At 71.3% G+C, this 113,137-nt stretch carries 102 protein-coding genes, 4 tRNA genes and 2 pseudogenes (2 of these 108 cut by a window edge); 48 read left to right on the plus strand and 60 right to left on the minus strand.

Annotated elements, in window-relative coordinates; translation table 11 throughout:
- The 4 genes from ACGF3C_RS18120 to ACGF3C_RS18135 form a co-directional block, all read left to right on the plus strand.
- Nucleotides 1-343, plus strand: the 3' portion of a protein-coding gene (locus ACGF3C_RS18120; protein WP_393223217.1) for a MerR family transcriptional regulator. Its footprint begins 86 nt before the window's first position; only the last 343 of its 429 coding nucleotides appear in the window; its start codon lies beyond the left edge, outside the window; its stop codon occupies nucleotides 341-343.
- Nucleotides 340-684 carry a YnfA family protein gene (locus ACGF3C_RS18125; protein WP_393223220.1) on the plus strand — a complete coding sequence of 115 codons (345 nt, stop codon included), beginning with the start codon at nucleotides 340-342 and terminating at the stop codon, nucleotides 682-684. Before ACGF3C_RS18120 ends, ACGF3C_RS18125 begins: the two co-directional genes overlap by 4 nt.
- A 182-nt stretch (nucleotides 685-866) precedes the next feature.
- On the plus strand, nucleotides 867-1,283 hold the full coding sequence (locus ACGF3C_RS18130; RefSeq protein WP_357223288.1) for a hypothetical protein: 417 nt from the start codon (nucleotides 867-869) through the stop codon (nucleotides 1,281-1,283).
- An 818-nt stretch (nucleotides 1,284-2,101) separates the two neighbouring features.
- Nucleotides 2,102-2,614, plus strand: a complete 513-nt coding sequence (locus ACGF3C_RS18135) for an HAD domain-containing protein (RefSeq protein WP_357223285.1) — start codon at nucleotides 2,102-2,104, stop codon at nucleotides 2,612-2,614.
- A gap of 112 nt (nucleotides 2,615-2,726) precedes the next feature.
- Here ACGF3C_RS18135 and ACGF3C_RS18140 read toward each other — a convergent pair.
- The 6 genes and pseudogenes from ACGF3C_RS18140 to ACGF3C_RS18165 all read right to left on the minus strand — a co-directional run bounded on the left by ACGF3C_RS18140 (nucleotide 2,727) and on the right by ACGF3C_RS18165 (nucleotide 7,136).
- Nucleotides 2,727-3,297 (minus strand): annotated as a pseudogene (locus tag ACGF3C_RS18140) (kinase).
- Between the two features lie 15 nt (nucleotides 3,298-3,312).
- Nucleotides 3,313-3,975: a pentapeptide repeat-containing protein gene (locus tag ACGF3C_RS18145; RefSeq protein WP_393223223.1), complete on the minus strand. Its 663-nt coding sequence runs from the start codon at nucleotides 3,973-3,975 to the stop codon at nucleotides 3,313-3,315.
- A gap of 334 nt (nucleotides 3,976-4,309) precedes the next feature.
- Entirely contained in the window at nucleotides 4,310-4,825 is a 516-nt protein-coding gene (locus tag ACGF3C_RS18150; protein ID WP_357223276.1) for an HNH endonuclease, read from the minus strand.
- Nucleotides 4,826-5,181: 356 nt separating this feature from the next.
- Complete coding sequence (locus ACGF3C_RS18155) at nucleotides 5,182-5,511, minus strand: hypothetical protein (protein WP_393223226.1); 330 nt, start codon at nucleotides 5,509-5,511, stop codon at nucleotides 5,182-5,184.
- A gap of 1,247 nt (nucleotides 5,512-6,758) precedes the next feature.
- Nucleotides 6,759-6,834, minus strand: a tRNA-Lys gene (locus tag ACGF3C_RS18160).
- Nucleotides 6,835-6,992: 158 nt separating this feature from the next.
- Nucleotides 6,993-7,136, minus strand: a complete 144-nt coding sequence (locus tag ACGF3C_RS18165) for a hypothetical protein (RefSeq protein ID WP_393223229.1) — start codon at nucleotides 7,134-7,136, stop codon at nucleotides 6,993-6,995.
- Between the two features lie 273 nt (nucleotides 7,137-7,409).
- On the opposite strand from ACGF3C_RS18165, the gene ACGF3C_RS18170 reads away from it, so the two are divergent.
- Nucleotides 7,410-9,074: a Na+/H+ antiporter gene (locus tag ACGF3C_RS18170; protein WP_393223630.1), complete on the plus strand. Its 1,665-nt coding sequence runs from the start codon at nucleotides 7,410-7,412 to the stop codon at nucleotides 9,072-9,074.
- A 51-nt stretch (nucleotides 9,075-9,125) separates the two neighbouring features.
- Here the strand turns inward: ACGF3C_RS18170 and ACGF3C_RS18175 are convergent, their stop codons facing one another.
- Nucleotides 9,126-11,777: a DUF4132 domain-containing protein gene (locus ACGF3C_RS18175; RefSeq protein WP_393223232.1), complete on the minus strand. Its 2,652-nt coding sequence runs from the start codon at nucleotides 11,775-11,777 to the stop codon at nucleotides 9,126-9,128.
- Nucleotides 11,777-12,085 (minus strand): hypothetical protein, encoded by a 309-nt coding sequence (locus ACGF3C_RS18180; protein WP_357229955.1) that lies wholly within the window; start codon nucleotides 12,083-12,085, stop codon nucleotides 11,777-11,779. The genes ACGF3C_RS18175 and ACGF3C_RS18180 overlap by 1 nt, the downstream gene beginning before the upstream one ends.
- 109 nt (nucleotides 12,086-12,194) lie before the next feature.
- Between ACGF3C_RS18180 and ACGF3C_RS18185 the strand changes: the two genes are divergently transcribed.
- Together ACGF3C_RS18185 and ACGF3C_RS18190 are read left to right on the plus strand one after the other, a co-directional pair.
- A complete protein-coding gene (locus ACGF3C_RS18185) occupies nucleotides 12,195-12,665 on the plus strand; it encodes a TspO/MBR family protein (protein ID WP_357229957.1) in 471 nt (156 codons plus the stop codon).
- A gap of 170 nt (nucleotides 12,666-12,835) precedes the next feature.
- Complete coding sequence (locus ACGF3C_RS18190) at nucleotides 12,836-14,401, plus strand: sigma-70 family RNA polymerase sigma factor (protein WP_393223237.1); 1,566 nt, start codon at nucleotides 12,836-12,838, stop codon at nucleotides 14,399-14,401.
- A 108-nt stretch (nucleotides 14,402-14,509) separates the two neighbouring features.
- Here the strand turns inward: ACGF3C_RS18190 and ACGF3C_RS18195 are convergent, their stop codons facing one another.
- Entirely contained in the window at nucleotides 14,510-15,241 is a 732-nt protein-coding gene (locus ACGF3C_RS18195) for an SDR family oxidoreductase (protein ID WP_355005403.1), read from the minus strand.
- Between the two features lie 105 nt (nucleotides 15,242-15,346).
- Between ACGF3C_RS18195 and ACGF3C_RS18200 the strand changes: the two genes are divergently transcribed.
- Nucleotides 15,347-16,195, plus strand: a complete 849-nt coding sequence (locus ACGF3C_RS18200; protein WP_357229962.1) for a LysR family transcriptional regulator — start codon at nucleotides 15,347-15,349, stop codon at nucleotides 16,193-16,195.
- Nucleotides 16,196-16,279: 84 nt separating this feature from the next.
- On the opposite strand, the gene ACGF3C_RS18205 is transcribed toward ACGF3C_RS18200, so the two are convergent.
- Nucleotides 16,280-16,355, minus strand: a tRNA-Lys gene (locus tag ACGF3C_RS18205).
- Nucleotides 16,356-16,542: 187 nt separating this feature from the next.
- On the opposite strand from ACGF3C_RS18205, the gene ACGF3C_RS18210 reads away from it, so the two are divergent.
- The gene (locus tag ACGF3C_RS18210) at nucleotides 16,543-17,805 is read left to right on the plus strand and encodes an Ig-like domain-containing protein (RefSeq protein WP_393223241.1); all 1,263 of its coding nucleotides are present in this window, start codon (nucleotides 16,543-16,545) and stop codon (nucleotides 17,803-17,805) included.
- Nucleotides 17,806-18,053: 248 nt separating this feature from the next.
- The gene (locus ACGF3C_RS18215; protein ID WP_357228400.1) at nucleotides 18,054-19,346 is read left to right on the plus strand and encodes an Ig-like domain-containing protein; all 1,293 of its coding nucleotides are present in this window, start codon (nucleotides 18,054-18,056) and stop codon (nucleotides 19,344-19,346) included.
- 110 nt (nucleotides 19,347-19,456) lie between these two features.
- Here ACGF3C_RS18215 and ACGF3C_RS18220 read toward each other — a convergent pair.
- Nucleotides 19,457-19,532: transfer RNA gene (locus ACGF3C_RS18220), tRNA-His, on the minus strand.
- A 104-nt stretch (nucleotides 19,533-19,636) separates the two neighbouring features.
- Nucleotides 19,637-20,227 carry an oligoribonuclease gene (gene orn / locus ACGF3C_RS18225; RefSeq protein WP_393223244.1) on the minus strand — a complete coding sequence of 197 codons (591 nt, stop codon included), beginning with the start codon at nucleotides 20,225-20,227 and terminating at the stop codon, nucleotides 19,637-19,639.
- A 72-nt stretch (nucleotides 20,228-20,299) separates the two neighbouring features.
- On the opposite strand from orn, the gene ACGF3C_RS18230 reads away from it, so the two are divergent.
- A complete protein-coding gene (locus ACGF3C_RS18230) occupies nucleotides 20,300-21,583 on the plus strand; it encodes a glycosyltransferase 87 family protein (protein ID WP_357233765.1) in 1,284 nt (427 codons plus the stop codon).
- A gap of 151 nt (nucleotides 21,584-21,734) precedes the next feature.
- Here the strand turns inward: ACGF3C_RS18230 and ACGF3C_RS18235 are convergent, their stop codons facing one another.
- The 3 genes from ACGF3C_RS18235 to ACGF3C_RS18245 form a co-directional block, all read right to left on the minus strand.
- Entirely contained in the window at nucleotides 21,735-22,754 is a 1,020-nt protein-coding gene (locus tag ACGF3C_RS18235; RefSeq protein WP_393223633.1) for a hypothetical protein, read from the minus strand.
- Between the two features lie 149 nt (nucleotides 22,755-22,903).
- Nucleotides 22,904-23,638: a YcnI family protein gene (locus ACGF3C_RS18240; protein ID WP_393223247.1), complete on the minus strand. Its 735-nt coding sequence runs from the start codon at nucleotides 23,636-23,638 to the stop codon at nucleotides 22,904-22,906.
- Nucleotides 23,639-23,655: 17 nt separating this feature from the next.
- Nucleotides 23,656-25,323, minus strand: a complete 1,668-nt coding sequence (locus ACGF3C_RS18245; protein WP_393223249.1) for a copper resistance CopC/CopD family protein — start codon at nucleotides 25,321-25,323, stop codon at nucleotides 23,656-23,658.
- 172 nt (nucleotides 25,324-25,495) lie between these two features.
- On the opposite strand from ACGF3C_RS18245, the gene ACGF3C_RS18250 reads away from it, so the two are divergent.
- From ACGF3C_RS18250 to ACGF3C_RS18265, 4 genes are read left to right on the plus strand one after another with little or no spacing between them, the layout of a single operon-like run.
- On the plus strand, nucleotides 25,496-26,086 hold the full coding sequence (locus tag ACGF3C_RS18250) for a sigma-70 family RNA polymerase sigma factor (RefSeq protein WP_357222793.1): 591 nt from the start codon (nucleotides 25,496-25,498) through the stop codon (nucleotides 26,084-26,086).
- A gap of 32 nt (nucleotides 26,087-26,118) precedes the next feature.
- Entirely contained in the window at nucleotides 26,119-26,643 is a 525-nt protein-coding gene (locus tag ACGF3C_RS18255; protein WP_393223253.1) for a MauE/DoxX family redox-associated membrane protein, read from the plus strand.
- Entirely contained in the window at nucleotides 26,636-27,352 is a 717-nt protein-coding gene (locus ACGF3C_RS18260) for a thioredoxin domain-containing protein (protein WP_355005413.1), read from the plus strand. The genes ACGF3C_RS18255 and ACGF3C_RS18260 overlap by 8 nt, the downstream gene beginning before the upstream one ends.
- The gene (locus tag ACGF3C_RS18265; protein ID WP_393223257.1) at nucleotides 27,349-28,437 is read left to right on the plus strand and encodes a hypothetical protein; all 1,089 of its coding nucleotides are present in this window, start codon (nucleotides 27,349-27,351) and stop codon (nucleotides 28,435-28,437) included. Before ACGF3C_RS18260 ends, ACGF3C_RS18265 begins: the two co-directional genes overlap by 4 nt.
- A 179-nt stretch (nucleotides 28,438-28,616) precedes the next feature.
- On the opposite strand, the gene ACGF3C_RS18270 is transcribed toward ACGF3C_RS18265, so the two are convergent.
- The 4 genes from ACGF3C_RS18270 to ACGF3C_RS18285 are packed head-to-tail and all read right to left on the minus strand — an operon-like array spanning nucleotide 28,617 to nucleotide 31,298.
- The gene (locus ACGF3C_RS18270) at nucleotides 28,617-29,375 is read right to left on the minus strand and encodes an energy-coupling factor ABC transporter ATP-binding protein (RefSeq protein WP_393223261.1); all 759 of its coding nucleotides are present in this window, start codon (nucleotides 29,373-29,375) and stop codon (nucleotides 28,617-28,619) included.
- Entirely contained in the window at nucleotides 29,372-30,142 is a 771-nt protein-coding gene (gene cbiQ, locus ACGF3C_RS18275; protein ID WP_393223264.1) for a cobalt ECF transporter T component CbiQ, read from the minus strand. The genes ACGF3C_RS18270 and cbiQ overlap by 4 nt, the downstream gene beginning before the upstream one ends.
- A gap of 14 nt (nucleotides 30,143-30,156) precedes the next feature.
- Complete coding sequence (locus tag ACGF3C_RS18280) at nucleotides 30,157-30,585, minus strand: PDGLE domain-containing protein (RefSeq protein WP_357222807.1); 429 nt, start codon at nucleotides 30,583-30,585, stop codon at nucleotides 30,157-30,159.
- Complete coding sequence (locus ACGF3C_RS18285) at nucleotides 30,582-31,298, minus strand: energy-coupling factor ABC transporter permease (protein ID WP_355005418.1); 717 nt, start codon at nucleotides 31,296-31,298, stop codon at nucleotides 30,582-30,584. The genes ACGF3C_RS18280 and ACGF3C_RS18285 overlap by 4 nt, the downstream gene beginning before the upstream one ends.
- 261 nt (nucleotides 31,299-31,559) lie before the next feature.
- Between ACGF3C_RS18285 and bcp the strand changes: the two genes are divergently transcribed.
- From bcp to ACGF3C_RS18305, 4 genes are all read left to right on the plus strand, one after another.
- A complete protein-coding gene (gene bcp, locus ACGF3C_RS18290; RefSeq protein ID WP_357222811.1) occupies nucleotides 31,560-32,036 on the plus strand; it encodes a thioredoxin-dependent thiol peroxidase in 477 nt (158 codons plus the stop codon).
- A gap of 30 nt (nucleotides 32,037-32,066) precedes the next feature.
- Nucleotides 32,067-32,663, plus strand: a complete 597-nt coding sequence (locus ACGF3C_RS18295; protein WP_357222814.1) for an HNH endonuclease — start codon at nucleotides 32,067-32,069, stop codon at nucleotides 32,661-32,663.
- Nucleotides 32,654-32,727 (plus strand) — tRNA-Leu (locus tag ACGF3C_RS18300). The genes ACGF3C_RS18295 and ACGF3C_RS18300 overlap by 10 nt, the downstream gene beginning before the upstream one ends.
- A 109-nt stretch (nucleotides 32,728-32,836) precedes the next feature.
- Nucleotides 32,837-33,364 (plus strand): GNAT family N-acetyltransferase, encoded by a 528-nt coding sequence (locus tag ACGF3C_RS18305; RefSeq protein ID WP_357222817.1) that lies wholly within the window; start codon nucleotides 32,837-32,839, stop codon nucleotides 33,362-33,364.
- A gap of 4 nt (nucleotides 33,365-33,368) precedes the next feature.
- Here the strand turns inward: ACGF3C_RS18305 and ACGF3C_RS18310 are convergent, their stop codons facing one another.
- The 3 genes from ACGF3C_RS18310 to ACGF3C_RS18320 form a co-directional block, all read right to left on the minus strand.
- Nucleotides 33,369-34,370, minus strand: a complete 1,002-nt coding sequence (locus ACGF3C_RS18310; protein WP_357222820.1) for an expansin EXLX1 family cellulose-binding protein — start codon at nucleotides 34,368-34,370, stop codon at nucleotides 33,369-33,371.
- A gap of 110 nt (nucleotides 34,371-34,480) precedes the next feature.
- Entirely contained in the window at nucleotides 34,481-35,299 is an 819-nt protein-coding gene (locus ACGF3C_RS18315; protein ID WP_357222824.1) for an MOSC domain-containing protein, read from the minus strand.
- 4 nt (nucleotides 35,300-35,303) lie between these two features.
- Nucleotides 35,304-36,137, minus strand: a complete 834-nt coding sequence (locus tag ACGF3C_RS18320; protein WP_393223272.1) for an O-methyltransferase — start codon at nucleotides 36,135-36,137, stop codon at nucleotides 35,304-35,306.
- A gap of 239 nt (nucleotides 36,138-36,376) precedes the next feature.
- Here ACGF3C_RS18320 and ACGF3C_RS18325 point away from each other — a divergent pair, with 239 nt between their 5' ends.
- From ACGF3C_RS18325 to ACGF3C_RS18350, 6 genes are all read left to right on the plus strand, one after another.
- Nucleotides 36,377-37,450 carry an LCP family protein gene (locus ACGF3C_RS18325; RefSeq protein WP_357200623.1) on the plus strand — a complete coding sequence of 358 codons (1,074 nt, stop codon included), beginning with the start codon at nucleotides 36,377-36,379 and terminating at the stop codon, nucleotides 37,448-37,450.
- An 87-nt stretch (nucleotides 37,451-37,537) separates the two neighbouring features.
- Nucleotides 37,538-39,208: a sugar transferase gene (locus ACGF3C_RS18330; RefSeq protein ID WP_393223275.1), complete on the plus strand. Its 1,671-nt coding sequence runs from the start codon at nucleotides 37,538-37,540 to the stop codon at nucleotides 39,206-39,208.
- 91 nt (nucleotides 39,209-39,299) lie between these two features.
- A complete protein-coding gene (locus ACGF3C_RS18335; RefSeq protein WP_393223278.1) occupies nucleotides 39,300-40,265 on the plus strand; it encodes a glycosyltransferase family 2 protein in 966 nt (321 codons plus the stop codon).
- Entirely contained in the window at nucleotides 40,265-41,332 is a 1,068-nt protein-coding gene (locus ACGF3C_RS18340; protein ID WP_357234788.1) for a glycosyltransferase, read from the plus strand. Before ACGF3C_RS18335 ends, ACGF3C_RS18340 begins: the two co-directional genes overlap by 1 nt.
- Before the next feature lie 2 nt (nucleotides 41,333-41,334).
- Complete coding sequence (locus tag ACGF3C_RS18345) at nucleotides 41,335-42,690, plus strand: lipopolysaccharide biosynthesis protein (RefSeq protein ID WP_393223635.1); 1,356 nt, start codon at nucleotides 41,335-41,337, stop codon at nucleotides 42,688-42,690.
- Nucleotide 42,691: 1 nt separating this feature from the next.
- Nucleotides 42,692-44,032, plus strand: a complete 1,341-nt coding sequence (locus ACGF3C_RS18350; protein WP_393223282.1) for an O-antigen ligase family protein — start codon at nucleotides 42,692-42,694, stop codon at nucleotides 44,030-44,032.
- Between the two features lie 30 nt (nucleotides 44,033-44,062).
- Here the strand turns inward: ACGF3C_RS18350 and ACGF3C_RS18355 are convergent, their stop codons facing one another.
- Nucleotides 44,063-46,201 carry a sialate O-acetylesterase gene (locus ACGF3C_RS18355; RefSeq protein WP_393223285.1) on the minus strand — a complete coding sequence of 713 codons (2,139 nt, stop codon included), beginning with the start codon at nucleotides 46,199-46,201 and terminating at the stop codon, nucleotides 44,063-44,065.
- A 182-nt stretch (nucleotides 46,202-46,383) separates the two neighbouring features.
- Between ACGF3C_RS18355 and ACGF3C_RS18360 the strand changes: the two genes are divergently transcribed.
- Nucleotides 46,384-47,412, plus strand: coding sequence for an acyltransferase family protein (locus ACGF3C_RS18360; RefSeq protein ID WP_357232299.1), 1,029 nt, complete (start codon nucleotides 46,384-46,386; stop codon nucleotides 47,410-47,412).
- Here ACGF3C_RS18360 and ACGF3C_RS18365 read toward each other — a convergent pair.
- Both ACGF3C_RS18365 and ACGF3C_RS18370 read right to left on the minus strand, forming a co-directional pair.
- Nucleotides 47,409-49,400, minus strand: coding sequence for a trypsin-like peptidase domain-containing protein (locus ACGF3C_RS18365; RefSeq protein ID WP_393223289.1), 1,992 nt, complete (start codon nucleotides 49,398-49,400; stop codon nucleotides 47,409-47,411). The two genes, ACGF3C_RS18360 and ACGF3C_RS18365, sit on opposite strands and share 4 nt — an antisense overlap.
- A gap of 90 nt (nucleotides 49,401-49,490) precedes the next feature.
- Nucleotides 49,491-51,011, minus strand: a complete 1,521-nt coding sequence (locus ACGF3C_RS18370; protein WP_393223292.1) for a DUF6541 family protein — start codon at nucleotides 51,009-51,011, stop codon at nucleotides 49,491-49,493.
- 216 nt (nucleotides 51,012-51,227) lie between these two features.
- On the opposite strand from ACGF3C_RS18370, the gene ACGF3C_RS18375 reads away from it, so the two are divergent.
- From ACGF3C_RS18375 to hutH, 6 genes are read left to right on the plus strand one after another with little or no spacing between them, the layout of a single operon-like run.
- Complete coding sequence (locus ACGF3C_RS18375) at nucleotides 51,228-52,079, plus strand: MurR/RpiR family transcriptional regulator (protein ID WP_357227819.1); 852 nt, start codon at nucleotides 51,228-51,230, stop codon at nucleotides 52,077-52,079.
- Nucleotides 52,080-52,096: 17 nt separating this feature from the next.
- A complete protein-coding gene (gene hutU, locus ACGF3C_RS18380) occupies nucleotides 52,097-53,755 on the plus strand; it encodes a urocanate hydratase (RefSeq protein ID WP_393223295.1) in 1,659 nt (552 codons plus the stop codon).
- Nucleotides 53,752-54,954 carry an allantoate amidohydrolase gene (locus ACGF3C_RS18385; protein WP_357227824.1) on the plus strand — a complete coding sequence of 401 codons (1,203 nt, stop codon included), beginning with the start codon at nucleotides 53,752-53,754 and terminating at the stop codon, nucleotides 54,952-54,954. Before hutU ends, ACGF3C_RS18385 begins: the two co-directional genes overlap by 4 nt.
- Nucleotides 54,945-56,312, plus strand: a complete 1,368-nt coding sequence (locus ACGF3C_RS18390; protein WP_357227826.1) for a formimidoylglutamate deiminase — start codon at nucleotides 54,945-54,947, stop codon at nucleotides 56,310-56,312. Before ACGF3C_RS18385 ends, ACGF3C_RS18390 begins: the two co-directional genes overlap by 10 nt.
- Nucleotides 56,309-57,496 carry an imidazolonepropionase gene (hutI, locus tag ACGF3C_RS18395; protein WP_357227828.1) on the plus strand — a complete coding sequence of 396 codons (1,188 nt, stop codon included), beginning with the start codon at nucleotides 56,309-56,311 and terminating at the stop codon, nucleotides 57,494-57,496. Before ACGF3C_RS18390 ends, hutI begins: the two co-directional genes overlap by 4 nt.
- Nucleotides 57,493-59,031 (plus strand): histidine ammonia-lyase, encoded by a 1,539-nt coding sequence (gene hutH / locus ACGF3C_RS18400; protein ID WP_393223300.1) that lies wholly within the window; start codon nucleotides 57,493-57,495, stop codon nucleotides 59,029-59,031. Before hutI ends, hutH begins: the two co-directional genes overlap by 4 nt.
- Before the next feature lie 31 nt (nucleotides 59,032-59,062).
- Here hutH and rdgB read toward each other — a convergent pair whose 3' ends face one another.
- The 11 genes and pseudogenes from rdgB to ACGF3C_RS18455 form a co-directional block, all read right to left on the minus strand.
- Nucleotides 59,063-59,680, minus strand: a complete 618-nt coding sequence (gene rdgB / locus ACGF3C_RS18405; RefSeq protein ID WP_393223303.1) for an RdgB/HAM1 family non-canonical purine NTP pyrophosphatase — start codon at nucleotides 59,678-59,680, stop codon at nucleotides 59,063-59,065.
- Nucleotides 59,677-60,402, minus strand: coding sequence for a ribonuclease PH (rph, locus tag ACGF3C_RS18410; RefSeq protein ID WP_393223306.1), 726 nt, complete (start codon nucleotides 60,400-60,402; stop codon nucleotides 59,677-59,679). Before rph ends, rdgB begins: the two co-directional genes overlap by 4 nt.
- A gap of 9 nt (nucleotides 60,403-60,411) precedes the next feature.
- A complete protein-coding gene (locus tag ACGF3C_RS18415; protein WP_393223309.1) occupies nucleotides 60,412-61,581 on the minus strand; it encodes a glycosyltransferase in 1,170 nt (389 codons plus the stop codon).
- Complete coding sequence (locus tag ACGF3C_RS18420; protein ID WP_393223312.1) at nucleotides 61,578-62,723, minus strand: glycosyltransferase family 4 protein; 1,146 nt, start codon at nucleotides 62,721-62,723, stop codon at nucleotides 61,578-61,580. The genes ACGF3C_RS18415 and ACGF3C_RS18420 overlap by 4 nt, the downstream gene beginning before the upstream one ends.
- A 111-nt stretch (nucleotides 62,724-62,834) precedes the next feature.
- Nucleotides 62,835-63,578, minus strand: coding sequence for an MBL fold metallo-hydrolase (locus tag ACGF3C_RS18425; RefSeq protein WP_357195310.1), 744 nt, complete (start codon nucleotides 63,576-63,578; stop codon nucleotides 62,835-62,837).
- Between the two features lie 223 nt (nucleotides 63,579-63,801).
- Entirely contained in the window at nucleotides 63,802-64,767 is a 966-nt protein-coding gene (locus ACGF3C_RS18430) for a PLP-dependent cysteine synthase family protein (protein ID WP_393223316.1), read from the minus strand.
- 143 nt (nucleotides 64,768-64,910) lie between these two features.
- A pseudogene (locus tag ACGF3C_RS18435) lies at nucleotides 64,911-65,210 on the minus strand (MoaD family protein); the annotation flags it as partial.
- 65 nt (nucleotides 65,211-65,275) lie between these two features.
- Nucleotides 65,276-65,764 (minus strand): M67 family metallopeptidase, encoded by a 489-nt coding sequence (locus ACGF3C_RS18440; protein WP_357195301.1) that lies wholly within the window; start codon nucleotides 65,762-65,764, stop codon nucleotides 65,276-65,278.
- Between the two features lie 52 nt (nucleotides 65,765-65,816).
- Nucleotides 65,817-66,317, minus strand: coding sequence for a DUF2017 domain-containing protein (locus ACGF3C_RS18445; protein ID WP_210780952.1), 501 nt, complete (start codon nucleotides 66,315-66,317; stop codon nucleotides 65,817-65,819).
- Nucleotides 66,314-66,604, minus strand: coding sequence for an ATP-dependent Clp protease adapter ClpS (gene clpS / locus ACGF3C_RS18450; RefSeq protein WP_088946433.1), 291 nt, complete (start codon nucleotides 66,602-66,604; stop codon nucleotides 66,314-66,316). The genes ACGF3C_RS18445 and clpS overlap by 4 nt, the downstream gene beginning before the upstream one ends.
- 148 nt (nucleotides 66,605-66,752) lie before the next feature.
- On the minus strand, nucleotides 66,753-68,303 hold the full coding sequence (locus ACGF3C_RS18455) for a hypothetical protein (RefSeq protein ID WP_357229596.1): 1,551 nt from the start codon (nucleotides 68,301-68,303) through the stop codon (nucleotides 66,753-66,755).
- A 193-nt stretch (nucleotides 68,304-68,496) separates the two neighbouring features.
- Here ACGF3C_RS18455 and ACGF3C_RS18460 point away from each other — a divergent pair, with 193 nt between their 5' ends.
- From ACGF3C_RS18460 to ACGF3C_RS18475, 4 genes are read left to right on the plus strand one after another with little or no spacing between them, the layout of a single operon-like run.
- Entirely contained in the window at nucleotides 68,497-71,175 is a 2,679-nt protein-coding gene (locus tag ACGF3C_RS18460; protein ID WP_357229594.1) for a LuxR C-terminal-related transcriptional regulator, read from the plus strand.
- A gap of 16 nt (nucleotides 71,176-71,191) precedes the next feature.
- A complete protein-coding gene (locus tag ACGF3C_RS18465) occupies nucleotides 71,192-72,478 on the plus strand; it encodes a nicotinate phosphoribosyltransferase (protein ID WP_357229592.1) in 1,287 nt (428 codons plus the stop codon).
- 50 nt (nucleotides 72,479-72,528) lie between these two features.
- Nucleotides 72,529-73,110 carry an isochorismatase family protein gene (locus ACGF3C_RS18470; RefSeq protein WP_393223322.1) on the plus strand — a complete coding sequence of 194 codons (582 nt, stop codon included), beginning with the start codon at nucleotides 72,529-72,531 and terminating at the stop codon, nucleotides 73,108-73,110.
- 40 nt (nucleotides 73,111-73,150) lie between these two features.
- Nucleotides 73,151-74,398 carry an MFS transporter gene (locus ACGF3C_RS18475; RefSeq protein ID WP_357235529.1) on the plus strand — a complete coding sequence of 416 codons (1,248 nt, stop codon included), beginning with the start codon at nucleotides 73,151-73,153 and terminating at the stop codon, nucleotides 74,396-74,398.
- A gap of 1,074 nt (nucleotides 74,399-75,472) precedes the next feature.
- On the opposite strand, the gene ctaD is transcribed toward ACGF3C_RS18475, so the two are convergent.
- Complete coding sequence (gene ctaD, locus ACGF3C_RS18480) at nucleotides 75,473-77,233, minus strand: cytochrome c oxidase subunit I (protein WP_210780947.1); 1,761 nt, start codon at nucleotides 77,231-77,233, stop codon at nucleotides 75,473-75,475.
- A 130-nt stretch (nucleotides 77,234-77,363) separates the two neighbouring features.
- Entirely contained in the window at nucleotides 77,364-78,470 is a 1,107-nt protein-coding gene (locus ACGF3C_RS18485; protein ID WP_357231766.1) for an FAD-dependent monooxygenase, read from the minus strand.
- Nucleotides 78,471-78,769: 299 nt separating this feature from the next.
- Here ACGF3C_RS18485 and ACGF3C_RS18490 point away from each other — a divergent pair, with 299 nt between their 5' ends.
- Nucleotides 78,770-79,891, plus strand: a complete 1,122-nt coding sequence (locus tag ACGF3C_RS18490; RefSeq protein ID WP_393223326.1) for a cellulose binding domain-containing protein — start codon at nucleotides 78,770-78,772, stop codon at nucleotides 79,889-79,891.
- A 164-nt stretch (nucleotides 79,892-80,055) separates the two neighbouring features.
- Here the strand turns inward: ACGF3C_RS18490 and ACGF3C_RS18495 are convergent, their stop codons facing one another.
- The 3 genes from ACGF3C_RS18495 to ACGF3C_RS18505 all read right to left on the minus strand — a co-directional run bounded on the left by ACGF3C_RS18495 (nucleotide 80,056) and on the right by ACGF3C_RS18505 (nucleotide 82,092).
- Complete coding sequence (locus ACGF3C_RS18495; RefSeq protein ID WP_357227216.1) at nucleotides 80,056-81,024, minus strand: N-acetylmuramoyl-L-alanine amidase; 969 nt, start codon at nucleotides 81,022-81,024, stop codon at nucleotides 80,056-80,058.
- A complete protein-coding gene (locus ACGF3C_RS18500; RefSeq protein WP_238666485.1) occupies nucleotides 81,024-81,176 on the minus strand; it encodes a hypothetical protein in 153 nt (50 codons plus the stop codon). The genes ACGF3C_RS18495 and ACGF3C_RS18500 overlap by 1 nt, the downstream gene beginning before the upstream one ends.
- A 127-nt stretch (nucleotides 81,177-81,303) precedes the next feature.
- Nucleotides 81,304-82,092 carry an aldo/keto reductase gene (locus ACGF3C_RS18505; RefSeq protein ID WP_357227219.1) on the minus strand — a complete coding sequence of 263 codons (789 nt, stop codon included), beginning with the start codon at nucleotides 82,090-82,092 and terminating at the stop codon, nucleotides 81,304-81,306.
- 94 nt (nucleotides 82,093-82,186) lie between these two features.
- Between ACGF3C_RS18505 and ACGF3C_RS18510 the strand changes: the two genes are divergently transcribed.
- Both ACGF3C_RS18510 and ACGF3C_RS18515 read left to right on the plus strand, forming a co-directional pair.
- Nucleotides 82,187-83,236: a DNA polymerase ligase N-terminal domain-containing protein gene (locus tag ACGF3C_RS18510; protein WP_393223331.1), complete on the plus strand. Its 1,050-nt coding sequence runs from the start codon at nucleotides 82,187-82,189 to the stop codon at nucleotides 83,234-83,236.
- A 14-nt stretch (nucleotides 83,237-83,250) separates the two neighbouring features.
- Nucleotides 83,251-84,441, plus strand: a complete 1,191-nt coding sequence (locus ACGF3C_RS18515) for a threonine synthase (RefSeq protein WP_357194850.1) — start codon at nucleotides 83,251-83,253, stop codon at nucleotides 84,439-84,441.
- Nucleotides 84,442-84,492: 51 nt separating this feature from the next.
- Here the strand turns inward: ACGF3C_RS18515 and ACGF3C_RS18520 are convergent, their stop codons facing one another.
- From ACGF3C_RS18520 to ACGF3C_RS18535, 4 genes are all read right to left on the minus strand, one after another.
- Nucleotides 84,493-85,860 (minus strand): pectate lyase, encoded by a 1,368-nt coding sequence (locus ACGF3C_RS18520; protein ID WP_357227228.1) that lies wholly within the window; start codon nucleotides 85,858-85,860, stop codon nucleotides 84,493-84,495.
- A 259-nt stretch (nucleotides 85,861-86,119) separates the two neighbouring features.
- A complete protein-coding gene (locus ACGF3C_RS18525) occupies nucleotides 86,120-87,919 on the minus strand; it encodes a glycoside hydrolase family 15 protein (protein WP_357227231.1) in 1,800 nt (599 codons plus the stop codon).
- Nucleotides 87,920-87,961: 42 nt separating this feature from the next.
- A complete protein-coding gene (locus tag ACGF3C_RS18530) occupies nucleotides 87,962-88,354 on the minus strand; it encodes a cupin domain-containing protein (protein ID WP_393223336.1) in 393 nt (130 codons plus the stop codon).
- Between the two features lie 243 nt (nucleotides 88,355-88,597).
- A complete protein-coding gene (locus ACGF3C_RS18535) occupies nucleotides 88,598-89,476 on the minus strand; it encodes a sulfotransferase domain-containing protein (protein WP_357227234.1) in 879 nt (292 codons plus the stop codon).
- A 91-nt stretch (nucleotides 89,477-89,567) separates the two neighbouring features.
- On the opposite strand from ACGF3C_RS18535, the gene ACGF3C_RS18540 reads away from it, so the two are divergent.
- Nucleotides 89,568-90,638, plus strand: a complete 1,071-nt coding sequence (locus ACGF3C_RS18540) for a hypothetical protein (RefSeq protein WP_357227237.1) — start codon at nucleotides 89,568-89,570, stop codon at nucleotides 90,636-90,638.
- 8 nt (nucleotides 90,639-90,646) lie between these two features.
- Here the strand turns inward: ACGF3C_RS18540 and ACGF3C_RS18545 are convergent, their stop codons facing one another.
- Complete coding sequence (locus ACGF3C_RS18545) at nucleotides 90,647-90,928, minus strand: adhesin (RefSeq protein WP_091393621.1); 282 nt, start codon at nucleotides 90,926-90,928, stop codon at nucleotides 90,647-90,649.
- A gap of 192 nt (nucleotides 90,929-91,120) precedes the next feature.
- Complete coding sequence (locus tag ACGF3C_RS18550) at nucleotides 91,121-92,194, minus strand: NAD(P)-binding domain-containing protein (RefSeq protein WP_393223341.1); 1,074 nt, start codon at nucleotides 92,192-92,194, stop codon at nucleotides 91,121-91,123.
- 109 nt (nucleotides 92,195-92,303) lie between these two features.
- Here ACGF3C_RS18550 and ACGF3C_RS18555 point away from each other — a divergent pair, with 109 nt between their 5' ends.
- Entirely contained in the window at nucleotides 92,304-93,020 is a 717-nt protein-coding gene (locus ACGF3C_RS18555; RefSeq protein WP_357227241.1) for an aquaporin, read from the plus strand.
- Between the two features lie 66 nt (nucleotides 93,021-93,086).
- Complete coding sequence (gene dacB / locus ACGF3C_RS18560) at nucleotides 93,087-94,670, plus strand: D-alanyl-D-alanine carboxypeptidase/D-alanyl-D-alanine-endopeptidase (protein ID WP_393223344.1); 1,584 nt, start codon at nucleotides 93,087-93,089, stop codon at nucleotides 94,668-94,670.
- Between the two features lie 46 nt (nucleotides 94,671-94,716).
- Here dacB and ACGF3C_RS18565 read toward each other — a convergent pair whose 3' ends face one another.
- The 3 genes from ACGF3C_RS18565 to ACGF3C_RS18575 form a co-directional block, all read right to left on the minus strand.
- Nucleotides 94,717-95,046 carry a hypothetical protein gene (locus tag ACGF3C_RS18565; protein ID WP_357194873.1) on the minus strand — a complete coding sequence of 110 codons (330 nt, stop codon included), beginning with the start codon at nucleotides 95,044-95,046 and terminating at the stop codon, nucleotides 94,717-94,719.
- A 115-nt stretch (nucleotides 95,047-95,161) separates the two neighbouring features.
- Nucleotides 95,162-96,094: a hypothetical protein gene (locus tag ACGF3C_RS18570; protein ID WP_393223348.1), complete on the minus strand. Its 933-nt coding sequence runs from the start codon at nucleotides 96,092-96,094 to the stop codon at nucleotides 95,162-95,164.
- 200 nt (nucleotides 96,095-96,294) lie between these two features.
- Nucleotides 96,295-96,888 (minus strand): pentapeptide repeat-containing protein, encoded by a 594-nt coding sequence (locus tag ACGF3C_RS18575; RefSeq protein ID WP_112582257.1) that lies wholly within the window; start codon nucleotides 96,886-96,888, stop codon nucleotides 96,295-96,297.
- A gap of 97 nt (nucleotides 96,889-96,985) precedes the next feature.
- Here ACGF3C_RS18575 and ACGF3C_RS18580 point away from each other — a divergent pair, with 97 nt between their 5' ends.
- Nucleotides 96,986-98,218, plus strand: coding sequence for a serine hydrolase domain-containing protein (locus ACGF3C_RS18580; RefSeq protein WP_393223351.1), 1,233 nt, complete (start codon nucleotides 96,986-96,988; stop codon nucleotides 98,216-98,218).
- A 47-nt stretch (nucleotides 98,219-98,265) separates the two neighbouring features.
- On the opposite strand, the gene ACGF3C_RS18585 is transcribed toward ACGF3C_RS18580, so the two are convergent.
- From ACGF3C_RS18585 to ACGF3C_RS18595, 3 genes are all read right to left on the minus strand, one after another.
- Nucleotides 98,266-99,327, minus strand: a complete 1,062-nt coding sequence (locus ACGF3C_RS18585; RefSeq protein ID WP_357231444.1) for a hypothetical protein — start codon at nucleotides 99,325-99,327, stop codon at nucleotides 98,266-98,268.
- An 80-nt stretch (nucleotides 99,328-99,407) separates the two neighbouring features.
- A complete protein-coding gene (locus ACGF3C_RS18590; protein ID WP_357194886.1) occupies nucleotides 99,408-99,872 on the minus strand; it encodes a PPOX class F420-dependent oxidoreductase in 465 nt (154 codons plus the stop codon).
- Between the two features lie 42 nt (nucleotides 99,873-99,914).
- On the minus strand, nucleotides 99,915-100,553 hold the full coding sequence (locus ACGF3C_RS18595; RefSeq protein ID WP_357194889.1) for a DUF6642 family protein: 639 nt from the start codon (nucleotides 100,551-100,553) through the stop codon (nucleotides 99,915-99,917).
- A 303-nt stretch (nucleotides 100,554-100,856) separates the two neighbouring features.
- On the opposite strand from ACGF3C_RS18595, the gene ACGF3C_RS18600 reads away from it, so the two are divergent.
- Nucleotides 100,857-101,636, plus strand: coding sequence for a D-Ala-D-Ala carboxypeptidase family metallohydrolase (locus tag ACGF3C_RS18600; protein ID WP_357231450.1), 780 nt, complete (start codon nucleotides 100,857-100,859; stop codon nucleotides 101,634-101,636).
- A gap of 104 nt (nucleotides 101,637-101,740) precedes the next feature.
- Here the strand turns inward: ACGF3C_RS18600 and ACGF3C_RS18605 are convergent, their stop codons facing one another.
- The 4 genes from ACGF3C_RS18605 to ACGF3C_RS18620 form a co-directional block, all read right to left on the minus strand.
- Nucleotides 101,741-102,094 carry a hypothetical protein gene (locus ACGF3C_RS18605; protein WP_355005471.1) on the minus strand — a complete coding sequence of 118 codons (354 nt, stop codon included), beginning with the start codon at nucleotides 102,092-102,094 and terminating at the stop codon, nucleotides 101,741-101,743.
- Between the two features lie 145 nt (nucleotides 102,095-102,239).
- The gene (locus ACGF3C_RS18610; protein ID WP_393223357.1) at nucleotides 102,240-103,541 is read right to left on the minus strand and encodes an ATP-binding protein; all 1,302 of its coding nucleotides are present in this window, start codon (nucleotides 103,539-103,541) and stop codon (nucleotides 102,240-102,242) included.
- A 219-nt stretch (nucleotides 103,542-103,760) separates the two neighbouring features.
- Complete coding sequence (locus tag ACGF3C_RS18615; protein ID WP_393223638.1) at nucleotides 103,761-104,510, minus strand: response regulator; 750 nt, start codon at nucleotides 104,508-104,510, stop codon at nucleotides 103,761-103,763.
- Complete coding sequence (locus ACGF3C_RS18620) at nucleotides 104,489-105,742, minus strand: histidine kinase (protein WP_357231457.1); 1,254 nt, start codon at nucleotides 105,740-105,742, stop codon at nucleotides 104,489-104,491. The genes ACGF3C_RS18615 and ACGF3C_RS18620 overlap by 22 nt, the downstream gene beginning before the upstream one ends.
- Before the next feature lie 132 nt (nucleotides 105,743-105,874).
- Between ACGF3C_RS18620 and ACGF3C_RS18625 the strand changes: the two genes are divergently transcribed.
- From ACGF3C_RS18625 to ACGF3C_RS18640, 4 genes are read left to right on the plus strand one after another with little or no spacing between them, the layout of a single operon-like run.
- Nucleotides 105,875-106,771 carry an ABC transporter ATP-binding protein gene (locus tag ACGF3C_RS18625; RefSeq protein ID WP_393223360.1) on the plus strand — a complete coding sequence of 299 codons (897 nt, stop codon included), beginning with the start codon at nucleotides 105,875-105,877 and terminating at the stop codon, nucleotides 106,769-106,771.
- On the plus strand, nucleotides 106,768-107,562 hold the full coding sequence (locus ACGF3C_RS18630; protein WP_393223363.1) for an ABC transporter permease: 795 nt from the start codon (nucleotides 106,768-106,770) through the stop codon (nucleotides 107,560-107,562). The genes ACGF3C_RS18625 and ACGF3C_RS18630 overlap by 4 nt, the downstream gene beginning before the upstream one ends.
- 2 nt (nucleotides 107,563-107,564) lie before the next feature.
- Nucleotides 107,565-108,314 carry a hypothetical protein gene (locus ACGF3C_RS18635; protein ID WP_357224847.1) on the plus strand — a complete coding sequence of 250 codons (750 nt, stop codon included), beginning with the start codon at nucleotides 107,565-107,567 and terminating at the stop codon, nucleotides 108,312-108,314.
- A 32-nt stretch (nucleotides 108,315-108,346) separates the two neighbouring features.
- Nucleotides 108,347-108,910 carry a heme-binding protein gene (locus ACGF3C_RS18640; RefSeq protein ID WP_357224853.1) on the plus strand — a complete coding sequence of 188 codons (564 nt, stop codon included), beginning with the start codon at nucleotides 108,347-108,349 and terminating at the stop codon, nucleotides 108,908-108,910.
- Nucleotide 108,911: 1 nt separating this feature from the next.
- Here ACGF3C_RS18640 and ACGF3C_RS18645 read toward each other — a convergent pair whose 3' ends face one another.
- The 3 genes in view from ACGF3C_RS18645 to ACGF3C_RS18655 are tightly spaced (at most 42 nt apart) and all read right to left on the minus strand, a layout consistent with a single transcriptional unit that may run on beyond the window.
- A complete protein-coding gene (locus tag ACGF3C_RS18645) occupies nucleotides 108,912-109,946 on the minus strand; it encodes a hypothetical protein (protein ID WP_393223366.1) in 1,035 nt (344 codons plus the stop codon).
- Nucleotides 109,947-109,988: 42 nt separating this feature from the next.
- Complete coding sequence (locus tag ACGF3C_RS18650) at nucleotides 109,989-112,418, minus strand: ABC transporter permease (RefSeq protein WP_393223369.1); 2,430 nt, start codon at nucleotides 112,416-112,418, stop codon at nucleotides 109,989-109,991.
- Nucleotides 112,412-113,137 carry the 3' portion of an ABC transporter ATP-binding protein gene (locus ACGF3C_RS18655; RefSeq protein WP_393223372.1) on the minus strand. 24 nt of this gene lie beyond the right edge of the window, so the window shows 726 of its 750 coding nt (coding positions 25-750); its start codon lies off the right edge, out of view; it ends in the stop codon at nucleotides 112,412-112,414. Before ACGF3C_RS18655 ends, ACGF3C_RS18650 begins: the two co-directional genes overlap by 7 nt.

A 113,137-nucleotide genomic window follows, 5' to 3' on the forward strand; every position in this document is an offset into this window, starting at 1 on the left:
CGCCGAACCAGACCGAAGCCTCGGCGGGCACCGCCTTTATCCGACCGAAACGGTCACCCTGCTGAAGGTGGTCAAAGCGGCGCAGCGGCTCGGGTTCACCCTCGACGAGGTCGCCGAGCTTCTCGACGCGGGCGAGCACCGTCACGGTCGCCACGCCGACGCCGGCCTGCGGTCCCGTGCCCAGGCAAAGATCGCCGAGGTCGAGGCGAAGATCGCCGATTTGCAGGTCATCGCCGACACACTGCGCGCCGCGGTGAAAGCCGGCTGCGACGACCTCGTCGAGTGCGCCGGGCAGCCGTGCTGTCCCATCCCCTTCACCACCATGGGTACGGTCCACGGATGACCGTCGTCCGCTCGATCCTGTTGTTCGTCGTCGCCGCCCTGTTCGAGATCGGCGGAGCGTGGCTGGTCTGGCAGGGCTGGCGCGAGCACCGCGGCCTGTGGTGGATCGCCGGCGGAGTCATCGCCCTCGGCGCGTACGGATTCGTCGCCACCTTTCAACCCGACCCGAACTTCGGACGCATCCTCGCCGCCTACGGCGGCGTGTTCGTCGCCGGATCCCTCGCCTGGGGCGTGATCGTCGACAAGTTCCGGCCCGACCGCTGGGACATCATCGGCGCAAGCATCTGCCTGATCGGCGTCGCCCTGATCATGTACGCGCCGCGTTCGGCAGGCGGCTCCTGATCGCCACCAAGCCGGTGGCCTGGGGTCGCATGACAATTCGACCTGAGAAGCGGCGCACCGGAGGCGTTCGGAGTGTTCGGACCTGTTCGGAACTGCCCGCGCGTCTGTCATCACAGACGGATCGCGCCCACCATCGATCGTGACGACCACACCGGTCGTTTCTCGACGGTAGGAGGTTGCCGATGATCCGCAAGAGTTCACGCTGGTTCGGTGCCACGCTGATGGCGTTGGTGCTCACGGCCACCGGGCTCGTGGCCACCACGAGCACCGCTTCGGCGGGGTACCCCATCATCGTGTATTCGGCCGACCCGTACTCCGCCGGCAACGGCTTCGCCATCTACACCAACTCCGGGATCGATGCGGCGTTCAGAGCCTGCGACGAGGGCGCAGCGGACGGCCGCCGTACCATTGGCCGGATCTGGTGGGAGCCCGTGTACGCCAAGGTCACGCTCCACGCGGCGGGCGGCAGCGGCACCTGCTCCGAGCCTTACTACGTCAGGCTGCTGGCGGGCACGAGAGTCTATGTCGAAGCATGTGAGCGCAAAGGCGCGAACGGCGCCGACGAGAAGTGCCGAACGACCTGGGACATCGTGGGGTGACTGAAGTCGGCCGGCCGGTGTTCGTCAGCCGGCCGGTCGTCAGGCCGGTCGCCGCCGGAGTCATCGCCCTCGGCGCGTACGGATCCCTGATCACCAGGAGCCGATCCTGCTCGCTCAGGGCCCTCGTCGAGGCGCGCGCCCGTCCCCGCGCCGTAGCGTGGCAGGGGTGGCACCACCCCGCATGGCACCGCCGTCAGGGATGAGCCGCCGGCTGACGTTCCTCTTCGCGATGGCGGCGGGAGTGGCGGTCGGCAACCGTGCTCTACCGCGCGATTCCACCGCTGGCACCGCGCACGCGCATGCCCTACGCGCAGCTCATCGCCTCGGTCGGCGCGGTGGTCGTACGAGAGCAGGCGGTCCGATGGACGATCGCGGTTGGTCGCTCCACTCGTGATCCGCGTCGCCCCGCCGGACAACGCAACTCAGAGGACATGACCGGTTGGTCATGCCCTCTGAACATCGCTGGTGCGCCGCCAGGGACTCGAACCCCGAACCTGCGGATCAAGAGGATCAAGCCGGAACTCGTCACTGCCAGTGCCTACGGCAATACGTGAAGGTGTCGGCGAACGCACGAGAATTCCTTGGTTGAGGGTGTGGATTGTGGCGTTGCCGTGTGGTCGGGTCACCGGCACCGCCGGAGCGGAAATCCGGTGAGATGCGCCCGGGCACCGCCCCTGCCGTGGTTCGCCGTCGGTGGCGCACGTCCGCCGGCACGGAGCTGCAGCGGAACGAATGGCCTCGGGATGACGGTGTGGGCGCCTCCTTCTCACCGAGCACGGAGGTAGCCGTTGGCGGGGTAAGGGCTAGCCTCTGGGGCCATGCCCGACCCTGCGCCGCTTCCCTTGCTGTTCCTCGACGTGGACGGCACCCTCATCCCGTTCGGAACACCCACGGCGACTCAGCCGGGCATACCGCATGGCCACACCCCGGCTCCGGTCCTACCGGCCGACACCCATCCCCTGCTGCACAAGGTCGATCCAGAACACGGCCGCCGGCTGGAGGCCCTGGCGTGTGACCTGGTGTGGGCGACGACCTGGATGGACGACGCGAACGACGTGCTCGCCCCCCTGCTCGGGCTACCGACCCTGCCCGTCGTGGACTGGCCCGACTCCGACGAGGTCGGGCTCCTGCACTGGAAGACCCGTGGGTTGGTCGAGTGGGCGCAGGGACGCCCCTTCGTCTGGGTGGACGACGAGATCTCCCACGCTGATCAGCAATGGGTGTCGGCTCATCACCCAGGCCCGGCCCTGCTGCATCGGGTCGACCCACGTCGCGGGCTGACCGAGCACGACTTCACGGTCATCGAGAGCTGGCTCGTACGGGCGCGGTAGGCAAGCTTCACGCCGTCGCAGTCGCCGTGCTTGGCGGACTGTCTGGCAACCCGGGACCGACGTTGGGGAACGGTGCGTCGAAACGGCGGCACCGGTAGCCGGTTGGGCTGCTCTACTGGGGCGCAAGGTTCGGTAGCAGGTCGTCGTCGCGTCCGGTCTGGGGCAGCCCGGCAGCAACGGCGATGGCCTCGACGGCCTCGTCCAGTCCGGTGGTCTCGGGCAGGACGAGGCCGTCGAGGCCAGCCCAGGACGTCATGGGCGGCGTACCAGCTGCTCACGTGCTCGGCGGTGAACTCGCTGGCCTGCGGGCGGGTGAGGTGCCGGCGCAAGGTTTCGGGCAGGGACACGTCGAGATAGCAGAACAGCGAGCGGCCGCGGTGGCTGTTCCGCAGGGAGGTCAGCATGCTGGGGTAGCGGCTGGTGTGCATGATGCCCTCCAGCACCACGTGGTACCCGTGGTCCAGCGCGAACCGGACGGTCTGCCCGATCAACGCCGGTGCGGCGCCGCCGGGCTTGTCGCGCTCGCGCAGCAGAATGCGGCGCAGGTAGTCCTGCTCAACCAGGGCGCAGCCCCGGCCGTGCCGGCGTCGTAGTTCGCGGCCGATGCTGCTCTTACCCGAGCCGGAGTTGCCCCGGATGCAGACGAGGATCGTGTCCGGGCTGCCGGTGGGTTCAGCGAGCACGATGCCTCCTCGGCTTCAGTCGTTGCGGACGGTGAGGTTGAGGGCGGCGACGGCCAGCTGGGTGAGGTCAGGAAGTTGGTCCTCGCCGAGGGTGACGCCGCGCAGGTTGTCCAGCGGCGTCTTGAGGCCCTGGAGTCGGCTGCCCCGCAGATCGGTGCCGTCGAGCTGGCAGGAGTCCAGTTCCAGTCCGGCGAGGTCACATGACCGCAGCGCGATGCGAGGTAGTCGGCAGGAGGACCACGCCCCGTTGGTGAGAGTGCAGTCGGTGAACGCGACCGAACCGGCGGCGGCGACGCGGTGGAAGGTGGAGTAGTCGAAGCGGCAGCCGTCGAACAGGACGTCCTTGAGGCGTACGTCGGTGAGTCTGGTGCCCGTAAACCGGGAGCCGGTGATGGCGCAGCGTTCGATGGCTATGCCGGTCAGGGTCGCGCCGGAGAAGTCGGTGCGGGTGATCTCGCAGCCGTAGAGGCTCCCGGCTTCCCAGGTGCTCTCGCTCAGGTCCACGCCGGTGATCAGACTGCTGCGGATGTGGGCGTCCTCAAGGTGCGAGCCGTGCCACGCGGCGCCCTCGATGAGGGCCTCGGTGAGGCCGTCGGCGAGATTCGTCGTGGTGTCGAGGTCGTCCGGTTCGAGGTCCGGCAGCAGGACCTTCACGTCGCCGATCGTGGTGGTGCGCATGTGTCCTCAACATGGGTGGGCGCGAGGTGGGTGGTTCCGTTGGAACAGCTTCCGTTGTGGGGACCGAGCGCCGGCGAAGGTCCGAGACCGAAGCCTGTCCTGGCGCGACCAGCGACACTCTGCCTCCTGATCACAGTGAAGGCGGCATCCAACCCCTCCGTCCAACGTCTTGTAGTCCCGTTTGCTGAGCGCCTGGATGGCGAGTTGGTCGGCCAGGCGCCCGGTACCGGCATCGACCACTTACCCAAAGAACTCCTCGTCATCGAGTATGGCCACGTCCTGGCCTGGCAGCCGATGGCGTCAGCGGCGGCGAAGTGCAGTTAATAACGCCCAGTCAGATGTGGGCCCGAGCATTCGCGAGGGGGTTGCCAGCACCATCTCCGTACTTCTGCTGCTCGCGTTCAGAGCCGTAAAGCGAAAGCAGCCAGCGGGCGTGAGCCACTCGGTCTTCCACCCTTTGTCCCGATGGCTGCGCGGTGATCCACAGCTCTAGGTTCTCAGGGCGATTGTCCGCGCGGTCACCGTTCTTGTGATGCACGTTCTCGTGCCGGACGAGATAACGACCTAGCTCCTGCTCCATCACGTGCCGATGTTGGTTGACCCAGCCTTTGTGTTGAGCGTTGGGGTGGTCGGGGAGGTAGACATGGACGTAGCCGAATTTTGTCGTCCTTGTCGATACGCCGGGAACTGGGCGGCTGCGGGTTGGAGCGTCCATGTCGGTGCCCTTGTACTTCCGCATGTAGTGCAGTTGGCAGAGGCCACGGGAGTAATACGGGTCGGTGCAGCCTTGCCACTCGCAAAATTCCGGCTTGTGCTCCGACCGTACCGATTCGCGCATCGGCGCGTCCATGTCGGTGCCTCGCTGCTGGCGTAGAAGGTGGGCGTTGCAGAGACCTTTGCCCCGACACGGTCGGCTACATCCTAAGTGGCTGCACGTCTGGGGTTCGCCGCGAATAGGCATGTCCAAAGCCCAGCCTCGGTCCACCCGTCGCTGGTGCGGATCGCACATCAGGGATGCGGCCAGCTTCCGAAGCCTGCTGCAGCCCTCGACCTCACAAACGCGCTTCTCGGAGCGCAGGCGGCGCAACTCGGTCGTCGACATGTCCATCGGCAGGCCCTGGCCCTGGCGGAGTTGGTGAAATCCGCAGAGCGATGCGTACGATGCCGGCCGTCGGCGACATCCCTTGTAGGCGCATGCCTGTCGGCTCATGGGTTCACCTGCGCATTCTGGTACTCCAGCTGCTCTTCCTCAGTGCCGTACTGCGCTAGGAGCCAACGAGCATGGGCGATCCTGTCGGGGACTCGCTGGCCGGCTGGCTGGGCAGTAATCCAGATCTCCAGGTTCTCGAGTCGGTTGTCGGCACGGTCACCGTTCTTGTGATGGACGTTCTCATGCGGTTGTAGCAGGCGTTTCAGATGTTGCTCCATGACGTACCGGTGGTGGACCACCCAACCCTGCCCAACGGCGTTCGGGTGGTCGGGCACAAAGATGTGAACGTAACCTTGCAGAGTTTTGCGTAGAGTTACGCCCGGCATCCGGGGATTCTTCCGCGGAGGCCCGTCCATCGTCAGCCCGTTGTAGCGACGTCCGTAGTGCAGGCTGCAGAGCCCGGCCGATCGGAGTGGTCTGGCGCAGTCCCGCCAGGTGCACGTGTCCGGCCATTCGCGCCCGAGCCACGACTCCCGCACCGGCGCAGTTAGATCGAGCCCTTTTCGTTGTCGTTGCAAGTGGGCGCTGCAAAGTCCACGCCCCTTATGCGGGTGGTCGCAACCAGGCCGTTCGCATCGGCGTGGAGTTTCGGCACGGAACGGCGTATCCATGGGCAAGCCTTGTTTCTGGCGTCGTCGATGGCCAGCGCACAATCCCTTTGCGGCAACCCATCGACCACACTCGCCGGCAGAGCACACTTTCGGTCCGAACAAGGCGGATCTCGGTGCATCCAGCGGAAGGCCGCGGTCAAGGCGCAGCTGATGGCGTTCGCAGATCTGCGAGCCCGGCAGGGGTCGCCTGGCGCACTCCTCGACGTGGCAGCGGGCGCTACCCCGGTTCTTGATTGGCGCATCCATTGGCAATCCGAGGTTCTGCCGGCGTGTGTGCGCAGCGCAGAATGCCGAACGCGCGGTCTTCCGACGTCCACAACCGTTGAAGGTGCAGACACCGCTGGCGGATCGACTTGCGACCGGTTTCTCCAGCGGAAGTCCTTGCTCCTGACGCCGTCGATGAGGGCCGCACAAGCCTGCTGCACCGTCGCGTCGACGCGCGCAATCACCGTAGGCGCAGACCGGCCTGCCGTTTACGCGACGCGGCTTCTCGAATGATGCCATCACGGCCGGCACCGTAGCCGGAGGGTATGACAGAAGGTGACGATCGACCGAGGCGGAACGACATCATGATCCACCAGGCTCGGTACCGTCCGGACGAAGCTCGCAAACGATGTCGCATAGCCGCCGCTGCGACGGCGAGGTCGACCGCGATATCCGCAACCCGACCCAGGAGCGCGACCAGGGCGAAGTCGTTCGGGTTGGCCGACAGTCGGCGGTGGTGATCAGCGCCTCGAACTGTAGGTGCCCCAGCCCAAGGGCCGGCGACTCGGACGGCATCGTGGGCCCACGGACATAGTCGGCCGGCGAATGCTCCAGGATGGCGTCGATGACGCAGCCCGATAGCACCTGACCACGACAGGTCCATCGGCTCCCGAGCACCCGCCGAGCTACCACCCACCATCGCCGTAGGCGAAAAGGCCCCGACCCAGTGTGATTCACCAGTTCAGGGCCTTGCTCGTTGGTGCGCCGCCAGGGACTCGAACCCCGAACCCGCGGATTAAGAGTCCGCTGCTCTGCCAGTTGAGCTAGCGGCGCTCGCTGGCAACGGGACGAGACGCTAGCACGCGGACGTCACCCGAACAGGCAGGGGTTCGCCTCACCGCAGCGTCAGCGTGACCTGCCCGGTTGCGAATCCGGACGGGTCCACCACCACCGTGTACGCGCCGGAGGCCGGCAGTGTCGTCGGCTCGATGTCACCAGCCCTGTTGATCCTGGCCGGGCCGCAGGGCCAGGCCGAGGTCGCCGTCGGCGGGCGCCGCGACGGCGTTCACGGCACCGGCTGCCAGGGCGGTCAGCAGTACGGGAAGAGTGACCGCGAGTCGCACCGTCCACCTCATGGTGCGGACTGTAGGGGCGCGACGGCCGATCTTCGCACGCTCTGTCGGGGACCGGTCCCGGCCGTGACCTTGAGGTACCGGTGGTCGTCGCCGGTGTCGGGCACGGTGGCCGTGTTCAGCAGTCGGTCAGGTCCGGTGCCCAGGCGGGTACGCTCGTCACTGCTGCATGCTGCGCCGACGGTACCGTTCGGCCGGCTCGGCCACGAACCCGCGGTGGCTCCGAGCAACCTCGCGCCGATCCAGGGGAATGTCAACCAGGTGAGCACCCATTCGATGTTGTTGTTCGTGCTCGCCGCTGTCGCGGTCATCGTCGTCGTGCGGTGGGTGGCGGCCCGCACCGGGCTGCCGGCCGCGGCGCTTCTGCCGCTCATCGGCATCGTGTACGCGCTGCTCCCCGGCCCCAACGTCGGCCTTGACCCCGACCTTGTGCTCATGATCGTGCTGCCGCCGTTGCTCTACAGTGCCGCACTGGACTCCTCGCTGTTGGACATCCGCCGGAACCTCCGCATCGTGGTCAGCTTGTCCGTGCTGCTGGTGCTCCTCACCGGGGTACTGGTCGGCATCGGGTTCCACCTGTTCGTCGCCGGGGCGACGCTCGCTGCCGGGATCGCGGTCGGCGCCGCCATCGCGCCACCCGACCCGGTGGCCGCCCTGGCTGTGGGCCGCCGGGTGAACCTGCCACCGAAGATGGTCACGATCATTCAGGGCGAGGGGCTGCTCAACGACGCCACAGCGCTGACGATGCTCAGCGTCGCGGTGGCCGCCGCGGTGGGTGGTGAGTTCTCGTTCCCGTCCGCCGTTGCCCAGTTTGTCCTGGCGGCGGTCGGCGGGGTCGCCGTGGGAGCGGCAGTGGCCTGGCTGGTACGTCTGGCCCGACCGTTCACGGCGGACCCACTGTTGTCGAATGCCATCTCGCTCGCGACACCGTTCGTGGCCTACCTGTTGGGCGAGGAACTGCACGTCTCCGGGGTGCTCGCCGTGGTGGTCGCCGGGCTGATCGTCGGTCACAAGGCGCCGCAGCTCACCTCGGGGGCCGCCCGGCTGCAGACCAGCGCGGTGTGGCGGCTGGTCGACTTCCTCCTCGAAGGCTTCGTCTTCCTGCTCATCGGCCAGCAGCTTCCCGAAGTCGTCAAGGGCCTACGTCAGTACGACACGTCGACAATCGTCATCGCTGTCGCCATATCGGTCGGCGTGGTGCTCCTGCTGCGCCCCGCGTGGCTGGTGATGACCCAGTCCCTCCCTCGGTCGTTGCACACTCGACTGGGCGGCATCTCCGAGCAGGACGACCCCGACGAACCCGGGAGTGCCCGGCGGATCGAGCGCGCTGACCGCAACGCCCGCCGGCTCACCTCCCGTGAGGTGGTGGCTCTGAGCTGGTCCGGCACCCGTGGCGTGATCAGCCTGGCCGCGATCTTCACCCTGCCGCTGACCACCAACAGCGGCGCACCCTTTCCCGACCGTGACCTCCTGCTGTTCTGCACCTTCGTGGTCGTCCTGGTGACACTCGTCGGGCAGGGCCTGACGTTCGCGCCGCTCGTGCGGATGCTGGGCCTGCGCGCCAACGAAGCAGACCAGGCCCGGGTACGCAACGAGGCCCGCTCGGCGGCGGTCGAGGCCGCCCTGGCCCGCCTCGACGAGGTCGCCGCCGTGGAGTCGGACAGTGCGGTGGCCGTCAACACCACCCGTACGCAGCTGCTGGCCCGCCTGGCGCGCTACCGCGGGCGGCTGGACCTTCTGGAGCAGAGCGACTCATCGGAACTGCCCACCTCCCCGGAGTACGAGAGGGCGCTTCGGGTTCGCCGGACGGCCATCGACGCGCAGCGCGAGGAGCTCGTGCGCTGGCGCGACTCCGGCCGGCTGCCGGATGAGGAACTCCGCGTGCTGGAACGAGAACTCGATCACGAGGAGCTGCTACTCCCGAGGCGGACCTCCAGCTGACCTGCCGGGTGACGGCGCCGTGGCCTCAGCCCGGCGCCGTCACCCGCCGCCTCACAGTTGGCGCAGGATCACCGGGTCCTTGATCTTCTTGTCAGCCGCGAGCAGCAACGCCTTGCTGATGATTTCGCCGAGCCGGCTGTCGCCCTCGAAGGGCAGGTACATCTCCGGCTCCTTCGCCTTCGCCGAGTCGGGAATGATGCACAGGTACCGGTCGTCCGGGGCGATCAGGATGTTGCCCGAGCCGCAGTGGATGCGGTACGTGTGCAGATCACCCCGCACTTCGAGGAACCGGTCGGTGAACGTGCACCGGTTGGCAATCGCCAGCCGGGGGATCAGCTCGGCCAGCACCTCCCGGCGGGTCTGGGCCGTCGGGGTGAGGTCGCCGAAGCTGTTCTGCGACCAGTAGTCGCGGTACCGGCCCTGGGGACCGCCGTCGTACCAGTTCGGGTCGTTGCCCACCCCGGCCGCGGCAACGAACAGGTCGACGTCACGCATCACCTCGCTCAGTACGACCGCCGGAACCTCCTCCAGCGGCACCGGCGTGCGTTCCCCCCGGAGGAACACCAGTTGGTCGGTCCCCATCGTGTCGAACATCAGGTCGTCGCCCTGATCCTCGATCCCGGCGATGTGCAGCACGGCGCGCATCTCCCAGTCCGGAAGGGCAAGCCAGGGGTCCTGGTAGCTGGCGCCGTCGTTGCGGTGTCGAACGTGCGACCAGCCTCGCCGGGACAGCAGCGCGATGAGGCGGTGCTGGCGCACGATGTGCGCGGCGAACCGGTTGGAGTACGTGCCGGTGGCCCGCTCCGCGTCGGTTAGCAGGTACTGCTCGCGGTGCGCCTGCTTGAACGGCTGGGTGATCGTGTGCCGGGCCAGGAAGTCCCGCCAGGCCGGGACCGCCGCCGGATCGTCGACCGGGTGCCACAGCCGTACCGTGGCGTCGCCGGCGGGCTCGAACACCGTGCCGTCCACGGTCCGCAGGGCGTCGCCGCCCCAGCAGCAGGCGACGCCGTCGACGGTCCAGATCAGCCGGCGGGCCAGGGTCCGGGCCAGCGGGTGGTCCAGGAACCGCTCCCGCCACTGCTCGACGGTCCACGCGCGGTCGCGCCGCAGCAGCCCCTCCAGGCGGTCGCGGGTCCCGATCAGCGTCGCGCCGATGTCCGCGACTGTCGCCTTCAGCTCCTTCAACTCCTCGCCGTGGTCCTTGCGCACCTGAGCCGGCGGAGCCTTGACCACCTTGCCGTCGGCGTTGCGCCACACCACTGTGGCATCGATGCCGCGCACCTCGACCTCGTACGAGCTGTCACCCAGCTTGTCCGCGAGCGGCAGCCCGAAGCCGGGCAGCGCCATCTCCTCGACGTCCTCGCGGCCGACGCCGCGTGCCTCGGCGTGCTTGGTCAGGCCCTTCTCGACAATGCGGAGCGTGCTCTTGTAGGTCAACCGCGAGGCCAGCCGAGCCAGTTGCGCGAGGGCGGCGGGGTGATCGGTGTCGACGAGCACCGCAACGGCGAGGTTCGCCAGCTTCGGGCTCGCCGGGCCGTGCCCGGGAATCTTGCGGGCGGCCCGTTCCGCGATGTGGGCGAGGCTGCGCAGGGTCTCCTCCGAGGGCGGAAGCATCGCCCGCATCCAGATCAGCCCCCACAGCAGCCCCACGTTGTAGCGGTCGATCGTCCTTGGTGAGGCATCCGCCAGGTGGCCTGGGCAACACGTCGTCATGCGCAGCGGCAGGGTGCGCGCCTGACCCACCAGCGGGAGCCAGTCGTCGAGACGCGCGGCGAACTCGTCGCCGCCGACCGCGTCGAGCAGGGACCGGCCGGTCTTGCGCCAGGCGGTCGTCGGCTTGGCCTTGTCCGCGCCGAGCGGACAGTGGACCAACAGCGCGTGCCAGGCGGCCCCACACTCCTCCGGCATCGCCTCGATGTCGGCGACGGCGCGGTCGGCCCACCGCTCGCCGACGTTGGGGATCGGCCACATCCGATCGCCTTCGTCGCTCAGGTGGTACGAGCCGCGCTCGATCCGCGTCCGACGCCAGGTCGCCAGTGCCGCCGGGTGGGTACGTCCGGCCCGCGCCCGGGCCTGGATGGACTCCCAGGTGAGGTCGTTGAGCCCCCAGCTCCACCTGTTGAATCCCAGCCACGCTTGACCGCTCAGCCGGTCGAGCCATCCGGCACTGCCCAGCCCGCCGCCCGAGAGCACAATCCTGATTAGCTTGAGCCGCCCGTCGCTGTCCTCCCCGGGCACCGTCAACGCGTCGAACACCGCCTGCCGCACCCGCACCGGCCGCCCGGCCAGGAACTTCTCGGCCCGGGCCCACGTTTCCCGGCGGGCACCGTCCCACGGTTCGCCGATGTAGGGCCGTTGCGGCCGGTACTTGATCAGCGTCAGCGCCGCGGCGACCCACCGATCCGGATCCGCGCCGGCATCATCAAGGTCTGCCAGTGCGGCGCCGAGCACCTGGACATGTTCGGTGGTCTCCGGCAGCAGCTCCCGCTGGGCGGGTGCGAGATCGTACGGGCCGTCCGGGTCGTTGAGCGCGGCGAGCAGCACCGGGCCCCTGCCGGCTGGCGCCAACGCGCACAGCGCCGCCACCTGCCTGGCGTACTCCCGACGGTCGTACCGCGAGTCAGACCCGACGGCTTGCTCGCACCACCCGGTGCCGGTGGCGATCAGCTCGCGTAGCGCCAGCTCCGGATCGGAGTCGCTCATCAGCCACCCACCAGCGGGACGAGCTTGAGGAACGTGATCCGGGACCCCGCGTGCAGGTGAACCTTGTCGTCCAGGGCCGTCACCTGCCGGTCGTCGACCAGCACCACGAAGCCGTTGCGGCCGAACGCCTCGAGCGTCGCCCGGGTCCGCTCCTCCGGATCGACGTGCCCGCCGGACTCCGCCACCTCCAGAAAGACCCGCCGCCGAATCAACTCGCCGAGGCGTACCTCTTCCTCGAAGACGTCCATGGTCCACTCAGGACCACTCGGCGCTCCGGTCACTTCATCGGTGATGGTGATCATCGGCATGGCGCCGAGGCTAACTGAACACTCCGACAGCGTTTCGCTCTCGTTCCACCGCCGTTCAGCCGGCGAACGGGGCGCGATTGATCCGTCGCAGGCCGGGTAGCTGAACAGCATGCGACTACCAACCCTGGCTAGGACCGCGGCAGCGGTCACCGTGACAGCCGCCGCCGGGGCGACGGTCACCGACGCGTCCTCACGCTGGTACCAACGGCTACGCAAGCCGACCTGGCAACCCCCGCCCGTGGCGTTCCCGCTGGTATGGACGCCGCTGTACGCCCTGATCGCGGTGGCCGGCGCCCGCGTGCTGGACCGCACCAGCGAAACCGACCGCGCCGCGTTCACCCGTGCCTACGGGCTCAACCTGGCCCTCAACTTCGGTTGGAGCGCGCTGTTCTTCAAGGCCCACAGACCCACCATCGCGCTGGCCGAAATCGCCGCGCTCAACGCCTCCAACCTCGTGCTGCTCCGCCGAGCCTCACAGGCCGACGGCGTCGCGGCCGTCGCACTGGCCCCGTACGTCGCGTGGACGCTCTTCGCGACCGCCCTCAACGGCACCATCGTCCACCTCAACAGCAACAGGTGAGCCTGTTGGTGTCCGTCAGCTGAAGGCTGGCTGGCACCGCACTGAGGGGGCTTCGGCCTGGACGTCGTCACTCGCGGTGGACGATGAGGAAGTCAGTTTGTGTGACCTGGACGGGTGCCAACCGATCTCCACGGTGTACGAAGATGTCCCGTGAAGGCGAGGTTGTGAGCGTGACCGAGCACGCGTACCCGAACAGCACCGACATGTCGGCGGCGGTGGACGCGGCACGCCGCGGCGACCAGGCGGCGATGGACGCGTTGGTCTCGCATTACCTGCCACTGGTGTACAACATCGTGGGCCGGGCACTGAATCGGTCGGCGGATGTCGACGACGTGGTGCAGAACACGATGTTGAGCGTCGTGCGCGGACTGGCGGGCGTACGCGATCCGCGGCTTTTCCGGTCGTGGCTGGTGGCCGTCACCATGAACGAGATCCGCGCCTACCGGCAGTACCAGCACGTCACACCGGCGCCGCCGGAGGACATCGACAATCTGGTCGTCCCGGGCTCCGACTTCGAGGACCTGACGCTGACCAAGCTTCGCCTGTCCAATGAGCGCCGGGAGGTGGTCCTGGCCACCCGCTGGCTGGACGATGACCACCGCCACCTGCTGTCCCTGTGGTGGTTGGCCGAGGCCGGTCACCTTTCCCGCGCCGACCTGGTCGATGCCCTACAACTGGACCCGCACCACGTGACCGTCCGGGTGGCCCGGATGAAGGCACAGTTGGACACCGCTCGGCTGGTGGTGCGAGCCCTCTCCGCCCGGCCCGGCTGCGCAGGCCTGATCGACACGGCGTCCGATTGGGACGGCCAGCCCGCGCAGGTGTGGCGCAAGCGACTGGCGCGGCACATTCGCACCTGCGCGCGGTGCCCGAACGCCGCGTCGGATCTGGTTCCGGCCGAACGGCTGCTGGCCGGCCTGGCACTCACACCGCTCCCGGCCGGCCTCGCGTCGGACGTCACGCGCAAGGCGTACACCGTCTCCGGCACGTCGCAGGGAGTCGCGCCCGCCGGCGCCCCCGTGAAGACCGCCGGGGCGTTGCGGGACGTCGCGCCGACCGGCGCATCCGCGAAGACCGGCGGGGTGTCGCATCAGGCCGGCGTCACGGCACTGTCTCTGCCCAAGACCCTGGTCGGCGCCTTCGCGGCCGTCGCCCTGATCGGAGGCGGCGGGATCCTCATCGCCAGTTACGCGGACAGGCCGACGCAACGGCCGGCGAGCGCGACCGGCGCCCAGCCCCCAACCGCGATCATCGAACCCGGCTACGAAACCACCGAACCCGCGTTCGCGTCGCCGTCCACCTCGCGGGCGACCTCCACGCCCACCAGGTCAGCGAAGCCGGTCAGGTCGCCGGCGCCGACCACGTCACCGACCAGGTCGGCACCCAAGTCTGCCAATGCGGCATCCGGTGTCTCCGCCGCCGAACAACGTCTGCTGGTGCTGCTCAACGAGCGACGCCGCGCGCTCGGGCTGCCGGAGGTAGCGCTGCGCGCCACGGAGCAACGCGCCGGGGAAGCCTGCGTGAAGCAGAACCTTGATGCGGGCGCGTTTGAGCACTGCGGCCATGAGGTCCTCTTCGCGTCCTCGGGCACCGCCACACCCGAGCAGATGATCGAGGCCTGGTTCAACAGTCCCGGCCACAAGACGGCACTGACCTACTCCAGCTCGCGCTTCGCCGGCCCTGCCATCGTCTCCAACGGCACCCGCCAGATCGCGGCCATCAATATCGACTACTGAGGCTTGTGCACGTAGGAGTGGGTGCAGCGCCGATGGCGCGAGCGGCCCGGTGCCGATGGCGCCGGGCCGCTCTCGTCGGCCGGCGCGCGAGCCGCGAGCCGCGAGCCGTCACCAGGGCACCACACCGGCGTCCTCGAAAAATCCGCCGGTGGGGCCCCCGTCGGGCAGTGTGGCCAGGCGGATGGCGGTCGCTGCGCCCTCCTGGGGAGTACGCACGCCACGGAAGCCGTTGAGGTCGGTGGCGACGAAGCCCGGGCAGGCGCAGTTGATGAGGATGTTCGTGTCCGCCAGTTCCCGGACGTACTGAAGGGTCACCGCGTTCAGGAACGACTTGGAGGGCGCGTAGGCCACAGCGACCGGACCTGTGGAGGTCTCACCACCGGGGCCGGACTGCCGGGCCAGAGAACCGACGCTGCTGGACATGTTCACGATGCGCGGCGAGGCCGACCGGCCGAGCAACGGCAGCATGGCGTTCGTCACCCGGATGACGCCGATGACGTTGGTCTCCACCACCGTACGGATGACGGCCGGATCGACGCTGCTCGGCTGCTGCGGCCCGCCGCCGGTGATTCCGGCGTTGTTGACCAGGGCATCGAGGCGTCCGGCGCGTTCGGCGATCAGATCGGCTGCGGCGGCGACACTGCTGTCGTCGGTGACATCCAACGGGACACCGAAGGCGTCGACGCCGGCGTCCCGCAGCCGTGCCACCGCAGCGTCCCGCCGGGTCTGCTCGCGAGCCCCGACACCCACGCTCCAACCCAGCGCGCCCAGGCCTGCCGCGATCTCGTACCCGATGCCTTTGTTGGCCCCGGTAACCAGGGCGATCTTCGTGTCACTCATGTCTTCGACTGTGAGTCACGGCCCGTAAGCCGTCCAAGACCACCTGAGTCATGGGCGATACCCTCACGGTATCGTCGCGCCTCCGTTCCCGGCTAGGCTCGACACGTGGAGACACGAGAGCTGCGGTACTTCGTCGCCGTGGCCGAGGAGCTGCACTTCGGCCGAGCGGCGCAACGCCTGGGCATAGCCCAGCCGCCACTGTCACGGGCGATCAGTCAGCTCGAACGCCGTCTGGGTGCCGCCTTGCTGAAGCGTGACAGCCGCTCGGTGACCCTGACCGAGGCCGGTGCGGTCCTGCTGCACGAAGGACGAGCAGCTCTGGACGCTGTGGAAGCTGCCGAACATCGCACCCGCCGCGCAGCTCTCGCCGTCACCGGTCGCGCCAGCGTCGTCCTGGCGACCAAGGCTGGAGCGACCAGCGAGTTGCTCGCGAAGCTGCTACACGCCTACGCCACCGAACCGGGATCGGTCGACGTCGACGTGGTGCTGTGTGGCCCCGGCGAACAGGAACGGCTGTTGCGGACCGGCCGTGCCGATGTCGCGATCCTTCACCACCCGTTCGACGACCTGACAGGGTTCGACACCGAGGAGCTGCTCACCGAGGGCCAGGTCGCCATCCTCCCGGCCGGCCATCCCCTCACCACTCGCAGGAGTTTGCAGCTGAGCGAGGTGACCGAGCTACCCGACCTGCCTCTACCGCGCTGGCCCGGGAATGACGGCACCTATCCCGACGGCCCAGGTCCTGAGGCACAGAGCCACTCCCAACTCTTCCAGCTGATCGCCCTTGGCCGGACCTTGCTGGTCGTGCCTGACTCCGCCCGATCCCAGTTGAACGATGATCTCGTCGCCGTGCCGATCGTGGACGCGCCGGAAGTCACCACGGTCATCGCCTGGCCCCCGCACAGCCGTTCCCGAGCTGTCGCTGATCTGGTACGAGCCGCACTCCGCCTCTAGCCGCTGGCACCGCACCTCGTCGCACCGCCGTACGCGAAAAAAGCCCTGACCGGCAGAGATCTGCCAGGTCAGGACCTTCATCGTTGGTGCGCCGCCAGGGACTCGAACCCCGAACCCGCGGATTAAGAGTCCGCTGCTCTGCCAGTTGAGCTAGCGGCGCTCGTTCGGCAACGGAGAGAACATTAGCACCCCTCCCGAGCGGCCTCCAATTCGGTTCCCCGGGTCCCCCCTTCGGTCGAGCTTTGCCGGCAAAAGCCCCGAACCGGGCACCACCGTCAAGATCGGGACGTGGGTTGCGGCGTCGATGCGGCACGATGTCCGCCAGGTACGCGAGAACAGAGGTGGGCATGGCACGGTTCACGCGAGCCGGGGCGGTGGTGGGCGCCCTGACTCTGGCGGCGGCGCTGGCACTGACCGGATGCGGCGGCGACGGAAAGAAGCCGGAATTCGTTGGCGGGGCGTCCCCGGACGTGAGCGCCACCCCCGGCTCAGCCGCACCTTCGACACCGAGCACACCGAGTGGGCCAGCACTCACGCTGAGCCCGGCGAACGGCACGAAGAACAGGCCGGTGAGCACGGAGATCAGCGCGAAGCTCCCGGACGGCGGGAAGGTGTCAGCTGTCACGCTGACGGCGGACGGCGGCGGCTCGATCGAGGGCAAGCTGCGGAGCGATGGTTCGTCCTGGGTGCCGTCCGCTCCGCTGAAGTGGGGCACCCGCTACACCGCCACGGTGACGGCCAGCGCGTCGGACGGTACGAGCAGCCAGGGCACCAGCAGCTTCACCACGATGGCCAAGCCGAAGTCGACGATCGGGTCGGGCCTGTACCTCTTCGACGACAAGAGTTACGGGGTGGCCATGCCGGTGGTCACCGAGTTCCACCCGGGTATCCCGAAGAAGGACCGGGCGGCGGTGCAGAAGCGGATGTTCGTCAGGACCGACCCGCCGCAGCCGGGCGCGTGGCACTGGGTCAGCAGCGGCACGCAGGCCTACTACCGGGCTCCGGAGTACTGGAAGCCGGGCACCACCATCGCCGTGCGGATCGCCCTGGCGGGGATGCCGTTGAGCAACGGTAGGTACGGCGACATCGACCGCAAGGCCACCGCCAAGATCGGCCGCTCGTTCGAGATGAAGGTCGACAACGCCAACAAGAAGATGACGGTGTTCGAGAACGGCACGCCGGTACGCACCATTCCAGTGAGCCTGGGCAAGAAGAGCACCCCGTCGTCGAGCGGCACGATGGTGGTGATGGAGAAGAAGGAAGCCACCGTCTTCGACACCCGCGACGACCCGGATCCGGCCAACCGTTACGTGACCGACATCCAGTTCGCCCAGCGGCTCACCTGGGGCGGCGAGTACATCCACGCCGCACCCTGGTCGGAGCACGTGCAGGGGCGGCAGAACGTCTCGCACGGCTGCGTGAACGTGTCGATGGCGAACGCCAGGTGGTTGTTCGACAAGACCCGGATCGGTGACCCGATCACGATCAAGGGCACCGAGCGCAGGGTCGCCGCCGGCAACGGTTGGACGGCGTGGAGCCTGAGCTGGTCGGAGTTCATCAAGGGCAGCGCGTTGCCGGTGCCCAGTGGTGGGGCCGGCCCGGCGGTCTGAGCCGTCGGTCTCGTTGCGCCGGCTCGGCCGTTGGCCGGGCCGGCGTACTCTTGCACTCCCGCCGGTCGATGACGACGCGGCGACCCCGCACTCCCGGCACGGAGACGAGCCAGGCTCACGAAACGCCGAATAGTAGCAGGATTCGGGCACTATTGACGGCGTGTTTCGGTTCACCCTCGGCAACCGGGGCCGGCTCTGGCGCGTCAGTAAGAGACGATGGGGCAGCGACCACAACTGTGAGGGACTTCATGCGAGCTAGCCAGGACCAGCTGATCAGGCCCGGTGGGCGACGCCGCGTGTTCGCGGCAGGGCTCCTCGCCGTGGCGCTGGCCTTCACCTCGGCCTGCACCGACGGCGACGGCGGCAAGTCGTCCTCGTGGCACGGGGGCGGCGAGAACCCGGCACCGAAGGCCGCGGCGACGATCAGTGAGCCGGCGGCCGACGCCAAGGACGTGGCGGCGTCCACCGGCATCACCTTCACCACGAAGGACGCCGTGGAAACCGCTGTCGAGCTGAAGGACGCCGCCGGCAAGGCGGTCGAGGGCGCCCTCGCCAAGGACGGCAAGTCGTGGCTTCCGGCTGGCGCGCTGGCCTACGGCACGAGCTACACGGCCACCGTGACCGCCAAGGGCGACGACGGGCTTCCGGCCACCGCGACGAGCACCTTCACCACCATGGCCAAGCCCGGCAACCAGGTGCGGGTGAGCAGCTTCCTCGGTGACAACCAGGTGGTCGGGGTGGGCATGCCGCTGATCGTGAAGTTCAGCCGGGACATCCCGGAGGACTACCGCGACGACGTGCAGCGCCGGATGACCGTCACCTCGACTCCGGCGCAGGAGGGGATCTGGCACTGGGTCAGCCCCACCGAGATCCGCTACCGGCCGAAGGAGTTCTGGAAGCCCAACAGCAAGGTCTCCTACCGGGTGCAGGCCGGCGGCCTGCCGATGGGTGCGGGTTGGTACGGCCGCGCCGACCTCTCGGTGGACGTCAAGATCGGCGCTGCGGTGGTCATGACCGTCGACAACAAGACCAAGCGGATGACGGTGACCCGCAACGGCTCTGTGATCAAGACCATTCCGGTCAGCCTGGGCAAGAAGAGCACCCCGTCGTCCAGCGGCACCATGGTCGTCATCGAGAAGCTACGCAAGACGGTCTTCGACACGTTCGAGGAGCTGGGCCCGGACGAGGGCTACCGCACCAAGATCGACTTTGCGCAGCGCCTCACCTGGGGCGGGGAGTTCATCCACGCGGCACCCTGGTCCGAGGGCCAGCAGGGCACCACGAACGTGTCGCACGGCTGCGTCAACGTGTCGATGGCCAACGGCGACTGGCTCTTCAAGAACACCCAGATCGGCGACCCGATCACGGTCAAGGGCACCGAGCGCAAGCTGCAGAACGGCAACGGCTGGACCGACTGGAACATGAGCTGGGACGAGTACGTCAAGGGCAGCGCCCTCCCGTACGAGCCTCCGGCCGACCCGGACGCCACCACCCCGGCCCCGGACGGGGCGGTCACCCCGTCCCCCACACCGACCGCCTGAGCCAGCCGACGAAAGCCCCCTCCCCGGAGGGGGCTTTCGCGTCGTCCCCCGTCTCGCCCCTACAACGACTCAGGCCCCCTCCGAGGAGGGGGCCTGAGCAGTGAAACCAGTGGGGTGACTGATGGGAATTGAACCCACGACAACCGGGACCACAACCCGGTGCTCTGCCAACTGAGCTACAGCCACCATGCCGCCGTCGCCCGGTTGATCGCTCCGGGCGGGGTGCGGACCAATAATAGCCACACCACAGCCAGGCACGTCCAGCGGGTTGCCGGTCAGCGCGGCCGCGGTCAGAGTTCGGCGGCGATGGCCTTGGCGGTCTCGACGTCCGGGCCGGGCAGCGGAACGAAGACGGTGCGTCGGTAGTACTCCAACTCCCGGATGCTCTCCCGGATGTCGGCCAGCGCCCGGTGCGCGAGACCCTTCTGCGGCTGGCCGAAGTACACGCGGGGGTACCAGCGGCGGCAGAGTTCCTTGATCGACGACACGTCGATCATCCGGTAGTGCAGGTGGGCATCGAGGCGGGGCATGTCCCGGGCGATGAAGCCCCGGTCGGTGGCGATCGAGTTGCCGCAGAGCGGAGCCGTACGCGGGTCCTTGACGAAGGTGCGGACGTACTCCAGCACCAGGTCCTCGGCCTCGGCGAGGGTGACCGCCGAACGACGGACCTCCTCGGTGAGGCCGGACTTGGCGTGCATCGTCCGCACGATCTCCGGCATCCCCTCCAGCGCCGCCTCGTCGGCGTGGATGACCACGTCGACACCGTCACCCAGCACGTTGAGGTCGGGATCGGTGACCAGTGCCGCAACCTCGATCAGTTTGTCCCTGCCGAGGTCCAACCCAGTCATCTCACAGTCGATCCAGACGAGGAGATCAGCCACCGGGACAGCCTACGCGCAGCCCACGCCCCGCGGCTGCGCGCTCTCGGCGGACCGGACCGCTAGGGTTTCGGGGTGCCAGCAGAACCCGTCGCACCGCCCGCCGTCACCGAAGACGATCCCGGCGGCCGTACGGTCCGTCGCCTGGTCGCGGTGGTGGCCCTCGGCGCTGTGCTGCCAGCGCTGTATCTGCCCGGCCTCGTGCACAACTTCTTCGATCTCAAGATCTACATGTCCGCGATGGACTGGTGGCGCGTCGGCCACCCGCTCTACGACTACGTCCAGCCCGACCGGGTGCAGGGCGAGTTGTACTTCACCTACCCACCCTTCAGCGCGCTGCTGCTGTGGCCGTTCGGTCTGTTACGGCTCGGCGCCACCGTGGCGATCTTCACGGCGCTCACAGTGCTGGCCGTGGTGCTGACCACCCGGTGGCTGGTGACGCCGGTGATCGCCCGACACGCCCTGCCCCGCACGTTCACCCTGGTCGCCGCCGTCCTGCTGGTGCTGGCGGTGGAGAGCATCCGCGAGACGATCACCTTCGGTCAGATCAACATGCTGTTGGTCGTGCTGATCCTGGCCGATCTGCTGTTCGCGGTGCCGCAGGCGCGACGCTGGGCCGGGGTGGGCGTGGGGCTGGCGACGGCCCTCAAGCTCTTTCCCGGCATCTTCATCGTCTATCTGCTGGCCACCCGGCGGTGGCGGGCCGCGGCGGTGGCGAGCGCGACCGCGGCGGCGGCGACCCTGCTCGCGGCGGCGATCGCCCCTCGTGACTCGTGGCGGTTCTGGACGCACGAGCTGTGGACCACCGAGCGGGTGGGACGCACCGACATCGTCGGCAACCAGTCGCTGTTCGGCCTGCTCAGCCGGTTCACCGAGCCGGAGAAGCCGGACCGGCTGCTCTGGTTGCTGCTGGTAGCCGCGGTCGCCGGCTACGGGCTGTGGCGGGCCGCCCGCGCGGCGCGGGCCGGTGACGCGTTGACCGGCCTGACGTTGACCGGGTTGGTCGGTTCCCTGGCCAGCCCTATCACCTGGACCCACCACATCTACTGGTTCGTGCCGGCGGTGGTGCTGCTCGCCGACGCGGCGTTGAGCGCGGACCGTCCGGACGAGGCACGCCGTCGTCGGTGGCTGGCCGGGCTCGCGCTGGGCATCACCGCCGTGACGATCTACGGCGTGGTGACGTTCCAGGCCTGGGGCGCGGGGCCGGTCCGCACTCACGATCCGGTGGACTTCGTCGTGCAGAACACCTACGTGCTGCTCAGCCTGCTGCTGCTGGCGGCGTTGCCGGTGCGCTCGGGGCTCGATGCGGAAAATCGCACCAAATGGACAGACCTCCCGAGTAGTCATGTTCGCCGCTAATCTGTCCTCATCTACCTCAAGCGTCGCTCGGGTAGCACCGCTCCCCCGGTGAGGGTGGCCCTCCGCGTCGGCAGCGCGGCGGGCCACTCGCCGTCTCACCCACCACCACCGGCCGGGCCGTCACCCGACCGGGCCGCCACCGGCCGGGCCGTCACCCGACCGGGCCGCCACCGGCCGGGCCGTCACCCGACCGGGCCGCCACCGGCCGGGCCGTGGGCTCGTCCACGTCGGCCGGCGGCCAGGCGAGACTCAACGTCACCTCCGGCGGGCGGGGAAGCCGGACCGGTTCGGCCAGGTCGGCGAGGGTGGCCGCGCGGGCCGCGCCGATCGCCGACCGGGCGGGTTCCGGGGCGCCGGAGCCGACCGGGGCGAGTTGTCGGAGCGGCAACGGCGAGGTCGGCTCGGGTTGCCGGGGGCCCAGGCCACTCAGCGAGGTGACCCCGAGCCGGCCGGCGAGCACCGGCACCTGATCCGGCTCGACCACGAAGATCACCTCGCGTGGCCGTAGTGGCCGCAGCAGGAGCAGCGCCGCGCACACCACCAGCAGCACGCCGACCGTCAACAGACCCCAGGTGGCCGGGCCGGTCCACCCGATACGCAACTCGGCGTGCAGGTCCAGAGCGAGGTCGTTCTCCCCGTCGGGGCGCATCACCACCAGGCTCATGGGTTCGCCGGCGAGGTCGTCCGCGCTCCAGTCCAGCGAACCGATCCCCTCGCGTACCCAGAAGGGTTTGCCCAGCGGCGTGACGGACCCGGCGGCCGGCGCGACATCCGGGGTGTCGGCGGCCGGTCCGGCCGGATCGAGCCGGACCGGCAGCGGACCCCGGGCCAGCGCCATCCGGCGGACCGTGGCGTGCGGCACCGCCTCCAGCCAGCCCCGCACCTCGGCGGTGGGCGCCAAGCCGACGAAGGCCGGCCCGCCCGTGGTGCGGGCGTCCAGGCGCAGCCGGGTCTGGGCGGTACGCGCGAAGGGCGCCTCCTGCCGCAGCAACCGGTCGAGGTCGGTGACGACGATCGCGTGACCGGGCGTGCGGACCGTTTCGAACCGGGCGGCGAAGGACCCGCCGGGGTCGGCATGTCGGGTCACCAGCCACAGCCCGCCACCGGCGAACAGCGCCGGAATCCCCACCACCAACAGCAGCACTCCGGCGATCACCCGCACGAACCGCATCCGCACCGTCCCCCTCCGTAGCCAAATACCCGGCCGACCTTACCGACGTACACCGTCTGATCAGGGGATATCCACGGCACGGTCGACATCGACTCCGGAAAGCACGCTGGCCCGCCGGAAGATCCGGCGGGCCAGCGGGTGAAACAGGGTCAGACCTTCGCGACCGGTTCCCGGCGGGTACGCGTGAACGCCAGCCCGCCCAGCACCAGACCGGCCAGGCCGGCGACGAGACCGGCCACACCGAGGCCGACCGCGAGCCCGTTGCCGTCGTCGTCGTCATCGTCATCGGGCGAGGCCACGGCTGCGCTGGGCGAGGCCGAACCCGCCGGCGCCGCCGCGGCGGCCAGGGTGAGCACCGGAGCGGGGTGCTCCGGCTCCTCGGCACCCGGCGCCGGCTCGTCGATCCACCGCGAGATGTTGCCATCCGAGTAGGTCTGCAGGACCTTGAAGACCATCGAGTCGACCTGCGGCAGCGGGCCCATCGAGACGGGGAACTCCTGGAACTGACCCGGCTTCACCCCCGCGTCGGCGGAGGCCGTCCAGGTGATCTTGGAGACGGCCTCGGTGAGCTGACTGCCGTGCACCTCGATCGGCGGGTCCACCTTGCGCTTCTCCGTGGCGACCGTCCAGCCGGGCACCGGCATCGTCGACACCGAGCCGACCGGGGCGTTCTCCGGCAGCACGACCTCCAACTTGGTGGTCGACGCGGTGTCGCTCTCGTTGGGCACCCGGAACGCCACCCGGGCGTAGCCACCCTGGGTTGCCTCCTTCGGGTTCACCGTGACGTGCGCGGACGCCGGTCCGGCGAAGCCGAGCACAGCGGTGGCGGCGGCGGTGAACGCCAGGGCGGCAGCGGCGGCTGCGGTACGCCGGAATCGGGTCATGGGTTTCGCGAACCTCTCTAACGGATGGGCACGGTGGCGGTCACCGTGGCCTGGTCGATGTCGGTCGTTCGGGCGGTGATCTTCAGCTGCCAATCGCCGGACGTCGGCATGCTGATGTCGCCGTAGGCGTGACTGTCCGTCAACCGCAGCAACGGCACCTCGATCGGCTCGATCCCGGCCGAGGGCAGCGCGACTGTCGCCTTCCACTCCGCGACCAGCAGTGGCTGGTTGGCCTTGTCGTACGCGTACAGGTGCACCGTGTTGTTGCCCCGCCCGGCCGGGCTCACCTCGACCTCGACGGACAGGAGCGGGCTGGAGAGCCTGGTGCTGAAGAGGCCGGACTCGGCTCCGGCGGACGGCCCGGCCGCGGCGGTGCGCGCGGGCGTGGTCTGCACCAGCGTGGCGGACACGGCCAGCACCACGACGGTGACGGCCAGCTCCACCAGGACCGCCCGGCGCACCGGTACCGGGCGTTGCGCCGCGACGCGACTGCGCACCAACTTCCGGGAGTACGCGGCCACGGCGATGACAATCGCGAACAGCCCGATCTTGGCGAGCAGCAGGCGCCCGTACGTGGTGTCGAAGAGCGCCTGCGGGGTGGCCACCTCGATCAGCGCCTGGACGGTGCCGGCCAGCAGCAGCGCCGAGACGGCGAGCGCCGCCCAGCGCGACCAGATCGGCAGGATCGCGCCCAGCTCCCGCTCGTCGGCCTGGCGCAGCAGGAAGACGGCGAGCATGAGCAGACCACCCAGCCAGACCGCCATGCTGCCCAGGTGGACCGCGTCGACCGCCACCGAGACCGCCGGCGCCGGGGAGGCCGCCGCGTGCCCGGCCAGCGGCCAGGTCAGCAGGGCAGCGCCGCCGAGCACGGCCAGGATGATCGCGTCCGCGCGGCCGGCGGGCCGGGCCAGCAGCGGGCGGAGCAGGAAGATGGACGCTGCCAGCAGGCCGAGTCGGACCAGGTGGGCGGCGCCGAAGGTGCTGCCGAAGACAGTGCCGAACCCCTCGCCGGTGACGTCGAAGAGACCACCACCGGCCGTGTACGGCACCTGCAACCACAGGTCGGCGAGGGTGGCGAAGGCCACCAGACCGAGGCCGGTCCAGGCCAGCCGGGTCGGCCCCCTGCGGGAGAGCCGGCGCGGCCACAGGGCGGCGAGCACCAGCGCCGGCCCGACCAGCAGCACCAGACCCGCGTAGCCGAGGAAGCGGGCGACCTTCACCGCCGTCTCCACCACCGGGTTGGCGCGGCTGTCGGTGCCGGAGTCGACGGGTGGGGTCGAGGGCGCGCCGACCGAGTAGGTGAACGCGCCGGAAACCGGGTGGCTGTCGGCGGAGATCACCCGAAAACTGACCAGGTAGGTGCCGCGCGAGCCGGCCGGGTCCACCGGGATGGTCACGACAGCGTCACCGAACGACGGTTCGCCCCGGTCGGCCCGGGAACCGTCCGGTGCGATGATCCGGATCTTGCCGGGCACCTTGCGGACCGACTCACTGAACGTGAGGACCACCTCGGACGGCCCGCTCGGCACGATGGAGGAGGCGGCCGGGCTGCTGCTCTCCAGCACCGCGTGGGCGCTGGCGGAGGTGGCTGGCGCGATCAACAGGGCGACGACGGTGACGAGCAGGCCGGCGGCTGCCGCCAGCCTGGCGGCCCAGCGGCGGGGGGCGACAGTCATGCCGGACATGGTCGCCGATAGGTGTGCCTTTCGGCGACCCGAGGGGGGTGGGGGCGTCGGTGGTCGCACGTCATGAACTGGTAGTCGGCCCGGAAAGGAGAAAAGTTCCCGACGTGGCGCAGACCATCCAAGGGTCGAACGACCCTGACGCGCCGCCGGCTGCCGCGTAACCTGGTGTGTCGTGATCCCTGTCCCGCGTGACTCCGGTGCCGTCAGTCCGGCAGAGCCGGCCGACGAGGTCGCCCGGGACCCGGCAACCGAGTGGGCGCTGACCGCCCGCGACGGCGACCCGAGCGCCCAGGCGGCGTTCGTCCGGCTGACCCAGGCCGAGGTCTGGCGGTTCGCCGCCGCCCTGGTCGACCCGGACAGCGCCGACGACCTGACCCAGGAAACCTACCTGCGGGCGTTCCGGGCACTTCCCGCCTTCGAGGGTCGCTCCAGCGCCCGCACCTGGTTGCTCGGCATCGCCCGCCGGGCCTGCGCCGACCACCTGCGCACTGTCATCAGGCGTCGGCGGCTCGACGAGCGCCTGGCGGCGAACGCGTACACCGACCGACCGCACCCCGACCCGGCCGGCCAGTTCGGCGCCGCGGACCTCGTCCGTCGCCTCGGCCCCGAGCGGCGCTCCGCGTTCGTGCTCACCCAACTGCTCGGCCTGTCGTACGCCGAGGCCGCCGCTGTCGAAGGGGTGCCGGTGGGCACCATCCGGTCCCGGGTCGCCCGGGCCCGGGACGACCTGGTCGAGGCGGTCGGCGACGCCCTGGCCGGCTGAACGCGGAACTTCCGGCGCGGACGGGACGACAAATGAGCGTGACAGCACCTTCCACCCGGCCGGGCCGATGGCCACTGGTCCGGCCGTGGCTCGGCATCGCGGCCCGACTCGGCCTCGCCTCCGTCTGGCTGGTCGCCGGCGCGTCGAAGGTCAGCGACCTCGCCGCCTCCGGGCGGGCGGTCAACGCGTATCAGGTGATGCCGTACGACGTGGCGACAGTGATCGGCGCGGCGCTGCCCTTCGTCGAGCTGGCGTTGGGCGTGCTGCTGCTGCTCGGGCTGGCCACCCGGCTCGTCGCCGGGGTGTCCGCCGCGCTGCTGGTGGTCTTCATCGCGGGAATCGCCTCGGCCTGGGCGCGAGGGCTGGCCATCGACTGCGGCTGCTTCGGCAGCGGCGGGCAACTGGCGGCGGGGCAGGCACCCAGTTACCTCCCGGAGATCCTCCGGGACCTGGGATTCTTGGTCTTGGCCGGATTTCTGCTGATCTGGCCGCGTACGCCGGTATCGGTGGACGGGTGGTTGTCCGGCGAACCCGTTGTGGAGGACGAGGATGAGTAGTCGCAAGGGGCAGCGGGACGCCGCCCGGGTGGTCCGCGAGCAGTTGGCCCGCGAGCGGCGCCGCCGCCGCACGATCTGGGTCTCCGCCGCCGCGGTCGTCGTCCTGGTCATCGCCGCCGGCATCGGCTGGGCCGTCTGGTCCAGCCAGCGCTCCGACGACTTCACCACCCCACCCGGCGCCAACGCGGAGGGCACCGGCATCGTCACCGGCGGCGGGCCGGTCACCGTCGACGTCTACGAAGACTTCCTCTGCCCGGCCTGCAAGCAGTTCGAGCAGACCAGCGGGTCCACCCTCGAACAGTTGGTGGCCGACAACAAGGCGAAAGTGGTCTACCACCCGGTCGCGTACCTCAACCGCTTCTCCACCACCCAGTACTCCACCCGCTCCTCGGCCGCCTCCGGCTGCGCGGCGGCGGGCGGCAAGTACCACGAGTACGCCAAGGCGCTCTTCGCCCAGCAGCCGCCGGAGGGCAGCGCCGGGCTCACCGACGACACGCTCATCGACATCGGCACCAGCGTGGGCCTCGACCGGGGCTCCTTCGGCAGTTGCGTGAAGGACGGGACGTACAAGGGTTGGACCGAACACGTCACCGACGACGCCAGCCGGAGCAACGTCACCGGCACGCCGACCGTCAAGGTCAACGGTCAACCCGTCGAGAACCCCACCCCGGACGCTCTCACCGCAGCCGTGGCGGCGGCCGGCAAGTGATCCGTACCCTGCTGGGCCGCGCCGGCCTGGTCGCCGCCGCAGCCGGCCTGGCCACGGTGATCAGCGCGGCGCCCGCCGCCGCCCACGGCGCGGACGCGCCGGACGGCACCGACTACCGCACCCGGACCACCGGCGTCGCACCGGCACAGCCAGGGCTTGAGGTACGCGTCATCGAGGCCGGCGCCCGACTGGAACTGACCAACCGCACCGGCCGCACCATCGAGGTCATCGGCTACTCCGGCGAGCCGTACCTGCGCGTCGGCCCGGACGGAGTCTTCGAGAACAGCCACTCCCCCGCCACGTACCTGAACCGCACCATCGACGGGGACACCGAACTCCCGGCCGAGGCCGACCCGGCCGCCGCACCCTCCTGGCAACGGGTCGACGACGGCACCACAGCGCGCTGGCACGACCAACGCGCGCTCTGGCGGGAGTCGGCACCACCGACCGCGGTACGCGCCGCACCGGACCGCGAGCACCGGGTCCGGGACTGGACCATCCCGCTGCGCGACGGCACCGACCCGATGGTGATCGGCGGCACGCTGGACTGGGTGCCGCCGCCGGACGCGTACACCTGGTGGGCCGTGACCATCGTGGGGCTGCTCGCGGTGGGCGCGCTCGGCCTGTTCGCCGCCACCGCCCCGGCCGGCGCCCGCGCGCTGTCCGCGCTCGGCGTGCTGCTGATCGTCGGCGGCGCGCTGGCCGTCGGGTACCCGGTGGGACGGGAGTTGGACGCGGGGGCCCAGGGCGTTGGCGGAGTGCTCGTCGGGCTGCTCTCCGGGCAGATCTGGCCCCTGATCACCGGCCTCGGCGCGATCGTCGCCGGCTGGTACGCGCTGAGCCGCCGCCCGGCCGCCGACTTCGTGGTCGCGCTGGCCGGGGCCTGCCTGGCGCTCTTCGCCGGAGCGTCGAACGCAGCCGTGTTCGCCCGCGCCATCGCCCCGGTGCCCTGGTCGCCCGCGGCCGCCCGGGTGATGGTGGCGCTCTTCCTGATCACCGGGGCCGGCGCGACAGCCGCCGGCATCCTGCGCCTGCACGCCACCTCCCGCACCACCGCGACAGCAGTCCCAACTCCAGCCCCCTGACCCCCGCAACCCGCCCCGCGCCCCCGCCCCGCGCCCCGCACCCCGCCGATCTTGCACTTTGGGTTGGCCATATGCGGCTTTCACCCCAAAGGCGGGGACAGAAACTGCAAGATCGGCGGGGCAGGGGGCGGGGCGTGAGGCGCGCGGGGCGGGGCGGAGTTTGGCCGCTGAGAGGGGAGCTACGGGTGGGGGGTGAAGCCGTAGGGCAGTTCCAGACGGTGTCTGGCCAGCAGGGGTGCGTTGTTGAGCAGGGTGGCGGTGGGGGCGTCAGCGACGATCCGGCCGTCGTCGAGGATCACCGAACGCTCGCACAGCTCCGCCGCGTACGGCAGGTCGTGCGTGACCATCAGCAGGGTCACCGGCAGGCCGCGCAGGATCTCGGCGAGCTCCCGACGGGCCGCCGGGTCCAGGTTCGACGACGGCTCGTCGAGCACCAGGATCTCCGGGTGCATGGCGAGCACGGTGGCCACCGCCACCCGGCGACGCTGCCCGAACGACAGGTGCTGCGGGGCCCGGCCCCGGTGCTCACTCATCCCCACCGCGGCGAGCGCCTCGTCCACCCGGGCGGCCAACTCTGCCCCGCGCAGACCCAGGTTCGCCGGCCCGAACGCCACGTCCTCCGCCACCGTGGGCAGGAACAACTGGTCGTCCGGGTCCTGGAAGACGATGCCGACCCGGCGGCGGACCTCGGCCAGGGTGCCCCGGTCCGGGGTGACGGTCAGCCCGCCGACGCTCACGCTGCCCTCGGTCGGGGTGAGAATGCCGTTGAGGTGCAGCACCAGCGTGGTCTTGCCGGCGCCGTTGGGCCCGAGCAGCGCCACCCGGTCGCCCCGTGGCACGTTCAGGTCGACCCCCTGAAGGGCGACGTGCCCGTCCGGGTACGCGTAACGAACACCCCGAACGTCCAGCGAGACAGCGGTCTGCACGACACCGATCATGACAGCACGACGGCGGTCGCGGCGATGGAGGCCGCCAACACCGGTACGGTCGCCGCAACCAGCCACTGACCGGCGCTCGCCGCACCCTCGCCCTGCCACACGGCGGGCATCCGCCCGGTGTAACCCCGGGACAGCATCGCCAGATAGACCCGCTCGCCGCGCTCGAAGGCGCGCAGGAACAACGCCCCGATCCCGGCCGCGAAGCCCCGCAGCTGCCACAGGAAACGTGGGTCGTCTCCACGGGATATCCGGGCCACCCGCATCCGCCGCGCCTCGCCGACCAGCACGTCGAGGTAGCGCAGCATGAACGAGGCGATCTGAGTGAGCACCTGCGGGCAGTGCAGCCGGTCCAGCCCCACGATCAGGTCGCGGGTGGTGGTGGTCGCGGCGAGCAGCAGCGAGGCGAGCACCCCCAGGGTGCCCTTGGCCAGGATGTTCCACGCGCCGTGCAGCCCGTCCTCGGACAGCCGCAGGCCCAGCACCTCGACCCGGTCACCGCTGCCGAGGAACGGCAGGGCGACCGCGAACAACACGAAGGGCAGCTCGATCAACGCGCGGCTGAGCAACCACCATGGGCCCACCCGGGCCAGCGTCGCCACCACCGCCACCAGCACGGCGTACGCGCCGAAGGCCCAGAACGCCTCCCGTGGGGTGGCCACCACGGCGAGGGTGAAGACCACCATCGCCACGATCTTGACCTCGGGCGGGAGCCGGTGCACCGGCGAGTCCGACTCGCGGTACAGCACGTGCCCGTGACCAGCTCCCATCCGCGTACCCCTGTTCAGCTTGTCGTGGCGGCGCGCGACGTCGCCGCGTCATCCTCGGCGGGCGTGGCGTCCCCGGTGGGCGTGGCCGCGTCAGCGTCGGTCGGCGTACCGCCCCGGCGGCGCAGCAGCCAGAACCCGCCGGCCCCGACCGCGAAGGTGACCAGCACCCCGAGCACCCCGGACAGGCCGGTGGAGACGAAGCTGTTCCGCACGCCCCGTACGCCGTAGTCGGCGAGCGGGCTGTCGGCCAACTCGTGGTCCTTCGCCTGCTGGGCCGGGCAGCTGCCGCCGACGATGTTGTCGTCGGCGTCGACGGTGCAGCCCTTGAGCAGCGAGGAGTCCAACCCGTCCGGGTGGGACGAGGCGTAGTTGCTGACCACGCCGGCGAGCAGCAGGGCGACCAGCAGGCCGCCGGCCAGGAAGGCCCAGGAACGGTTCTTCATCGGACACCTCCGGAGACCGGGACAGCGGGGGTGGTGGGGGTGCGCAGGGAGCGCAGCGCGTACACCAGGTCGGGTCGCACCTTCGCGACGGTGAGCACGGTGGTCGCGGTGATCAGGCCCTCGCCGATGCCGATCAGCAGGTGGGTTCCGGCCATCGTGCCGGCCAGGCCGGCCAGGTTGCCGCCCAGGTCGGTGGTGCCGCCCAGCCAGTACTGCACGACGAAGCCCTGGGACGCGACCACCACGCTGAGCATCGCCGCGACGAACGCGGTCACCGCCAGACCAGCCCGCGTCCGGGGCAGCACCCGCAGCAGCAGCGCGATCAGCGCGTACGCCGCGGCGGTGCCGAGCAGCGCCATGTTGGTGATGTTGAGGCCGAGCATCGCCACGCCGCCGTCGCCGAAGACCAGCGCCTGCACGACCAGCACCACGGAGACGCAGAGCGCGCCGACCCACGGACCGACAAGCATCGCGGCGAGCGCCCCACCGAGCAGGTGGCCACTGACACCGGCCGTGAAGATCGGGAAGTTGAGCATCTGGACGGCGAAGATGAACGCCGCCACCAGGCCGGCCATCGGGGCCAGCCGGTCGTCCAGGTCGCGCCGGCCGCGCAGAACGCAGAAGGTGAGCGCGGCAAGAGCGAGCGCAGCGAAGATCGCCGCCACGGGACCGTCGATGATCCCGTTCGAGATGTGCATCGCCAGTGTCTCCACGCGACCTCCTACGCGTCAGCGGGCCCGACTGGGCCGGCGTGGGACAGCCTATTTCCCAGGACTAGTTGTTGCCAGAGCCTGGCAACAGGGCATGGCCTTGATCACCTCTACCTGGTCAGGCGCATGAACGGCGGGTTTCCACCAGCCCACCCCCTGATGATCACCCCCGTATCCCAGCCGACAGACGACAGGCGCGCGCTCGTGGCGACGGCCCGCGTCGTCGGTGATGGCTCTGGCCGGCACGGCGGTAGGGTCGGGGCCATGACCTCGCCCGACCGACTCTCCCCCGGTGACCCCGCGCCCGAGTTCACCCTCGCCACCGACAGCGGCGACCAGCTCTCCCTCGCCGACCTGCGAGGTCGCAAGGTGGTCCTGTACGCCTACCCGGCCGCGATGACTCCCGGCTGCACCAAGCAGGCCTGCGACTTCCGCGACTCACTCGCCTCACTCCAGGCCGCCGGCTACGAGGTCGTTGGCATCTCCCCGGACAAGCCGGAGAAACTGGCGAAGTTCCGCGAGCGCGACGCCATCACCTTCCCGCTGGTGTCCGACCCGGACAAGTCGGTGCTCACCGCCTACGGCGCGTACGGCGAGAAGCAGCTCTACGGCAAGACCGTCACCGGCGTGATCCGCTCGACGTTCGTGATCGACGCCGACGGCAAGGTCGAGCGGGCGCTCTACAACGTCAAGGCCACCGGGCACGTCGCCAAGCTCCGCCGCGACCTCGGCCTGGACTGACCTGTCGCACCGGGGCGCTACGGTCCGTCAGTGGTCCGATACAAGTACACGCCGGAAGCACTGGCCGCCGCTGCCGCCGTCGCCCGCAACATCACCGAGGTGATGCGGTTGCTCGGCGTTCGCGTCAGCGGTGGCTCACACGCGCACATCAGCCGACAGCTCAAGCGGTTCGGCATCGACACGTCGCACTTCACCGGCCAGGCACACAATCGAGGCGTGCGTTGGCGGCGAATGTCCCCCACGGAGTTGCTGGTAGTGCTGCCGGCCGGTTCCCGCCGAATCCCGGGGATCCGCCTCAAACGCGCCCTGGCGACAATCGGCCTGCCCGAGACCTGCGAGGTGTGCGGCACCGGGTCAACGTGGCAAGGCGCCAGGCTGACGCTGCACGTGGACCACATCAATGGCGATTTTCTCGACAACCGGCCGCGCAACTTACGTCTGCTCTGCCCTAATTGCCACAGTCAGACCTCTACATACGCTGGTCAGCGACGGCCTGCACTGGCGGAGCCCGAGGTGGTCTACGATCCTGATGCGGTTACTCCGACCGGCTTCCCGATAGGCAGGCGACTGCCGCGTCAGCCGGAGTGGCCGTGGACGCTGGTGGAGTACAGCTTCAAGGGGCCGTAGCCCAACGGCAGGAGGCATGCGGTTTAGGTCCGCACCAGTGCGGGTTCGAATCCCGTCGGCCCCACATCGCCATGGAGTGGCGACGGATCCTGGCTCGGACGGAGCCAGGATCGGTTGTCGGGCACGTCACTGCCGCGGGTCGTGGCCCTGGTCGTTGAGCCAGGATGGCGAGCGTGAGTCTGCGCTTCGTCCTTGATCCTGACCTGACCCCGCAGCTACGCGCCGAGATCGTCGACCTCTGGGTGGACGTCAGCAACGCGGGCGGGGCGGTTGGCTTCGTACCACCGGTCACCGCCGCCGACGTGCACGTCACCGCCGATCCGACCTTCGCTGGCATCGCCGACGGACCGGACCGACTGTTGGTCGGCTACTCCGGGGACCGGCTGGCGGCAATGCTGATCTTCAGTGACAACCGTTTTCCGCTCACGGCGCACTGGTGCACTGTGAAGCGGGTGATGGTTCACCCGGACACCCAGGGCACCGGCTACGGCTCGGCGCTGATGGTGGAGGCCGAGCGGCTGGGCAGGGCGTTGGGCCACGAGGCACTGCACGTCACGGTGCGCGACGGGCTGGGGTTGGACAAGTTCTACGGTCGCCTCGGGTACCGGGAGGTCGGCCGGCTTCCGGCTGCGTTGCGGGTGGCCCCCGATGACGACCGGGACGAGATCCTGATGTGGCTCGATCTGACGGTGGCCGGCTGAGCGGTCAGCCCTCGCACCACCGGGCGTTGGCCCGGGCCGAACTGGTGGTCGGCGCGTCGGTGGCCGGAGCGCTCGTCCTCGCCACCTCGACTGAGCGACGGGTCGGCGTCGGCGTGACGGCGGGTCGGCTGCTCGGCGGACGGGTCGACGCGGACGGACGGCGGGTGGCGGCACCGGCACCGGCACCGGCACCGGGTGCGTACATCCGGATCGTGCTGTTCTGCACCTGGCCCGGTGCCATTCTGATGCCGCCGGCTGCGACCCGGTTGCCGTAGACGTCGGTGACCCGGACGGTGAACGGGCCCGGCCCGGCGCCGGAGGCGATCAGCCAGTAGTTGTAGTCCTGCCGGGCGGCCGACTGCCAGGGGTCGCTGTCGCGCTGCCGGACCTCGACGGACCGCAGCGGGTTGCCGTGGTTGCCGACGCGGACGGCGAACCACCACTGCGACGCGCCCTCCTTGATCCGGAAGCTGAGTGGTCCGGGAAGAGGCGGGTTGACCACCGCGCGGTAGGTCACCGGAACGAGGCCCTGGACGGGGTCGGCGATCCGGGCGAACGCCTCGCGGGACAGGTCGAGGTGGCCGGGCTCGCACTCCGGGCACTGGTCCATGATGAGCACCCGGACGGTGCCCTTGGGGCCGATGACGTCGAGGAATCCGCCGCAGGCGGCACCGGCGGAGTATTCCGTCGGACCGAGCGCGACGTAGAGCCGGTTGGCGGGGGCAGCCGGGTTCGAGCAGTTGCCGCCGGCGCCCTGGGAGTCGTAGAAGGTGGCCTTGCCGGTGTGCGTGGCGTTGCCGGTGGGCGGCGCGGCGGCCAGCGTCCGGCCGGCGGCGCAGGCCGGGGTGGAGCCGGATCGCAGGGTGAGGGTGAGCCCGAGCGTCGCCGCGAGGACTGTGACGCCGGTGGCTACCAGCCAGGGTTTCGCGCCGGACGACGGCGCGGGCCGGTCCTCTGGAGGATGGTCCAGGTCGATGTTGATGTCGACAGCGCTTCCGTCCGTCACGACGGCGATGCTGCCGGACCCGGTCGGCTACGGACAAGCGGGCTAAGCCAAAGCTAAGACAGCATCGACGGACGGTGACCGTGAGGTGCCGGTTGCTGGTCGGCTCCCGGTCAGGGCGCGAGGACCACCGGGGCGTCCACCGCCAGCGGTCCGCTGTCGAGCGGCACCAGGTTCAGTCCGAAGAGGAGTTTCTGCTTGACGTTGCGGTGCCGCCCGAGGGTGCGCAGCGGCTCCCTGGTGCGTACCCCGGTCTCCTGGTCGGTGGTGGTCACCACGCAGCGGTCGCACGGCCCGGCGGCCTGGAACGTCCGGTCGCCGATGCGCAGCCGCCGACCCACCCAGTCGTCCTCGGCCCAGGCCGGGGCACCGCTGACGACCAGGTTGGGTCGGAAGCGGGTCATCGGCACCGGTTCCTCCCCCGCCTCGGCCAGCCAGTCGTTGAGGGCGTCGAGGGAGGTGGCGTTGGCCAGCAGCACCGGGTAGGCGTCGGCGAAGCTGACCTGGTCACCGGTGTCGTGTTCGCGGGTCCCGGCGGCCAGGTGGCGGGTCGGCTGGGCCAGCCAGACCAGTCGGACCGGTCGGTCGAGCAGGGCTCCGAGCCAGTCGTCGGCCGCGTGGCCGGCCGGCAGCGCGGGGACCGGGAAGGTGCGGCTGCGGAAGGTACGGACCGCTACCGGTTCGCCGCCGGCCGGCTCGGGCACGTCGAGGTCGGGGTGCCCGTCGGCGCGCAGTGACAGACCCCCGGGGTGCACGGAGGCGCGCAGGCCGACGAGCCGGGTCGTGTCCCGCTGGGTGACGCCGACCCCGTCGGCGTCCACGACCATCCAACGCCGGTCGCCGGCCAGACCCCACCGGTGCACGAACGCGCCGTCGTGGTCGAGTCGGTGACAACCCTTGACGGGGTACGTGTGAATCGAGGTCAGCCGCACCCGGCTACCATGCCACGCCGATCCCGTCGCCCGGGTACCAGTGGTTGGCCGGGGTCTCCCGGTAGGCGAGGAACCGCCGGCCGGTGCGTTCGGCGTGCTCAGCGAGCACGTTGGTGGTGGTGACGTTGTCGGTGAGCAGGATCGCGCCGGGTGCGAGCTTGGGTTCCACGGCCTCGAACTCACGCTTCTCGTGGGTACGGCTGTGGTCGCTGTCGTGCAGGAACAGGTCGACCGGGCGGTCCAGCGCGCCGATCGAGGCGATCGAGTCGCCGATCACCAGGTCGACGACCTCCGACCACGGCGCGACCCGGGCGAGGTAGCCGGCCTCGGGGTTGATGTCCAGGGAGGTGACGCGGCCCGGGTGCCCCTCCTGCGCGTTGCGCAGCAGGGCGGACGCCAGGACGACGCTGCCGAGTCCCTTGTCGACGCCGGTCTCGACGACGTGGGTGGGGCGGGTGGCACGGACGATGGCGTACCAGCCGATCCGCCGGGCGTAGCGGATCTCCTTGTCGGCGAGGCCGCGCCGGTCGGAGGCGGCGATCGCCGCCAGGAGGTGTTGGCGCAGGCCGTCGTCCGACTCGATCTCGCCGAGGTACGCCCGTACCTGTTTGACCGGGATGTCGCAGACCACGCTGACGAACCAGGCGAGGTGGTTGCGGCTCAACGAGGTGAGGTCGTACGTGTAGTTGTGGTGCTCGCGGGAGGTCAGCAGCCAGCGCGCCGAGCGGCGCAGCATCTTCGCGTCGTGCCGCGCGACAGTGCGAAGCCTCTTGGGAAAGGCGGCGATCGGGGCGAGTGGAGTACGCGCGACGGCCCGTCGGAGCTTGATTCGATCCACGGCTGCCGTTGTAGCAGGGTTCGGGCGGCAGCGGGAGCGTCCTCGCGAAACCCGATGTTCACGTTGCTTTCACCCAACCGCAGGGGCAGCAGAATAGGGCCTGAAAAACCTTCCCGGGCCGGCGTTACCGGCAGTCCGTCCGAACGCAGGGCCGGGTTCGCCGCCCCGGTCGGCAGGCATGCGATAGCCGAAAGGACGAGGGTGCACGACAGGCGCACGCAATCAGTAGCATCGCCCACATGTCTGGTGCTCAGCGGTACACCGATGCCGACACCCAGTTCGTCGATCCACACGCAGTCGATCCGCACGAGGATGTCCCGGCCGGGGGCAAGCGGCGACGTCGTGGCCCTCGCTGGCGTCGCGTCCTCGTCATCTGCCTGGTAGTCGCAGCGATCCTGGGCGGCGGCAGCATGATCGGTGGCGCCCTCTATCTCCGCTCGGTCGAGAAGGACATCGACCGGGTGGATGCCTTCGCCGACGTTCCCGAGGAGGGGCGTCCGCAGGCGGTGGCCGGCGGCGCGATGAACATCCTGATCCTGGGCAGCGATTCCCGCGACCCGGAGAGCACTGGCGGCTCGCGCACGGACACCATCATCGTCGCGCACATCCCGAAGGACCGGGCCAGCGCGCAACTCGTCTCGATCCCTCGGGACACCTGGGTGAACGTGCCGAAGGCCAAGAACGGGGGGCACGGCGGCCGCGATGCGAAGATCAACGCAGCGTACGCCTGGGGTGGCGTTCCGCTGATGGTGCAAACAGTCGAATCGTTCACGACGGTGCGAATCGACCACGTGATGATTGTCGACTTCGCTGGCTTCAAGGAAATCATCGACGCCCTGGACGGCGTCGACATCAATGCGGAGAAGTCGTTCACGTCGATCCACCCGCCGTTCCGCAAGTTCGAGCAGGGAATGCAGCGGATGGACGGCGAGACGGCCCTGGACTACTCCCGCCAGCGCAAACAGTTCGCTGACGGCGACTTCGCCCGCATCCGTCACCAGCAGCAGGTCATCAAGGCCATCCTCGACAAGGCCGTGTCCGGTGGCATCGTCACCAATCCCGGGCGGCTCAACTCCTTCGTCAAGGCGACCTCGAGCGCCGTAGCGGTGGACGAGAAGATGTCGCTCGTCAGCATGGCGACAGACCTGCGGAGCCTCCGTGGTCGTAACCTCACCTTCGTCACCAGCCCGACGAAGGGCACCGGTCGAGTGGGCAGCGAGAGCGTCGTCTTCGCGAACACCGAGAAGGCAAAGACCTTCTATGATGCCGTGCGCCGGGACTCCGTCGACGAGATTCTCGCCAGCGCCAAGTAACCCCTGGGCCGGTGGCCGTTGCCGTCCGCCGCCTTGTCTCGAATTACGGACCGGCCAGGTCAGCCGGCCCTCACGGGGAGGTCCACAATGTCCAATCAGCCCGCTATGTGGCATCGACCGGTGCCGGCCGAGGACCGGGCCGGAAACACCACCGACGCCCAGGGCGACGGTGAGGGGGACGACGAGGGGAGCCGCGGCGGGAGTCGCCCTCCCGCCTACCAGTTCCCCGGTTACCAGCCGGCCGGCTACCAACCTCCCGGCTACCAGCCTGCCGGCCACCAGACTTCCGGCCACCAGACCCCGGCCTTCCCGGCGCCCGCCGACCGGCGCTCGACCTCGCCGGTCCCGGCACCCGCACCCGCACCCGCACCTGAAGAGCACGAGCCTCGCGCCGGCCTGGACACGACCGCCGTCCTGCCGTACGCCGGCTCGCGCGCCTCGACCCGGACCCGGTGGCTGCGGGCCTGGATGATGACCGCGCCGGTCGACGTCCTGGCACTACTGACGCCGCTGCTCGTCACTCAGCAGTACTGGCGCGGCACCCTGGCCATGACGGTCCTGACCGTGATCGTCTTTGCCAGCGGCGGCCTCTACCGGGCACGACGGCACGTGAGCTTCCTCGACGAGGTGCCGAGCCTCTGCGGGCGTCTGCTGGCCGCGGCGTCTGCGGTCGCCATCGTCGCGGCGATGCGTCACGAATCCGCCGAGTACGTCTTCGGCTTCACCCGCGGTGTCGCCGCGTCGGCAGGGCTCGTCATCCTCGGGCGGGCCTTCACCAGAGAATTCGCCATCGTCGCCCGCAAGCGCCGGTGGGTCGAGCACAACACCATCATCGTCGGCAGTGGCCCCACCGCCGTGGAACTCGCCCGGCTCCTGCGCCGCTACCCCCAGTACGGCCTGCGCTTCGTGGGTTGTGTCGACACCCCGGACGGCCCGTCGGCGCTGCCGCTGATCGGATCCCTCGACGACCTCGACAGCCTCGTACGTCTGCGCGAGTGCGACGTGGTGATCGTCGCGGACGCGAACTGCTCCGAGACCTCACTCATGGAGATCCTGGCCCGGCCACGGACGGCGGAGTGCGACCTGTGGGCGGCCACCCCCCTCTGGGGGTCCCGTTCGCACGGCGACCACATCGGCGCGGTCCCGGTCGTCAGCATCGGCGACATCACCCTCTCCGGCCCGCAGTCCGCGCTCAAGCGCGCGTCGGACATCGCGTTCGCCTCGGTGGCGCTGCTCCTGCTGAGCCCGGTGCTCCTCATCTGCGCTGTCGCCACGCTCATCGACGGCGGCCCCGGCATCTTCTTCTACCAGGAGCGCATCGGTCGGCACGGCCGACCTTTCAACATCATCAAGTTCCGGTCCATGCGCCCCGTCGACGAGCACGAGTCGCAGACCAACTGGTCCATCGCCAACGACCGGCGGGTGGGGCCGATCGGTCGGATCATGCGCAGGACCTCCCTCGACGAGCTTCCGCAGCTCTGGAACATCCTCCGTGGCGACATGAGCGTGGTCGGCCCCCGACCCGAGCGCCCCTACTTTGTCGAGAAGTTCTCGGCGGAATACCCCCAGTACGCGATGCGCCACCGCGTTCCGGTCGGGCTCACCGGTCTGGCGCAGGTCAGCGGGTTGCGCGGCGACACCCCGATCTCCGACCGGGCCCGCTTCGACAACTTCTACATCGAGAACTGGTCCCTCTGGCTCGACGTCAAGGTGGTGCTCCGTACGGTGACCGAGGTGTTCCGCGCCGGCGGCCGCTGATCCGCCCACGCACCGGCACACCGCCGGGTACGGCCAACGGCCGTGCCCGGCGGCCGTGTGCCGGTCGTACCCCCAACGCCTGGAGAACGCAATGCCGAACGTATCCGTCGTGATCCCCACCACCGGCCGCCCCAGCATCGCCGACGCGGTGCTCTCCGCCCGATCCCAGCAGGGCGCCTCCGTACACATCGTGGTCGTCTGTGACACCCCGGAGGTGCCGCAGACGGTGCGGAACCTGGGGCAGCACATCGACCGGGTGGTCTGCACCGGCGGCGGCCGGCGCGGGTCGTACGCCCGCAACCTCGGAGTCACCCACGCCATTCCGGGGAGCCACGTCGCGTTCCTCGACGACGACGACACCTGGCTGCCGACCAAGCTGGCGGCACAGGTCCCCGCGCTCGAGCGGGTCGCGGCGGCCGGGTTCCGCCCCGTCGTGTCGTCCCGGATCCTGCAACGCAAGGACGGCGCGGAGCCGCTGCCGGCACCGGCACCCGCCGAGGTGATCCCCGACGGCGTGCTGCCGGAGGACTACCTGTTCCGCCGCCGGCACCTCGGCATCGGCCGGCAGTCGCTGCCCACGTCGACGCTCCTGACCACCTACGAGTTGGCGACCGAGTGCCGCTGGGACGAGACGCTCCCCCGACACCAGGACTGGGACTGGCTGGTCCGGGTCGCCCGGCTGCCGCGCGTGAAGATCGTCCAGGTGGAGGAGGCGACGGCCGTCTACACGGTGGGCAGCCCCGGGTCGATCTCGGCCGGCGCCGACTGGCGTACCTCGTGGCACTGGGCCCAGCGCTGGGAGGGGGTGTGGGCACCGGGGACCTTCTCGGACTTCATCGCGGCCCAGACCCTCCGCTACGCTCTCCAGGCCCGGGACCGGGAGGGCGTGCGGGAGATGGTGCGGGCGATCCGCCGCAACTCGCCTCCGTCCGCCCGGAACGCGGTGCTGGCGGCGCTCGGGCTCGTGCCCCGGTCGACCCTGGAACGGGTCGCCATGCGCAAGTCGAAGGCCCCCAGCAGCCCCACTCGACCGCTTGAGACCGAACGGCCACACTGATGCGTCTGCACTTCGTACTGCCGCAGCTCGAACCGCTCTACGGCATGGAGCTGGCGGCGGCGCTGCTGATCCGCGGCCTCCAGGGCCAGGGGGTCGAGGTCTCGGCAACCGTCGTGTCCCGGGGGGTCCCCGCCGAACTGGCCGACCTGGAAGTCGACACCCTGGGCCTCGGTTCCCGGATCACCCGGTTGATGGAGTCTGTTCCGCCGCTGCGCCGGCGCCTGCAGAACCTGGCACCGGACGTCCAGATCGTGGCCAGTGGGCTGTGGGGCAGCGTTCCGGTCGGTGCCGCCCTCGCCGGTTCCGGCCGCAGCTACGTCGCCTGGGAGCACTCCCTGCTGCCGGAACGTCTGCGGATCGACCGCCGGGTGCGCACGCTGGCCCGGTTCTCGCGGCTCAAGGGGCTGCGTCCACGGCTCGTCGTCGCCGTCTCCAACGGTGTCGCCCGCACGGTCCAGCAGCTGGCACCGGGGCAGCCGGTGGTCACCATCACCAACCCGATGCCACCTCGGCCCTTCGTCGCACCGCGCGAGGTGGTGGACCACCGACGGATCAACCTCCTCACCACTGCCGCCTTCCGCCCGTACAAGAACCACTCCTGCGCCATCGCCGCGCTGGCCCTGCTGCCGGAGGCGTACCACCTCACGCTCGCCGGCGACGGCGAGGAACGGGATCTGCTGCACGCGAAGGCCCAGGAACTGGGTGTGCAACACCGGACCACGTTCCTCGGACGGGTGCCGGGCGTCGCCCAGCTACTCGCCGAAGCGGACCTCCTGGTCCACCCGTCCCGTGCCGAGACCTTCGGGTTCAGCCTGGTCGAGGCCGCCGAGGCGGGCCTGCCGGTGGCGGCCCTCCCGGTGCCCGCGCTGGACGAGATGATCCCGACCTTCGTGCCTGGAGCGTTGGCGGCGGACACGTCGCCGGCCGCCCTCGCGGACGCGGTGCTCCGGCTGACCGGTGCCCAGCGGCCGACACTGGCCGACTTCGAGAAGTCCTGGCACGCCCGGTGCGCGGCACTGGATCCCGCCGAGGTCGGCCGCCAGTGGGTGGAGGCGTTGAACAGGTGAGTATGCCCTCCGGTGCGGTCGGCTCCGTCGAGCCGACCGCACCGCGGCCACGGTCGCATCGGCGTCCCCCGAGCGGACGCGACACCTTCCTGAAGCGGTCCGGGAAGTTCTTCACCGGCACACTGCTACGGACCCTCGCGCAGGGCGTGCTCTTCGTCCTGCTGGCCCGGGAGATGTCTATCGACACCTACGGGCTCTTCGTCGGTGTCACCGCCCTCGTCGCAGTGGTCTCCCCGTTCGCGTCCGCCGGCGCACCAAGTCTGATCTTCCAGAGCTACGCCGAGGCCCCCAGCGAGTGGGCCCGACACCTCACGCGGGGCCTGGTCCTGACCGTCGTCTTCGGTGTGGGCGCGACAGTGTTGGTGAGCGCGGCCGGGGTGGCGATCTGGGGTAGCGAGGTCAGTGCCGTCGACATGCTCTGCCTCGCTGCCGCGGACCTGGTGGCCTGGCGGCTCATCGAGGCCGTGGCCGCGTCGGTGCAGGCCCGGGGCAAGGTCTTCGTCGCCTCGGTCATCCCCGCCCTGCTGCACGTGTTCCGGCTGGTCGGCGCGCTGGCCCTCGCGGCGGCGGACGAGCCGATCTCCCTTCGGAACTGGGCTCTCACCGCGCTGGCGGTCTCCGTCGTGGTCTGCGTGCTGGCCACCTGGTACGGATTGCGCGGCGGAGGGGATGGTTCCTGGTCCGTCGGGCCGGCACTCCGCCAGGCCCGCAGCGGACTGCTGTTCGCCGTCGGCCTCTCCGCCCAGACGGTCTACAACGACATCGACAAGGTCATGCTGTCCCGGATCGGCACCACCGAGGCGGCGGCGATCTACGCTGCGGCCTACCGGGTGGTGGACTTCGCGTACACGCCGGCCCGGTCGATGTCCGCGGTCGCCTATCCCCGCTTCTTCGAGGTTGGCCGCGAGGGACCCCGGGCGGCGCTCGGGCTCGCCCGTCGCCTTCTGCCTCGCTTCCTGATGTTCAGCGTGCCGAGCAGCCTGCTGCTGGTCGGAATGGCCTGGACCATGCCGCTGATCTTCGGACCGGAGTATGAGGACGCGACCCTGGCACTACAGGGCCTCAGCGCGATCCTGGTCCTGAAGTCGATCCACTACCTGGCCGCTGACGCCCTCTCGGGAAGCCGACTCCAGGGCCGTCGTACGGTGTGCCAGATCGCGGTGGGCGTCGTCAACGCGGGGCTCAACGTGTGGCTCATCCCCGCCTACGGATGGCAGGGCGCGGTCGTGTCGAGCCTCCTGTGCGACGCTCTGCTCGGCATTCTGCTGTGGGGATGCCTCGTCATCGCCCTGCGGCGACACCCGCACCGCGATGCCGTCGTCGCACCGGCAGCGGCACCTGACCGAGAAAGGGTCTGACGTGACCACCATCTTCGGTGTCCTACTGACCGTCGGTGGCGTAGCGGTGGCTCTGTGGTTGATCCGGATGAGGCGGTCCGTCGCCACCGCGTTCGGCGACCCGGCATCGGCGGTCGCCCTGGTCGGCTTCGCGTTGCTCACCAACGCGGCCCCGGCGCTCGCCGGCAGCCACAGTTCGATGCTGATCGGCGTGCTGGTGGTCGCCCTGCTGGCCTGGCTGGCGCTCTCCGGCCGTGGTCTCCTCCGCGGCCCGTCCGATCTGTGGCTGCGGATCTCGCTGGCGATGGCCGGCGGCCTACTCGCCTGGTGCGCCCTCATCGACATCGTCACCGGCACCGGGATCTACGGGTCGCGGTTGCCGGCGTACGGGGCGGCCGGGCTCCTGCTGATCGCCGTCTGGATGATGGCCGCCCGCACCACGGTCAGCGTACGGGCGATGGCCTACACCGGGCTGGCGGTCCTGGCGCTGCTGGCCATTCCGACCGCTCTGTCCGGGCAGGCGGCGTGGCGGGCGTGCACCGGCGGGAAGCTGGAGAAGTGCTCTCTGGCCGGTGCGCTGTTCAAGAGCTTCTACAACTCCGAGAACTATGCGGCGATGCTGGCGTCGTTCACCCTGGTCGCCGCGTTCTGCGCGATGCGCCGCGCCGAACTGGTGGCGACGGCGTCGTTCTGCCTGCTGGTGATCGTCGCCACGGGCTCCCGCACCAGCTATCTGGCCGTCGGCGCGGTAGCCGTCTGGATGCTGGGCGCACTGCTCGTGCAGCGTCTGCGACCGAGCCCACGGATCCCCTTCGCGCTCTGCGTGGCGCTCGTCGTCGGCGCGCTGACAGCCGCCACCTATCTGATGTGGAGCGCGTCGAAGACCACGCTGAGCAACCGCGGCAACATCTGGGTCGCCGCCCGCGAGTACCTCAGCGGCCGGGAGGCCGTCGGCGTGGGCGTCTCGAAGTGGTACTACCTACAGGACATCGAGAAGGCACCGACCCACTTCTTCCACTCCGGGTACGTCCTGGTCATCTTCTCCGGCGGGCTGGTCGCGCTGACCCTGTTCGGTCTGTGGATGGCCACCTTGCTGCACCGCAACGTCGAGGACGGGCACGCCTTCACCGCCAAGGCACCGGTGGTGCTCCTCGTCGTCTACTCGTTCACCGAGGTCGTCTGGAACCCGCTGTCGGTGGACGGGCTGACCTGGATCATCGTGCTGCTGGCCCTCACCGCGTCGGCGTCCGCCGCCCCGGCCCGCAAACCGGCCCCGGGGCCGGTGGACCTGGTGGACCACCCAGGTCGGTTCGCCGCCCTCAGGCGGTTGACGGGTCGGCACGACGCCGCCGCCGCGCGGTAGGGACCCAGGACGCCACGCCAGCCGGAGTGACTAGGCAGCACCGATCGGCAGGCCCTTGAACGCCAGCAGACCGACCCCGGTGGCGTTGACGCACCAGGGTCCGGCGTCGCCCCGGTAACTCAGCCCGGTCGCGCCGTCGGCCGGGCCGGACAGGCTCAGCACGAGCCGCCCTCCCTCGCTGTACTCGACGGCGGTGACGGTGGCGGTGCTGCCGTCGATCGTGAAGTCGGTGCCCGCGCCGGCCCGGACCGTCAGCGGGTCGCCGCTACGGAGCTGAACCACCACCTGGGTACGCCGAGCGTCGGTGAAGGCGGCCGACCGAGGGTTCGGGGCTGACACGCCCTCACTGGGGCCGCGGTGGATGTCGCGGGCCAACACGGCGAACGCCTGATCGCCCAACTCGCGGTAGCCCTGTTCCCAGGCGAAGTGGCAATCCTCCCGGCCCGACAGGGCCGTTGTCGACAGCACCGTCACCTTCAGGGTGTCGACCATCCGTCGCTGGGCCTCACGCAGCGGGCCGCCGGAGGTGTTCCCGCACGGTGAGCTGCCGACCTGGACGACGTAGTACCGGGTGCCGCCGGCGGTCCGGAAACCCACCTCCCGACGCCAGTCGGTCAACAGCGCGGTGAACCCGGCGACGTGCCCGTTGGCGTCGTTGTTGTCGGCCTCGCCCTGGTACCAGAACACCGCCCGGACCTCGCCGATGACGTTCGCGGCGCTGAGTCGTTGCCGCAAGCGGCCGTAGTTGGTGCGCAGGTCACCGGGGTTGCCGTCGTTGCGTTGGAAGAACGACACGACCTTGCTGCTCTCCGCGCCGTTGATCACGGCTACCGGCACCTGGTAGGTGTCCATGAGTCGGTGGGCCGCGCGGATCCCCCACTGGCCGACCGAGCCGGGCTGCCGGACCGTACCCGAGACGGCGTAGTTCCAGGTACGGTCCGCGCCGGAGAGGACCCGGTCCCCGGTGGTCGAGCCGAAACTGCGGACGTACGGGGACTCCTCGCCGATCGACGAGCCCCGGTGACTGGCCGCCACCGCGTTGGACTGGCCCTGGATGACGTACACGTCGCCGGACACCACGCCCTCCCAGAGGGCCGCCCGTCGGGCGACGCCGTCGCCGAGCACGTGCAACTCGAATCGGTACTCCCGCAGCGCGGCGGTGATCCGTTGCCGGAACGCGAACTCACCGCCGGGACCGATGGGCACCGTCTCGTCCCAGCCGTCGGCCCCGCTGACGACCTTGAGGCGTACGGCGCGGACCCGCGGGTCGGTAGCCTTTCCCGCCACCGGCACGACAGCGCCGCCGGCTGCGTCCCGGGGGTACAGCTGCCGGTCCCGAGGGTGCTGACCGACGGTGAGGACCGAGGCGCGGGCGTAGACCGTCAGCCGACGTTGGGTGTACGTGCTGGCGTTACCGGCGGCCGTCCAGTCGGGCTGACCGGTGGGGGCGGTCCCGATGCCCACCGACAGCGGCTGGACGTCCGAGGTGAAGCCGTTGACCGCGAGAACCGTCTGCGGGGGTGCCGCTGCCGGGCGGGTGGCAGCGATCGTGTGCACCTGGAAGGAGCCGTACCCGATCGACGAGTACACGTCGTCGTCGGCGTCGTACCGGTCGGTGGTGGCGCCCGGGACCTGGCCGGAGTTGACCGGCCCGTACTTGTTCGGCCACATCTCCAGATAGCCCGTGAGACCGGTGCCGGTGGCCAGGCCCGGCGCGTTGGTGGCGACCTCCAGATCGGCGATCCGTTGGCGGACGATCTGACCGGCGCGGGTCGGCAGGCCGAGGCGTCGGGCGTCGGTCGTGAACGGCGACATGGCGGTCCACACCCACTGCGTACCGGTGGGGCCGGTCAACTCCAGGCAGTAGCCGATCCGGTCGAACCCGCCGGCCACCGCCCCGGCCCGGTCGAACAGGAGGGCAAGCGGCCTCTTGGGGTCGTTCCGCTCGGGCAGGTCGAGGGCGCTGACCGGGGTGAAGCCGGCCATGCCGTGCGCGTTGGCGGCACAGGCGGTGCCGTCTATGGGCGCGACGGGCGGCGGGGTGTCCACGTCGGCTGCCGACCAGGCCGCGTCCGGCGCACCGGTTTTCGTCGGCCACCAGCCGAGCACGGGGACGGCCGCCAGGAGCAGGACGACCACCCCGAAGCCGATCCAGGCCGGTCGGGGCACCGATCGGAGGCGGGCCCACGGAGGGTGGGGACGAGACACCCGGGAAACCTCCACAGTGTGGGCAGCGTGTCGTGCCCCAGATTAGGCGATGCGGCATATCCGACGACGCCGGCACGACCTCCGGTCGAACCGGTGCTGATCCGGGGCGTAGGTCGGTCCCGCTGTCTGAAATGATGCCGGCCATGGCCGCAACGAGCACGACAACGGCGGCGGGTAACCGCTCCGCCGGTGTCGACCTCCTCCGGATTGTCGGAATCGCCGCGGTTGTCGCGGGCCACGTCTGGAGCGACAGCCTGACCCGCGCGGCCATCTACACCTGGCACGTTCCCGTGTTCTTCGTCCTGACCGGCTACTTCTGGTCGCCCGGTCGACCGCTCGGTGGGGAGCTGCGCAAGCGGTGGACGACCCTGGGCGTGCCCTACGTGGTGTGGTTCCTCATCCTGGTCGCGGCACTGCTCGCCGCCGACGCCGCGACCGGCCAGGTCGCACCGGGCACCATCGGTGACGCGCTCTACGGCGGCACGGCTGCGGTCCGACCGTTCTCCGCCTTCTGGTTCGTCTCGGTGCTCTTCATCGCGGCGGTCGCGTTCCGGTGGCTGGAGCGGTTCCCCGCCGCGGTCGCCTGGACGGTCGCGGTGGTCGGCCTGGTCACGGCGTACCTCGCGCCGAGCGTTGTCACCGCCGGCCCGCTCGGGCTCTTCCTGGTCCCGGCGTGCCTGGTCTTCGTGCTGGCCGGGCGGCTGCTGCGGCGGCTCCGCCCGCGTCTTCCGGCCAGCGCCGGTGCGGCGTCACTCTCGATCGGGGTCGGCTTCGTGCTGCTCGGCCTCAACCGGGACCTGGACCTCAAGGCCGGCGACTTCGGCTCCCCGGTGCTGGGGGTGCTGACCGCGGTCCTGATCAGCGTCGGTCTCATCCGGCTCGCGGAGGAACTCGACCTGCGTATCGGCGCGCGGGCGTCGCGGGTGATCAGTCGACTGGCCGGCTGCGGCATCGCCGTCGTGCTCAGTCACGCGGGCATCCTGTGGGTGCTGAAGACGCCCAGGTCCGGTGGGGTGCTCGACCTGGTCGCCGCTCTCGTGGTCCCTTGGGCGTTCGCGTGGATCGTCATCAGCACGCCGCTGGGCCCGTGGTTGACCGGCACCCGGATCGGCGGCTCCGCGCGGGCCGCCAGCGGCGTGGCACCCCGGCCGGGTGCCGCCCAGACGCACTAGAAACGGCTGTTGCGCCGCCGCGCCAGGAGCATCGCCACCGCCACCACGATGGCGACAGCGAGCGCGCCTCCGGCCGCGGCGATCACCGGCACGGCCCAGCTCGACCCGCCTGAATCGTCGCCGGGCCCCCGGCTGTCGACGGCCGCCTGTCGGTAGGACTGGGCCAGCAGGTTGGTCGGGGAGGTCCGCGCGGCCTCGTCGAACCGCGCGATGGCCTTCGACTCGTCTCCGGCGAAGTACGCGTCGAGGCCGCTGCGGTACTGGTTGTCACCCTTGCCGAGAGTGTTCGTGACGCCGGCGGCCTGGAGGAGGGCGGTCATGGCGGAGACCGGCACGACGAGGCGGTTCGCCTTGTCAGGCCGCAGAACGTCGTTGTCCAGCATTCCCACCACGCGGCCGCTCGGGTCGATGGCGATCCCGCCCCGCGAATAGAGCCCGAGATCCTCATTGATCCGGTACGGGTTCAGCGGAGTCGAGGAGTCGATCCCGGTCACGGTCACCGTCTTCGACAGCACCGTGTAGGTGGCGGCGCGGAAGCTGGTGTCGGTGGTGCCGTAGCCCAGGACGAGCAGTGACGTCTCCGGGCTGACGCTGGCCGACGTGTTCAGCTCCGACGTGGGCAGGTTCTTCTGCTCCAGCTTGATCAGGGCGACGTTGCCCGCCTCGATCGGGAGGGCCTGGACGACGGTGCCGGCAATCGCCGGGCTGTCCGTCACCTCGCCCTTGGCGATGTTGAGCTGCCCGTACAGCCGGGTCTCCGGCTGGTCGCCGGCGTTCGCGCCGGTCAGGACCGAGGTGCTCAACCGACTGCGGGTGTAGGTGCTGATGTCCTTGGCCTGCAGGCTGCCCTCGGAGACGAGCCGGTTGGCCACGGCGTTCAGGGCACCCCCGACCAGGACGTCCGGGCTGGGCTGCACGCACTGGCTGTTGCTGAGGACGTACCCCTCGTGCTGGACGACCACGCCACTACAGCGCCGGCTGAAGGTCACCGGGGCCTTGTCCAGCAGGGCACCGCCGGCCTTGCTGCGGACGTAGCCGGTGAACACGACCTCCACGAAGACCATGGACGGCCCGGCAACGGCCAGTGCCCGCTCCTCAGGGCTGCGCAGGGCGGCCTGCGCCCAGGGCTTGAGGCCGGGGGCGAGCGGGGTCGCGGCAGGAAAGCCGCTGGAGGTGGCGGTCGGCGGAGCATCCGGGTCGTCGGGCTCATCCGAGCTGAGGGCGTAGATGCCGGCGCCGCCACCGACCACGGCCACCAGGGCCAGCGCGGCCACACCCGCCCAGAGGCCGGTACGCCGCTTGGGCGGCGCCGAGGGCTTGATCCGCCGTACGGGTGCGGCGTACGGGTCGAACGGGGGCACGTCGGCCGGTGGGCCGGACACGGTGGCCGGCGTCGGCGCGACGTCGTGGCCGGCCGGCCCGGCGGGCGATGCGGGTGCGCTCGACGCCGGCGCGGCCGAGACGGGGTGGGCAGGCGACTGGTTCGGAATCGCGGCCGACTGCACCGCCCACGGGGCATGCGGCATGTCGACGACCGGCTGCGGCACACCCGACACGGGTTGCGGCACACCGGAGACCGGCTGCGGCACACCAGACACGGGTTGCGGCACACCCGACACCGGCTGCGGCACACCCGACACCGGCTGGGGAGGGGCGGAGACGGGTCGGGGGGCGGCGGGCACCGGTTGGTACTCCACGCCGAGCGCGCGGAACAGCTTCTCCGGGGCGGGTCCGGCCTCGGCGGCGTACGCCACCCAGGGCGCGGCGGCCGAGAAGTCGGCGTACGTGATCGGGGGTCCGTCGGGTGACTGGGCGAGCGCGTTAGCGACCTCGGCGAACGCCTCCCGCCAACCGGGGGCGGCGGCAACCGTCGCATCCAGCACGGCCACACTCACGAACCGGCCCTGCTCGTCGATGGCGGCCCAGGCCTTGCCCACCGGTGAACCGCCCAGCAAGTGGGTGAACCTGTAGGGGCCTTCCGGCTGCATGCCAACTCCTCCGCTCGACCGCCAGGCGCATGGTACCGACCGGTGACACAGTCAGTCGCCTGGCGGTCACCCGTCAACTCGTCGTCGCCGTCACCTTTGGCTGATCACGACCACCGGCTCCGGTCCGGACGTGACGCGTTCCACGCGATAGTCGGCGAGCGCGGCCTGCCACACCGGCTCGCTCGGGTGGGTGTACGTGCGCACCAGCCAGACCCGGGTGCCGGGCGGCTGTTTCGCGGCCCGGGCCAGAATCTCGTCGAGAGCGTCCTTGATGGACGGCGCGTCGGCGGCTTTCGGGAGGATCACATCGGCGCGGGTGGGCATGGCGACTGTCCAACCGACGGTGCCGCCGACCGGCGCGACCAGCTTCAGTGGATCCTGGTCGGAGTAGAGCGTGAACCCGAACCAGGCGGGCCCGCTGACCACGACGAGGTCGTGCGGCCCCTTGTGCGCCGCGACGTACCGGGTCGACGACCCGATGTCGGTGATGGCCTGGTGCGCCGACCAGACCCCGGGTTCGTCGCCGTCCAGGCGATACCAGCGGTGGTTGACGGCGGCGAAGCTGGTGAGCAGGACGGCGCAGGTCACGGCGGCCACCACGCCCGGTGCCAGCCGGGGCAGAACGCGGCGGACCAGTGCGACGGTCAGGTCGGCCAGACCGACGATGCCGATGCCGGCCACCAGGCCCGCCACCACGATCAGGAAGTGGGACGTGCGCGGGTCGAGCAGCGGGTAGATCCCCGCGACACCCAGGCCGCTGGCCGCCACCGGCAGCAGGAGGACGGCGATCGCCGGGGCCGCGTGTCCGCGTCGGAACAGCGTGACGACGCCGAGCACGAGCAGCGCCGCGAGGATCGGCACGGGTGCGCCGAGCATCGGTGACAGGGCCTTGATCTGCCGCACGAGGTGTGCGGGCAGTTCGGAGATGCTCGGCAGGAAGTCGTCCCAGTAGTCCCGCATGGCATCGCTGTTGCCCCGGGCGGACACTCCGAAGTAGACGGTCGCGACGAGTGCGCCGGCGACCAGGCCGGCGACGGTCGCCTCGACCGTCCTCGCCCACTCCCGACGCATGGCGACGGAGAGCAGCAGACCGCCGAGTACACAGACCGCGACGATGGCGGTGGTGTGACTCAGCAGCATGCCCAGACCCACAGCGGCCACCACCACCGCGAGCCGTCGCCGGGACCAGGCGCGCCCGGTCCAGGTGGCCAGGGCGAGCAGGCAGACCGCCACCGCGGCGTCAGCCGTGTACTGCTTCAGGTCGTGGCGGGTCTGCTGGACCGGCAGGAGCAGGACGGCGAGCCCGCTGACCACACCGATGAGGATGCCCCGGGCGCGCTCGGACGCCAGCGAGCGGCCCAGCAGGTAGGCCGCGACGACGGTCAGCAGTTGGAACCCCAGGGGTACGACCCGGAGGTGGTCGATGTCCGGGACGAGTCGGAGCAGGAAACTCCACCCGATCGGGCTGGACGAGGTCGTCACCGGCAGGTCGGCGAGGGGAAAGCGGACCGAGAGCGCGACCCACGCCTCGTCGCCCCAGTACTGGGCCGTCAGCCACGACCGGATGTCGTTGACGACGAAGAAGGCCCCGATCAGGGCGATGATCGGCATCGCCTCTCCGACCGTCGCCCGGACGGGCGGAGAAGGTGCCGGACGAGAGGCCTGAATGGGCGGGGCGTCCTCGACTGCGACCACGACGCTCCTTCTCGCTGGCGCGATCCTGCTCGCGCTGGACGCCCGCATGTTACGAGCCGCGACGGCTGAATGGGGGGCGGGGGGTGACCCGAGGTGGTTGTCTATGAAAGTTTCTATGCATAGAGTCAGCTCATGAATGAAGGAGCTGTCGCGGCACCCGCTGACCGGGTGCTCGACCTGTTCCAAGGGGTGCGCCTCACCCCCACCCAGCGCCGAATCGCGCACTGCCTGGTGCAGCACGCCCCCGGTGTGGCGTACCTGTCCGCCGCCGAGGTCGCCGAGCTGGCCGGCGTGAGTCAGCCGTCGGTCACCCGGTTCGCCGTCGCGCTCGGCCACGACGGCTACCCGGCCCTGCGCCGCCGGCTGCGCGACCTCACCGGCTCGACTCCGGGCGGATCGACGGACACCGGCAACGAACTCCAGCAGGCGGTACGCGCGGAGATGGGCAACCTGGACCGGCTGGCCGGTCAGCTCGCCGACCGGGACCGGATCGCCGAGACCGGGCGGTTGCTCGCCGAGAGCCGCCCACTGCCGGTGCTCGGCCTGCGCGCCGCCGCGCCGCTGGCCGCGTACTTCGCCTACTTCGCGGCGAAGGTGCACCCGGACGTACGGGTCCTCGACGACGGCGGCAGCCTGCTCACCGACCGCCTGGAGCAGGCGGCCGAGGCCGGGGCGTCCGCCGTCCTGGCCTTCGTGCTGCCCCGCTACCCCCGGGAAACCCTGGACGCGCTGCGCGACGCCCGCCACGCCGGGTTGACGGTGGTGGCGATCACCGACTCGCCGGTCAGCCCGGCCACCGAGCACGCCGACGTGGTGCTCGCCGCGGCGGTCGGCGCGCAGCTCGTCTTCGACCTGCACACCGCCCCGATGACCCTGGCCATGGTGCTGTTGCAGGCGATCTGCGACGCCACGCCGGCCGACACCCAGCGCCGACTGGAGGCATTCGAAGCCTCCGCGGCCCGCCGACAGTTGTTCCTCGGTTGACCGGAGGAGAACCAGAGATGACCCAGCCCATTCGTGCCGCACGGGGCAGCCAGCTCACCACCCGCGGGTGGCAGCAGGAGGGCGCCCTGCGGATGTTGATGAACAACCTCGACCCCGAGGTGGCCGAACGCCCCGACGACCTGGTGGTCTACGGCGGCACCGGCAAGGCGGCGCGGGACTGGCCGTCGTACCACGCGTTGGTCCGCACGCTGACCGACCTGCGCGAGGACGAGACGATGCTGGTGCAGTCGGGCCGTCCGGTCGGGGTGATGCGCACCCACGAGTGGGCGCCCCGGGTGCTGCTGGCCAACTCGAACCTGGTCGGCGACTGGGCGACCTGGCCGGAGTTCCGCCGCCTCGAACAGCTCGGCCTGACCATGTACGGGCAGATGACGGCCGGTTCGTGGATCTACATCGGCACCCAGGGCATCCTCCAGGGCACCTACGAGACCTTCGCGGCGGTGGCCGCCAAGAGGTTCGCAAGCACCCTCGCCGGCACGCTGACGCTGACCGCCGGCTGCGGCGGAATGGGCGGCGCGCAGCCGCTCGCGGTCACCATGAACGGCGGCGTCTGCCTGATCGTGGATGTGGACCGCACCCGGCTCGACCGTCGGGTGCACGACCGCTACCTGGATGAGGTCGCCGACTCCCTGGACGACGCGATCGCTCGGGTCCGCGCCGCGAAGCGGGAGCGCCGGGCCCTGAGCGTGGGCGTGGTCGGCAACGCCGCCGAGGTCTTCCCGGAGTTGCTGAACCGGGGCGTCGAGATCGACATCGTGACCGACCAGACCAGCGCGCACGACCCACTGGCGTACCTGCCGGTGGGGGTGGAGCTGACCGAGGCCCGGGACTACGCCGCCGCGAAGCCGGCCGAGTTCACCGACCGGGCCCGCGCGTCGATGGCCCGGCACGTCGAGGCGATGGTCGGCTTCCTCGACGCGGGCGCCGAGGTGTTCGACTACGGCAACTCGATCCGGGGTGAGGCGCAGCTCGGCGGCTATCAGCGCGCCTTCGACTTCCCGGGCTTCGTGCCCGCGTACATCCGGCCGTTGTTCTGCGAGGGCAGGGGTCCGTTCCGGTGGGCGGCGCTCTCCGGCGACCCGGCCGACATCGCGGCCACCGACCGCGCCATCCTCGACCTGTTCCCGGAGAACGAGTCGCTGGCCCGGTGGATCAAGTTGGCCGGCGAGCGGGTCGCCTTCCAGGGCCTGCCGGCCCGGATCTGCTGGCTCGGTCAGGGCGAACGGGACCGGGCGGGCGTGCGGTTCAACGACATGGTCGCCTCCGGCGAACTCTCCGCCCCGGTGGTGATCGGCCGGGACCACCTGGACACCGGCAGCGTCGCGAGCCCGTACCGGGAGACCGAGGGGATGGCCGACGGCTCCGACGCCATCGCCGACTGGCCGCTGCTGAACGCCCTGGTCAACACGGCAAGCGGGGCGTCCTGGGTGTCCATCCACCACGGCGGCGGGGTGGGTATCGGCCGGTCGATCCACGCCGGGCAGGTGTGCGTGGCCGACGGCACCGCCCTCGCCGGTCAGAAGATCGAGCGGGTGCTCACCAACGACCCGGCGATGGGCGTCATCCGGCACGTCGACGCCGGCTACGAGAGCGCCCGCGAGGTCGCCGACCGCACCGGGGTCCGGGTACCCATGACGGAGGGCGACCCGGCGTGAGCGACGACCTTTCCGCCCGGTTCCGGGCACTGTGGGACGAGATCGCGCCGGTCGGGCGGGACGCCGACAGCGGCGGCTATCTGCGGTACGCGTTGACCGAGCCGGAGCGGGAGCTGCGCGCCTGGTTCCGGGCGCAGGCCGAGCACCGTGCCATGCCGGTCACCGAGGACGGCAACGGCAACCTCTTCGCCCACTGGGGTGACCCGGAGGCGTCCGACGCGGTGCTCACCGGCAGCCACTTCGACTCGGTGCCGCACGGCGGGGCGTACGACGGGCCGCTCGGCATCGTGAGCGCGTTCCTCGCCGTGGACGAGCTGCGCGCCGCCGGGGTCACCCCCGGCCGACCGCTGGTGCTGGGCGCCTTCGTCGAGGAGGAGGGAGCGCGTTTCGGCGTACCGTGTCTGGGGTCTCGGCTGCTCACCGGGGCGCTGTCAGCCGAGCGCGCGGCCGGCCTGCGTGACGCGGCCGGGGTGAGCTTCGCCGAGGCGCTCGGTGACCGGCCGGCGGGCGCCCGCCCGGAGTTGCTGGGCCGGTTCGGCGCGTTCGTGGAGTTGCACGTCGAACAGGGCCGCGCGCTCGTCGACACGGACGCGCCGGTAGCGGTGGCCAGTGCGATCTGGCCGCACGGCCGGTGGCGCTTCGACGTCGTCGGCGAGGGCAACCACGCGGGCACCACCCGGATGGCCGACCGCCGCGACCCGATGCTGACCTACGCGTTCACGGTGCTGGCGGCCAACAAGGAGGCCCGGCTGCGGGGCGCGCACGCCACCGTGGGCCGGGTCGCCGTCGAACCCAACGCCACAAACGCGATCCCGTCGAAGGTGACCGGCTGGCTGGACGCCCGGGCGGCCGACCCGGAGACGCTGACCGGGCTGGTCGACGCGGTACGCGGCAAGCTCGCCGAGCGGGCCCGCCGCGACGGTACGACGGTGACCGTCACCGAGGAGTCGGCCACAGCGGTGGTCGCCTTCGACGGCGGGCTGGCCGAACGGCTGGCCACGCTGCTCGACGCGCCGGTGCTGCCCACCGGCGCGGGGCACGACGCCGGGGTGCTCGCCGCGTACCTGCCCACCGCGATGCTCTTCGTGCGCAACCCGACCGGCGTCTCCCACTCCCCCGCCGAGGCCGCCACCGACGACGACTGCGCCGCCGGGGTACGGGCGCTGGCCCGGGTGCTGGAGGAGCTGACATGCCGGTGACACCGAACCGCTGGCTCGCCGAGTACGCCTGGCTGCCCGAGCACGCCGAACCCACCCCCGACGTGCTGATCGAGGTCGAGGACGGCCGGATCACCGCGGTGACGCCGCTGCTGGGAGCGCATGGGCCGGAGGCCGGGGTCGAGGTGTACGCCGACGCGGTGCCACTGCCCGGCCTCACCCTGCCGGGCCTGTCCAACGTGCACTCGCACGCCTTCCACCGGGCGCTACGTGGGCGTACCCACGCCGGGCGGGGTGACTTCTGGACCTGGCGGGACCAGATGTACGCCGTCGCGGACCGGCTGGACCCGGACACCTACCTCGCGCTGGCCCGGGCCGTCTACGCCGAGATGGCGCTCGCCGGGATCACCTGCGTGGGCGAGTTCCACTACCTGCACCACCGACCGGACGGCGGCGCCTACGACGACCCGAACGCGATGGGCGCGGCGCTGGTGGAGGCCGCCGCGCACGCCGGGATCCGGCTCACAGTGCTGGACGCCTGCTACCTGACCTCCAGCGTGGACGGTCAGCCCCTCGCCGGGCCGCAACGTCGCTTCGGCGACGGTGACGCGGGCCGCTGGGCCGAGCGGGCCGCGGCGTTCCAACCGACGGACCCGCACGTCCGGGTCGGCGCGGCCGTGCACTCGGTGCGGGCCGTCCCGGCCGATCAGTTGCGCACTGTCGCCGACTGGGCCCGGGAGCGGCAGGCGCCGCTGCACGTGCACCTCTCCGAACAGCCCGCCGAGAACGACGAGTGCCGGGCCGTGCACGGGCACTCGCCCACCGCGCTGCTCGCCGAGCACGGCGTGCTCGGGCCGCACACCACCGCCGTCCACGCCACCCACCCCACCAGCGCGGACCTGTCCCTGCTCGCCGACAGCCGGACCGGGGTGTGCCTCTGCCCGACCACCGAGCGGGACCTCGCCGACGGCATCGGCCCGGCCCGGTTGATGGCCGACGCGGGCATCCGGTTGAGCCTCGGCAGCGACAGCCACGCCGTGATCGACCTGTTCGAGGAGGCTCGGGCGGTCGAGCTGGACGAACGGCTGCGGACCCGCCGGCGCGGCCACTTCGCGCCGCTCGACCTGCTGAACGCGGCCAGCCTCGCCGGGCACGCCGCGCTCGGCTGGGCCGACGCCGGAAGGATCGCGGTGGGCACCCGCGCCGACCTGGTGACGGTACGCCTGGACAGCGCCCGCACCGCCGGGGTGCCGCCGGTGGGCGCGTTCTTCGCTGCCGGCGCGGCGGACGTCGAGCAGGTGGTGGTGGACGGCCGGGTGGTGGTGGCCGAGGGTCGGCACCTGACCGTCGACGTGCCGGCCGAACTGTCGTCAGCGATCGAGGCGGTGACGCCCGCATGAGCGGCAGCCTGCTCGTCGACAACATCGGGGAACTGGTCACCAACGGTGCCGGCGAGGGTCCGCTCGGCATCCGCCGCGACGCCGCCGTGCTGGTCGAGGCGGGTCGGGTGGTCTGGGTCGGGCCGTCCACGTACGCGCCGGCCGCCGACCATCACGTCGACGCCGGTGGTGCCGCCGTGCTGCCCGGGTTCGTGGACAGCCACGCCCACCTGGTCTTCGCCGGGGATCGGGCCCCCGAGTTCGCCGCCCGGATGGCCGGTCAGCCCTACACCGGCGGCGGCATCCGCACCACCGTCGGTGCCACCCGGGCCGCCACCGACGAGGAACTGCGTGCCACGGTGCGCCGGCTGCGCGGGGAGGCGCTGCGCCAGGGCACCACGACCATGGAGATCAAGAGTGGGTACGGCCTGACCGTCGCCGACGAGGCCCGCTCGCTGCGGATCGCCGCCGAGACCAGCACCGAGACCACCTTCCTGGGCGCACACGTGGTGCCCGCCGAGTACGCCGACCGCCCCGACGACTACGTGGGGTTGGTCTGCGGGCCGATGCTGGCCGCCGCCGCCCCGTACGCGAAGTGGATCGACGTGTTCTGCGAGCGGGGTGCCTTCGACGTGGACCACGCCCGCGCCATCCTGGCCTGCGGTCAGGCCGCCGGCCTGGGCGTACGGCTGCACGCCAACCAGCTCGGCCCCGGCCCCGGGGTGCAACTGGGTGTGGAGCTGGACGCGGCCAGCGTCGACCACTGCACCCACCTGAGCGACGCCGACGTGGCCGCCCTGGCCGACACGGCCCACAGCGACGGGTCGGGCACCCGCACCGTGGCGACCCTGCTGCCCGGCGCGGAGTTCTCCACCCGCTCGCCCTACCCGGATGCCCGCCGGCTGCTCGACGCCGGTGTCACGGTGGCGCTGGCGACGGACTGCAACCCCGGCTCGTCGTACACCTCGTCGATGCCGTTCTGCGTGGCCCTCGCGGTCCGCGAGATGCGGATGACCCCGGCGGAGGCGGTCTGGGCCGCCACCGCCGGTGGCGCACGGGCGCTGCGCCGCGACGACATCGGTGTCCTCACGCCCGGCGCGCGGGCCGACCTCGTCGTCCTCGACGCGCCGTCACACCTGCACCTGGCCTACCGGCCCGGTGTCCCCCTGATCCGCCAGGTAATACGCAACGGAGTTCCGCAATGACGCACGTGACCATCCAGCCCACCGGAGTCTCCACCGACGACGTGCTCGCGGTGGCCCGCGGCACCGCCACCGTCGTCCTCGCCCCGGCCACCATCGACGCGATGGCGACCAGCCGGGCCATCGTGGACGGCATCGAGTCGTCGGGCCGTCCCGTCTACGGCGTCTCCACCGGGTTCGGCGCGTTGGCAAACACCTTCGTCGCGCCGGAGCGGCGGGCCGAGCTGCAACACGCGCTGATCCGCTCGCACGCCGCCGGGGTGGGCGCCCCGATGCCGCGCGAAGTGGTCCGGGCCATGATTCTGCTGCGCGTCCGGTCCCTCGCACTGGGCCGCTCCGGGGTCCGGCCGCTGGTCGCGGAAGCACTGGTCGACCTGCTCAACCACGACATCACCCCGTGGGTTCCGGAGCACGGCTCGCTGGGCGCCTCCGGTGACCTCGCGCCGCTGGCGCACTGCGCGCTGGTACTGCTCGGCGAGGGCTGGGTGCTCGGCCCGGCCGGTGAACGGCAGGACGCCGCCGACGCGTTGACCGCCGCCGGGCTCAAGCCGATCGAGCTGGCCGCCAAGGAGGGGCTGGCGCTGATCAACGGCACCGACGGCATGCTCGGCATGCTGCTGCTGGCCATCCACGACGCGGAGCACCTGTTCGCGATGGCCGACGTGACGGCCGCGCTGGCCATCGAGGCGATGCTCGGCTCGGAACGGCCGTTCCTGCCCGAGCTGCACGCGATCCGTCCACACCCCGGTCAGGCGACGTCGGCGGCGAACATCCACCGCCTGTTGCAGGACTCCCGGGTGATGGACTCGCACCGCGACGACCTGGCGCACGCCGTGCAGGACGCGTACTCGATGCGCTGCGCGCCGCAGGTGGCCGGCGCGGCCCGCGACACCCTGGACTTCGTCCGCACCGTCGCCGGCCGGGAGCTGGTGTCCGTTGTGGACAACCCGGTGGTGCTGCCGGACGGCCGGGTCGAGTCGACCGGAAACTTCCACGGCGCACCGCTCGGCTTCGCCGCGGACTTCCTCGCCATCGCCGCCGCCGAGGTGGGCGCGATCGCCGAGCGGCGGGTCGACCGGCTGCTCGACGTCACCCGCTCCCGGGAACTGCCGGCGTTCCTCTCCCCCGACGCGGGGGTCAACTCCGGGCTGATGATCGCCCAGTACACGGCGGCGGGCATCGTCGCCGAGAACCGTCGACTGGCCGCCCCCGCCTCGGTGGACTCGCTGCCCACCAGCGGAATGCAGGAGGACCACGTCTCGATGGGCTGGGCCGCCGCCAAGAAGCTGCGCACCGTCCTGGACAACCTGACCAGCCTGCTCGCGGTGGAGCTGCTGGCCGGCGTACGCGGCCTCCAACTGCGCGCCCCGCTGGAGCCGTCCCCGTCCGGCCGGGCGGCCGTCGCCGCGCTCGGTACGGCAGCCGGCGAGCCCGGCCCGGACGTGTTCCTCGCCCCGGTGATGGAGGCGGCCCGTGCCGTCGTCGGCGGGCCGGAGTTGCGCGCCGCCATCGAACGGGAGGTCGGCCCGCTGGGCTGACCTCCGGCGGGTCGCTGTCGTCCGCCGCGGGTCAGGCGGCGGGCGGCAGCACCTTGGCGATCAGCTTGGCCAGCTCGCGCAACGCCTTGCCCCGGTGACTGATGGCGTCCTTCTCCGTCGGGGTCAGCTCGGCGTTGGTCCGGTCCTGTCCGTCGCCCAGGAAGATCGGGTCGTAGCCGAACCCACCGTCACCGCGCGGCGCGCGCAGCACCCGACCGGACTGCCGGCCGTCGACGAGGTGCTCCTTGCCGCCCGGCAGCACCAACGCGACGGTGCAGACGAACGAGGCGGCCCGCTGCTCGTCGGGCACGTCGCCGATCTGGTCCAGCACCAGCTGAAGGTTGGCCCGGTCGTCGCCGTGCCTGCCGGACCAGCGGGCGCTGAACACCCCCGGCATCCCGTTGAGCGCGTCGACAGCGAGCCCGGAGTCGTCGGCGATGGTCGGCAGGCCGCTCTGCCGGCAGCCCTCCCGCGCCTTGATCAGCGCGTTCTCGCCGAAGGTCAGGCCGGTCTCCGGCAGCTCCGCGTACTGCTCGATGTCGTCCAGCCCGAGCAGGGCGATCCGGTGCGCGCCGAGCGCGCCGTCCAGGATCCGCTGAAGCTCGACCAGCTTCTTACGGTTACGGGTGGCGAGCAGGACCTTGTTCATGCGAGTGCCTTCCGCTGGGCTTCGGCCAACTCGGCGCAGCCGGCGACGGCCAGGTCGAGCAGGGCGTCGAGCTGGTCGCGGGCGAACACGCCCGCCTCGCCGGTGCCCTGCACCTCGACGAAGTCGCCGTTGCCGGTGCACACCACGTTCATGTCCACCTCGGCGGCGACGTCCTCCTCGTAGCAGAGATCGAGCCGGGCCTCCCCGGCGATGATCCCCACGCTGACCGCGGCCACCGAGCGGTGCATCACCTTCTCCGGCTTACCGGCCAGCGACTTGCGGGCGGCGAGCCAGCTCACCGCGTCGTGCAACGCGACGTACGCGCCGGTGATCGCGGCCGTGCGGGTGCCGCCGTCGGCCTGGAGCACGTCGCAGTCGAGCACTATCGAGTTTTCCCCGAGCGCCTTGAGGTCGATGCTGGCCCGCAGACTACGGCCGATCAACCGGGAGATCTCATGGGTACGGCCACCGACCCGGCCCTTGACGCTCTCCCGGTCGGAGCGGGTGTTGGTGGCCCGGGGCAGCATCGCGTACTCGGCGGTCACCCAACCGAGCCCGGAGCCCTTGCGCCAGCGGGGCACCCCCTCGGTGACGCTCGCCGTGCAGAGCACCCGGGTGCCGCCGAACTCGACGAGCACCGAGCCCTCCGGATGGGTGCTCCAGCCTCGGCTCAGGGTCACCGGTCGGAGTTGAGAGGGCCCTCGCCCGTCAGGTCGCGCCATGCCTGCACCCTATGCGGTGCGGCGATCCACCCCGCTCGCGGTGCCCCGGGGAACGTCCGCGCCGTGCACACCGAGGAACCCGGCGACCGCGGCCGGCCAGCCGAACTCCTCGGCCCGCGCCCGGGCCGCCCGCCGCCGCTGCGCCTCCGGTCGGGCCGCCAGGCGCCGCACCGCCGCCGCCATCGAGACCCCCGAGCCGTACGCCGCCAGGCCGGCCCCGCCGACCACCTCGGGTAGCGCGCTGGCCGCGTTGACCACCACCGGAGTGCCGCAGGCCAGCGCCTCCAGGCCGGCGAGACCGAAGGTTTCCACCGGGCCAGGCGCCAGCACCACGTCCGCGCTGGCCAGCAACGCGGCCACCGTGGCGCGGTCCGGCAGGAACCCGGTGAACGTGACGGGCAGCCCTTGCGCCCGCCGGGCCAGCGCCCCGCCCAGTGGGCCGTCGCCGGCCATCACCAGCACCGCCGGTACGCCCTCCCGGCGCAGCTCGGCGAGGGTCTGCACGGCCAACTCCGGCCGCTTCTCCGGGGACAGCCGGGCGCAGTGCACCAGAAGCAACTCGCCGTCGGCTGCGTACCGCTCGCGCATGAGGGGGTCGGCACGGTGCGGGGTGAAGGTGTCCAGGTCCACCCCGAGCGGCACCAGATCCACGTTGTCGGCGCCGATCCGGTCGAACTCCCCGGCCGCCCACCGGGTCGTGCAGACGATCCGGTCGTACGCCCGACTGGTCGCCCGGTTGAGCCGGTCGGCGGTCGGACGGCGCAGCGCGTCCGGCACCCCCCACTGGCCGAGCAGCCCGGTCAGCGACTCGTGCGACACCATCACCGACGGCACCCCGTGCGCCCGCGCCCACCGGCCCGTCCAGCGCAGCGACAACCGGTCGGAGACCTCCAACCGGTCCGGTGCCAGGTCGGTGAGCAGCCGAGCCAACCGGCGTCGGCCGGCCAGCAGCCGGTAACCGCCGCTGCCGGGCAGCTCCGGGCCGGGCACGGTGACGACCCGCCCCCACGGGTACGTCTCGTCGGCGGCCCGCTGACCGGGCACCACAAGCACCGGTTCGTGCCCGGCCGCCCGGTAACCCTCCCCGAGGTGCCGCAGTGCGGTCCGCAGGCCGCCGGAGCGTTCCGTGACGAAGTTGGCGAGCCGCAGGATCCGCAACCCGCCGGCCGCCCCGGTCACGAGGCGGCCGGCAGGCCGACGGTGGCGGAAACCGCGCGAACCGCGTGGTAGTGCCCGATCAGTTCGTCGCCGACAGCCGCCCAGCTGCGGCGACTGACCGCGACCCGGGCGGCCAGCCCGTAGGCCCGCCGCCGGTCGGCGTCGCCGGCCAGCTCGGCCACCGCCGCGGCGAGCGCGTCGCCGTCGTTCGGCGGCACCAGCAGCCCGGTCACACAGTGGTCGACGAGGTCGACCGGGCCGCCGCTGGCCGGCGCCACGACCGGCACCCCGGAGGCCAGCGCCTCCTGGATGGTCTGCCCGAAGGTCTCGTGCGGTCCCGTGTGCACGAACAGGTCCAGGCTGGCGTAGAGCCGCGCCAGGTCCTCGCCCTGCTGTACCCCCAGGAAGTTCACCCCGGGCAGCTCCCGCGCCAACTGGCGGTGGGTCGGGCCGTCGCCGGCCACCACCACCCGTACGCCGGGCAGTCGGGACGTCGCCGCCAGCAACTCCACCCGCTTCTCCGGGGCGAGCCGGCCGACGTAGCCGACAAGCAGCTCACCCCCGGGTGCCAGCCGGTCCCGCAACGCCGTACACCGCTTGGCCGGATCGAAACGGACCGCGTCCACACCGCGCCGCCACAGCCAGATCCGCTGCACCCCGTTCGCGATGAGGTCGGCGGCGGCCCGGGTGGAGGGGGCGAGGGTGCGCTGCGCCGAGTTGTGGATCTCGCGGATCCGCCGCCACGCCGCCGCCTCGCCCCAACTGACCCGATACGCCCGCGCGTACGCCGCCACATCGGTCTGGTAGACCGCCACCATGGGCAACCCGTGCCGGCTGGCCAGCGTGGCCGCCCGGGCGCCCAGGACGAACGGACTGGCCAGGTGGACCACGTCCGGCTCGGCCGACAGCAGCGCCCCGGTCAGTCGGGCGGTGGTCGGCACACCCAGTCGGAAGCCCTGGTAGCGGGGCAGCGGCACGCTCGGGATGCGCACCACCGGGTACGGCAGCCGGTCGATGCCCTGCCGGCCGGCACCCGGCGGGGCGGGGGCGATGACCACCGGCTCATGGCCCCGATCGAGCAGGTGCTCCGCCGTCTGCACCACGGAGTGCGCGACGCCGTTCACATCAGGTGGGAACGACTCGGTCACGATGGCGATCCGCATGCCCACACCGTGCGCGTGCCACTGGTGCGCCAGACGACCGCCCGCTGACCGGCCGGCGAACAGTACGGCACAAGACCGCGGCCCAGGCCCCGCGAACCGGGACCCGGTGCGTCAGATGTCGTAGCTGGCGCCGGGCCGGACCACTTCGAGCGGCCCGCTGTACGCGGCGGCGGCCGACTCCAACGTGTGCGCCTCGCTGCCCCAGGCGGGCACCAGGTGGGTGAGCAGAAGTCGACCCACAGCGGCCTTGGTCGCCGCCTCGCCGGCCTCCCGGCCGGTCAGGTGCAGATCCGGCGGATTGTCCACGCCGTCGAGGTAACTGGCCTCGCAGAGGAACACGTCGGCGTTCTGGGCCAGCCGCAGCAGCGCCTCACAGGGCGCGGTGTCCGACGAGTAGCACAGCGAACGGCCGTCGTGCTCCAGCCGCACACCGTACGTCTCGACGGGGTGGTTGACCCGGTCGACGGTGACGGCGAACGGGCCGATCGGGAAGGTGCCCGGCTGGAGCGCGTAGAACTGGTACACGTCCTCCACCGAACCGTCGTCCCCGTAGGCGGCGCTGAGCCGGTCCGGCGCACCGGCGGGCGCGTACACCGGCAGCGCCGGGTAGGGGCCGTCCGGGGCGTACCGGCGCACCACCACGTAGAGCACGGCGTCGAACATGTGATCACAGTGCAGGTGGGTCAGCAGGATGGCGTCCGGGGCGTGCAACCCCGCGTACCGCTGGAGGCTGGACAGCGACCCCGAGCCGAAGTCGACCAGGAGCCGGAAACCGTCGGCCTCGACGAGGTAGGCCGAGCAGGGCGACTCGGGGCCAGGGAAACTGCCGGCGCTCCCCAGAACAGTCAGTCGCATCGAGTGGTCTCGCTGTCACTGTCAGTAGCAGCTGTGCCGGCGATAGTCCCAGCCATGATCTCTACCGACGCGTACGCCACGCTGCGCAGCCTACGCTGGCGCACCCGGCAGCAAGAATCATCCAACGGAAGTTGTCACGAACGTGACACCTGCTCGCGGTACCTCAAAACGCGGACGGGCCGTCGACGAATGTCGACGGCCCGTAGTCGGCAGACCAGATCGGTCAGGCCCAGAGCTGCCCCTCCAGGGCGTCCTCGGCGTCGGCGAGGGTGCCGCCGTACGCGCCGGTGGACAGGTACTTCCATCCACCGTCGCAGACCACGAAGGCCACATCGGCACGCCGGCCGTCGCGCACCGCCTCGTGCGCCACCGCCAGCGCGGCGTGCAGGATCGCACCGGTGGAGAAACCGGCGAAGATGCCCTCCACCTCCACCAGCTGGCGGGTACGCAACACCGCGTCCCGGGTGCCGACCGAGAACCGCCGGGAGAGCACCGAGGCGTCGTAGAGCTCCGGAACGTACCCCTCGTCGATGTTGCGCAGCCCGTAGACCAACTCGCCGTAGCGCGGCTCGGCAGCCACGATCTGAATGCCCTCGACCTTTTCCCGCAGATAACGCCCGGTGCCCATCAGGGTGCCGGTGGTGCCCAGCCCGGCCACGAAGTGCGTGATGCTGGGCAGGTCGTGCAGCAGCTCCGGCCCGGTCGTCTCGTAGTGCGCCCGCGCGTTCGCCTCGTTGCCGTACTGGTAGAGCATCACCCAGTCGGGGTGCTCGACAGCGATCTGCTTCGCCGTGGCGACCGCCTGGTTGGAACCACCCGCCGCCGGCGAGAAGATGATCTCGGCCCCGTACATCCGGAGCAGCTGCACCCGCTCGGTGGAGACGTTCTCCGGCATCACGCAGACCAGCCGGTAGCCGCGCATCTTCGCCACCATGGCCAACGAGATGCCGGTGTTGCCGCTCGTCGGCTCAAGGATAGTGTCACCCGTGCGGAGCCGGCCAGCCTCCTCCGCCGCCCGGACCATGAACAGCGCCGCGCGGTCCTTGATGCTGCCGGTGGGGTTGCGGTCCTCCAGCTTGGCCCAGAGCCGCACCGGAGGGGCCCCCTCGGACGCCGTCGGGGACAGTCGGGGCAGGCCGACCAGCGGCGTACCCCCGCAGGCGTCGAGCAGGCTGTCGTACCGCGCCATGGCGGCCGACCTCAGCGAGCCGCGACGGCGTCGCGGGCCACCGCGTCGACGGCACCCTGCGAGCTGATGCTGTGCGAGCTGATCGCCGCCGCCGCGGCGCTGTGCGAGCTGATCGCCGCCGCCGCGGCGCTGTGCGAGCTGATCGCCGCCGCCGCGGCGAAGCCGAACGCGCCGCCGGCCACCGCCGGCAGGATGGTGACGCTGTCGCCGTCGGAGAGCTTCGCGTCGAGGGCACCGAGGAAGCGGACGTCCTCGTCGTTGACGTAGACGTTGACGAAGCGGTGCAGAGTGCCCGCGTCGGTGATCAGCCGGCCGCGCAGACCGCCGTGCCGGGAATCCAGGTCGGTGAGCAGATCGGCGAGCGTGTCGCCGGTGCCGTCGACGACCTTGGCGCCGCCGGTGTAGCTGCGCAGGATGGTGGGGATGCGAACTTCAATAGCCATGATGGGGAACTCCTCGATCGGGTGTGCCTACGGTGACGGGACGAGATGGCTGCGGCGCTGACAGGTCAGCGGCCGGAACACTCGTAATCGACCGTCGCCGGGCTCTGCCCGAACATGTAGGACTGGACGGCGTGCGGGTCGACACCGGCCTCCACGACACGGACCGGCTCCTCGGTGATCACGCCGTCGACGATCCGGAACGACCGGATCTCCTCCGAGTCGGGCTCACGGGTCGAGACGAGCAGGTAGTGCGCCCCCGGCTCACCGGCGAAGGCGACGTCCGTCCGCGACGGGTACGCCTCGGTGGCGGTGTGCGAGTGGTAGATGACGACGGGCTCCTCGTCCCGGTCGTCCATCTCCCGCCACACGCGCAGATGCTCCATCGAGTCGAACTCGTAGAAGGTCATCGACCGCGCCGCGTTGTCCATCGGGATGTGCCGGGTCGGGGTGTCGCTGCCGACGGGACCGGCGACCACGCCGCACGCCTCGTCAGGGTGATCCCGGCGCGCGTGGGCGACGATCGCGTCAATGATCGACCGGTCGATGCTCAGCACGTGCACCAGCCTAACGCCTGCCGGGCACAGGCCGAAGTGGTGCCGGTCACCCTTAGTCGATCAAGGCGTTGAGCAGCGACTCCTGTAGATACCCGAGATAGGCGTAGACCGAAAGCTGGAACACCCGGCTGGAACCCGGGTCCTCAGCGACAGCGTCGTCCAGCTCCTCGCCCAGATCCGTGCCATCCTTGATCTCCAGGCGGACGCCCATCGCGAGCCGCGCGTCGTTCAGCGCCCGCAACCACGCCTCGGCGGCCTCGGCGTCCAGCCGCACCTCGCCGCCGGCCTCGTCCGGCAACGCGGCCAGGATCGCCCCCGCCTGATCGATCTTCGCGGTCTTCAGGTCGCCCTCGGTGTAGCGGCGAAACTCGGCGGTGCCCGGAGCGTCCTGCGGGTAGACCGCCGGAAAGAGCCGACCGACCACCGGGTCGGTGTGGTCGAAGCCGTCGGTGAGAAGACCCACCACCTCGGAGGCGACCTTGCGCAGCACCCGCACCTCGTCGACGGCGAAGACGGCGACATAGTGACCGGCCTGGCGATGGAACATGCTCATGATCTGTCCACCGTCGCCCACAGCCCGTACGCGTGCAGCTGCGACGCGTCGTGCTCCATCCGTTCGCGGGCACCGGTGGAGACCACGGCACGGCCCTTGTGGTGCACGTCCAGCATCAGCTGTTCGGCCCTCTCCCGGCTGTAGCCGAAAAGCTTCTGGAAGACCCAGGTCACGTACGTCATCAGATTGACCGGGTCGTCCCACACGATCGTCACCCACTGCCGGTCGGACGCCGGCACCTCGTCAGTGTCCGGCGTCTCGACCGGTGCAACCTGCGGAGCCGCCATGCCCCCCATCGTGCCACCGGTTTCCCGGAACCGAGGAACCGGAACGCCGGACCGGCGCGGATCACCCACCCCGGGCCCTCCCGACCCGCCCCGCACGCCATCGGCGGCGGGGTCCGGCCCGGACCCGGACCAACCGGTGGGCGCGCCGTCAGGCGAGCAGAATGCCGTGATCGACTGCATCGGAGAGCACCACGCCCAGCGAGAGGCGGATCACCTCGAACCGTCGGGAGATCTCCCTGGACAACCCCAACTCGACCTCGCGCACCGCCCGCTGGGACCAGGCTCGCGCCGCGCTGTGGTCGCCGTTGCCCGGCGTACGCCACTGCTGCCAGCACCCGCCGGAGAGCGCCACCGCAATGGGCGGGAGCACCTCGTCCCGGGACGCCATCGGATAGCTGGCGGCGGCGTCGATCGCCTCCAGGCCGGTCAACTCGGCCACGCCCGCCGTGCTGGTGATCAACAGCACCTTGTCCAATTCGTGGCCGGGCCGGTGATCGGCCAGGCCGTACTGCACAGCGGTGGCGATCCGGCGGCGCACGCCTTCGGCCGGCGGCGCGCCGAGCACCTGGGACGCGACGTCGGTCATGATGCCGCGCACCGCCTGATCGCACTGCGCGGTCGCCAACAACGACAGCGCCGCCATCTCACGGTCGAGAAGATCCGGTAGGCCGGCAAGGCCGACTCCGAACACGATCTCCTGAACGGCCCGAAGGTGGATGTTCGCCAACTCCAGGGCGAGGTGCTGGCGGATCCGCTGAGCACACGAGCGGGCATGGCGGTCGAGCCGCTCGGACCAGTCGCCCGGATCGGCGGCCACGGCCACGCGGCCCTGCTGGCCCGGCAGGATCGGTGGGTCGACGCTGGCCCGCTGCAACCCCTCACGCGACGCCCAACCCACCAGCGCCCGCCGCAGGTCGGCGGCGGTGTCGGCCCCGTCGACCGGGAACCACCGCGCGCCGGCCAGCGCCGGCACGGCGGCCAGGAGCGCCGCCCGATGCGCCTCCACAGTGACCGCGACCGCATCCACCTCGGTCTCCGCACCCCCGACCGGCGGGACGGACGCCCCCGCGCCCTCCGTAGTCGCCGTGCCGTCGGCCAGCGGAGCCCAGCCCGCCGCGCCCGGGGTGACCGCGAAGACGACCTCCACCGAGGTCGGGGCGACTTCGGCGAGCAGGTTCAACTCGGCGGCGGTGAAGGCCTGGTCGGCGGCGATCACGAAGAGCATCGCGCCGGCCCGGCCCACCGCTTCGAGCAGCACCCGGGTGCCGGACACACCGAGGGTGGCGGTGTCCGGAACGTCGACCAGGGTGAAGTGCCGCAGCAGCGGCTGGGGCACGCTCAGCTCGACACGCCGGGGCGGGCGGGCCAACGCCGGACCGGCGGCGTCCCGGTCCGCGCCGTACGAGTGCGGCTGCCGGTAACCGGGCACGAACGCCGCCCGGGTGGGCACCTTGGCGTCGCGCATCACCAACCAACTGCCCGCCGGCACTGTGAGCATGACCGGGTCGAGCTCGAGCAGGGTGGCCAGCACAGCACGCCGCTCAGCACCGGCCGGGCCAACGGCGACCACACCGAGCGGCTCATCCGGGGCGGCGCCGGACACGCCGACCCGGGTGGGGAGGGGGCCGCAGGTCGGTAGGTCTGCTGGGCCGGTCATGTCGTCCGGCGAATCGACCGAGGGGAGAGGGCCCTGCTTCATCAGGTGCCTCCCGTTGCGGGTGACCGGAGACCCGGTCGCGGAATTTCCGGTACGTCAATCGGATGTCGGAAGACTACGGGCGGGCCGACGACCGGGCGGAACACCTCGAATACTCAGCGGTAATTGTGCGATTACTCAACTTCGCACGGTGACGGTGCGGGCGCGGACGGATTCCGGTCGATATGCTGCGCGAATGAGTCGATGGGAGTTCGTCGGCCGCACGGATGAGCTCAACCGTTTGCTGGAGGCCGTGACCGGCGAGGCCGGCCGCGGGCTCTTCTTCAGCGGCAGCGCTGGCATCGGCAAGAGTCGCCTGCTGCGCGAGGGCGTGGGCGCGTTGCCCACCGACCGGTTCGCGATCTGGTCCATCGCCGCCAGCGCCACCACTGCGGCGCTGCCGTTCGGTGGGCTCGTCCAGGTCCTCCCCGCCGAGCAGCCGCAGGGCCTCTCCCCCGCCGGCATCCTGCGCTGGGCGCTCAACGTGCTGCAACAGCAGGCGGCCGGTCGACGGATCGTGCTCGCCATCGACGACGCCCACCTGCTCGATCCGCCCTCGGCCGCACTCGTGCATCTCGTCGCCCGCGCAGAGAACGCCACAGTGGTCGGCACCCTGCGCGACGGTGAGCAGATCCCGCTGCCGATCCGCGCACTCTGGACCGACGACCTGGTCGAGCACGTCGAGCTGACCCCGATGCCGCAGGAGGAGACCACCGACCTGCTGGCGGCGATCCTGGGCGGCCCGGTCGACGCCAACTCCGCCGACCGGCTCGGCCGGCTGTCGGCCGGCAACCCGCTGCTGCTGCGCGAGCTGGTGCACGCCGCCAACGGCAGCGCCGAGTTGAAGCGCACGTACGGGATCTGGAAGTGGACCGGGCGACTGGAACTGGCGCCCAACCTGACCGACCTCATCGACACCCGGGTCGGCAAACTCACCGACGGCGTCCGCGCGGTCGTCGAGCTGGTCGCGTTCGGCGAACCACTGGGCCTGCACCTCCTGAGGCAGGCCGCCGAACAGTCGGACGTGGAGACCGCCGAGGAACGCGGGCTGATCACCGTCCTCCAGCACGACCGGCGCACCAACGTCCGGCTGGCACACCCGCTCTACGGCGAGGTGATGCGCCGTCGCTGCCCGGTCAGCCGCACCCGCCGGCTTCAGGCACACCTCGCCGAGCTGCTCGAGCAGGTCGGCAAACGCCGACGCGACGACCTGCTGCGGGTGGCGGTCTGGCGACTCGACTCGGGCACCGCACAGGATCCAGCTCTGCTGCTGGACGCCGCGGTGCAGGCGTTCACCCGCTACGACGTGCCGCTGGCGACCCGCCTGGCACGGGCCGCGCTGCACACCGACGGCGGCTACGACGCGGCGGAGCTGCTGGCCACCATCCTGATGTTCGCCGACCGGCCCGACGAGGCGATCGACGTCCTCGACGCGGTCACCCCCGAGCCCGGCGACGAGCGGCGGCTCTGCCGGTGGCTGACCGTACGCGGCATGGTCAGCTACTGGGGGCTGAGCCGGCAGTCCACGGTGGAGGAGATCGCAAGCCGAGCCGAGCAGCTCAGCGACTCCGCCGACCGGTCCCGGGTGCACGCATTCGAGGCGATCATGCGCCTGCACCGCCTGGACACGGCCACCGCCGTGCAGCTCAGCCGACGGGTGCTCGACCGTCCGGCTGCGGGCGTCGCCGCCCGCGAGCTGGCCCGCTCCACCATCGCGTACGTCCAGGCCGCGCAGGGCGAGCTGACCCGCAGCGGTACGGCGATCGCCCAGGTGCACTCGGCCGCGGCGAGCTGGCGCACCGACATGCCGTACCTCCAGTTGGCCCTGGAACTGGCCCGAGGCACCCGGCTCATGCTCACCGGCGACCTGGCCGGGATCGACGCGATCGTGGCCGACGAGTTCGCCGACCTCGCCGGAGCCGGCGACTTCCGCCTCGGCACCGGCTACCTGGCCATCCTCCAGGCGTACGCGGCCCGGCTGCGTGGGCAGAGCGATGCGGCCATGCGTACCTCGCTGGGTGCCTGCGCGGTACTGGCCACGAGCCGGGTCTACGCCGGTCTGGCCCAGGCCGAACGCGCCCAGGCGGCGGCGCTGCGCGGGGACGCCGCGCAGGCGGTTGCGGCGATGGCCGAAGCCGACCGCACGCACGCGCCGGGCATGGCGGTGCTCTACCCGTGGCTGGAGCAGGCCCGGGGCGCGTCGCTCGCCGCCTCGGGCGACCTGCCGGGCGCGATCAAACACCTCGGTGACCTGGTGGACCGGCTGCGCTCCGACGGCTTCGCCGGGCACGAGGTGCATGTCCTGCACGACCTCGTCCGACTCGACCAGGCGGGCATGGCTGTCGGCCCCACCTGCTCCGACGGCAGCCGCCGCACCGTCGCGCAGCGCCTCGCCGAGCTCTCCGAGCGGGTCGACGGGGTGCTCCCGCCGCTGCTGGCCCGGCACGCCCGCGCCGCGGTGACCGACTCCCCCACCGATCTGCTGGCGGTCGCCGACGACTACGCCGCCCTGGAGTTGACCGTGTACGCCGCAGAGGCCACCTCCCAGGCCGTTCAACGGCTGCGCCGGCAGCACTCGGCCGCCGCCAACGACGCCCGGGAACGCCTCGCCGGGTTGCTCGGGCGCTGTGACCTGATCCGAACGCCGGCGCTCCAGGCCGGCGCGCCAGTGCTCACCGAGCGGGAATGGCAGGTGGCGCGCCTCGCCGCGCACGGCGCTCCCAGCCGGGCCATCGCCGAACGGCTCTTCCTCTCGGCGCGCACCGTGGAGAACCACCTCCAGCGGATCTACGCCAAGCTCGGCGTCACCGGCCGGGCCGAACTGTGGGCGGCGTTGCGCTCGATCCCGGGCCACGACGGCGGCGACCCGAGCTGAACCTTAGGCTGGGGCGGTGAGCAACCACCGCCCCGCGCTCCTGACCGACCACTACGAGCTGACCATGGTCAGCGCGGCACTGAAAGACGGCACCGCCGACCGCCGGTGCGTCTTCGAGGTGTTCAGCCGCCGGCTGCCCAGCGGCCGCCGGTATGGCGTGGTCGCCGGGACGGCCCGGCTGATCGAGCTGATCCGCGACTTCCGGTTCGACCCCACCGAGGTCGATTTCCTGCTGCGGACCGGGGTGGTCGACGAGACGGCGGCGGCGTGGCTCACCGACTACCGCTTCACCGGCGACATCGACGGGTACGCCGAGGGTGAGCTGTTCTTCCCCGGTTCACCGATCCTCACCGTCTCCGGTGGCTTCGCCGAATGCGTGGTGCTGGAGACGGTGGCGCTGTCCGTGCTCAACCACGATTGCGCGGTGGCCGCCGCGGCGGCCCGGATGGTGACCGCGGCGCGGGGCCGGACGCTGATCGAGATGGGGTCGCGTCGGGCACACGAGGAGGCGGCGGTGGCTGCGGCGCGGTCCGCGTACCTGGCCGGGTTCCGGTTCACGTCCAACCTCGCGGCCGGCGCGCGCTACGGCATCCCGACGGCGGGCACGGCGGCGCACGCGTTCACCCTGCTGCACGACGACGAGCGGGCGGCGTTCGCCTCGCAGGTCGCCACGCTGGGCAAGGACACCACGCTGCTGGTCGACACGTACGACATCAGCCAGGGCATCCGCAACGCCATCGCGGTGGCCGGGCCGGACCTGCGGGCGGTACGGATCGACTCCGGCGACCTCGCGGTGATCGCTCAGCAGTCCCGGGAGTTGCTCGACTCGCTGGGCGCCACCGAGACCAAGATCATCGTCTCCGGTGACCTGGACGAGTACGCGATCGCCGCGCTGGCCGCCGAACCGGTGGACATGTACGGCGCCGGCACGGCCGTGGTCACCGGCTCCGGGGCACCGACCGCAGGGCTGGTCTACAAATTGGTCGAGGTCGAGGGCCGGCCGGTCGTGAAGCGCTCCGAGCACAAGGCCACCATCGGCGGTCGGAAGGTAGCGGTCCGCCGGCACAAGCCGACCGGCACCGCCACCGAGGAGGTCATCGTCCCGCAGGGCGTTCCCGACCGGCAGCCCAACGACCGCCTGCTCCAGCAGTCGTACGTGGTCGCCGGCGAGTCGGTGCCGCTGCCCACCCTCGACGAGTCACGGGAGCACCTGCGGGAGTGCCTGATCTCCATCCCGTGGGAAGGACTGAAGCTCTCGGCCGGCGACCCGGCCGTGCCGGTCACCGTCGTACCCGCTGGCTGAGTCATCCCCGAGCACCACCGACCGACCGTGCGGAGAGAGGAAACCCCCCGATGGCCAACGCGCTGATCATCGTGGACGTGCAGAACGACTTCTGCGAGGGCGGCTCACTGGCCGTCGCCGGCGGCGCAGGGGTGGCCGCCGGCATCTCCCGGTTGCTCGCCGCCGAGCCGGACCGGTGGACGCACGTGGTCGCCACCAAGGACTACCACGTCGACCCGGGTGCCCACTTCGGCGATCCCCCGGACTTCGTGGAGTCCTGGCCCCGGCACTGCGTGGTCGGCACCAGCGGTTCGGAGTTCCACCCGGAACTGAACACCGCGAAGGTCGAGGCCATCTTCCACAAGGGCGAGCACGCGGCGGCGTACTCCGGTTTCGAGGGCCATGCCGACGACGGCGAGTGTCTGGCCGACTGGCTGCGCCGACGCGACGTGGACCGGGTCGACGTGGTCGGCATAGCCACTGACCACTGCGTCCGGGCGACCGCGCTGGACGCCGCCCGGGAGGGTTTCGCCACCAGCGTGCTGCTGGAGTTGACCGCCGCCGTCGCCCCGGCGACCACCGACGTGGCCCTACGCGCCATGGAGGGCGCCGGGGTGCTCATGCACGGCCAGCCTGTGATCAGGGCCGCATGAAGCGCTAATTGGTTGGCCAAGGGGCCGCCGCCGGTCGAGGATGTCGCCGGAGGTACGGACCCACGTGAACATGAAGCCTTACCGGCGGGCGCTCGCCCTGCCCGGCCTGCGGTCGCTGCTACTGGTTGCCGTCCTCGCCCGCATCCCGCTCACCGCGACCGGGGTAACGCTCACATTCCACGTGGTCCTCGATCTTGATCGGGGCTATGGGGCAGCCGGCCTGGTGGGCGCGGCGGTCACGGTGGGCGCGGCGATCGGCGGGCCGCTGCTCGGCCGACTCGTGGACCGGCGTGGACTGCGCCCGGTCCTGGTGCTCACCGCGATCGCTGAGGCGATCTTCTGGTCCACCGCGCCGTCGCTGGCGTACCCCGTGCTCCTGCCGGCCGCCTTCGTGGCCGGCTCCCTGGCCCTGCCCATCTTCTCCGTGGTCCGTCAGTCGATCGCCGCCCTGGTACCCGAGGACCAACGCCGCCCCGCCTACGCACTGGACTCGATGTCGGTGGAGCTGTCCTTCATGATCGGCCCAGCGTTGGCGGTGGCCCTGGTCACCGCGATCTCCGCGCAGACCACCATGTATCTCGTCGGTGGCGGCATCGTCGCCGCCGGGATCGCCCTGTGGGTCGTCAACCCACCGATCCGGGAGGCCACCGAGCCCACCGGCCCACAACGCCGGGTGCCGCGCCGGGAGTGGCTGACGCCGCGGCTGCTCGCCATCCTGGCGCTCAGCGCGGCCGCGACCCTGGTGCTCGGGGGCACCGACGTGGCGGTGGTCGCTGTCCTGCGGGCCAGCGGCGAGGTCGGCTGGACCGGCGTGGTCCTGGCCATCTGGGCGGTCGCCTCGCTGGCCGGCGGTTTCGCCTACGGGGCCGTACACCGCTCGTTCTCCCCGCTGGCACTGACCGCCGCGCTGGCCCTGTGCACCATTCCGGTGGGACTGGGCGGTGCGCACTGGTGGCTGCTCTGCCTGGCGCTGATCCCCGCCGGCGCGCTCTGCGCGCCGACCATCGCGGCCGGCTCGGACGCGGTCAGCCGCCTGGTTCCGGCCGAGGTACGCGGTGAGGCGATGGGTCTGCACGGCTCCGCGGTCACCGTCGGCATCGCGGTCGGCGCACCGCTCGCCGGCGCAGTGATCGACGCCAGCGCGCCACTCTGGGGCTTCGTGGTGACCGGGGCACTCGGCGCGCTGGTCACCCTGGTGGTGCTCCCAATCGAGCTCCGCCGCCGCCGCATCGCCGAAGCGGCCACCCCGCCGCCCGCCGAGGCCGACCTCACCCTCACCGCCCGCTGACAGCCGGGCCGAGATCCAACGGCCCGGCCCGGACAGGGCCATCTAAGCCGGACACGCCCCGGGCGGCAGCCCAGGCGGGCCGCGCACTACGGGCCGGGACCACGCACTACGGGCCGGGTGGGCCAGGCACTGCCGGCCGGGGCCGCGCACTGCGGGCCGGGCGGGCCGGGCGCTGTGGGCCAGGCGGGCCAGGCACCGCCAGCCAGGCGGGCCAGCACCGTGGGTCGGGGCCAGGCACCGCCGGCCGGGCGGGCCAGGCGGGCAGGGCAGGGCGGGCCGGGCAGGGCGGGCCGGGCAGGGCGGGCCGGGCAGGGCGGGCCGGGCAGGGCGGGCCGGGCAGGGCGGGCCGGGCAGGGCGGGACGGTGTCGGCCAAGGCGCTCAATATCTGACGTAGCTACATCGGCCCGGTCAGTTCCAGGCGTGCCGGGATAACTGCAGATCGCGGTGTCCGCCCGACAGCAGGCAGGCATACACGCTAGTAAGCGTGATGTCTGTGAGTCATCACGATGACTCACAGACATCACGCTTACTAGCGACATTCCCTGCCCTGGCGCCGCGCCGGGCGGGCCGAGCCGACGCCAGCCGGCCAAGCTGCACCGGGCCGAGGGCCAGGCCGAACCGAGCCAGGCCAGGCCAGGCCGGACCGAGCCGCTCCAACGCCAGGCCGGGCCGAAACGGACCGAGCCGAGCCGAAACGGGCCGAGCGAACCGACGCCTGGCCCAGCCGAGCCGGGCCGAGCCGGGCCGGGCCGAGCCGAGCCGGGCCGAGCCGGGGCGGGCCGGGGCGGGCCGAGCCGGGGCGGGCCGGGGCGGGCCGAGCCGGGGCGGGCCGGGGCGGGCCGAGCCGGGGCGGGCCGGGGCGGGCCGAGCCGGGGCGGGCCGGGCCGGCCGAGCCGGGCCGAGCCGGGGCGAGCCGAGCCGAGCCGGGGCGAGCCGACTCCGAGTGGGCCTGGGGAGCGAGGGGAGCGGCCGGAACGAGGGCGAGCAGTGGGAGTGACAGTGGCTGGAAATGGCGACGGGCGCCGCTCCCGGTGTCCCGGGGGCGGCGCCCGTCGTACTGCTGAGATTGAGCGTCAGTGCCTGTCGACGTCGCTCGCGGTGTCTTCGCGGTAGCTGGCTCCGCCGTCCGACTCGCTGGTGAGCGGCTTGGCGCCACCCTCCGGCGGGCCGGCCAGGCTCTGGCCACCGGCCGCCAACTCCGGGAACTTCGCGTCGAACGCCGGCCGCTCGGAGCGGATCCGCGGCATCCGGTCGAAGTTGCGCAACGGGGGCGGGCTGCTGGTCGCCCACTCCAACGAGTTGCCGTGACCCCAGGGGTCGTTCACCTCGACCACCGGGCCGGTCTTGTACGACTTCCAGCAGTTGTAGATGAACGGCAGCGTGGAGATACCGGTGATGAACGCGCCGATCGTGGAGATCGTGTTCAGCGTGGTAAAGCCGTCGCTGGGCAGGTAGTCGGCGTACCGACGGGGCATGCCCTCGTTGCCGAGCCAGTGCTGCACCAGGAACGTGGTGTGGAAGCCGATCATGGTGAGCCAGAAGTGCACCTTGCCCAGGCGCTCGTCGAGCATCCGGCCGAACATCTTCGGGAACCAGAAGTAGATGCCCGCGAAGACCGCGAACACGATGGTGCCGAAGAGCACGTAGTGGAAGTGCGCCACCACGAAGTACGAGTCCGACACGTGGAAGTCGATCGGCGGACTGGCCAGCAGCACACCGGTGAGACCACCGAAGAGGAAGGTGACCAGGAAGCCGACCGCCCAGAGCATGGGCGTCTCGAAGCTGATCTGGCCCCGCCACATGGTGCCGATCCAGTTGAAGAACTTCATACCGGTCGGCACGGCGATCAGGTAGCTCAGGAAGCTGAAGAACGGCAGCAGCACCTGGCCGGTGGCGAACATGTGGTGCGCCCACACGCTCATGGAGAGCGCGGCGATCGCGACGGTCGCGGCGACCAGACCCTTGTAGCCGAAGATCGGCTTACGGGAGAAGACCGGGATGACCTCGCTGATGATGCCGAAGAACGGCAACGCCACGATATAGACCTCGGGGTGCCCGAAGAACCAGAACAGGTGCTGCCAGAGCATCGGCCCACCGGTTGCCGGGTCGTACACGTGCGCGCCGAGGATGCGGTCCGCGGCGAGCGCGAAGAGCGCGGCGGCCAGCAGCGGGAAGACCAGGATCACCAGAAGGCTGGTGACCAGGATGTTCCACGTGAAGATCGGCATCCGGAACATGGTCATGCCGGGCGCACGCAGGGTCAGCACCGTAGTGATCATGTTCACGGCGCCGAGGATGGTGCCCAGGCCGGAGATGGCCAGACCCATGATCCACATGTTGGCGCCGACGCCCGGCGAGTGCTCGACGCTGCTCAGCGGCGCGTACGCGAACCAGCCGAAGTCAGCGGCGCCACCCGGGGTGATGAACCCGGCGGTCGCCATCGTTCCGCCGAACAGGTACAGCCAGTAGGCGAAGCTGTTCAGCCGGGGGAAGGAGACGTCAGGCGCGCCGATCTGGATCGGCACGATGTAGTTCGCGAAGGCGAACACGATCGGCGTCGCGAAGAACAGCAACATGATCGTGCCGTGCATCGTGAAGAGCTGGTTGTACTGCTCCGGCGACAGGAACTGCAGCCCGGGTCGGGCCAGCTCAGCACGCATGACCAGAGCCATCAGGCCACCGATCATGAAGAACACGAACGCGGTGATCATGTACATGATCCCGATCTGCTTCGCGTCCGTGGTTCGCAGCAGCCGCGCGATGGCCGACCCCTTGACCGGCTCCCGGACCGGCCAGGGCCGGGTCACGACCGGCTTGGGTGCGACGGTGGTCACGAGTGGCCTCCGGTTCTCGGTTGTCCCGCTCGGCACACGCTGTTTATCGGCGGGCCGTCATCCGCAAGGAGGATAGTCCCCGGCAGGTCGCAGCGCCGCGTGGGGTGGCGTGACACGATCTACTACGGGCCTACAGCGGGCCGAGCAGGAGCCGGTAGTGCTCCCCGAAGATCCGGTCGCCGCGGCCGCGCAGCAGCGGGTCGCGCAGCGCCGGCGGGACGTCCCTGGTGCGGTTGCGGTCCCTGGTCCGGTCCCGCACCCATCGGGTACGCGGACGGCGACGACTCTCGTACGCCACCAGGGCCGCCTCCACGCTGTTGGCGGCGCGCAGCGACTCGGCCAGCACCACGGCGTCCTCCAGGGCCATTGCCGCACCCTGCGACAGCGTCGGCGCGGTGGCGTGCGCGGCGTCGCCGACCAGCAGGACTCGCCCCCGGTACCAGCGACCCAACTCCACCTCGTCGGTGATCCCGACGTGCACCTCGTCGAGGGCCGCCAGCACCTCGGGCACCGGGCCGCGGTACTCGGCGAAGAGGTCCCGCAGCCGGGCGAGGGGGTCGGCGGGTTCCTTGGTGCCGGCCTCGTCGGCGTAGATGTGCAGCCGTCCGGCACCGATCGGCACCATCAGGAACCCGGAGCGCTGGCCGAGCAGCGCGGTCCACTCGGTGACCGGTGGGCCGTCGCGCAGGAGGGCCCGGTAGACGACCTGCCCGACGGGGCGCGGCGGCCCACCGAGCGCGGCCAGCGCGCGGACCGAGGAGCGTGGCCCGTCGGCACCGATGACCAGGTCGTACTCCGTGGTGGTGCCGTCGGTGAAGGTGACGCCCACCGCGCCCGGGAGCAGCTCCAGGGTGCGGACCTCGGCGCCGTGCCGCACGGCGCCGCCGGCACCACTGAGCAGCACCCGGTGCAGGTCGGCCCGGGGCAGCGCCCGGCACTCGCCGACGCCGGCCCAGAGGGCGTCGAGGTCGACCTCGCAGAGTTGCGCGCCGGCGGCGTCGTAGAACCGCTGCCGGTGGATCACCTGCCCGACCGGCCGGACCGGGTCGTGCAGGTCGAGCCGGTGCAGCGCGCGGGCGGCGTTGCCGGGCAGGTAGAGACCGGTCTCGGTGGACTCCCCCGGTGGCAGCTTGTCGGTGACGTCGGGCCGGAAGCCCGCCAGGCGCAGCGCCCGGGCTACGGCCAGGCCGGCGATGCCCGCGCCGACGACGAGGATGCGCAGGGGGGAGCCACCCATGGTGGTGTACGCCTCCGGAGGGGGAGCGGCACGCGTTGGAGGCAACACGCTACTCGGAGCGATCGGCGCACACCAGGCCCAATCGGTCCGCTCCCCGCCGCTCGTCGGGGACCCGAGCCGCTTGGCTGGCCGTCCGTCGGCAGCCGTCCGGCGGGGCATGGCAATCCTCACAATTCACCAGTTCGACGCGGACGGTTGCGCACTAGTTTCAGACATGTAAATGTGTCGTTGAGCGTGGGAGCGCTCCCGCACCACCCCACCACATCCGGCGCCCGGCACGCGCCGAGTCGAGGAGTGTCATGAAACGTCAACTTCGGGCCCTGGCCGCCGCCGGGTTGCTGGTCGCCAGTTCACTGGTGGCCGTGGCCCTCGGCGGGAGCGCCTCCGCCGACACCCAGATCTGCGAACAGTACGGCTCGACGGTCATTCAGGGCCGCTACGTGGTGCAGAACAACCGCTGGGGCACCACCGCCCAGCAGTGCATCAACGCCACCAGCAACGGCTTCGAGATCACCACGCTGAACGGGAGCAGCCCCACCAACGGGGCGCCCACGGCGTACCCCTCGGTGTTCTTTGGTTGTCACTACACCAACTGCTCACCGGGAACGAACCTGCCGATCCAGGTGAGCCAGATCAGCAGCGCCACCAGCAGCATCTCCTACCGCTACGTCAGCGGCGCCACCTACAACGCGTCGTACGACATCTGGCTGGACCCGTCGCCCAAGCGGGACGGCGTGAACCAGATGGAGATCATGATCTGGCTCAACCGGCAGGGCCCGATCCAGCCCATCGGCTCGGTCGTCGGCACCACGAACCTGGCCGGCCGCACCTGGGAGGTCTGGCGGGGCAGCAACGGCTCAAACAACGTCATCTCCTACGTCGCGTCCTCGGCGATCTCCAGCCTGAACTTCAGCGTGCTGGACTTCATCAACGACACCCGTAACCGGGGCGCGATCACCAACTCCTGGTACCTGACCAGCATCCAGGCCGGCTTCGAGCCGTGGCAGGGCGGTGTCGGCCTCGCGGTGACCTCGTTCTCGGCCAACGTCAACGGTGGCGGCCAGCCGCCCACCAACCCGACGACCCCGCCGCCGAGCGGTGGCGCGAGCTGCGCGGTGAAGTACACGGCGAACTCGTGGAACAACGGCTTCACGGCCGACGTGCAGATCACCAACACCGGGTCCAGCGCGATCAACGGTTGGACGCTGAACTACAGCCTGCCCGGCGGGCAGACGGTCACCAACGCCTGGAACGCCACGGTGAGCCAGAGCGGGTCGACGGTGACCGCCCGCAACGTCGGCCACAACGGGTCGGTCGCACCGGGGGGCACGGCCAGCTTCGGCTACCAGGGCACCCTGAGCGGGGCCTACTCGTCCCCGACCAGTTTCTCGCTCAACGGGGCGACCTGCTCCCGCTCGTGAACTGATGGTGGGGGCGCGACCATGCGGTCGCGCCCCCACCATGCAGGAAATCCACTCGGCTTCCTTGAAGTCGGGGCATCCTCGCACGTGGGACACCCCGACTTCCGGGAAGTCGAGTCGATCGAGTCAGGGCCGGGCGGGTCAAGCCGCGGCGGGCGTCGGGGTCAGACGCGGGTGAGGCGGACGGCGTCGGCGACGATCAGACCGGTGGCGCTGCTCCACCGGCTCACCGCCACCCGGTTGGCGTCCCCGGCCGGCAGCGTGAACGTGCCGAGGGACCGCCACTGCCCGCCGGTGGCCCGCTGGTCGACGACGACCGTCCGGTTGCCGGTGGTCGTGGCGACGATGTACGGGGCGGCACCGTTGTATCCGGAGGTCGCCGGCCACCACGCGTCGACCCGGTAGTTGGCGGTGGCCGGGACGTTGAACTTGTACCAGGCGGCGTCACTGGCCGCGACCGGCTCCGCGTACCGGTAGTCGGCACCGTAGCGCTGCGCCGAGTACGTCGACACACCCCAGTTTGCGCTGGCGGTGAACCGGCCGGCGGTGGTGTTGTCCACGATGGAGGACCATGCCGGCGGGTTCCCGCCGGACATCTTCGCGGCCACGTCGGCGCGCATGACGTTCAGGTCGATGAACGACGGGTCGATCTTCCCGGAGGTGCTGGTCTCCCGGTGGCCCCGGGCGTAGCTGCTGTCCCGGCCGAGCCGGGTGAGCACGGCGGCCGTGGCGGCGAGCGACGCGTTGTACTGCGCGGCGGTCATCTCCTGGTTGACACCGTTGTAGTCGATCTCCCATCCGATCATCAGGGTGTTGCCGTCCCCGGCGGGGATCGGTCCGCTGCCGCCGCTGACCCCGGCGTGGTTGCACCGGCCGGCGGAGATGACGTGGAAGACACCGTTGTAGTCGACCAGCGCCTGACACAGCGGGCCCGGCAGGTCGGACCGGCCGTTGATGCAGATGCCGAGCGCCGGGTGCGGGTTGCTGGCGCTGGAGGTCGAGGCGGTGTGGTGCCAGAGCACTCCGATCGGGTCGAACGAGCCGGGCCGCATCCGGTTGAGCCAGTCCCCCTCGACCACGACCTGGACCCCGGCGGCGCGCAGCACGTCCACCAGCCAGGGGATCGTCGCCATCAGGCGTCCTGGAGCAGGTCGGCGAGGCATTCGGCCTTCGGCGCGGCACTCGCGGCGGCGGGTCGGGTGACCACGGTCAGCGCGGCGACCACCAGGGCCGGGATGCCGAGCACCCCACGACGGGGCAGACGGATGGACGGGGTTCTGGCCATGGCGATCCTCCAGCGACTGGGGGGGTACGAATGGATCGACGAACGTGATGACGGGACGCTATACCGTCACGTACGTCGATGTCGATACCCTTCATTTCCCGGTCACGTACTGAAGGAATTCGCCGACTCAGACCTCACCGAGCGCGTCGATGTCGCGCATCTCCTCCGCCGTGAGCGAGAAGTGGAAGACGTCGAAGTTCGCGGTGATCCGCTCCGGGGTCACCGACTTCGGGATCACCACGATCTCGTGGTCGATGTGCCACCGCAGCACCACCTGCGCCGGGGAGACGCCGTGCGCGCCGGCGATCCTGGTCAGCACCGGGTCACTGAGGTCGCTGGTCTTGAACGGGCTGTAGCCCTCCAGCACCACGCCGCGGTCCCGGTGCTCGGCGTGCCGCTGCCGGTCGTACAGCGACGGGCTCCACCGGATCTGGTTGACCGCCGGGTTCTCCTCGGTGGACTGGATCAGCTCGTCGATCTCCGAGGTGCTGTAGTTGCTGACACCGACCGCCCGGGCCAGGTTCTCGTCGCGGGCGGCGAGCATCTCGCGCCAGAGCGGGATGCTGTCCCCCGGCGACGACGGCGGCCAGTGGATCAGCCAGAGGTCCACGTGCTCGACGCCGAGCGCCTCCAGGCTGGCCTCCAGCGTCGCGCGCTCCCGGCCCACCCGGTCCGGCGGGAGCTTGGTGGTGATGAAGAGGTCCTCCCGACGCAGCCCGCTCTCCCGTACCGCCCGGCCGACCTCCCGCTCGTTGCCGTACACGGTGGCGGTGTCGAGGTGCCGGTAGCCGGTGTCGAGCGCGGCCAGCACGGCGTCGTAACCGGCCTGGCCGGTGGCCTGCCAGGTGCCGAAGCCGAGCAGGGGCATCCGCACGTCACCGGGGAGCAGGGCAGTGGGCTGGTCGGTGAGGTCCATGAGGTCCGTTCTACCCCGCCGCGCCCCCGACCGCCGAGTGAACCGGACACTCCGGCGTCCAGCGCACCGGTCCGCTTTGCCGGAGAATGCGGGTGTGACCGACCGGCTGGACGAGTACCGGCGACGGCGGGACGCGGCCCGTACACCCGAGCCGGTGCCGTCGGAGAGCCCGCCGTCGGCCGGCCCCGACGCCGACGCCGCCCGCTTCGTCATCCAGCAGCACCACGCCCGCAGCCTGCACTGGGACCTGCGCCTGGAGCACGAGGGGGTGCTCGCGTCCTGGGCGGTCCCGCGCGGTCTACCCCGCGATCCGGGTCACAACCACCTCGCCGTGCACACCGAGGACCACCCGATGGAGTACCTCGACTTCGCCGGTGAGATCCCCGCCGGTGAGTACGGCGGCGGCCGGATGCTCATTCACGACCGGGGCACCTACCGCTGCGAGAAGTGGCGCGACGACGAGGTGATCGTGACGCTCTCCGGTGAGCGGACCGCCGGCCGCTACGTCCTCTTCGCCACCGGGGGACGGGACTGGATGGTCCGCCGCACCGACCCCGCACCGCCGGGCTGGACGCCGATGCCGGATCTGGTCCGACCGATGCACGCCACGTCCGCCGCCCGGCTCCCCCGCGACCTCGCCGCCTGGGGGTACGAGCTGCGCTGGGACGGCGTGCGGGCGATGGCGTACGTCTCCGGCGGGCGACTGCGGCTGCTCTCCGAGACCGACGAGGAGATCACCGGCGGGTATCCGTGGCTGCGCGCGATGGCCGAGGCGCTCGCGCCGACCGAGGCGGTGCTCGACGGTGTGCTGGTCCGCATCGACGGTGCCGGGCGGGTCCGCCCGGTCCGGCCGGCCGCCGGCAGCCGGGTCCCCGCCGGCGCCCAGTACCTGATCGTCGACCTGCTCTGGTTGGAGGGCGTGAGCAGCGTCGACGTGCCGTACGCGCAACGCCGGGAGCTGCTCGATGGGCTGGTCTTGTCCGGTACGCACTGGCAGACTCCGCCGTGGTTCCCGGGCGCGGGCGACGAGGCCCTGCGTGCCGGGCGGGAACAGGGCCTGCCGGGCGTGGTCGCCAAGCGACTGGACTCGGTCTACCAGTCGGGGCGGCGCAGCCGGCACTGGCTGAGCATCGACGCGGTGTGACGGCGAGGAGCGACGTGTACCTGACTCACCTGGACTGCCCGCGCTGCGGCAAGGAACACGCCGCCGACCGGTTACAGAATCTCTGCGAGTGCGGGTCGCCGCTGCTGGCCCGCTACGACCTGCCGGCTGTGGCTACCGTGGTCACCCCGGAACACTTTCCGCTGCGCCCGGCCGACCTGTGGCGCTACCGGGAGCTGCTGCCGGTCGCCGACCCTCGGCACGTCACCACGCTGGGTGAGGGCTGGACGCCGCTGTTGCGGGCCCCGGCGTACGGCACCGAGATCGGCATCGCGGACCTGATGGTCAAGGACGAGGGGCTGATCCCGACCGGCTCGTTCAAGGCCCGGGGCGCGGCGGTCGGGGTGAGCCGGGCCCGTGAGCTGGGCGTCGAGCGGATCGCGATGCCCACCAACGGCAACGCCGGGTCGGCCTGGGCCACGTACGCCGCGCGGGCCGGAATGGGCGCGACGATCGTCATGCCGCTGGAGGCGCCGAGCATCTGCCGGCGCGAGTGCGTCGCCGCCGGTGCCGACCTGCGCCTGGTCGACGGGCTGATCGGCGACGCCGGTCGGCGGGTGGCCGAGCTGATCGCGGAGTCGAACGGAGCGATCTTCGACGCCGGCACGCTGCGTGAGCCCTACCGCCTGGAGGGCAAGAAGACGATGGGGTACGAGATCGTCGAGCAGCTCGGCTGGCAGACGCCGGACGTCATCATCTATCCGACCGGCGGTGGGGTGGGCCTGATCGGCATCCACAAGGCGCTGCACGAGCTGCGCGAGCTGGGCTGGATCGGCGACAAGCTGCCCCGGCTGGTGGCGGTGCAGTCCACCGGCTGCGCGCCGATCGTGCGGGCCTTCGCCGCCGGCGAGGATCGGGCCCAGCCGTGGACGGACGCGCACACCGTGGCGTTCGGCATCACGGTGCCGGCCCCGCTGGGCGACGAGCTGATCCTGGCGGCGCTGCGGGAGTCCTCCGGCACGGCGGTCGCCGTCGACGACGCGGACATCCTGGCCGATCTGCGGGACTTCGCCGCCCGGGAGGGGCTGCTGCTCTGCCCGGAGGGGGCGGCCTGCCTCACTGCGGCCAAGCAACTGCGCGCCGGCGGGTGGATCCGGGCGGGCGAGCGGGTGGTGGTGCTCAACACCGGTGCCGGGCTGAAGTATCCGGACACTGTCGACGTCTCCGGCGTACCCCTGATGGGGTGAGGTGACGGCGCCCCGCGGACCGGGCGGTGCGCGGGGCGCCGTCGTGCCGGTCTACTGGTAGGTGATGTCCGAGGGCGAGTAGAGGCAGTTGACGCCGTCGGCGCCCTCGCCGATCTCGGTCGGCTCGCTGCCCTTCGGTACGCCCTTGTACTTCACGCAGATCGAGGTCTCCCGGTCCGGGTCGCCGACGATGGTGATCCGGCTGAACCGGGCGGTGTCGCCCCAGTTGGTGTTGATGCCGGCGATCGCGTCGGTGTTCCGGACGATCACGTTGTCGATCACCACGTGCCGCTGGTACGACGTGGAGCAGTTGCCGCAGGCGCGGTAGAGCTTCCCGGCGTTCTCCACCCGGAAGTTCTTGATGTAGACGGTGCCCGAGCCGTTGTGCTGGAAGACCTTGTCGCTGGCGGAGCGGGCCCCGCCGCCGTCGACCGTGTACGTGGTGCCGCCGCGGAAGGTCGCCGCGTCCTCGCCGACGTCCTCCCACCAGACGTTGATCAGGGTGCAGTTGCCCTCGCAGTGCACGCCGTCGCCGGCCGGAGCACCGATGATCACGTTGCGCAGAGTGGCGCCGGCGGCCAGCTCGAACATCGGGTCCTGACTCTCGCTCTGCCCGCCGTCACCGATGCCGTAGTAGCGCTTGAGCCCACCGTCGAACGAGCCGGAGACCGGGATCGTGGCGTCCACCTTCTGACTGCCGGTGGGCGTCGGCCAGCCCGCCGGCGGAGGGGTGGTGGTCGGCGGCGGCGTGGTGGGTGGCGGAGTGGTCGTCGGTGGCGGGGTGGTCGGGGTGCCGCCGCCGGACGAGTCGACAAGCACGTCGTCGAAGCCGCCACTGGCGTACGCGGTGACCAGGCCGATCCGGCCCGCACCGGCCAGGCTGTTGCTGCCGGACGCGATCTGGGTGCCGTTGACGAAGCCGCGGATGGTGCTGCCGCTGGTCTCGATGCGCAGCGTGTACCAGGTGCCGGTGCCGATGCCCAGCGCGGCGGAACCGATCGCCGTGACGGAGCTTCCGTTCACCGCCTGGAGTTCGGCACGGCCGGAGCCGAGCAGGGCCAGCCGGTACATCTTGGTGCTGCTGGTGGAGCGGGCGGCGAGCCCGACCAGGGCGCTGGACGAGCCGAAGCTCGTCGGCCTGACCCGGGCCTGCACGGAGTAGTTGCTCCAGCTGCTCTGGCCGGCGAACTGGCGGGCCAGCTCGCTACCGGCGTTGGACTGGTTGAGCACGCCCGAGCCGTCGACGGTCCAGGTGCCGCCGGACTTGGACCAGCCGGAGGTGTCGCCGTCGGTGAAGTCGTCGCTGAAGACGGTGGCCGCGAAGGCCGAGGTCATGCCGGCGGCGAGGGCTGCCGCGGTCACCCCGGCGCCCACCGCCAGCAGGAGTGGTCGGCGGCCGGAGAGTCGTCTTTTCTGCACAGGTGTCCTCCTTGACGCATGTGGTGGTGATCCCTCGGCGGCCGTACCGAGACGTGTTCGCACGGCATGCCGCGTTGAACGGGATCGGTGTGCGCCCCCGTCGGACGCCCGGATCCGAAGCGGGGTGAAGCGGGATCAATAGCCCTGGGAAAGGGCTTTCCCACTCCATCGAGGCTAGGACTGTCCAACCATCAGCGTCAATGCCTGGCGCTTGCAGGTCTGTTGCAGGATTCCGGCCCTGACGGAAACGCCCACCGGATCAGTAGCTCTCCGGCTCGGTGATCCGCCAGGCCGCGTTGATCAGCCCGATGTGCGAGAGCGCCTGTGGCATGTTGCCCAGCTGCATGCCGGTGGCGAGGTCGATCTGCTCGCTGAACAGTCCCACGTCGTTGGAGTACCCGACGACCCGCTCGAAGAGCGCCTCGGCGCGCTTCGGCTCACCCGTCATCACCAGGCACTCCACCAGCCAGAACGAGCACAGCAGGAATCCGGCCGGGTCGGACGTCCAGCGCCGCAGCAGGCCGTCCTCGGTGCCCAGCTCACGCTCGACCATCGCGATCGTCGAGCGCATCCGCGGGTCGGTGGCCGGCAGGAAGTGCGTGACCGGCAGGGCGAGCACCGAGGCGTCCAGCTCCGGCGATCCGAACGCGCCGGTGAACGCGCCGATCCGCTCGTTCCACCCCTCGCGCAGCACTGTGTCGCTGATCTCGTCGCGTACCCGCGCCCACCGACGGGGGTCGGCCCGATCACCGAGCCGGTCGGCGAGCCCCACCGCCCGGTCCATGGTCAACCAGCAGGACACCTTGGACGAGACGTAGTGGCGCTCCTCGTCGCGGGTCTCCCAGATGCCCCGGTCCGGCAGGTGCCACGTCGTGGCCACCTGCTCGGTCAGCCCGAGCACCATCTCCCGAAGCTCGTCCTCGAACCGTGTGCCCAGGTAGTCGCGCAGCCGCCACACCGCCGACATCACCTCACCCGGCACGTCGAGCTGCCGCTGCCGCCAGGCGTCGTTGCCGACCCGCACGGGTCGACTGTCGCGGTAGCCGCGCAGGTGGTTGCAGTGGTGCTCGGAGAGGTCGCGCTCCCCCTCCAGCCCGAAGAGCACCGGCACGGGCTCGTCGCCGAACCGGCCGATCGAGCGGGTCGCCCAGTTGAACAGCCGGGACGTCTCGTCGGGGCAGGCGGCCACCCAGAGAGCCCGCATGGTCAACGAGAAGTCCCGCAACCAGGAGTAGCGGTAGTCGTAGTTCCGGTCGCCGCCGATCCGCTCCGGCAACGACGAGGTCAACGCGGCGGCGACAGCGCCACTGCGGGCGTACGTGAGGCCGGTCAGGACCGTCGCGCTGTGCGTGACGAGTTCGGGGTAGCGACCGGAATAGGTGTGCGTCTCCCGGAACGCCCGCCACGCCTGCGTCGTCTCGGCAAGGGTGGTCAGCGGGTCCACCCGGGCCGGCGGGTCGCCGTACGCCTCACCGAACGCGAGGTCCATCCCGATCACCTGACCGGCGGATACCTCGAACTCGTGGGTCACCCGGTCGGTGCCCGCCCGCAGGTGCAGGCCTCCGGCGCGCAACATCAGCACCACCGGGCCGGCACCGGCCAGCACCCCACCGTCCGGCTGCTCGTGCAGGTACGGCGTGAGCAGGCCGTACTCCGGGCGGGGCGCGAAGTCCAACGCCATGCGTACCCGCCCGGAGAGCCCCTGAACGACCCGGACCAGCACGGCGGGTGAGTTCTTGCCCAGCTCGTGGGCGCGGGCACCGACCTCGGCGGCCAGCGCGTCGGTGACCGCCACGCTGCCGTGCGGGGTGTGGTGCACCGTCCGCAGCACCAACGTGTCCGGCAGGTACGCGCGCTCCACGCGGTGACCCGGGCCGCCGACCCCTACCGGCGCCAGCCGGAAGTGGCCGGCTCCCGGGTCGAGCAACCGCGCGAACACGGACGACCCGTCGAACCGGTGCGGGCACCACCAGTCGATCGAGCCGTCCTTGCCGACCAGGGCACCCGAACGAGAGTCCGACAGAAACCCGTAGTCGGAGATCTGCGGCTGCTGCTCCACCCGCCGGGGGTACCCGCATCGGCCCGGATCAGGCCGGACGGATCACTCGGTCGGCGGCTCGTCCTCGCCCGCCGCCTCGGCCGCGTCGGCCTCTTCCTTGGTCTTGTGCACGGCCTTGTCGGCGTGCTCCGGCGGCCCGTACACCGTGTAGAGCACCAGCGGGTTGGGACCGGTGTTGACGAAGTTGTGCTTGGTGCCCGCCGGCACCACGACCAGGTCGCCCGCGACGACCTTCCGCTTCGCGCTGGCGACCCGCGCCTCGCCGACGCCACTCACGAAGGTGAGGATCTGGTCGATGTCCTCGTGCACCTCCTCGCCGATCTCCCCATCGGCGGGGATGGTCATGATGACCAACTGGGTGTGCTCACCGGTCCACAGCACTCGCCGGAAATCCGGGCTCTGCTCGGCGACAGTCGCGATAGTGAAATGCTCCATGCCCACGCTCATACCCCGTCCGACGGTGCGCCACGCCGGGACTCACGAATGGTGGAATTCCTGACGCTGGGCGGGTTTGGATCCGCACGGACCGGGGATCGAGGAGCGGACCGGCGCGAACGGCCGGTCGAGCCAGGTCCCCGCCGACGTACCGCCGAACGGCTGCGGTGGTGGGAGACGGCCAGAGCGCGGCGACGTTCCGATCACGGAGCGGCGCCGCGCGCTCTTGTGTGCGTGGCGGACCTAGCGGTGCAGCCAGGTGAGCAGGTCGGGTGGGGCCAGCCCCGCGACCCGTCGCCGGTAGCGGACGAGGCCGGCCTCGTTCAGGAGATCGCGCCCCTGACCTGAGCCGCCACGGCGAAAGAACGCCTGCCGGTCGCGCAGCACGCCGAGCGTGTCCGGTGCGAGCCGGTCGGCCCGCTCCCGCATGCGACCGAAGGTGGCCGCCTCCACCAGCTCCGGCCCCGGGCTCGGGAGTTCCCACCGGTCGGCGAGCCGGCGCATCTCCCCGCCCAGATCGGCCAGCAGGTCGTCGTAGTGCACAAGCTCGACGTTCGGCTCGTTCCGGCGGGCCCACGCGTCGCTGAGGTGCATCAGCACTCCGGGCAGCGAATCCAGCGCGGCGCGAGGGTCCGCCTCCCGGTCGACCCAGCTCGGCAACCACTCCCGTACCGAGGGCCGCTCGGGGGGCGGCCCGGCCGGGACGGGTAGGCCGGTCAGCTCGGCGATGCGCGCCCGGTCCAGGTTCGCGCCCTGGTGGTAGAGGGAGACCGCCATGTCCAGCGGGTGCCGGGCCACCACCACGTAGTGCGCCCGAGGGTCGAGCGGCACCCCGTCCAGCGGGGTGTGCGTCTTGATGAACCGCCGGTGTGGCTGGGCGGCCAGCCGGTCGTACACGGTGGCCTGCGGCTCGCCCAACCAGTCCAGCCACGGCGAGAGCTCTGTCAGCGGCGCAGGCAACTCCGGGGTACGGAGCACCAGGAGCGCACAGATCATCTGCATCCAGGTGGTGCCGCTCTTGGAGCGGGTGCTGATCACGATGTCACCGTCGCGGAACGGGAACCCGCCCCACCGCGCGCTGTCCTCTTCGTCGGATTGGTAGCGGTGAATTGGCGTGGGCATCGGTGGATGGTAGTCGCCGAACCGACAGTCGAGCAGCCGAATTCCGGCTTACATTCCTGGGGCATGTCCGTATGCCTGGCTAGATTGAAGTATGGTGCCCGCCCACGGGGGCCGGGCGGCGGCACCGGTCTACCGCCCCATCCTCGCCAACCGACGGGGCGAGCTTGAGGCCCTGAGCCACCTCGATCCCGCGTACGCCGCACTGGTCGCCCCGATCCTGGAGATCGGCGCGGTCAGTCCGTCCACGATGGACGCCATTCGCCGGATGCCGCCCGGGCTGCTGCCCGCCGTCGACGTCAGCGCACTGCCCGACATCCCCGAGGCGGAGCTGACCCGTTGGGGCGTACCGGTGGTGCCGGTGATCGGGCTCTCCGAGAACGACCACCGGCTGGTCGCGCACGGCGCGGCGGCGCGGGCGTACGGCCGGCGCGCGCTCATCCGGCTACGGGCCGGTCGGGACCGGGCCGGGCCGGACGCGAGCACCACGGCGGTGGAACGGATCTGGCGGTTCACCGGCCTCGCCCCGGAAGAGTGCGACCTGCTGGTGGACGCGGGGGACGTCTGCTGCCCGGCGGATGTGCGGACCGCCGAGCCCCGGGTACGCCACCTGCTGGACTGGGCACGCCGACACGCCTGGCGGTCGGTGACGGTGGCGGCGGGCGGTATGCCTCCGACGCTGTCCCGGTTGCCCACCGACGAGCCTGTCCAACTGGACCGTTGGGACTGGCGACTGTGGCGGCGGCTGGCCGACGCCGGGGTCGACTACGGCGACTACGGCGTCCACCCGGCCGGACCGGGCGCGGATGACACTGCCGACCGGTTGCCGACCGTGCGCTACACCGACGACGGCAGCTGGTGGGTCTACCGCTGGGCGCGACGCGGCGGCCGGGGCGACGACCGCTTCGCCGACCTGTGCCGCACGCTGGTGTCGGCACCGCACTGGCCGACCACCGGTGCGGCCTTCTCCTGGGGTGACCATGAGCTGCTGCGCCGGGCCCGCCGGGGCGCCGGGGCCGGCTCGACCGCCAACTGGGCGGCGTGGAGCACCTCGCACCACCTGGCGCACGTGCTCGCCACGCTGTCGCAACCGGCCGGCGACGGCGCGCCGCGGTGGCACCCCGGCCAGGGGCCACCACCGCAGCGGGGACGATCGCTGCGCTGAGGCCGGGTCTACTGCTTCTCGGTGAAGCCGAACTGGATGATGCCCTCGTCGTCGACCGTCGCGTCCACCGACGCGTCCCCGAGCAGCTCGGCGGCGTCCTCGTCCAGGAAGATCCGGGCGCCCTGGTTGTCGACCACCCGGTCGCCCTGTACCGGTTCGGGCACCAGCTCGACGGTGAGCGAGCCCGCCTCGGTGTCGGCGGCGATACGCACACCGCCGTCCTGGGCGACGTCCTGTTGGTTGGCGAGGTCACGGATGACGAGCACGGCGTTGTCGGTCATGGTGAGCATTGACGGAACTCCTCGTGAATTGTCGGCTCGCGGTCGGATACCGCGCGGACCGGACAGTCGGTCCGCGTACGAGCACACGTGGGAGGCGACAGAGGGGCGAACGGTCATCGCCGTCGCATCGAATCGGGGCAGCTGACGGCCCCGTCACTCCCACCGTGCCCGCTGGCCGACCATCCGTCAAATAGAGCCAGGTCAGTGGAGAGCGGCGGCCGGCGCCAGCCAGGCGCGAATCTCGTTGACCGCCGCGCGGCCGGCCCGGTTGGCCCCGATCGTGCTGGCCGAGGGGCCGTACCCGACCAGGTGAACCCGAGCGTCGGCGACCACCCGGGTGCCGTCCATGGTGATACCGCCGCCGGGCGCGCGCAGCCCCAGCGGGGCGAGATGGTCGATGGCAGCCCGGAAGCCGGTGCACCAGAGGATCACGTCCGCCGGCACGAGCCGCCCGTCCGTCCAGGCCACCCCGTCGGGCGTGATCCGGTCGAACATGGGTAGCCGGTCGAGGACGCCGCGCTCGCGCAGTCGGCGTACCTCCGGGGTGACCGGAAGCCCGGTCACGCCCACCACACTTCCCGGTGGCCGACCGGAGCGGACCACCCGGTCCACCAGAGCCACAGCGGCGCGACCCAGTTCCGGGCCGAACTCCTCGTCGTTGAAGGTCGGCGGCCGGCGGGTCACCCAGGTGGTGGCCGCCGCGACTGTGGAGACCTCGCCGAGCAGCTGCACGGCCGAGGTGCCGCCGCCGACCACCACCACGCGCAGGCCGGTGAACTCGGCGGGCCCCCGGTAGTCGGCGGTGTGCAACTGGCGTCCCCGGAACGTCGACCGGCCCGGGTAGTGCGGCCAGAACGGTCGCGTCCAGGTGCCGGTGGCGTTGATCAGGGCACGGGCGGTCCAGGTGCCCCGGTCGGTGCGCACGTCCAGTCGTCCGTCCGGGCGGGAGTGCACCCCCCGGACCCGCACCGGCCGCCGGACCGGCAGGTCGAAGGCCCTCTCGTACGCGGCGAAGTAGGCGCTGACCTGCTCGGAAGCCGGGCGCTGCGGCTCGGTGGGCGGGAACGGCAGCCCGGGCAGGTCATGGAAGCCGTGCACGCGGTCGAAGACCAGCGTCGGCCAGCGGTGCTGCCAGGCGCCGCCGGGCCCGTTGTCGGCGTCGAGGATGACGAAGCCGCTGCCGGGCGCGAAGCCGGTGCGGTGCAGGTGGTAGCCGGCGCTCAGGCCGGCCTGCCCGGCACCGATCACCACGACGTCCGCGGAGTGGGTGTCCACGTGGGCTACAACGCGCGGGACGTCACCGCTGTGCCCGTCCTCGACCGTCGCGCCGGTCACAGACCGCCATTCCGGCTTCGACCACCTGAGCTGCACTTACGCTGAGTGAATGAGCGACTTCCGTCGGTACGCGGCCGAATTCCTCGGCACCCTTCTGCTGGTGTTCTTCGGGGTGGGCAGCGCGGTCGCCGCCCGGGTCCAGGGCGGTGTGGTGGTGGTGGCGCTGGCCTTCGGGTTCGTGATGGTGGCCCTCGTCTACACGATCGGCCCCCTCTCGGGCAGCCACGTCAACCCAGCGGTGACGCTCGGTGTGCTGCTCTCCGGCAAGATCTCGGTACTCGGGGCGGTCGCGTACTGGATCGCGCAGTTCGTCGGCGCGACAGTCGCCGCCTTCGTGCTCTGGGCGCTCACCCGTTGGGGTGACGTCGCGGACCAGACCGGGGCCCTGGGCACCAACGGTTACGGCGCGCACATCAACCGGGGCGGGGCAGCCGTGCTGGAAGTCGTGCTGACCTTCCTCTTCGTGCTGGTCGTGCTGGTGGTGACCAGTCGGAGTGAGAATCCGGGCACCGCCGGGCTGGCCATCGGCCTGGCCCTGGCCGTTACCCAACTGGTGGGCGTGACGCTGACCGGAGCTGCGGTCAACCCGGCCCGCGCGTTCGGGCCGGCGGTCTTCGAGGGCGGCGTGGCGTTGCGGCAGCTCTGGGTGTTCATCGTCTTCCCGCTGCTCGGTGGGGCGCTCGCCGCGCTCGTCGCACCACTGGTCATGGGCGCGCAGCGGCACTACTGGGGTGGCCACGAGAAGACGGTCGGCAGGCCGAAATGACCTGGACGGCAATAACTTTCGCCTGAGGGCCTTTTCTGGCGAATATCTCCGTGACAGCATCAGCGGATGCATCGTCGTCACTTTCCCCGGGCCCTCGCGCTGCTCGCGCTGGTCGCCACCGCGGCCACCGCCGCCGCGCCCGGTGCCACAGCCGAATCGCCCACCCCCGCGACGACCCGCCTGCACGACACCATCGACACGATCCTCGCCGACACCCGGCTGGCCGGCGCGCAGGCGTCGGTGGTCGTCGTCGACACCAGCACGGGCCAGACGCTCTACGACCGCAACGGCGACCGCCGGCTGGTCCCGGCGTCCAACACCAAGCTGCTGACCTCGACCGCGGCCCTTGAACTGCTCGGCCCGGGGCACCGCTTCGGCACCGACGTACTCACCAGCGGCAAGCGCCGTGCGGCCCTGCTCTCCGGCAACCTCTACCTGCGCGGTGGGGGCGACCCGACAATGCTCGCCGCCGACTACGACGCGCTCGCCGCGCGGGTCGCCGCCGACGGCGTGCGGGTGGTCACCGGAAACCTGGTCGCCGACGACACCCGCTACGACAACACCCGACTCGGCCCCGACTGGACCTGGGACGACGAGCCCTACTACTACGCCGCGCAGGTCTCCGCGCTCACCGTCGCCCCGGACACCGACTACGACGCGGGCACCGTGATCGTGCACGCCGCACCAGCCGACCGGGCCGGTGCCCCGCCGGTGGTCACCACCACCCCCGCAACCGGGTACGTCACTGTCGACAACCGCGCCCAGACGGTCAGCGACGGCGAGACCTCGATCTCGATCGAGCGCGAGCACGGCGGCAACACCGTCGTGGTGACCGGTCAGATCGCCGTCGGCGACGAGCCCGCCAGCGACTGGGTCACCGTCTGGGAACCCACCGGCTACGCGGCCGACGTGTTCCGGTCGGCGCTGCACCGACACGGCGTCCGGGTGCTCGGCCGGACCGTGCTCGGCCAGCCCACCCCGGAGACGGCCCACCCGGTGGCGCGCCACGACTCGATGAGCCTGGGCGATCTGATGACGCCATTCCTGAAGCTGTCCAACAACGGGCACGCCGAGGTGTTGACCAAGGAGATCGGTCGGGTGCTCTCCGGCTCCGGCACCTGGACGGCCGGTCTCACCGCGATCAGCGAGTACGTCGCCGACACCGGAATGGACACCGGAAGGCTGCGCCAGCGTGACGGCTCGGGATTGTCCCGGCGCAACCTGATCCCGGCGGCCGAGTTCGTCGACCTGCTGAGCGCCGTCCGCGCCGAACCGTGGTTCGCGACCTGGTACGCGGCGCTGCCCATCGCCGGTCAGCCGGAGCGGTTCGTCGGCGGCACTCTGCGCAGCCGGATGGCCGGCACGCCGGCTGCGGGCAACGTGCACGCCAAGACCGGCAGCCTGACCGGTGTCTCCGGGCTCTCCGGCTACGTGACCAGCGCCGATGGGCGACTGCTGGCGTTCTCCATCCTGCTCAACAACTACCTGACGGCGTCGGTGAAGTCGCTTGAGGACCAGATCGCCGTGGCGCTTGCCGGCTTCCGCGAGGGTGGTGCGTCGACGGCACGGGTGGCCCCGCCGGCGGTGCCGGAGACGCCGCGTACCCCGGAGGGCGTCGAGTGTTCCTGGGTCAAACCGATCACCTGCTGAACGATGGGCCGGGAGGCGCTTCCGCGCCTCCCGGCCCGGCGAGCGCTCAGGCCGGACGGTCCGGTGGGGGGACCACCGCCGTCGGGTCACCGCGTTCGATGAGCGCGGCGATCTCGGCGGCCCGCAGCCCGCGCAGCGCCAGCACCCGGGTGCCCCAGCGGTGCAGGCGGCACGGGTGCGGGCTGGCGTCGTTACGGCAGACCACGCCCCCGGACCACCGTCGGGGGGCGTGCACCACCACCGCCCGTACGGCGAACTGGGTGTCCTCGCCCGTCACGTACGGCGGCAGGGGGATGTCGCGAAGAACCTCCCCGGACGCTTCACCGGTGCCGGACGAAGCGGCACGACGGACGCGGTGGGTCGTGCTGCTGCTCATCGGCTGCCTCCACACTGGATGGTCGGATGGGGACAGCAGAAAGTTACGACGCGTTCGACAGTCCGCGACGGACAAACTGTCCCGCTGGCCGACCGCACAGCGATCAGTCAGTCAGTCAACGCACCGTCACGGCCTGGAGGCCGACGTTGCCGCAGTGCTGCGTGAAGACCTTCTCGACGGTCCAGTTCAACAGCAGCCGGGCACCCTTCGGCAGAGTGAAGCGGATCGTGAACTGGGCGCTCTGACTGGTGTACGGGTCTTCCAGTCGGGCGATGCTGGCGGGCCCGCCGGTGGACAGCCGCGCTTCCAGTCGCCCCCGCGCCATCCAGGTGCCACCGTAGAGCTGGACCGTGCGCGGCTCACCACTGCCGGCGACGGCGAGGCTGAACCCGTTCCCGGCACCGCAGGCGTAGACGCCGTTGGAGCTGCCGTCCGTCGACCGCTCCGGCGTGCCGTCGGCCCAGCGCACGTACTCCTGGTTGCCGTCCCAACCGACCCGCCGGCCCGGGCCACCCCCGTCGATGATCTCGCCGGAGCCGGAACGCTTGCGGTTCGTCGACCTGCCGCCGCGCTCCCCCCAGTGCACCCAGTCCCGGGCGCCCACGGCGGTGAGGTCGACGATGGCGGGCATCTCGCCCCGGCTCACCGTCAGCGCCGGCGAACCGGGCTTCGGCGGTGGCGGGGCGGGCGCGCTGGCCGACGGCGTCGGGTCCGGCGAGGGTGGGCGCTGGCGCGGACGCAGGCCGGGCGTCGCCGGACCCGCCTCGCCGGTGCGCCCCTCGGCGGCCGGGAAACCAGTGGAACGGGCGGAAACGCCGCCCGGACCCGCCTGGTCGTCGTCCGGCGCCGGACCGGACCGGGTGGCGAGATACGAGATCAACACCACCAGGCAGACGAGTACGGCCGCTCCCTCCACCGCCCAGCGCCGCCGCTGTCGGGCGCGGCGCAACACACTGCGGGTCTTCCCGGCGGTAATGGCACGCGGACGGTGCTTCGACGGCGTGTCGCCAGCCCTCGAACCAGCCCGCGTGCGGTCTTCGTCCGCCACCGACCCCTCCAACTCCGCCGCCCGGCCGTTTTGGACCGCCGAGGACCACACCAACCACTGTGGGCAGTTTCACGTTTACCCGGGGCGTGGACGACACGCTAGATCCGGACTGCCGGACGTGTCCAGCCCACAATGGGACGCTGCCGGACAACCCGGCCGCCCCGGACGGACACCTGGGCAGACCAGAAGCCCTTTCCGGGTCAGCCGATCCGGAAGCCGAGCAGTTGCGCGACGACCACTGCCTGCTCGACGTCGATCACGGCACCGGCCCGTTCGACGACCGTCGGGTCCAGCGCGGTGAGATCGCTGCCCCGCAGGTCGGCGCCACCGAGCCGGACGTTGGTCAGCTGCGCCCCGGAAAGATCGACACCGGTGACCGTAGCACCGGTGAGGTTGGCCCTGGTGAGGTCCACCTCGCGCATGCGCACCCCGGTCAGCCGGACGCCACGCAGGTCGGCGCCGGGCAACGCGACGAAGGACCAGTCACCGCCGTCCACCGTCAAGGGACGCAGATCGCACTCGCTGAAGGTGCTGCCGACCAGCTTGCAGCCGGTGAACTCGGCCTCGAAGAAATTGCACCGCCGGAACACGCAACGGGTGAAGGCGGAGTCGACATGTCGGGAGGCGTTGAACGCCACGTTGCCGAACGTGCACCCGGTGAAGACCGCACCCCTGCTCACCGCCTCGGTCAGGTCCACCCCGAAGAACTCGCAACCCACGAAGTGCCGGTCGGTCAGCTCCTCGCCGTACCAGTCCTCGTTGCGGAACGTCACGTCCTCGGTCAACTCCGGCATCCGGCCAGGCTAGTGGGCGCGACCGACAGCCGATCGCCGGCGGGGCCGGTGCCGGCCCCCTTCCCGCACCGGTGTACCGGCGAGTAGGTTCGGCGGCGTGAGTGTGGCTCGGAGCAAGGACCCGGATCAGATCGGTTTCGACACGGCGCGGCTGGCGCGGATCGACGAGCACTTCGGCCGGTACGTCGACGACGGCCGGCTGGCCGGCTGGCAGGTGGTGGTCACCCGGCGCGGCGAGGTGGCGCACTCCTCGACGTACGGGCTGCGCGACCGCGAGTCGGGCGCACCGGTCGAGGCCGACACGCTGTGGCGGATCTACTCGATGACCAAGCCGGTCACCTCGGTCGCGGCGATGATGCTGTGGGAGGAGGGCCGGTTCGAGCTGACCGACGAGATCAGCCGCTGGCTCCCCGAGTTCGCCGACCTGCGGGTCTACTCCAAGGGGTCGGCGCTCAAGCCGTACACGGTGCCGGCGGTCGAGCCGATCCGGGTCTGGCACCTGCTCACCCACACGGCCGGCCTGACGTACGGCTTCATGCAGACCTCGGTGGTCGACGGGCTCTACCGGGCCGCCGGCTACGACCTGTACCCGCCCGCGGACGTCGACCTGGCCGAGGCCTGCGCGGCCTTCGGCGAGCTGCCGCTGCTGTTCCAGCCCGGCTCGGCGTGGGGCTACTCCGTCGCCACCGACGTGCTCGGCCGACTCGTCGAGGTGATCTCCGGGCAGAGCCTCGACGCGTTCTTCGCCGACCGGATCTTCGGCCCACTGGGCATGACCGACATCCGCTGGTGGGTGGAGGGCGACGAGGCCGACCGGCTGGCCGCGCTCTACGTACCGGAACCACGCAGCGGTCGGGCCGTCCGCTACGACAGCCTGGGGTCGCTCGCGTTCAGCAAGCCGGCGCTGCTTTCCGGCGGTGGCGGCCTGATCTCCAGCGCCGCCGACTACCACCGGTTCACGCAGTTGCTGCTGCGCGGCGGCGAACTTGACGGCGTCCGGCTGCTCGGGCCGCGCACGGTGCGGTTCATGACCCGCAACCACCTGCCCGGCGGTCGGGATCTGGGCACCCTGTCCACCGGCGGCTTCGCGGAGACCACACTGGACGGGATCGGCTTCGGTCTCGGCTTCGCGGTGGTCGACGACCCGGTCCCCAGCCGGGTGCCCAGCAGCGTCGGCGAGTACTACTGGGGTGGGGTGGCCAGCACCGCGTTCTGGGTCGACCCGGCCGAGGAGATCACCGCGCTGCTGTTCACGCAGCTGATGCCGTCGAGCACCTACCCGCTCCGCTCTCAGCTGCGCCAGCTCGTCTACGCCGCCCTGGTCGACTGACCGGTGTGGGGTCCGTCGCCTGCGGCTGACGGACCCCACACCTCAGGTCAGCGGAGCTGCTGCGCCTGGATCGCCCGGATCTTCGCCGGCTTCCCGGCCGAGAGGTTCGAGATCAGGTACGCCCGCACGCTGCCGTCCGGGAACACCGCCCACAGGTCCGCCACGCCGTCGGCGTTCAGGTCGGCGGCGGTGAGGCTGCTGATCGCGACGCCCGTGTTCCACCCGGAGGCGAGCCGGTACTGCGTGTAGGCGAGCGCGCCGGTCCCGTCGCCGTTGTCGGTCATGGTGACGCCCTGCCAGAGGTAGAGGTCACCGGTGGTGGCGTTACGCAGCACCAACGCCGCCCCCGAGGCCAGCTCGGTGCTGGCCAGGGTCCAGTTCTGCCAGTCGCTGCCGCCGGTCGGAGTGGCAGTGTTCAACGGCGTTCGGGGGAAGTAGAGGCTGGGCGCGCCGATGTTCGGGTAGTAGGTGAGGCGGTAGCCGTTGGTCACGTCGCCGACGGTGCCCAGCAGATCCGCGATGCCGCTGTCCACGCCGTCGGCCGTGTACCCGTTGACCAGCTGGATCGGGGAGTTTCCAAAATCGTCTCGAAGATAGTCGGCAATGAGAGTGACCTGTCCGCTGCCGCGGTACGGGTTCACCATCGTGCCGTCGCCGACGCCCGCGATGAAGCTGCCGCCTCCGGCGTTGACGCCACCCGGGTAGTAGGCCAGGAAGTCCTGGTTCGCGGTGCCGAAGAAGCGTCCGGTGATCACCTGGGCGCCGTCGAAATCCGCGGCCGGGTCGTCGTTGCCGGAGACCCCGTTGCCGTGGACGCCGATGTTCACGGCCGGGACCTTCACGCGGCCGGTGCCGACGCCGGTGGTCGCGTCGACCCGACCCCGCGCCGCCCAGACGCCGGAGGCGAGGCCCGTCGTGGTGCCGCCGACGGTCACCAGGTCGGGTACGCCGTCGCCGTTGAGGTCCTTGTCGACCGGGCCGGCGAGGGCCGGGGTCGGGGTGTTGGCCGGGGCGGCCTGAGCCGGCAGGGCCGGCGCGACGACGGCGAACGCGAGGGTGGCCGGCACCGCCCAGGCGAGCAGCCGGCGAGGGAAGGAGGGGTTGTTCATGGGTCCCCGTTCGGTCAGTGGATCTTGCCTGGCTCACCGTAGTCGATGCGCACCAACGAGGGGATCCACCGAACGAGGGGTCAGTCGGCGAGACGGGCCGGGAACCCACCGGTGGCGATCGGACCCCAGGCGTCGATGGTGATCCGGATCAGCGACTTGCCCTGACGCACCATCGCCGCCCGGTAGTCGTCCCAGTCCGGGTGCTCACCGGAGATGCTGCGGAAGTACTCGACGAGCGGCTCCAGCGCCTCGGGCAGGTCGAGCACCTCGGCGGTGCCGTCGATCTGCACCCAGGGGCCGTTCCAGTCGTCACTGAGCACGCAGGCCGAGACCCGGGGGTCGCGGCGGAGGTTGCTCACCTTGGCCCGCTCGGGGTAGGTGGAGACGACCAGTCGCCCCTGCCCGTCGACCCCGGCGGAGACCGGGGAGGACTGCGGTCGCCCGTCCGCCCGGGTGGTCATCAGCACGACGCGGTGTCGCGGCCGGAGGAAGTCGAGCAGGCCGTCCCGGTCGACCCGGGTGTTCCTTGCGATGCTGCGTGCCATCCCCCGTTCCTACCAGGGTGCGGGCGCAGCGGCGGCGGCGGGTCAGCGGGGTCGGGCCGCGGCGCGGCGCGCCTCCTGGGTGGGCACCCGGGGACGGCCGGACGGACGCCAGGCCCGACCGTTGGCGTAGATCACCCGAAAGCCGAGGTACGACGCGAGCGGCGCCCAGTGTGCGGAGCCCATCCGCAGCTCGGCGGCATTGTGGCGCTGGCCGTTGGCGAGCACGTCGAGGAGCACGGTTTCGAAGGCCGCCGATTCGACCCAGTCGACTTCCCGGGTGAAACCGCAGATGAGAGCGGCTCCGGTGACCTCCAGGAACTCGCGCAGCACCGCGTCCGAGGCGCGCAGCACCGAGCAGCTGCCGAAATAGAGTCGCCGCCCCTCCGCGCGGCCGGCCATCAGCTCGGCCACCTCGTTCAACTCCACCGACTGCCAGTCGGTGAGGCAGAGCCGGCTCGGCTCGCCGTGCATGGCGAAGAAGCCGACCCGGTGGTCGGCGTACTGCTTGAGCAGCCAACGGTCCAGGAAGTAGAACAGCTCGTCCCGGGTGGCCGCGTCCTTGTGGATGAACCGGATCTTGCCGAGCCGCTCCAGCAGCTCGAGCGTGGGCAGCACCGAGCCCCGCTCGTTGAGGTCACGGTGCCACTGACCCTCGACACAGAAGACGCCACCGCGTGCCACGTGCACCTCCGCCAGTCCGCCGCCCGGGCTGACGTTACCGGCCGCGATGCCCCCGGGAACATCACCCTCCGTGTGGCAGATTGCGACGTTCGGTGCGCTTGACCGCAGGAGGGGTGATCGGCCGAAAATGGCTGTTTCGCAAATCAGCCGAATTCCCAGCCAATACCCAGGCACAGCGGATTGTGAGCACGATTCTCGTTAATCACCTCCAACAGCACTGATCAGTGCGAGGGTGGAAATCACGGGACTTCTCGGTCGATGTCCTGGAGCCACCCCATTCGCTCTCCTATCGGGAGGACTTCTGTGCGCGTAAACACCTTGAAGCGGGTCGCCGTCGCATTCGCCCTGGCACTGCCAGGGGCCGCAATCGCCACGGTGGTCGCCGCACCGGCGGCGCACGCGGACGGCTGTTACACCTGGAACCGCACCCTGAGCCAGGGGCGGTCCGGCGATGACGTCCGCCAGTTGCAGATCCGGGTCGCCGGGTGGGCCGGCTACCGGGACATCGTGGAGAACGACGGCCGCTACGGGCCGAAGACCGCCGCCGCGGTCAAGCGGTTCCAGCAGGCGTACGGGCTGCGCGCCGACGGCATCGCCGGCCCACAGACCTTCGCCAAGCTCTACCAACTCCAGGACAACGACTGCACGCCCGCGCACTTCACCTACGGCGAGTTGGACAACGGGTGCGGCGGGAGCGGGTGGAGCGGCGGCCCGCTGTCGGCGAACCAGACCAAGCAGAACGCACTGCGCACCATGTGGAAGCTGGAGGCGCTGCGCAAGAGCCTCGGTGACAAGCCGCTCTACGTGTCGAGCGGGTACCGCAGTCGCGCCTGCAACAACCAGGTCGGCGGCGCGTCCGACAGCCAACACCTGTACGGCAACGCGGCCGACGTGACCTCACGGACGTCCTCGCTGTGCCAGGTCGCCCGCGGCGCCCGCAACAACGGCTTCAGTGGGATCTACGGGCCGGGCTACCCCGACCACGACGACCACGTGCACGTCGACTCGCGCCGGGAGAACAACAGCGACGACAGCTCGAACACGACGAGTTGGTCCGCCCCGGACTGCGGGGTCGGCAACTGAGGCGACCGCTCAGAGCGACGTCGGTCCGACGCGGAGGGGGGAATCTCCGCGCCGGGCCGACGTCGTGTCGCCCCGGGTCGTGTGGGCGGAGGGGGACAGCGCGCTCAGCTCGCCCGGGGCCAGCGCGGCGCGGTGACGGGGGGAGTCACCGGCCGGCCGGTAGCGGTGGGCCGTACCCCCTGGGGGACGGCCCGCGCGGCCTGTTGCCGCGACGGCCCGGTCGCCGTGAACGGAAACGGCACGTGCACGAACGGATTGCCATGCCGGATCAACGCTTCGATCTGCCGCTCGTTGAGCCCGTGTGTCTCCAACACCCGACGCCCCCAGCGGTGCAGTCGGCACGGGTAGGAAGCGCCGTCGTTGCGGCACAGCGGCCCGGTGGGCCACTCCTCGGCGGTGTGCACGACCACCGCCCGGACCGCGAGCCGGACATCCTCGGGGGTCAGGGGTGCCGGCATTGGCACCTCACCCAGTACCTGATCGATGGGATCCGTCGACTGCTCACCAACTCGCACGGCAGGCCTCCCGCAGTTCGGCAGCGGTACGGCGGACCTACCGCACCGACATCCTCGGCCATGGGTACGGCGGACACCGGACGAAAGTTCAATTCCGGTACGCGGTAAGCAGATCCTCCGCCGACAGCACCCGGATGCCGTCCACTGCGGTGCCGCTGCGCGACACGGCGACGACCGGCACCGACTCGTCGGCGCCGGGAAGCAGAGACCGGTGCAGGAGCAGACGGCCCAGGTCGTGCGCGTCAAAGGGTCGGCTCTCCTGCCACTTGACCGATCCGACGAAGCTGATCCGCTGAGCGACGGGCGCACGGTCGGCGCCGACTATGTCGATCTCCGGGTCGTTGGTCCGGGTCCAGTAGCCGCCGATCGTCGCCGCCTCCGCCGGCAGATGGTCACCGGGCAGCCGGCGCAGCGCCTCCCGGACGACAGGTTCGATGGCCCGCCCCCGCCAGGACGTCCATGACCGGTCGATCCGGTCCAGGGTCAGGTCGCCACGCCCCCGCTCGATCTCGGAGAGGTGCGGCCCCAGGAACGACAACCAGAAGCGCAGGTAGGGGTCGGCCACCGCGTACCGGGTCTCCCGCGACGGCTTGGTCGACAGCGGAACCGCGACCTCCACGGCCCGCTTCTGGGCCAGCAGGCGCAGGGCGCGGTTGAGGGACGCCTGTGGAAGGTCCCCTGCGGCGCGGGAGATCAGCGAGAAGGTCCGCTCACCGGAGCCGATGGCCCGCAGCACCAGACCCGCCTGGGACTGCGGCGGGAACTCCGCCGCCAGTGCCCGCTCGCCGCTCACCAGCAGGGCGGAGGTCGGATCCCGTACCGCGTCGGTGAGGTAGTCGTGGACGGATGCACCCGTCGGCCACTCGTCGAGGATCAGCGGCAGACCGCCGGAAACCAGGTAGGCGTCGAACGCGTCGGCGGCGGACAGGCCGAGCATGTCGCTGACGTCGGCGGGGCTCAGCGGCGGAATGACCATCTCCGTGGCTCGCTGGTGGAACGGCCGGCCGTAGTCGTTGAGGGCTTCCATCATGGCCAGGTCCGATCCGACGCAGATCAGGAGGACCGGCCGCCGGGACAACTCGCGATCGAAGATTTTCTGCAGCGTCCCCTCGAAGCCCGGGTCGCCCGCGATGAGATACGGCATCTCGTCCAGGACGACGACGCTCGGCCGGTCGGACGGTAGCGCGGCGGCGAGCAGCGTCAGCGCGGCGTCCCAGGTCTGTGGTTGCTGCTCCCGAAGGATCTGCGCACCGGGCAGGGTCGAGGCGGCGGCCTCCTCCACGAAGAGGGCGAGCTCGGCTGCGACGGTCGGCTGCGCGGAGGCGGTGAAGAAGAGGTGCGGCACCCCGGCCCGCTCCACGAACTCCTCCACCAGTCGGGACTTTCCCACCCGTCGGCGACCTCGCATGAGAAGGGCTCGCCCAGGCCGCCCCGCACGGCCACCCCGTTGCACCCGAGAGAGCATGCCTTCCAGGAGATGGAGCTCATGGTTCCGTCCGACAAAGCCGGTCACGATCACTCCTGACACTACCAAAAATGGAACAGCCAAAAATGAGTGTAACCTCATCCGTGTTGGTGTGCCGCCCAACTGGCCTGGGGAAACCGCTCGTCAGACGAGGCCGGCGTCGTGCACGAGCAGGGCGACCTGGACCCGGTTGTTCAGCTCCAGCCGGGTCAGCAGCCGGGAGACGTAGGCCTTCACGGTCGCCACGCTCATGAACAACTCACCCGCGATCTCCGCGTTGGTGTGACCCCGCCCGAGCGCGACCGCCACCTGCCGCTCCCGCTCGCTGAGCCCGGCGAGGAGCCGCAGCGCCCGTTCCCGGCGCGGGTCCGGGCCGACCGGGCCGGGCGCGGCGGCGGTCACGTGGGCGATCAACGTCCGGGTCACCGTCGGCGAGAGCGTCGCCTCGCCCGCCGCGACCCGGCGTACGGCGCGCACGATCTCCGCCGGCGGGGTGTCCTTGAGCAGAAAACCGGCCGCCCCGGCGCGGAGCGCCCGCAGCACCTGTTCGTCGGCGTCGAAGGTGGTCAGCACCAGCACCTCCGGCGGGTGCGGTTGGGCACGCAGCGCCTCGGTGGCGGTCAGTCCGTCGACCCGCGGCATCCGGATGTCCATCAGCACCACGTCCGGGGCGTACGCGGCGACGGCCGCCGGCACCTCGCCACCGTCGGCCGCCTCGCCGACCACGGCCAGGTCCGGCAGACCGCCGAGGATCATCGAGAGCCCGGCCCGGACCAACGCGTCGTCGTCCACGATCAGCACGCGTACCGGCGGCGCAGCCGCTCCGGCCGGCCCGCTCGCGTCCGGCAATCCGGCAGCACCGGCGGCGCTGGTCACGCCGGCCACGGCAGCCAGGCGGCCAGCCGGAAGTCACCGCTGTCGTCCCGACCGTAGGCGAGCCGCCCGCCGGCCAGGGTGACCCGTTCACTGATGCCGACCAGGCCGGTGCCGGCACCCGGCAGTGTGCCGCCGGCCGGCGAACCGACCGGCCACCGGTTGCCGATCGCCACTGTCAGTCCAGCGCCCGGCCCGCCGGCCACGTCCACGGTGACGGCCGCGCCGGCAGCGTGCTTGCGGGCGTTGGTCAGCCCCTCCTGCACGATCCGGTACGCGGCCCGACCCAGCGCCGCCGGCACCTCCCCCGGGCTGGCGACGCTGTCGCTGACGTTGACACGCACCCCGGCCGAGCGCGACTCGGCGATCAGCGCCGGCAGGTCGGCGAGGGTGGGCTGCGGCGGCTCGGGGGCGTCGCCGGCACCGTCGTCCTCGGCGCGCAGCACCCCGATCACCTCCCGCAGGTCCTGGAGGGCGGCGTGCGCGCTGCCCCGGATCACCCCGGCGGCCCGGGCCACCTCCTCGGGCGGCGCGTCCGGGCGGAACTCCAGCGCACCCGCGTGCAGGCTGAGCAGCGAGATCCGGTGGGCCAGCACGTCGTGCATCTCCCGGGCGATCCGGGTGCGTTCGAGGTGGCGGGCCTGGGCGATCCGCAGTTGCTGCTCCGCCTCGGCCCGCTCGGCGCGCTCGCGCAACGACACGATCAACTGGCGCCGAGCCCGGACGAACATCCCCCAGGCCAGCACCGCGAAGGTGATCACCACCCCCCAGGTCACAGTGGCCCAGTACGGCATCACCGGATCTGGACGGGTCCAACTGAAGACCAGGTTGGTGAGGAGCCCGGCACCGGTGACCGCGACCGCGACGGCGGTCCGGCGATGCACCACCACGGTGAAGTAGATGATCAACAGCGGGATGGCGGCGGCCATCGAGAACAGGTTCAGCGGCAGGGTGGCCACGGCCAGCCCGAGCGGCCACCGCCGACGCACCCAGAGCAGCCCGCAGCAGACCAGCCCGAGCACCGTGTCGACGCCGACCATCCAGTCGTGCGGCAGCGCGATCGCCGCCTCCGGGTTGGGCGACAGGGCGTCGAAGGTGACGAACAGCACCCACAGCAGCCCGAGCAGGAACGCCAGGCCATCCACCACCCAGTCACGTGTGGTGCGGCGCGGCCGCTCCCGGACACGCTCCGCCGGCACCACCAGCTCCCCTGGCAGCAGCCACGGGTGCTCCGGAACGGCGATGCTGGTCACGCGCCCATGCTAGGCAGCCGACGGGCGACACGACCAGCTACCAAAGTCGAGATCCGATGATCGACCAAGGTCGAGACGGCACCGACCGGTGGCCGCAGCGGATGGCCGGGCGGCGCGGGCAGGCTCAACCGCATGATCACCGTAGAGAACCTCACCAAGCGGTACGGGCCACACCCGGCCGTGGACGACGTGTCGTTCCAGTGCGAGCCGGGCACCGTCACCGGTTTCCTCGGCCCCAACGGCGCCGGCAAGTCGACGACCATGCGCATGATCTGCGGGCTGACGACGCCGACCGCCGGCCGCGCCACCGTCTCCGGGCACCCGTACCGGGAACTGCCCAACCCGGGGCGGGAGGTCGGGGTTCTGCTGGACGCCTCCGCCCAGCACGCCGGGCGCACCGGCCGCGAGGCGTTGACGCTGTCCGCGTACACGATGGGTCTGGAGCGGCGCGAGGTCGCCGCGAAGCTCGACCTGGTCGGGTTGAACGCGGTGGCCGCGAAGCGTCGGGTACGGGCGTACTCGTTGGGCATGCGCCAACGGCTCGGGCTGGCCCACGCGCTGCTCGGCGACCCCCGGGTGTTGATCCTCGACGAGCCGGCCAACGGCCTGGACCCGGAGGGGATCTTCTGGATGCGGGGGCTGCTGCGTGACTTCGCCGACCGGGGCGGCACCGTGCTGCTCTCCTCCCACCTGCTGCGCGAGGTGGAGGCGGTCGCGGACCGGCTGGTGGTGATCGGGGGCGGCCGGATCGTGGCCCAGGGCGACAAGAACGAGCTGCTGGCCGGGGGCGGCACTGTGGTTCGCGCCCGCGACGACGCGGCGCTGCGTCGAGCGCTGAAGGTGGCCAACCTGAGCGCCGCCGACAGTTCGGAAGGCCTGCTCGTGCAGGCCGACGCCGAGGCGGTCGGCCAGGCGGCGGCCGATGCCGGCGTCGCGCTGGCCGAGCTGCGACCCGCCAGCGGCGGCGGCCTCGAACAGCTCTTCCTCACCCTGACCGCCGGCGAATCGACCAAGGAGGCCGTTCGATGACCACCACCACCGCGCCCGCCGCCGGCGCCGTCGCGCCCCGGCACCACTCTCCGGTACGCCGACCGTCGCTGCTCCGTCTCAGCGCCGTGGAGATGCGCAAGCTCGTCGACACCCGGGCCGGCCGCTGGCTGCTGATCGCCATCGGTCTCGTGGTCGTCGCGATCGTCACCCTCCTGCTGATCTACGCCGAGGACTCCGAACAGACCTTCTTCACGTTCTTCGCCAGCTCGTTGTTGCCCGTCAACGTGCTCCTGCCGGTGCTCGGCATCCTGTCGATCACCAGCGAATGGTCACAGCGCACAGCCCTCACCACCTATGCGCTGGTGCCCAGGCGGCAGCGGGTGGTGGCCGCGAAGCTGCTCGCGGTGGTGCTGGCGGCGCTCGCCTCCCTGCTGGTCACAGTGGCCGTCGCCGTCGTCGGAACGCTGGTCGCGTCCGCCACCGGTGGCGCGGGCACCTGGCAGGTCGACGCGTCGCTGATCGTGAACGCGGCGGTTGTTCAGGTCGCCGGCGTGCTGATGGGTGCCGCCTTCGGTCTGCTGCTGCTCAACACGCCGTTGGCCATTGTCGGCTACCTGCTGCTGCCGACCCTCTGGTCGGTGCTCGGCGAACTGGTCCGACCGCTGCGCGGTCCGGCCGGTTGGCTGGACACCAGCCGGACCATGGAGCCGTTGTTCACCAGTCACGTCACCGGCGAGCAGTGGGGGCGCCTTGCGGTCTCCCTGCTGGTCTGGATGGTGCTCCCGCTGGCCGCCGGCCTGTTCCGGACGCTACGCCGCGAGGTGTCCTGACCATGGAGATGGCCAGCTACCGTCCGCGCACCGTGGTCAGCGGCGGCCCGCTGGAACTGGCGGTCCTGTGGGGTGGCTTTCCGCTGCTCGGCGCGGGCGCCGGATGGCTTCTCGCGGCGGCGACGGGCTGGCTCGCCCGGCTGCCCTGGGTCCCGTTCAGCGACCTGATCGAGTGGTTGGACCGGCTGCCCGAGCCGCAGGCCACCGCCGGCACGATCGGGGTTGGCGTCCTGGCCGGCCTGGTCATCGCCGGGATCGGCACCGCCGAACGGTTGATCGTCACCGTCGACGGGGCGCAGATCCAGCTGCGCCGCTCGGATGAGAACCGGACCATCGCCCGGGTCGACACCCGGGTGGTCTTCCTCGCCGACAAGCACCTGGTGCTGCTGGACGCCGACGGCGCGGAACTCGTCCGGGAGTCGACGGACCTGCCGGCCGCCCAACTGGCGGCGGCGTTCCGGGAGCACGGCTGGGGTTGGGCGGACGACGACCCGCACCGGTCGGCGTACCGGCTGTGGGTTCCGGACCTGCCCGGGTTGCCGGCCGGCGCGGACGCGCTGCTGCGGGCCCGGGAACGGGCCATCGAGCGGGACCGCCGCGACGACGCCCGGGAGTTGCGCCGCGAGCTGGGGCAGATCGGGGTGGTGCTGCGCGACGAGGACAAGCGGCAGTACTGGCGGTTGACCACCAGGGCACTCCCCGCCGGGCCGGAGCGGCCGACTTCGGCCGAGCGGGAGCCGGACGGGCGGTAGCGTCTGTCCCAGCAGACCCTGGGAGCCGCGCGATGACCGAACAGCAGCCGTACCGGGTGGTGTCCCGACACCCCGGCTTCGAGCTGCGTCGGTACCCCGCCCACCTGGTGGCCGAGATGCAGATCCAGGCGTCGTTCACCCGGGCGCCGATCGAGGCGTTCCGGCCGCTGGCCGCGTACATCGGTGGCGCCAATCGGGCCCGGCACCCGATCGGCTCCGCCGCGCCGGCGCTCGCGGCGGTCAGCGGCTCGGTGAAGATCGCCATGACCGTGCCGGTCGTGCAGATCGAGGGTGAGTGGCCGGGCGCGTACCTGATCCAGTTCGTCATGCCGGCCAGCTTCACCGCCGCCACCCTGCCCGAGCCGGTGGACGCCCGGGTGCGGATCCGCGAGGTTCCGGCGCGGCTGGCGGCGGCCATGCGGTTCTCCGGGCGGTGGACGGAGCAGGCATTCAGCCAGCGGGCCACGATGCTCGGCCGGTCGGTGACCGCGGCCGGGCTGCAACCGACAGGTGCCATCCGGTACGCGCGCTTCGACCCGCCGTGGAAGCCGTGGTTCCTGCGCCGCAACGAGGTGGTGCTGCCGGTCGTCGAGTGAGCTAGCGGAGCTGCCGACGGTCCTCGACGCTCGGCCGCGCCAGCAGCACTGCCATTCCCAGCCCGGCGAGCAGCCCGACCAGGGAGACCAGTAGATCGGAGTCGGCGGCGTTGATCGGGCTGTTGCCGGCCAGCGCGGTGAACGCCGCGCCGATCGGCATCAGGATCATCATGGGGATGGCCGTGGCCACCAGGAACACCACCGGACCCACGAGCGCGATGAGCGCGGCCAGGGCGTGGTGCCGCCAGATCGGCCGGCCGCCCGGCCAGTCCCAGGCCAGGAGTGTGACTCCGGTGAGCAGCACCGCCCCGAGAGCGGCCTCCGGCAGGAGGCGTGTGCCGGGCGCTGTGGCACGGACCCACCCGACGCCGAGCAGGGCCACCACTGTGAGGCCGGCCGCCAGCCCGACGCGAACCCGGGTCCGCGCCGGAGCCGCTGCCAACGCGGCACCGGCGGCCAGGGCCACCAGCAGCGCCGCCGTGGCCAGCGCACCCTGGTTCAGTTCCGGCTCCCGGTCGGTCGGTGACTCCATTCCGGCCGCCACCAGCGTCAGGACCCCGGCCACGCAGGCCGCGCCGGTCAGCACCCGCCGATCGGTGGCCGGAGTGGCGCCGCGCTCCCGTGCCGACTCCGTATCGGGCTCCCACAATGGCGGCACGGCGCGCTCCCACCAGAGCAGCAGCGCCGCGACCACGCCGAGCACGGCGTAGCCGGCGACGGCGAGGCGCACCGTCGCGTCGACGCCGATCAGGTCGGCCCGGTCGACAGCCACGTCGGCCGCGATCCAGCAGCCGCCCAGCACCACAGCCGGGCCGCTCCACCGCATCTGCCCCCGCCCGGCCAGCACCAACCCGAGCGGCACCGCCATGATCGCCATGAAGCGCAGGTCGCGCGCCCAGTAGGCGTTGTTGCCCGGCAGGTGCTCCGACCACGGGCCGAGCGGCTCGGTCAGCGGCTGCCACGTGGTCATGCCGTACGCCCAGAGCGCGACGGCGGCGGCGGAGAGGAGAAGCCCGACCGGGCGCGCGGATCGCATCCATGGACGGTAGCTGGCCGATCGTCCGCGCGGGGGGCGCTGTCATCCGACGAGGCCCACCGGTGACCGGGCGGGACGGTGGCGCAGCAGCCGCCACGTCGGCAACACACTGGACAGCACCGCGAGCAGCAGGCACAGCCCCACCACCCCGGCGATCACCGACCACGGCATCACCAGGTCGACGGGGGCACCGACCTGCTCGGCGAGGCCGGCGCTGATGCTGAGCAGACCGACGAACGCGACAGCCCCACCCAGCAGCGCGCCGATCAGGACCACCAGCGCGGACTCCGCCGTGACCAGCCAGATGACCTGCCGTCGGGTCGCCCCGGCCATCCGGATCAGCCGCAGGTCCGCGGCGCGGCCGGCGGCGGCCAGCAGAAGCGTGTTCGCCACCGCGACGGCCCCGTAGCCGGCGGACACCCCGATCAGCAGCAGCGTGAAGAGCCAGACGAGGCGGTCCTCGGCGGCGTCCGCCTCGGCCGCCCAGCCCGGCACGTCGAGGATCCGCGCGCCGACCGGTGGATCGACGCGGTCCCGGACGTACACGGTGGACGTCAGCGCCGACGGGTCGTGCGCCCGCACCACGGCCCGGGGCACCAGCAGGTCGCCGGGGATCGAGGTGTCGTCGACCACGGCGACGACGCGCAACGACACCGTCGTCCCGTCGGCGAAGACCACCGGGTACGGCTCCGACGGCAGGCGGTTCGCCGAGGCGGTGACCACCACCGTGTCGTCGCCCCGCAGGTCGTTCAGCGAACCGGCGACGACGGTGAGCACCCGGTTCGCTGCGGCGAAGCCCTCCGGATCCACGCCGAGCGCGGTCATCGGCCGGTCCGGTGGCGACGTTCCGGGGTCGGTGCGGTAGACGGTGGTCGGCAGGAGCGCGGTGCCACCGGTCGCGGCGACGGCCCGGTCGGACAGGCCGGGTGCGCGGTCCGGCACGACGATCCAGCCGGCGTTCACGTTGTCCGCCCGACCTGCGGCGTACGCGGCGGTGCTGGTGCGCACCATCCCGGACACCAGCACCGCGAACGCGACAGTGAGCAGCACCGGCGCGGCGATGGCGGCGGTCCGCCGGGTCGCGGTCAATGCCCCGCCCCGCACCAGCATCCCGATCGCGCCACCGGGCCGACGCACCGGAGAACGCAGCAGGCGCACCAGCGGCCCGACCACCACCGGGGCGAGCACCGTGGTGCCGGCCACCAACGCCATCACCGCGTAGAGCGCGTACTGCGCCCCCACCCGAGCCTCGTCGGCGGTCGCCGTGCCGAGGCTGAGCGCGGCTCCCGCCGCGAGGAGCAGCACCCCGGTGGCGGCGCGTACCCGCCCTACCGGTCGCTGTTCCACAGCAGCCTCGCGTAACGCCTCCAACGGGCGGACCCGCCCCGCCCGGCGGGACGCCGACCAGACGGCCAGCACCGCGATCACCGGCCCGGCCGCGAGCGAGACCGCGATCGGCCAGAGTTCGTAGCGGACCCGGAAGGTCGACGGTTCGAAGCCGACGTCGACCAGCAGCCGACCCAGCAACGGGGCGAGCGCCGCGCCCACCAGCAGGCCGACGAACCCTGCCGAGACGCCGACGGCGAGCGCCTCGGCGTAGACCATCCGGCGGACCTGGCCTCCGGTGGCGCCGACGGCGCGCAGCAGACCCAGCTCACGGCGGCGCTGCGCGACGGTGAAGGCGAAGGTGGAGGCGACCACGAACACCGTGACGAAGCCGGCGAGGGCCGCCGTGGCGGCGAGCACCTGCATGCCGATCCACCGGGTACGGGCGTCGCCGCGCGGCTCCAGCGCACCACGGGCAGCACCGGTGAACACCAGTCCGTCGCCGCCGACGACTCCGCGAGCCGCCGTGGCGACCCGCTCGGGGTCGGCGTCCGGGGCGAGCACCAGCCCGATGGCCCGCACGCCGGGCGCGAGCGCGGCGGCGACCTCGTCCGCGACGTGGACGCCGGGTCCGTCGACCAGACCGGTGACGGTGTACGACTCCGGGCCCGTCGCGGTCAGCACTGTGACCGGTGCGCCGGGGCGCAGTCCGAGCGCGCTGTCGACGACCACCTCGCCGGGCCGGCGGGGTGGCTCGCCAGCTGTGAGGCGCAGCCCACCCAGTTGGGCGCTGGACCAGCCGTGCCCCTGGTAGGCGTCCTCCCGCCGGGTGTCGGCGGCCGAAGGCCGGCCGTCGACGAGCGGCTGGGCGTAGAAGGTGCGGTCCGGCACCGCCGCCGCGACGTCCGGCAGACCGGCCAGCCTGCCGACCAACCCCGCTGCCGCGCTGGCCGACCAGGGCCGGGTCGGCATGAACTCCTCAGCGGACGCGCCCGCCTCGGGGCTCTGCACCACGACTGCCGCCCGCGCCAGCCGGTCCGGCACCTGCGGGCGGCCGGAGGCGAGCAGCAGGGTGGCCGCCGCGACAAGCGTGACCCCGATGGCCACGGCCACGAAGGCGCTGGCCGACCGCCGGACGCTCAGCACGACGACTCCGCGACGGTTTCCCGCTCGGCGATCCGGGCGGCGACGGCGGCGGCGGAGATCGGGCCGGTCAGCTCGTCGACGACGCGGCCGTCGGCCAGCAAAAGGACCCGATCGGCGTACGCGGCGGCGGCGGGATCGTGGGTCACCATCACGACGGTCTGCCCGTGGTCGTCGACGAGTGCCCGCAGCAGCCGGAGCACCTGCCGGGAGGACGCGCTGTCCAACGCCCCGGTCGGCTCGTCGGCGAAGACCACCGCCGGGCGTGTGATCAACGCTCGGGCCACGGCGACGCGCTGCTGCTCCCCGCCGGACAACTCACTCGGCCGGTGCCCGGCCCGGTCGGCGAGACCGACGGCGTCGAGGGCGGCGACCACGTCCCCGGCTGGCGGGCGACGGCGGGCCAGGCGCGACGGCAACTCGACGTTCTGCGCGGCGGTCAGCGTGGACACCAGGTTGAACGCCTGGAAGACGAAGCCGATCCGGTCGCGCCGCAGCCGGGTCAGCGCGTCCTCACTGAGGTTGTCGAGGCGGGTGCCGTCGATCGTGACGGTTCCCTCGGTCGGGCGGTCCAGCCCCGCCGCGCAGTGCAGCAGTGTCGACTTTCCCGAGCCGGAGGGCCCCATCACCGCCGTGAACGTGCCGCTCGCGAAGCGCGTGGTCACGCCGTCGAGCGCCGTCACCCGCCGGGTTCCGGTGCCGTACACCGCTCGCAGCCCCGT

It is taken from the genome of Micromonospora sp. NPDC047762 (genome assembly GCF_043204655.1).
In the GTDB taxonomy this organism is placed as follows: domain Bacteria; phylum Actinomycetota; class Actinomycetes; order Mycobacteriales; family Micromonosporaceae; genus Micromonospora.

Bases quoted from the DNA above. Each gene is read 5' to 3' on its own strand.
- ACGF3C_RS18125 (WP_393223220.1), top strand. From the start codon at position 340: ATGACCGTCGTCCGCTCGATCCTGTTGTTCGTCGTCGCCGCCCTGTTC.
- ACGF3C_RS18130 (WP_357223288.1), top strand. From the start codon at position 867: ATGATCCGCAAGAGTTCACGCTGGTTCGGTGCCACGCTGATGGCGTTG.
- ACGF3C_RS18135 (WP_357223285.1), top strand. From the start codon at position 2,102: ATGCCCGACCCTGCGCCGCTTCCCTTGCTGTTCCTCGACGTGGACGGC.
- ACGF3C_RS18145 (WP_393223223.1), bottom strand. From the start codon at position 3,975: ATGCGCACCACCACGATCGGCGACGTGAAGGTCCTGCTGCCGGACCTC.
- ACGF3C_RS18150 (WP_357223276.1), bottom strand. From the start codon at position 4,825: ATGGACGCGCCGATGCGCGAATCGGTACGGTCGGAGCACAAGCCGGAA.
- ACGF3C_RS18155 (WP_393223226.1), bottom strand. From the start codon at position 5,511: ATGCCGGGCGTAACTCTACGCAAAACTCTGCAAGGTTACGTTCACATC.
- ACGF3C_RS18165 (WP_393223229.1), bottom strand. From the start codon at position 7,136: ATGAGGTGGACGGTGCGACTCGCGGTCACTCTTCCCGTACTGCTGACC.
- ACGF3C_RS18170 (WP_393223630.1), top strand. From the start codon at position 7,410: ATGTTGTTGTTCGTGCTCGCCGCTGTCGCGGTCATCGTCGTCGTGCGG.
- ACGF3C_RS18175 (WP_393223232.1), bottom strand. From the start codon at position 11,777: ATGAGCGACTCCGATCCGGAGCTGGCGCTACGCGAGCTGATCGCCACC.
- ACGF3C_RS18180 (WP_357229955.1), bottom strand. From the start codon at position 12,085: ATGCCGATGATCACCATCACCGATGAAGTGACCGGAGCGCCGAGTGGT.
- ACGF3C_RS18185 (WP_357229957.1), top strand. From the start codon at position 12,195: ATGCGACTACCAACCCTGGCTAGGACCGCGGCAGCGGTCACCGTGACA.
- ACGF3C_RS18195 (WP_355005403.1), bottom strand. From the start codon at position 15,241: ATGAGTGACACGAAGATCGCCCTGGTTACCGGGGCCAACAAAGGCATC.
- ACGF3C_RS18210 (WP_393223241.1), top strand. From the start codon at position 16,543: ATGGCACGGTTCACGCGAGCCGGGGCGGTGGTGGGCGCCCTGACTCTG.
- ACGF3C_RS18215 (WP_357228400.1), top strand. From the start codon at position 18,054: ATGCGAGCTAGCCAGGACCAGCTGATCAGGCCCGGTGGGCGACGCCGC.
- ACGF3C_RS18235 (WP_393223633.1), bottom strand. From the start codon at position 22,754: ATGCGGTTCGTGCGGGTGATCGCCGGAGTGCTGCTGTTGGTGGTGGGG.
- ACGF3C_RS18240 (WP_393223247.1), bottom strand. From the start codon at position 23,638: ATGACCCGATTCCGGCGTACCGCAGCCGCCGCTGCCGCCCTGGCGTTC.
- ACGF3C_RS18245 (WP_393223249.1), bottom strand. From the start codon at position 25,323: ATGTCCGGCATGACTGTCGCCCCCCGCCGCTGGGCCGCCAGGCTGGCG.
- ACGF3C_RS18255 (WP_393223253.1), top strand. From the start codon at position 26,119: ATGAGCGTGACAGCACCTTCCACCCGGCCGGGCCGATGGCCACTGGTC.
- ACGF3C_RS18260 (WP_355005413.1), top strand. From the start codon at position 26,636: ATGAGTAGTCGCAAGGGGCAGCGGGACGCCGCCCGGGTGGTCCGCGAG.
- ACGF3C_RS18270 (WP_393223261.1), bottom strand. From the start codon at position 29,375: ATGATCGGTGTCGTGCAGACCGCTGTCTCGCTGGACGTTCGGGGTGTT.
- cbiQ (WP_393223264.1), bottom strand. From the start codon at position 30,142: ATGGGAGCTGGTCACGGGCACGTGCTGTACCGCGAGTCGGACTCGCCG.
- ACGF3C_RS18280 (WP_357222807.1), bottom strand. From the start codon at position 30,585: ATGAAGAACCGTTCCTGGGCCTTCCTGGCCGGCGGCCTGCTGGTCGCC.
- bcp (WP_357222811.1), top strand. From the start codon at position 31,560: ATGACCTCGCCCGACCGACTCTCCCCCGGTGACCCCGCGCCCGAGTTC.
- ACGF3C_RS18325 (WP_357200623.1), top strand. From the start codon at position 36,377: ATGTCTGGTGCTCAGCGGTACACCGATGCCGACACCCAGTTCGTCGAT.
- ACGF3C_RS18330 (WP_393223275.1), top strand. From the start codon at position 37,538: ATGTCCAATCAGCCCGCTATGTGGCATCGACCGGTGCCGGCCGAGGAC.
- ACGF3C_RS18335 (WP_393223278.1), top strand. From the start codon at position 39,300: ATGCCGAACGTATCCGTCGTGATCCCCACCACCGGCCGCCCCAGCATC.
- ACGF3C_RS18340 (WP_357234788.1), top strand. From the start codon at position 40,265: ATGCGTCTGCACTTCGTACTGCCGCAGCTCGAACCGCTCTACGGCATG.
- ACGF3C_RS18345 (WP_393223635.1), top strand. From the start codon at position 41,335: ATGCCCTCCGGTGCGGTCGGCTCCGTCGAGCCGACCGCACCGCGGCCA.
- ACGF3C_RS18360 (WP_357232299.1), top strand. From the start codon at position 46,384: ATGGCCGCAACGAGCACGACAACGGCGGCGGGTAACCGCTCCGCCGGT.
- ACGF3C_RS18365 (WP_393223289.1), bottom strand. From the start codon at position 49,400: ATGCAGCCGGAAGGCCCCTACAGGTTCACCCACTTGCTGGGCGGTTCA.
- ACGF3C_RS18370 (WP_393223292.1), bottom strand. From the start codon at position 51,011: ATGCCGATCATCGCCCTGATCGGGGCCTTCTTCGTCGTCAACGACATC.
- ACGF3C_RS18375 (WP_357227819.1), top strand. From the start codon at position 51,228: ATGAATGAAGGAGCTGTCGCGGCACCCGCTGACCGGGTGCTCGACCTG.
- hutU (WP_393223295.1), top strand. From the start codon at position 52,097: ATGACCCAGCCCATTCGTGCCGCACGGGGCAGCCAGCTCACCACCCGC.
- ACGF3C_RS18390 (WP_357227826.1), top strand. From the start codon at position 54,945: ATGCCGGTGACACCGAACCGCTGGCTCGCCGAGTACGCCTGGCTGCCC.
- hutI (WP_357227828.1), top strand. From the start codon at position 56,309: ATGAGCGGCAGCCTGCTCGTCGACAACATCGGGGAACTGGTCACCAAC.
- hutH (WP_393223300.1), top strand. From the start codon at position 57,493: ATGACGCACGTGACCATCCAGCCCACCGGAGTCTCCACCGACGACGTG.
- rdgB (WP_393223303.1), bottom strand. From the start codon at position 59,680: ATGAACAAGGTCCTGCTCGCCACCCGTAACCGTAAGAAGCTGGTCGAG.
- rph (WP_393223306.1), bottom strand. From the start codon at position 60,402: ATGGCGCGACCTGACGGGCGAGGGCCCTCTCAACTCCGACCGGTGACC.
- ACGF3C_RS18420 (WP_393223312.1), bottom strand. From the start codon at position 62,723: ATGCGGATCGCCATCGTGACCGAGTCGTTCCCACCTGATGTGAACGGC.
- ACGF3C_RS18425 (WP_357195310.1), bottom strand. From the start codon at position 63,578: ATGCGACTGACTGTTCTGGGGAGCGCCGGCAGTTTCCCTGGCCCCGAG.
- ACGF3C_RS18430 (WP_393223316.1), bottom strand. From the start codon at position 64,767: ATGGCGCGGTACGACAGCCTGCTCGACGCCTGCGGGGGTACGCCGCTG.
- ACGF3C_RS18445 (WP_210780952.1), bottom strand. From the start codon at position 66,317: ATGAGCATGTTCCATCGCCAGGCCGGTCACTATGTCGCCGTCTTCGCC.
- clpS (WP_088946433.1), bottom strand. From the start codon at position 66,604: ATGGCGGCTCCGCAGGTTGCACCGGTCGAGACGCCGGACACTGACGAG.
- ACGF3C_RS18455 (WP_357229596.1), bottom strand. From the start codon at position 68,303: ATGAAGCAGGGCCCTCTCCCCTCGGTCGATTCGCCGGACGACATGACC.
- ACGF3C_RS18460 (WP_357229594.1), top strand. From the start codon at position 68,497: ATGAGTCGATGGGAGTTCGTCGGCCGCACGGATGAGCTCAACCGTTTG.
- ACGF3C_RS18470 (WP_393223322.1), top strand. From the start codon at position 72,529: ATGGCCAACGCGCTGATCATCGTGGACGTGCAGAACGACTTCTGCGAG.
- ACGF3C_RS18475 (WP_357235529.1), top strand. From the start codon at position 73,151: ATGTCGCCGGAGGTACGGACCCACGTGAACATGAAGCCTTACCGGCGG.
- ACGF3C_RS18485 (WP_357231766.1), bottom strand. From the start codon at position 78,470: ATGGGTGGCTCCCCCCTGCGCATCCTCGTCGTCGGCGCGGGCATCGCC.
- ACGF3C_RS18490 (WP_393223326.1), top strand. From the start codon at position 78,770: ATGAAACGTCAACTTCGGGCCCTGGCCGCCGCCGGGTTGCTGGTCGCC.
- ACGF3C_RS18495 (WP_357227216.1), bottom strand. From the start codon at position 81,024: ATGGCGACGATCCCCTGGCTGGTGGACGTGCTGCGCGCCGCCGGGGTC.
- ACGF3C_RS18500 (WP_238666485.1), bottom strand. From the start codon at position 81,176: ATGGCCAGAACCCCGTCCATCCGTCTGCCCCGTCGTGGGGTGCTCGGC.
- ACGF3C_RS18505 (WP_357227219.1), bottom strand. From the start codon at position 82,092: ATGGACCTCACCGACCAGCCCACTGCCCTGCTCCCCGGTGACGTGCGG.
- ACGF3C_RS18530 (WP_393223336.1), bottom strand. From the start codon at position 88,354: ATGGAGCATTTCACTATCGCGACTGTCGCCGAGCAGAGCCCGGATTTC.
- ACGF3C_RS18535 (WP_357227234.1), bottom strand. From the start codon at position 89,476: ATGCCCACGCCAATTCACCGCTACCAATCCGACGAAGAGGACAGCGCG.
- ACGF3C_RS18540 (WP_357227237.1), top strand. From the start codon at position 89,568: ATGGTGCCCGCCCACGGGGGCCGGGCGGCGGCACCGGTCTACCGCCCC.
- ACGF3C_RS18545 (WP_091393621.1), bottom strand. From the start codon at position 90,928: ATGCTCACCATGACCGACAACGCCGTGCTCGTCATCCGTGACCTCGCC.
- ACGF3C_RS18555 (WP_357227241.1), top strand. From the start codon at position 92,304: ATGAGCGACTTCCGTCGGTACGCGGCCGAATTCCTCGGCACCCTTCTG.
- dacB (WP_393223344.1), top strand. From the start codon at position 93,087: ATGCATCGTCGTCACTTTCCCCGGGCCCTCGCGCTGCTCGCGCTGGTC.
- ACGF3C_RS18565 (WP_357194873.1), bottom strand. From the start codon at position 95,046: ATGAGCAGCAGCACGACCCACCGCGTCCGTCGTGCCGCTTCGTCCGGC.
- ACGF3C_RS18575 (WP_112582257.1), bottom strand. From the start codon at position 96,888: ATGCCGGAGTTGACCGAGGACGTGACGTTCCGCAACGAGGACTGGTAC.
- ACGF3C_RS18585 (WP_357231444.1), bottom strand. From the start codon at position 99,327: ATGAACAACCCCTCCTTCCCTCGCCGGCTGCTCGCCTGGGCGGTGCCG.
- ACGF3C_RS18590 (WP_357194886.1), bottom strand. From the start codon at position 99,872: ATGGCACGCAGCATCGCAAGGAACACCCGGGTCGACCGGGACGGCCTG.
- ACGF3C_RS18605 (WP_355005471.1), bottom strand. From the start codon at position 102,094: ATGCCGGCACCCCTGACCCCCGAGGATGTCCGGCTCGCGGTCCGGGCG.
- ACGF3C_RS18625 (WP_393223360.1), top strand. From the start codon at position 105,875: ATGATCACCGTAGAGAACCTCACCAAGCGGTACGGGCCACACCCGGCC.
- ACGF3C_RS18630 (WP_393223363.1), top strand. From the start codon at position 106,768: ATGACCACCACCACCGCGCCCGCCGCCGGCGCCGTCGCGCCCCGGCAC.
- ACGF3C_RS18635 (WP_357224847.1), top strand. From the start codon at position 107,565: ATGGAGATGGCCAGCTACCGTCCGCGCACCGTGGTCAGCGGCGGCCCG.
- ACGF3C_RS18640 (WP_357224853.1), top strand. From the start codon at position 108,347: ATGACCGAACAGCAGCCGTACCGGGTGGTGTCCCGACACCCCGGCTTC.
- ACGF3C_RS18645 (WP_393223366.1), bottom strand. From the start codon at position 109,946: ATGCGATCCGCGCGCCCGGTCGGGCTTCTCCTCTCCGCCGCCGCCGTC.